Here is a 115343-nt window from a genome sequence, read left to right on the forward strand (position 1 = left end):
CCAATCCCAGGGCCACGCCAAAACGGGCGAGATATGTCTTCTGCATCAATGTCTCCTGTGTGCTTGTTCTAGTGTCGACATGGTGCTGGGGCAGGACTAATATCGTCCAATACTTTTTCCGCCAACGACTTATTTGGTTTTCAAATAAATTGGACTTCCGTCAACTTCGCTATTTCGTTGCCGTGGCCGAGGAGCTGAGCTTCAGCGCCGCCGCCCGGCGCCTGCACGTGAGCCAACCGCCCCTGAGCTTGCAGGTCAAGGCTCTGGAAACCGAACTGGGCGCGGTGCTGTTGGAACGCGATAAACGCAACGTCGCCCTGACCACGGCGGGCGCCTTGTTCCTGGAACAGGCGCGGCGCGCGCTGGGCAATCTGGACCGCGCCGCCGAAGTGGTGCGGCTGGCCTCACAAGGCGAGGCCGGTGAAATCCGCATCGCGTTCACGGCCTCGGTGCCTATGGCCGAAGCGTTTCCGCGCGTGGTGCAGACGTTTCGCAGCAGCCATCCCGCCGCCCGCGCCGACCTGATTCATATGTCCACCGGGCAGCAGCTTCAAGCGCTGGCAGACAAAAGCATCGACGTGGGGTTCTTGCGCCCGTCGCTGCTGTTTTGCCCACCGCCCAACATCCAGACGCTGGACTTGTGGACGGACCGCCTGGTGGTGGTGCTGCCGGCCTGGCATGCGCTGGCCGACACGCAAAGCCCCTTGCCCATGGCGGCGCTGGCCGATGAACCCTTCATTCTGTTTCCGCGCGGGCTGGGTTGCGGCTTGTTCGAGCACGTGATGGTGCTGGCCAGCCGCGCGGGCTTCGCGCCGCGCCTGATGCAAGAGGCCCGCGAAGGGGCAACGATCGTTGGGTTGGTGGCCGCCGGGATGGGCATTTCGGTATTGCCCGACACCTATGCACGCACCGGCATCCCCGGCGTGGTGTATCGCAGCCTGGATACGCCCGACGCCACCAGCCGCTTGCTGCTGGCTTACCGGCGCGATGACGCGGCCCCGTTGCTGCAACGGTTTGTGGATGTGGTCAGGCCGAACGCGGGGACGGCGGTGTAGGGGCTGGCGCTGCTTTTCAGCCGGCAGTATCGGGACCGCGCTGCTTGTTATTTTGCAGACGGCCAATGTCCGCCCAACGTCTGGCCAAAGACCGCGTGGCTTCGGCCGCGGCTTCCTGCAGCAGCTTGGCCATCTTCTTGACGCCGGCGGGTGACTTGCCATTTACAAGTACGCCGTCAGCAGCTTGCCGGCGGCGCCCATAAAACGGCCGCTCTGGCTGCGTTATCGTTTCCACTAACTATCGTAATCCCTAGCTTTTTCTAGGCAATTCTTGCCTCCATAATTTGCGGAAACGTTTCCACAAAAAGGATAGGCATGAACACCGAGTTGCAGGCTGAACGGGTGAAAACCGTCGTAGACCACATGGCCTTGGAGTGTGTCCAGGAATGGGACAAGGTCATCGATACCTTTGAGCACCCCCGGTACGAGATGCACTCAAGCGGCGCGGTCTTCGACGGCGAAAGCGAAGTGATGGGGTACTTCCATTCGTCGCGCGCGTCGTTTCCAGATCTGAAGAACGAGATCATTGCGGTGGGCGCAGCCGACGGGACGGATATCGTCCTGGTGGAGTTCTGGCTGTCCGGCACGCATGCCGGGCCGTTCACCGTCGACGGCAAGACCTACGAGCCCACGGGGCGCAAGTTTCGCGTGCGCATGGCCGCGACATTCGAATTCGCGCCCGACTCCGCCAAGATTATTTGCGAGCGTCCCTACACCTGTCAGAACGCCAAGCTGCGTTCGCTCGGGTTGCTGTAGCGGTGCCGGCGATCCCGTTCAGGAGGCGGGTAGCCATGAGAGACCCACTGTAAGAACCATTTGTTCAGCATAAAAAATCAGGGCGGGCCAACGAGGCACTGCGCCCAGAGATAAACCCGAGGAGACAACAATGAAAAAGCTGTCCGTTGCAGCCGCGATGCTTGCCGTGTTCGGCATGGGCGTCGCTCACGCCGATGACTACCCGAATCGCCCCATCCGCATGCTGTTGCCGTTCTCGGCGGGCGGGGGCGGCGACACCTTGGGCCGCATCTTGGCGGAGCGCTTTTCGGTCGAACTGAAGCAGCCCGTCATCGTCGAGAACAAGCCTGGCGCGGGCGGCACGATCGGCATCGCGACGGTCGCCCGCTCGGCGCCGGATGGCTACACGATCACGATCGGCGGCATGACCACGCACATACTTTCGCCCCTGGTCTACAAGGAGCTGCCGTACGACCCGATCAAGAGTTTCACGTCGCTGGGCGCCATCGGAAACTCCGCCATCATGGTGGTCGCCAACAACAACTTTCCCGCGAATGACATCGAGGGGATCAGGAAATTGGCGGAATCCCGTAAAACGCCGGTGCAATACGCAAGCTGGGGCGTGGGCTCCACCGGCCATTTCTGCGGCGAGATCCTGGTGCAGAAGGGCAAGCTGAAGATGCAGCACGTGCCCTACAAGGGAACCACGCAGATCATGACCGACGTGATGGGCGGGCACATTGATCTTGGTTTCGTCGACATGGCAACGGCTACCCCGATGGTGACGCAGCATAAGGTGAAAGGGCTTGCGGTCTGTACCAAGCGTTCCCCCAGCGTGCCGGAAATTCGCAGCTACAAGGAACAGGGCATCGACTTTGATCGCGACCTTAACTGGGCCATGTACGTGCCCGCGGGCACACCCAAGCCCATCGTCGAACGCTTATCCAGCACCTTGGAAAAGGTCCTGAAAGAGCAGGAAGTGATCACCAAGCTGCTTGGGCTGGGTATCTCGGCCAACTACGTGCCCGGACCCGCCCATGAAAAGGCGAACATTGCCGACATCGAAGCGTGGCGCGCGGTTGCGCAAGAGGCCGGCATCCAGCCGCAGTAAGCGGCTTCCCCATCTTGGCGGCGAGTGATCTCGTCGCCTGCTTCCCGACACGAGACGTTGATGAAACTGCTACAAGACCGCGTTGCCGTCATTTCTGGGGCGGCGCACCCAAAGGGCATTGGCAAAGCCACCGCAAGACTCTTCTTGGAACATGGCGCCCGCGTGGCCATTCTTGACGTGGACGAGGCGCGCATACAGGAAAGCGCGGCTGACCTGGGTGCAGCGCCCGCCCAACTGCTTGCGCTGGCCTGTGACGTTGGTAGCGACCAGCACTGCCGCGCCGCCGTCGACCAGATCGCGGCGTGGTCGGGCGGCGGGGTCGACGTGCTGGTGAACAATGCGGCGATCACCCAGAAGGCCACGTTTCGCGACATCACCCCTGCGGATTTCGAACGCATCCTGCGGGTGAACCTGACCGGCGTCTTCAACCTGAGCCAAGCCGTCATCCCATTGATGATTCAGCGCGCGGCGGGAAGCATCATCTCGATTTCATCGCTGTCGGCGCAGAACGGCGGCGGCATCTTCGGCGGCGCGCACTACTGCGCGGCCAAGGCGGGCGTGCAAGGCATTACCCGCGCCATGGCCAAGGAATTTGGCGAGCACAAGATCCGGGTCAATGCGATTGCCCCGGGCCTGATCACCACCGATTTCTCGCGCACCGGGCGCTCGGATGAAAGCAAGGACGACGCCGCCCAAGTCTGGCCGCTGCGCCGGGCCGGACGCCCGCACGAAGTGGCCGGCGGCTGCCTGTTCCTGGCCAGCGACCTTTCCAGCTACATCACCGGCACGACGTTGGATATCAACGGCGGCGCCCACATGAACTAAGGAACCTTGATGAGCAGAATTTTTGGTGGCGTTCGGCAAGTGGGCTACGTGGTCCGCGACATAGAAAAAGCCATGAAGCACTGGTCCGAGGTGCTTGGCGTTGGCCCGTGGTTCTACAAGGAAGAGGTTGGCACGACCGAATTCCGATATCGCGGCCAAGTGTCGCAGCCGCCGCGCCTGTCCATTGCCTTGGCGAATTCAGGCGACCTGCAAATCGAATTGATCCAACAGCGTGATGATGCGCCGTCGCTCTATCTGGATTCCCTGCGTAACAGTGGCGAGTGCGCGCAGCATGTGGCGTTCTGGACGCTGGACCATTTCGACGAGTTTTGCGGCCGGCTGCTGCGTAACGGCTACGAGGAAGGGCACGGCGGACGAATGGGCTTGCGCGGCCGCTTTGCCTACTTCGTCCATCCTGACTTGCCCAGCGGCATGATCGAAGTGTCGGAAATGAAGGGCGGCAAAGGCGAGTATTTCGACGAGATCACAGCAGCTTGCGCATCGTGGGATGGATCCGCGCCGATACGCCCGCGAACCTAGGCGGCCGAGTGCCGAAGACGGTGTATGTTAGCCACTTTCGGCACAGACAAAACCACAATCATGAAAGACCCAATCGCCCGAATCACCATCCGCGACGTGGCCAAGAAAGCCGGGGTTTCCCTGGGCACGGCATCGCGCGCGCTGAACCGCACCGGCCGCGTCAGCGAAGCCGCCATCGCGGCGGTCGAACAGGCGGTGCGCAGCCTGGACTATCGGCCGGACGCCGTGGCAAGAAGCCTGCGCACGAAGTCATCCGGCGTGATCGGGCTGCTGGTGTCCGATCTGGCCAACCCGCTGTACGCACGCATCATCACCGCGACAGAAACCGCGCTACAGGCCGAAGGCTATTCACTGCTGGTGGCTAGCACCCACAACGAAAGGCGGCGCGAAGCGTCCTTGGTCGACATCTTTCGCGGCCGGCGCGTCGACGCCTTGATTCTGGGCCCCTGCGAAAAGGAATCCGCCGAGCTCATCGACAAGCTGTCGCAAGAGCTGCCCGTGGTGGCGCTGGACCGAGAGTTCGGCGAGTCCTCCGTTGGTATCCACGTGGATCATGCGGCGGGCGCATTCCAGGCGACGCAATATCTGCTGAACCTGGGCCACACGCGCATTGCGCTGCTGACGCCGGGCACGGACCTGCGCACCGGTAAAGAACGTATCGCGGGTTTTCGCCAGGCATTCGACGCGCGCGGCATTGTTCCCGACCCGGCGCTGATCCGGGCGGAACGGTCCGCGATGCAGTTCGCGTTCACCGAGGCAATGTCACTGTTGTCGCACGCGAACCGCCCCACGGCATTTGTCTGCCTGGGAACCAGAATCCTGTCCGGCGTGCTGCAAGCCCTGCGCCATACCGGAGACTCGGTGCCCAACGACATCAGCGTGATCAGCATCGGCGACACCGATCTGTCGCAGCTATTCAGCCCTGCCATCACCTCGCTCAGTTGGGATCTTGAGGCGGTGGGCACGTGCGCGGCACAACTGGTTTTAAAGCAACTGGATCGCCAGACGGCGTCTGCCCAAGGCGATCGCATCGTTATCAAGACGCAGCTGATATTGCGCGAATCGTGCGCGCCCGCGGCGCCGTCTTGACCCTTCATCAACATCAGGAACGCTCATGACACTTCCGTACACCATCACTCATCAAGATCGCCTGCTGACCGTCAACATTGAAGACGGCGTAGAAGTGCCAGGCGCCGCCCCGGGCTCATCGATCATCCCCCTGTTTCTGGACCGGGAGAACGGTGTGTGGGTGCTGTACGGCAAGTTCGCCCCGGGCACGCGCCTGCCCACGCACTTCCATACCGGCGTCGTCCACTTCTACACCACCAAGGGCCAGTGGAACTACCTGGAGTATCCGGATTACGTACAGAAGGCCGGCAGCTATCTGTACGAACCCGGCGGCTCGGTCCATACGTTTTCGGTGCCCGAGGACGCCACGGAACCGGCAGAAGGCTTCATGGTGGTGTTCGGCGCCAACATCAACTTCATCGATGGCCAGTTCGCCAACATCCGCGACGCGGGCGCCATCGAAGATTCGATTCTTGACGCGGCGAAGAAGGCCGGGCTGCCCGTGCCCCGCTATATCCGCCCCAAGGGTGGCGCCGAATTCACGCGCGACTGATCCGGGAGGCTTCTGGCTATGCGTTTGGCATCAAAAGTGGCCCTGGTAGCAGGCGCGGGCACGCTAAGAAATTCGTTTTCCGCCGCCGATCAGGTGGGCAACGGCGCAGCCTGTGCGATCCGGTTCGCGCGCGAAGGCGCAACCGTTATCTGCACCGACCGGTCCCTGGCGGCCGCGGAAGAGACCGTGCAGATGATTCGCGCGGAGGGCGGTGTTGCGGAAGCGCTTGAATTGGACGTCACGGATTCGGCACAGATCGAGCGGGTCTCGCACGACGTGGCGGGGCGTCTTGGCGGCATCGATATCCTGCACAACAATGTCGGCATCGAAATCCAGGGCGACCTGCTTGCCGTGCAAGACGAAGAGTGGGACCGCGTCATGACGGTCAACGTGCGCGGCTCCATGGCAATGGCGCGCGCCTTCCTGCCGCAGATGAAGGCACGCGGTGGCGGGGCCATCATCAACGTATCGTCAACGGCCAGCCTGAAATGGAGCCCGATGCAGTTCCTGTCGTACAGCACCGCCAAAGCTGCCGTCAATCACATGACGCGGGTCGTCGCACGGCAGTATGCCCCGGACCAGGTGCGGTGCAATTGCATCATCCCCGGCATGATTCGAACGCCGCATGCGGATGCGTTGTATGCCAGCGCCGAGGCGGCGGAAGCAGGGCATAAGACGCGGGACGCAAGGTGCCCGATGGGTCGCCAGGGCAGCCCTTGGGACATTGCCAATGCGGCGCTGTTCCTGGCGTCTGACGAAGCCGCTTACGTCACGGGGTGTTTGATGGTGGTGGATGGGGGCTCGAGTTTGTAGCGAGGCGGTAGGGAGGCAGGCCGGAGGATGCTGCCCCCGGCCTGTCCATCAATACCGATATCCCAGCGTAAGCATCGTTGTGCGCCCGTCACCCAAGGCGACGGCGTTGCGCAGGCCGCCAGCGAAATAATCCTTGTCGAACAGGTTGCGCACGGTCAACGCTGCACGCCAACGTTCTGCGTTGTAGGCGATACCCGCGTCGGCCACCGCATAACCCGGGATGACGTATCCATAAGCATGGCGCGGGCTTTCACCACGCATGCCACCATTCAGTTCCCAACCTTGCGCCGGGCCGCGCAAGCGGTAGCGCGCCGTCAGGTTGAAGCTGTGGCGCGGCACGTTGTCCAGCCAGCTACCTTCGGTGGAGGCCGCCTGTCCGCCGTCGTCGGTGATGACGGCCGCAATGTAGGCGTAGCCGCCCATCAAGCTCAACCCATTGCCCAGGTCCGACACAAAGCCAAGCTCGGCGCCTCGCGTACGTTGCTCGCCGACGGCGATGCTGTAGCCATCGTTGATCGGGTCGGACTGAAGCACCTGGCGACGGCGCAGATCAAAGGCCGCTACTGTCAGGCTGGTATTGCCGTCATTTAGGTCAAACTTGACGCCGGCTTCCCATTGGCGGCCGGTCTCGGGTGCAAAGCCCTGGCCGTTGGCATCGGTGCCTACGTTGGGATAGAACGAGGTGGCGTAGCTGATGTAGGGGCGTATCCCGGGCGCAATTTCATACATCACTGCGCCCGACCCCGTTGTCTTCTGTGCCGGGTTGTCCTGGCGGTTTCCGGTCAGCCTGTCCGTGGAATAGCTGGCGGCATCGTCACGCCGCAGGCCCGCAATCAGGCGCCAACGATCGCCAATCTGGATCTGGTCACGAAAGTAAAAGCCCAGGGAACGCACGGTGCTTTGACTGTCGGTGCGAGGATTCGCGGGGCAGGTGATCGGGCTTCCGTAAACCGGGTCGTACATGTTCAATGCGCCGACGGAACAATTGGTTTGCAGCGCGTTCTCGCGCGTGCGCAGATAGTCGACCCCGACCGTGATCTCGTGCTTGCCCCAAGCGGTATCAAAGCGGCGCTGCGCATTCGTGTCCATCGAGAACGTATCGCCGTCCCAATGTTGGTCGGTGGCGGTACGCCGCAGGCTGCGGCCCCCTGCGGCCAGCGTGCCGGCCGCCACCAGTTGGCCGTCAAGTGTGAATTCCTGCCAGCGCAGGTTCTGGTTGACCGTCCAGCCATTGTCAAAGCGATGCGTCAGGGCATAGCCCACCCGGCTCTGGAATCCGCGATACGGGTCCTGATCCGGCTCGCCGATAAAGCGATCACGAGGGATGCTGCCATTCGGGTTTTCAAGCACGGACCCGACCACCGGCAAGCCTTGCTGCCGCACATAACGACGTTCCTGATAGCTGGTAAGGATGGTGAAGTCCGTTCGCGTTCCAAGATCCAGCGACAGCGACGGCGCGATCCATCGATTCTTGAACCAAACGTAGTCGGTGGCATCATGCGAGTTCATCGCCAGCGCGTTCAAGCGGAAAGCCGCCTTGCCGTTCTCTGACAGCGGCGTGCCCATATCCAGGGTTCCCTGATAGAAATCGTGGCTACCGATGGTAGTTTCAACATTCGCGAAAGCCTCGGGCTGGGGCCGCTTGCTGACCATGTTGACCAGGCCGCCGGGCAGCACCAAGCCGTAGAGCAGAGAAGCCGGGCCCTTAAGCACTTCCACTTGTTCAAGCCCAAACAGTTGCTCGGCAACGCGGTTGGAGGCTGCCGTGCGCAGGCCGTCCAGGAACAAGGAATCGGAAGCCACTTGCCCACGAATGATCAGGTCATCCCACCCCCGCCGCCCAAACTGGTTGGCCACCACGCCCGGCACATTGTGCAGGGCGTCGGCGAGGGTTTGCGCTTGTTGGCTGTCGAGTACGGCGCGTGGGACCACGGTGATCGACTGCGGGGTCTGTGACAGCGGCACGGAGGATTTGTTGACGGAGGGCGGCTGGACGGGATTGAAACTGCCGTCGGCTGCTGGATCGGCGGTTACGCGGACGGAGGGGAGTTGGACGACGTCTGGGGACTGTGCATGAAGGACGCAAGGGGCAAGCAGAGCCAGGCCGGCGAATAGGGCGGGGGCGTGAAGGGGCGACATCAAGAGAGAGGGGAGGGCTGCTGGATAGGGTGTTTGGCGGTGGCTGTGAGGCGCGACGCCATGCACGGCGAGGGCCGTATTGAAGCGGCTCTTGGAATATCGGAATGATAATAAAACGCATTAATATTAAAGTCTGTGCGCCGGATCGGCAAGACTGGTGTTGCGGCATGCCGAGGTGGATGGAACCGTTCATTCGGTGATGGGCGCGCTGCCCGCGCGTCCTACGCTCCTGGTTTTGGGAGAGGGACATCACCGGTCGTTCTTTTTGCCTGGCGTTCGTGGGTGGCGCGGCGTGGGTGCAGTGCTTTGCGGTACTGCCGGGTGCGTTTGTCCTGGCGCTGGTGGCAGTGGCTGGCGGCATCGCGGCGGCAGTTTGCATGCGATGCCAAGGCGACTTTGCTCGCATCGCGTCCGCCCTGGTGCTGGGCCTTTGCGCGGGCACGCTTAACGCCTGCCTGCAAGCACACCATCGCCTTGACGATTCATTGGCGGACCTGCACCAAGACCAAGTCTCCCGCCTGATCCTGCGCGTAGCCGAATTACCGGATGGCGACGACAGGCACCATCGCTTCATCGCCGAACTGGCCGAGCCCGCGCGCCCGGGCATTCCGTCTCGCATCCAGGTCACCTGGCAAGCGCCGCCCGGCGCCACCGCGCCCATGCCCGCCTTGCTGCCCGGCCAGATCTGGCGGATGGCGCTTGTTTTGCGTCGTCCGCATGGCGTGCTGAACCCGGCGGGGCCGGATGCGGAAGCGCGCATGTTCGCGCGTGGTTTGCGGGCGGTGGGCACGGTGCGTGGGCGGCCGCGGTTGTTGGATGATCGGCCTTGGGCGTCGGCGGGCGTAGCCATCGAACGAGCGCGGCACCATGTGCGTGTGGGCATGCGCAAAGCCTTGGGGGATCATCGCTATGCGCCGGTGCTGATTGCGTTGGCGATTGGGGATCAGGCGGGGGTGGCACGCGATGATTGGCGCATCTTCAACCGCAGCGGCATTACGCATCTGGTATCGATAAGCGGCATGCACGTGACGTCCATCGCGGGCATCGCGGGCGTGCTGGTGGCGGCGGCTTGGCGGCGCGCGCGATGGCGGGGCGTGGGCTTGGCGGAGTTCATGCCGTCGCGCGTGGCGGGTGGGGCGGCGGCGGCCGTGGTGGCCTTGCTGTACTGCCTGTTGGCGGGTTGGGGCGTGCCGGCGCGGCGCACGTTCTTCATGTTGTCGGTGGTGTTGGCGGCGGCGATGTCGCGGCTGCCGCTGACGGCGGGCAGGGTGTTGGCGTGCGCGGGGGCGGGCGTGGTGGCGTTGGACCCGTGGGCGCCGCTGTCAGCTGGGTTTTGGCTGTCGTTTGGGGCGGTGGCGATATTGCTGCGCATTGCCGACCTGCCGTTTGACGCCGAGGCCGGGTGGCGCCAGCGTTGGGCAAGCCGGCTGGCGCAGGCGACGCGCTTGCAGTTGCTGGTGACCTTGGGGTTGACGCCCTTGCTGGCGTTTCTGGTGTACCAGGTGTCGGTGGGCTCGCCACTGGCCAACGCGGTGGCGATTCCGTCGGTGACCTTCATCGTGACGCCCTTGGCCTTGTTGTGCGCGGCGCTGTCTGTGGTGCCGGGCGCGCAAGCGGCGGCGGCTTGGGCGGCGCAGGTGGGGTTGGCCGCTTTTGATGCCACGATGGTGCCGGTGGTGTGGGTGGGCAATGCGGACTGGGCGAGCTTTGCGGTGGCGGCCGCGCCGTGGCCGTGGCTGTTGTTGGCCGTGGCGGGTATGGTCTGGGCCTTGCAGGCTCGCGGTTGGCCGGCGCGGCAATTGGGGTGGGTGTGCATGCTGCCTTTGCTGTGCTGGCGGCCGGACAAGCCCGAGCCAGGCCATTGGCGAATGAGCGCGCTGGACGTGGGGCAGGGCAGTGCAATTCTGGTCGAGACCGCTAGCCAGACCCTGTTGTTTGATGCGGGACCGCGTCATTACGGCGGTAGCGATGCAGGCGAGCGGGTACTGGCGCCGTTCATGCAAGCGCGTGGCATTACCGCGCTGGACGTGCTGGTGCTGTCGCACGCCGACCAGGACCACGTGGGCGGTGCGCGCGCGGTGCTGGCGGCGGTGCCGGTGCGGCTGAGTTATGCGTCGTTTGATGTGGCGGCGTTTGTGCGGCGCGATGCCAGCGTGTGGCCGGTGGCGGTGGCGGGGGCGGGGGCGGGGAGTGGGAAGGTGACGGGGTCGGTTACCGGGAATGCGACGGGGCCATTGCCGGGCCAAGCTGCACCTGATGCGCCGTCCACGCTGCCCGATCGCATGTTGCGTTGCCGACGCGATGAGTCGTGGGAGGTGGATGGCGTGCGGTTCACATTTCTGCATCCTGCCATCGGCGGCAGCGGCGCGCCGGCTGATAAGAACGCCGACAGTTGTGTGTTGCGCGTGCAGGGCGCCAGCCATTCGTTGCTGCTGACGGGCGATATCGGCGTGGCGCAGGAACGTGAACTGGTGGCGCGTGGGGTGGAACGGGCCGACGTGGTGCTGGCCCCGCACCATGGTTCGGCATCGTCATCCGGGCGCGATTGGGTACGTGCGGTGCAGGCTACGCATGCGATCGCCCAGGCTGGCCATTTGAATCGCTTTCGTCATCCCGCCCCGGCGGTGGAACGACGCTGGCTACGCGCGGGCGCGGTGTTCTGGCGTAGCGACCGGGATGGCGCGGTGATGGCGGAATCCAGCGGGCGCGGGCTGCGGGTATGGTCGCAGCGAGGTGAGGGCGCACGGTATTGGCATGGCCGATGACGGATGGATAGGGTGCTATCCGCAAGCGCTGAGACAAGGTTCAACGAGGACCGCAGGGCAAGCAGCTCGGCAAGGTTTCCATGCTAGCCGTCTCCAACCAGCAGCCCCCGCCAGTCTTTATCCCGCGCCAGCAACCAACCGATCAAACAAATCATCGCCGCCCATTTGCCCGCCCTTAAGCATCAACTCCACACCATCAACCACCGGGTTGTCGCTGCGAGCAACGCTGACGGTGACGCCGGGCGCCAGTACGCATCGAAACGCCAAGCCCCACAAGCCTAGCGCCAAAGTGGCCTGGCTTGAGGTGTCGCCGCCCGCGATGCCGACCCGCGCAAGCCGGGTGCCGGCATGCGCGCTGGCGGTGATGATGGCGGCGGCAAGTTGCGCGGTGGCGCGGGCGGTGGAGGCGGCCTGATCGCTGGTCACCGCTTGTTCGGGGCGGTCGGTGTGGACCAGCACGTTGTGGCCTTGCGCCAAGGCTGCGGCCGCCAACTGGACTTGCTCTGCCACGTAGGCGGGGGATTCCAGCAGCGCTTGCACTTGCAGGGGCTGATGTGTGTAGCGCGTGCTTGCGGCAATCTGCCGCGCCGTAACGGGTGACAGGCTGCCGGCCATGACCAGCACGGGGCCGGTGGCGGCGGGCAGGGGGGCCAGGCGACTGCTTACCGAAGCAGCGACATCAGGCCCAGCAATTTTGCCGTCACGCCCAGCATCCTTGCCATCACGCTCAGCAAGCTTGGCATCACCCCCAGCAACCTTGCCGTCACGCCCCGTCACTTCACCTTCACGCTCGAACGCCGCCGCGCGCGCCAGTGCCTGTTGCACGCTGCTGGGGCCAACCGCCAACAACGGTGCACTCGCCGCCGCGCGCCAGATCAATCTGCCGATCACGGCCAGTTGTTCATCGTCGGTCAGGTCGAACAGCACGGGGCCGTCATCGTTGCTGATCAAGCCGTCGATCCAGCCATCCACTTCAGCGGCATCGTCGGCACTCCGCAGACGCGGATACGCAATGTGCGGCACCGACCGAATCCCATCCAGCCCCTGTGCCGCCAGATGCAGCCGCAGGTCAGCTTCATGCATCGGCGTGACCGGATGCTGGCTCATGACCGGATGCCGGTCAATGCGATAGACCTCCGGCGCGGCCCCGGCGCGGGCGAACAATTGCGCAAAGCTGCAATAGCGTCCGATGCTGGGTTGCCCGCCCACAATCGGCACCAGCCGGTTGGGCATGTGGCGGCGCAGTTCGCGGATGGCGACGCCGATGCTGCCGACGTGTGGTGCGCTATCGAAGGTGGAACAGCATTTGTAGTGCAGCACCCGCGCGCCGGTGCCGGCCATGAAGCGGCCGACGGCGCGGAGTTCCGTTTCCATATCGGCAGGCGACATGGCGCGCGCGGCGCCCGCGATGCCGATGGCGTCCAGCGGGCCGGCGCGGCGCAGTTGCTCGGGCGTGGGCACGCCCAGGAACAGCAAGCCGCGCAAGCCGGCGCGCGCGACTTCGGCCAGGGTGTCGGTGGCGCCGGTGAAATCGTCGCCGTACCAGCAGACGCGGGGCGTGCCTAGGCAGCCGACATCCGCAGTCATGCTCGCCCGCCAAAGAACTCCAATGCCCGCTTCAACTCCGGCGCGTTGCGCGCAAAGTCCTCCAGCGCCTCGCCATCCCGCACGGCCTGCCACGCTTGCCGAATGCTCTGCACGCCCGCGGCCGGCCCATCCGGATGCGCCAAAATCCCACCGCCCGACATGAACATCAGATCGTCAGTACGCACCGCCGCCCACGTGGCGGGCACGGTGCCGGCCCATTGGCCGGACGAGAACGCGGGCATGACCGGGTCGTCGATGCCGGGCGTGAGCGACGCCAGGCAGTCGCGCGCGGATTCCACGACTTCGCTGTCTTCCTGCGCGAACTTGCCTTGCAGTCCGTGCACGTGCATATGGTCCACGCCGGCCAGCCGCCACAGGGTTTGATACGCCTGAAAACCAATCCCCAGCAAAGGCGCGCGCGACAAAGCGCCGAAGCCGTTGCGGTGCCCGTGCAAGGCCAATGGCGTGCTGCGGCGCAGGGTCTGGATGGCTGAAAAACCGCACCAGTTCAGGCTGGCCATGACGCAACTGCCGCCTTCGCGTTCGATCAGGTCGGCGTGGCGGCGCATGGCGTCGGTTTCGTCGCTGATGTTGAAGGCCACCATCACCTGGCGGCCCGTGCGTTCGCGGTGGGCGCGCACCACCGCCATGACGGCGGCGACGCGTTGCGCCAGGGGCGCGTGCGCCGGGTTGGCGCAGACTTCGTCGTCCTTGATGAAGTCCACGCCCGCCGCGCACAGTTGGGCGACCAGATGCGCGGTCTGCTCGGGCGACAGGCCCACGTTGGGCTTGATGATGGTGCCCACCAGCGGGCCCGTTGCCACGCCCGTCAGTTGCCGCGTGCCGGCGATGCCCACTTGCGGCATGTCGAACTGCGCGCGGTAGTTGGCGGGCAGCTCCATGCTTTCCAGGCGCAGGCCGGTGACTTCGCCCAGGTCGTACAGGTTGCCGCCGACGGTAGCCGCCAGCGTGGGCAGGTTGGCGCCCACGTTGGCCACGGGAAAGGCGATGCGCACGCGGGCGCGCTGGTATTTGCCCGGCATGCCGCCCGGTTGGCGCGCCAGCCAGGCGTTGGGCAGGCTGGGTGTGTCGGTGGTGTCCAGCAGGTCGATGGCTTCGATGCGGGCACGGGCACGGGCGCGCAGCTCATCGGTTTCGCCTTGCACGCGGGTGAAGGTGCCGCAGGACTGCTCGCCCGCCATCACTTCGGCGACCCGCGCGGGGTCCATCGGGGTTTCGATCAGATAGGTCGCGCTAAAGGACTGGGAATTCATAAGCTTGGGAATTCAAAGGGGGGCGGCGGGCGGCAAGGTTGGGTCAGCAAGGGACAGCAGGCTTCAGCAGGGATAAGCAAGCGACAGAGGCATCAACTGGCACCCGCAGGCATCACCAGGCTTCAGCAAGCCTCAACCGACGTCGGCAGGCTTCAAAGACGGGACAAGTCCGGAAACGGGCGGACCGGGTCCTTGCCGTCCCAGCCGTTGGCGCTTTCTCGGATCAGGTCGAACAGGCGGCCCTTGGGGCCGGCCACTTCCGACAGTTCGATGACGGCGCCCGGGTGATATTCGGTATCGAAATAAATGAAGCGGCCTTTTTCGCCGACTTCGCCGCTCATCTTGGGCTTGAAGCCCTGGGCCAGCAGGCGTTCCAGGTCGGCGTCGTAGCTTTCGGTCCAGTAGGCCACGTGTTGCAGGCCGGTGCGGCCGGCTTGCAGGAAGTCGCGGTACATGGACGGCACGTCGTTGCGCGTCTGGATCAGTTCAACCTGCACGAAGCCGGAGTTGGCCAGCGCAACCGAGTTGTGCGGCTGGTGGCTTTCACCGTCGTACTGGTAGTTGACGATTGGCACGCGCGGGTTGTAGTACCAGGGGCCCACGCCCAGCGTGGTGCTCCAGTAGTCCATGGCGGCTTCGATGTCGTGCACCACATAACCGAGTTGGCGGATTTCGCCCAGAAAACGACTCATGATGGATCTTTATAAAGAGGGAGACGGAAGGGGAGGCGGCCCGGCGCGGATTCACGCGCGGGCCGCGTCAGGTCACAGGAAGCCGATGGAGAACCAGGGGAAGGCGGCCACGACGATCAGCCCGATCAGCAGCGCCGCGACGTAGCCCCAGATGGGGCCGATGCCCTCGTTGGGATCGACGCGGCTGATGGCGCAGGCGCCGTAGTAGCCCACGCCGAAGGGCGGTGCGAACAGGCCGATGCCCATGGCGAAGATCACGACCATGGCGTAATGCACTTCATGCACGCCGGCCTGCACCGCGATCGGGAACAGCAGCGGGCCGAACAGCACGATGGCGGGTATGCCTTCCAGCACGCTGCCCAGGATGATGAAGGCCACGATGGACACCGCCAGGAAACCGTAGCTGCCACCGGGCATGTCGGCCATCAGTTGTGCCAAGTCGCCCGAGAAGCCGGACTGCGTCAGCGCCCAGGCCATGGCCGTGGCGCACCCGACAATCAGCATGATGGCGCCGGACAGCGATGCGGTCTCGATCAGCATGGGGCGCAGGCGCGCCCAGTCAAAGCGGCGGTAGATCAGGATGCCGATCACCGCCGAATACACGATGCCGATGGTGGAGACCTCGGTAGCGGTCGCCACGCCTTCGACCACCGCGGCGCGGATCACAAAGGGCAGGGCCACGGCGGGCAGCGCAATCACGAAGAAGCGGCCGATCTCTTTGAGGCTGAAGCGTTGCACCAGGCTCAGGTCTTCCTTGCGATAGCGCCACCACACCACCGAGCACAGGGCCAGGCCCAGCACCACGGCGGGCAGCAGGCCGCCCGTGAACAGCGCGGCGATCGACACGCCCGTGACCGAACCGATGGTGATCAGGACGATGGACGGCGGAATGGTTTCCGTCTGCGCGCCGGTGGCCGACAGCAGGGCCACCAGGTCGCCGGGCTTGGCGCCGCGCTTGCGCATTTCCGGGAACAGCACGGGCGCAATGGCGGCCATGTCGGCGATCTTCGAACCCGAGATGCCCGACACCAGATACATGGCGCCGATCAGCACGTACGACAAGCCGCCGCGCACGTGGCCCAAGAGGCTGGCCAGGAACTGGATCATGGCGCGCGCCATGCCGGTCATCTCAATCAGGGAACCCAGGAAGATGAACAGCGGCACGGCCAGCAGCATCAGGTGCGACATGCCTTCGTCCAAGCGGCCCACCATCACTTCCATGGGTGTGTTGGTGGTCAGCGCCAGATACGAGAAGGTGGCCAGCGCGAAGGAAAACGCAATCGGCACGCCCGAAAACACGGTGGCCGCCACGATGCCCACGAAGAAGATCACCAGGTTCAGCTTGCCCAGGCCCTGGAACAGGGGTTGGGCCAACCAGAACAGGGCGACCACCGCCGCCACGCCGACCAAGGCCACCAACACCTGGCGTACCGGCGTGGTGCGCAACAGGCGCAGCAAGGCCACCACCGCCATCAGCGCCATGCCCACGGGGATGGCGGCGGCGCGCCACGCATTGCTGAGTTCCAGCGCGGGCGTGGTGATGAAGTGTTCTTCGTGCGCGTATTCGATGGCGGGCGCCAGGATCAGCACCAGAAACGCCAGCGACGCGGCCAGCGCAGCCGTTTCCAACTGCGCGCGCCGCGCGGGGCTGACGTTGTTGACCAGGGCCGTCATCCGCATGTGCTCGCCACGCCGCAAGGCGACTACGGCGCCCAGCATCGACAGCCACAGGAACAGGATGGAGGCCAGTTCGTCGGACCAGACCAGCGGGCTATGGAAGACGTAACGCGCGACCACCCCCGCGAACAGCACGCAGATCTCGACCAGTACGATCGCGGCCGCAACGTGTTCGACCACGCCGCCCAGCACGCTGTCCAGCGCGTTGGCGGCGCGCCGCAAGGGGTTGGCCGGCAGCGTCGGGGCGGCGGCGTGGGGAGCGGACAGGGAAGACATGACGCGACCTCAGGCCAGCTTGCCGACGCTTTGTTCCAGCAGCGACCAGGCTTCGTTGCCGAAGCGGCCCTGCCATTCCTTGTAGAAGCCCGCCGTGCGCAACGCCTGGCGGAAGGTGTCCGGCGCCGGCTGGTTGAATTGCAGGCCCTTGGATTCCAGGTCCGACTGCACCGACGCGTTCAGCTTCTTGATGTCTTCGCGTTGGGCCAGGCCGGCTTCGTTGATGCCGCGCGCCACGATGGTCTTCAGGTCTTGCGGCAGGCCTTCCCACATGCGGCCGTTGGCGATGAACCAGTAGCCGTCCCAGATGTGGTTGGTCAGCGAGCAATACTTCTGCACTTCGTACAGCTTGGCCACCTGAATGATGGGCAGCGGGTTTTCCTGCGCGTCCACCACCTTGGTCTGCAAGGACGAATACACCTCGCTGAACTGCAAGCTGGCGGGCGCGGCGCCCAGGCCCTTGAACATGGAGATGGGCAGCGAGCTGACCGGCACGCGAATCTTCAGGCCGTCCATGTCGGCAGCGGTCGTCACGGGTGCCTTGCTGCTGGTGGTCTGGCGAAAGCCGTTGTCCCACATTTTTTCAAAGGCGTAGAGCTTGCGCTGCGCGATCGCGGCGCGCACGTGTGCGCCCAGTGCACCGTCCATGGCGCCCCAGACCTGGCTGTAGTCCTTGAACGCGAAGCCCACGGCGTTGATGGCGGCCACCGGCACCAGCGTGGCGATAACCAGCGCCGACGGCGTGAAGAAGTCGATACCGCCCGAGCGCACTTGCGCCAGCATGTCGGTGTCGCCGCCCAGTTGGTTGTTCGGGAAAATCTTGATGTCGACGCGGCCGTTGCTTTCCTTGAGGATGCGTTCGGCGGCTTCTTGCGCGCGGATGTTCAGCGGATGCGTCACCGGCAGGTTGTTGCCGTACTTGAGCGTGTAGTCGGCCGCGCGGGCGATCAGCGGGAATCCGCCGGCCAGGGCAACGGCGGGCACCGCGCAAAGGCGACGCAAGGCACTACGGCGTGTGAGCAGCTTCATGGTTGTCTCCAAAATTGGTCTTATGATGTTTTTTGATGTGCCACAACAGCGCCAAACCCATGCGGCAGACTGGACAATAGTGAATTGCCGCTATCATCGTCAAACTTCTTTCATGATGGTTTTTGATGTGAATAGACCCTCGCCCGACCGTAAGCTTGCCCGCTTGGCCGATGTGGCGGCGCGCGCCGGCGTGTCAACCGCCACGGCCGACCGCGTGTTGAACCGCCGCCCCGGGGTGCGCGCCAACACCGCGCAGAAGGTCTTCAAGGCCGCCATTGAACTGGACTATCTACCCGAACAGGAACTGGCCGCCGCCGTGCCCGCCGAGCCGATGCGGCTGGTGTTCCTGCTGCCGCGCGGCAGCAACCGCTACCTGCGCATGTTGGGCGATACCGTCAGCTACGCGCACGAACACTTCGCGCCGCTGAACGCCAAGTGCCAGATTGAATACGTGGAAAGCTTCAACCCCGACGCGCTGGCCCAGGCCTTGGCCAAGCACGGCAAGCGTGCCGACGGCATTGCGTTCATGGCGCTGGAACACCCCGTGGTGCGCGAAGCGGTCAACACGCTGGCGCAGCAGGGCGTGCCCACGGTGACCTTGATTTCAGACCTGGCCAACAGCGCGCGCACGGCCTATGTGGGGCTGGACAACCGCGCCGCCGGCCGCACGGCGGGTTACCTGATCGCACGCTTCATCGGCCCGCGCGCCGCCCATGTGGCCTTGATTGCCGGCTCGCGCCATTACCGCGCGCACGAGGAACGCGAAAGCGGCTTCTTGCAGTTGTATGCCGAGCAGTTCCAGGCGATGCAGGTGGTGGACTTGCGCGAAGGCTATGACGACGCGCAGCGCAACTACGAGCAGACGCGCCAACTGCTTGAGCAATATCCCAACCTGGCGGGCATCTACAACATCGGCGGCGCGTCCGACGGCGTGGCGCGGGCCTTGAAAGAGGCCGGCTTGCAGCACCGCGTGGTGTTCATCGGCCACGGGTTGACGCCGGACACGCGCTCGCTGCTGATCGACGGCACCATGGACGCCGTCATCACGCAAAGCCCGATGGAAGCGCTGATGAGCTGCGTGCGCATTTTCAGCAACTTGCGCGACAAGCGCAGCGCGATGAATGGGGTGGAACTGGCGCGTAGCCAGGTGATCTTCCGGGAGAATTTGCCTTGATGCGGGCGCTGTTGCCTATCGTGCCGGCGCGCTTGATGCCAGTCGCCAAAACCTGCGCTTGCAATTTAACTGCCTAGGCAGATAAAATCACCCAATCGCGATCCACAGGGCTTGTTGCCCGATGCCATCGCCATCCTCGCGTCACCCCGTAACGAGACACCATGGCTTCTGCTACCCCTTCCGTGCTGGACAGGTTCTACACCGGTGAACTCGGTTTCATGGTCACGTCCGTGCGCAATGGCATCCACGATGCGCTGGCGCGCGAACTGGCGCCGTTCGAGCTGACCATGCCGCAGTACGTGGTGCTGAATTGCCTGGCCCGGGGCTGGGGCCGCACGCCCAGCGACTTCTGCCGGGTGCTGGCCTATGACTCGGGCGCGATGACCCGGCTGCTGGACCGCATCGTGGCAAAGGGTTTTATCCGCCGCGTGGAAAACGAAGCCGACCGCCGTAGCCATCTGATCGAACTTACCGAATTGGGCCAAGCCGCCTTGCCGCAAGCCTTCGCGGCGACGGACGTGGTGATGCGGCGCCTATTGGCGGGGTTTTCGGAGGACGATGCGCAGACCTTGCACTTGCTGTTGTCGCGCTTGCTGGCCAATGCGCAAAACGAACCGAAAACCGACTGAGAACGAACTGAGCATAGGGGCCGTTTTTTCGCCCCCGCTTTTTTTTTAAGCATTTACCTGCCTAGGCATATACGGCCTGGGCATAAATATGGACCACAGCCATGCAAGCTGCTGCTGCTGCTTCTCCCGCGCCATCTCCGCCGCCCGCCTTGCTGGCGACCATCGGCGCGCTTACCTTCATCGACTTCCTGCAAAACGGCATGGTCACCTTCGGCGCCACGCCCATCATGGGTGAGATCGGCGCCAGTCCCGAGGAATACACGGCCATCGCGGTCATCTACGCCTGCGTGGCGGTGGTGATGATTGCCTTGCAAGGCTGGCTGGTGCACCACCTGGGCCAGCGCCGCTATCTGCTGGCTTCCCTGGGCGCGGCGGCGGTGGGGGCGGTGGTGTGTGCGCTGTCGGTGGGCCAGGGCGGTTTCCTGGCGGGGCGGGTGTTGATGGCGATTGGCTGCGCGGCGATGCTGACCTCGTCGCGGCTGACGGTGAACTTGATTCCGCCTGGTCCGGCGCGCTTTCACGGTATCAAGGCCTTGGCCACTGGGCTGTGTACCGGCACGGCGCTGGGGCCATTGCTGGCTTCGGCGGCGGTTGATCACGATGGCTGGCCGCTGATGTTCTGGCTGGTGGCGGGGCTGTCGGTGCTGGCCATGGTGCCTGTGGTGCTTTCCATGCCGGGCAGGCAAGGGCAGGCCACCGTTGCCGGGCAGGCGCGGCTGGCGCCCATCGCGGCATTGGGCGTGGGCAGTTTCCTGCTGCTGCATGCCTTGCAACGGTCCTATTACGACTTCTTCAGTGACCGCCATCAACTGGTGCTGTTCGCCGTGGCGGGGGTCGCCGCGCTGGCCTATTTCGTGCGATCCGAAACGCGCACCGGCGCGCCCTTGCTCAAGCTGGGCGGCATGAAAGAAGTGCGCTTTCTAAGCGGCTTGGCGCTCTTCATGTTCAGTTATTTGATGCTGGGCGCCAACGGCTATCTGGTGCCGCAAATGCTGCAACGCGCGCTGGGCTTGTCGTGGTCCAACACGGGCATGTTCTTCTCGATGGGCCTGGGGGCGGGGGTGCTGACCTTTGTGGTGATGGCGCAGTTGATTGCGCGCTGGCCGTCGCCGCGCAAGTTCTTCGTGGCGGGCTTTGTGGCGCTGACGGCGTTCGGCGTGCTGATGTCCGGGCTGACGCCCACGGCCGACCCGTGGACCGACGTCTTGCCCGCGCTGGCCTGCTATGGCGTGTTCATCATGATCATCATGCCGGCCACGGCCATGAATACTTTTTCGGGGCTGACCCATGACGCGGCGGTGTTCGCGCACGCGCAGCAGGTCAAGAACATGCTGGCGCAGGTGGGGCAGGCGCTGGGCATCATGGCAGCCACGGTCAGCCAGCAGTGGCTGACCACCAAGCACTACAACGTGTTGAAGGAGAGCATTGCCGAGGGCAATGCCAATTTTGAAGCGGCCAAGGCGCAGCTCAGCAATGTGTATGCGGCGGTGGCCGACCCCGCGCAGGCGCAGCGCATGGCGCTGGCGCGGATTGCGCAGATCCTGGATCAGCAATCGGTGCTGCTGGCCAACCTAGACCACTTCCGTGCGTTGGCGGTGCTGGCCTTGACGGGGGTGCTGGTGAGTTGGACGCAGCGGGTGTTTCGGTAGCGCTGGATACCGTAGTGCTGGATCCTTGAGCCCTGGATTCCGTCACCCCCGCCTTTCAGTTGCCACCCAATTGCCCGATCACCTGCCTCGCCACGTCCGCCAGCGACAAGCCGCCGTCCATGGCGGCGCGTTGCAGGCGTTCATGCGCGGCCTGTTCGGTCAGGCCGTACTGGCTGATCAGCAGCCGCTTGGCGCGGTCGATGCGCTTTCTTTCTTCCAGCGCGCCGCGCACCGTATTCAAGGCGTCGTCGGTGCGCTGCATGCGCAGCGTCTGTTCGCGCATCATTTCCAGCACCGAGCGTTCCAGCACACTGCCCACGCCGTCCGCGGGTGGCGTGTCCACGATGCGGCTTTGCACGCTGAACACCATGCTGGGCGCACGGCCGCTGGCGTGGTCGGCATAGCGCGCCAACAGCAGTTGGCGGTCGTCGAGTTCCTGGCGGGTTTCGGCAATGCGGCGTTCGCATTGTTGCGCCAGCGCCTGCGCCAACAGGCTTTCCACTTCACGCATGGCGTCGATGCGCGCGGTGTACAGGTCGAACCACAGCTCGGCCAGGGCGCCGTCCACGCGCTGCTCGGCAGAGGTGCGTTGCGCCATGTCGCGCATGCGCTCCACCGGCTGGCCTTGTTGCTGCTGGATGCGTTCCCAACATTGCAGCGCGGCGTCTTGCGCGTATTGCACATAGATGTCGAAGCTGCGGGCCTGGTGGGCGGCCAGGCCCAGCATGCGCGCCTTCTGCGTTTCGGTGAAGAAGCCGGCCGTAAAACCGATAACGCCGGCCGCGCGTTCCTGGCCGCTGAGTTCCTTGCCCTGCATGAAGTTCAGCAGGGCGACCAGGATGCGGGTGACGCCGGGGTCCAGCGCGGAATCAGCGGCTTCGAACACCACGGCCAGCAGGCTGCTGATGATCTGCGTGAAGCGCACGTCGGCGTCGTCGGCGGGCACGGCGTGGTCGCGCACCTGGCGGCGCAGGCCGGGCAATTCGTCCAGGCGGAATAGGGCGAAGGCAATGCAGTTGAGCAGGCGCGCCTTGTCGCTGCCGTGCGGGGTCTTGGCGGCAATGCCATCAAGAAAACCGCGCACGTCGGTTTCCACGCGGGCCGCGTCTTGAACCAGCCCCGCCAGGGTTTCTTGCTGGCTGTCGGGCGCGTTGCACAGCGTCAGGTTCGAATACCCACGTTCCTTTTGCAGGGCGTGCACCAGCGCGCTGATGTGCACGGTCAGCTCGCAGGTGACGGCCAGGCTTTCCAGGCCGTGGAGTTCACTGCGCCGCGCGGCAAGCAGAAAGCGCAGGGGCGGCGGGATGTGGCGTTCGACCATAAGGTGGGGTTGTGATCAAGCGCTGCGGCGCAGCAGCGGTTCGGCGGACGGCAGGGGAAAGCGGGGCTGGACGAAGGGGAGCGCGGGGGTGGCAAGGTCGGCGGCCTCGGCGGGGTAGGCCACACCAACCGCGCCGGCCACTTCCAGCACCTGGCACGCCGCCACCTGGCCGATGACCAGCACGGCGGGGCTGCGCAACTGGAACGCAGCGGCGTCCTCGGCCATGCTGGCAAGCGTTGAGCGGCATTCGCGCTGGTCCGCCAGCGAGGCGCGTTCGATCATCGCCACGGGCATGTCGGGGGCCATGCCGGCCGCCAGCAACTGGCTGCTCATGTCGTGCAATTTGGCTACCCCCATATAGACCACCAGCGTCGTGCCGCTCTTTGCCAGCCCCGTCCAATCCGGCGTGGCGCCGTCCTGGGAATGGGCGGTGATCAGTGTAACGCCCTGGGCCATGCCGCGTTGGGTCAGGGGGATGCCGCAAGCGGTGGCGGCGGCAAGCCCGGCGGTGATGCCGTTGATGATTTCACAGCCCACGCCGTGGTCGCTCAGCCATTGGGCTTCTTCGCCGCCGCGTCCAAAAATGCAGGGGTCGCCGCCCTTCAAGCGCGCCACGCGCAGGCCCTGGCGGGCGTAGCGCAGCATCAAGCGCTGAATGAACTCTTGCGGGGTCGAGCGGCAGCCGCCGCGCTTGCCCACATACACCAGCCGCGCCTGCGGGCAGTAGTCCAGCACCTGCGGGTTGACCAGGTCGTCGACCAGCACGACGTCGGCCTGGCCCAGCACGCGCACGGCTTTCAGGGTGAGCAATTCGGGGTCGCCGGGGCCGGCGCCAATCAGCCAGACGGAGGGGGACAGGGCGGTGCTTCCGAACATGGTGTGCTCCTGAATTCAGCGATCAAGCAAAAGAAAGATGACGATGGCAAACAGGACCAGGCACAGGCCTTTCCAGAATGCCAAGGGGTTGCGTTCCAGCAGCGGCAGGCGTTCGCCCCGGCGCGCGGCCTCGGGCGGATGGCGCAGCGCATGCGTGAATTCGGATAGCTCGGGCGTGCGCAGCGCAGGGTCGGGATGCAGGGCGCGGCTAAGCACGCCGTCGATCCACGCCGGCAGTTCGCGGTCGCGGTCCAGCACTGATACATAGGTCAGCCGCATCTGCGCGGCGCGGCTGCGGGCGCGCGCCACGTCCGCGCCGTAGGGCAGGCGGCCGGACAGCATCTGGTACAGCATCGCGGCCAGCGAATACAGGTCCGACCGCGAGGTGCCGGCTTCGCCCAGGAAGTACTCGGGCGCGGCGTATTGCGCGGTGCCCAGCATGGACGGCGCGTCGTCGTTTTGGGTGGCGCCGTCCCACAAGCCGGCCGCCTGCGTCGAGCCCAGGTCGATGATGCGCGCCACGCCGTCGTCGCCGATCAAAATGTTGTCGGGCCGCAGATCCTGATGCACGATCTCCAGCCGGTGAAACGCTTGTAGGCCGCGGGCAACTTGTTCAATCAGCGTCACCGCCTGGTCCAGCGTGGGGCGCGGATGCTCGGCCATCCAGCGCGTCAGCGTGCGCCCGGGCAGGTATTCGCTGACCGTGTAGAGATAACGGCGCGTGCGCGGCATCGGCCAGGCGCGCACCACGTGGCGGCTGTCGATGCGGCGCGCGATCCATTCCTCGGTCAGCAGCCGTTCCAGATAGGCCGGGTCGTGGCGCAGGTCCAGCGAGGGGATCTTGATGACCACCTTATCGCCGCTGTCGATGTCCTGCGCCAGGTAGACGTGGCTGCGGTGGCTGGCTTGCAGCTCGTCCTGAATGCGGAAGCCTTCGAATTCCATGCCGGCGGTCAGCAAGGGCGGGCAGGGCAGGTTCAGGCTGTAGCGCGCGATTTCATCGGCGCGGCGCGCGGGCAGCGCATCCACGCGGACGATCTGCACGGTCAGGTTGTCGTCGCTGCCGCGATCGAATGCCAGGCGGGCCAGGCTGTGCGCGGCCGCGTCCAGCGTGTCCGGATGCGCGGCGATGGCTTGTGTCACGTCGTCTGCGTTGATGTGTTCATACACGCCGTCGGTGGCCAGCAGAAAGACGTCGCCCGCTTCCAGCGGCTGCGTGTGATAGTCGATTTCAAGGTGGGGCGTCAGGCCCAGCGCGCGCCCCAGATAGCTTTTGTCTTGCGATATCCAGACGCGATGGTCGTCAGTCAATTGCTCCATCGCGCCCGCGCGCAGCCGGTAGATGCGCGCGTCACCAATATGCAGGATGTGCGCGGTGGTGGCCTTCAGCACCATCACGGTCATGGTGCAGACGTAGCCCCGGTCGGCGTCGCGCGGCTGGTCGGGGTGATGGCGCTGGCGCGTCTGCGCGTGCAGCCAGCTATTGGCCGCGCTCAGTACCTTGTGGGCCGACTTCTTTACCGACCAGGTTTCGGGCGTGCAGTAATAGTCTTCCAGGAAGCTCGCCACGGCGGTCTCGCTGGCAATGTGGCTGACCTGACTGCTGCTGATGCCGTCGGCCAGCGCCACCGCCACGCCCTTGGCGCCCAGCAAGGGCTCGCCCGGTACGCACAGGCCGTGGAAGTCCTGGTTGACGGGCTTCCTGCCGGGTTCGGTGTGTTGGCCCACCGCCACCTGCAAAGAGGCGGCGCTGGGCTTAAACCCGGGCTCGGGCTCGCGACGGTCCATTACGGCTGACGTCCTGGCGCGTGATCAGTTGAAGCGGCGCTTGGGGGCCGTCTTCATGTGCGTCGTGTACAAGGTCAGGCCGGTCAGCGAGAGGCCGCCGATCAGGTTGCCCAGCACCACGGGGATCTCGTTCCAGATCATGTAGTCCATGATGGAAAAATTGCCGCCCATGATCATCGCCGAGGGGAACAGGAACATGTTGACGATGGAATGCTCGAAGCCCATCGCGAAGAACAGCATCACGGGCATCCACATGGCAATCACCTTGCCGCTGACCGACGTGGAAATCATGGCGCCGACCACGCCCAGCGACACCATCCAGTTGCACAGCACGCCACGGATGAAGATGGTGAGCATGCCGCCCGCGCCGTATTCCTTGTAGCCCAGCGTGCGGTTTTCACCGATGTGCGAAATGACTTCGCCGACCTTGTTGGGTGGCACGGAAAAGCCGTAGGTGAACACAATCGACATCAGCACGGCCACCGTCAATGCCCCCAGAAAGTTGCCGACAAAGACAAAGCCCCAGTGCTTGAGGATGCCCTTGAAGGTCACGCCCGGGCGCTTGTCGAACAGCGCCAGCGGGGTCAGCACGAACACGCCGGTCAACAGGTCGAAACCCATCAGGTACAGGATGCAAAAGCCCACCGGAAACAGCGCGGCGCCCAGGATGGGTGAGCCGGTCTGCACGGTGACGGTCACGGCGAACACGGCGGCAATAGCCAGGATGGCGCCCGCCATGAAGGCGCGGATCAGCACGTCGCGCGTGGCCATGTAGATTTTGGATTCGCCGGCGTCCACCATCTTGGTGACGAATTCGGAAGGGACCAGGTAGGACATGATTTACCTATCGTGTTGATGACTGTGAAAAGGGAAACGCGCGGTCAGGCGATTTCAACGGTGTCGCCGTTGAACCGGGCCTGCCAGGTGCGCAATTGCTGTTCGGGGTATTGCACGCAACTTCCATCCGCCAGCCGGAAGTGCTGCTTGTAGAGCGGCGAGGCCACCACCAGGCTGCCGCCCAGGTGGCCGACCAGGCCGCGTCCGATGACGTTGGCGCCGGATTTCGGGTCGCGGTTTTCAATGGCGTAGAGCGGGTTGCCGTCGGCTGCGGGCACGTAGAACAGGGCAATCTGCTGGCCGTCCAGCAAGACGACCACGCCGGAATCGGCCACCAGGTCATCGCGGGTGCAGACGGTACGCCAGGCCAGCGTCGGGGTAGCGGGGGCGGGGGCAAGGGCTGAAGCATTCATCAGACGATCTCCTCGGCAATGGGGATGACGCGCGTGGGCTTACGATCAAGCTCGGCGGCTCGCGCGGGGCGAGGCTGGCCGCGTTCCTGCACGAATTGAATGTCCGGGTCGCCGCCGCGCTCGTTGACGAAGGTGCGGAAGCGCTTGAGCTTTTCCGGGCTGCTGACGGTGTTGGCCCATTCGCATTCATAGCGGTCCACCACCAGTTGCATCTGCGCCTCCAGCTCGGCGGCCAGGCCCAGGCTGTCGTTCAGCACCACGTCTTTCAGATAGTCCAGCCCGCCTTCCAGCGACTCGCGCCACACCGACGTGCGTTGCAGCTTGTCGGCGGTGCGGATGTAGAACATCAGCACGCGGTCGATGATGCGGATCAGCGTGGCGTCATCCAGGTCGGTGGCGAACAGTTCGGCGTGGCGCGGGCGCATGCCGCCGTTGCCGCACACGTACAGGTTCCAGCCGTTCTCGGTGGCGATGACGCCGATGTCCTTGCTTTGCGCCTCGGCGCATTCGCGAGTGCAGCCCGACACCGCGAACTTCAGCTTGTGCGGCGAACGCAGGCCCTTGTAGCGGTGTTCGATGTCCAGCGCCATGCGCACGCTGTCTTGCACGCCATAGCGGCACCAAGTGCTGCCCACGCAAGACTTCACGGTGCGGGTCGACTTGCCGTAGGCGTGGCCGGTTTCAAAGCCGGCGGCGATCAGTTCGCTCCAGATGTCGGGCAGCTCGTGCAGTTGCGCGCCGAACAGGTCGATGCGTTGGCCGCCCGTAATCTTCGTGTACAGCTTGTATTTCTTGGCGACGGCGCCGATGGCGATCAGACCGTCGGGCGTGATCTCGCCGGCAGGAATGCGCGGCACCACTGAGTAGGTGCCGTTCTTCTGCATGTTCGCCATGAAGGTGTCGTTGGTGTCTTGCAGCGGCACCAGGCGCGGTTCCTGAATGGGGCGGTTCCAGCACGAGGCCAGGATGGAGCCCACGGCGGGCTTGCAGATGTCGCAGCCGACGTGGCCCTTGCCATGGCTGGCCAGGAGTTCTTCGAACGTTTCGATGCTGCCCACGCGCACGATGGCGTAGAGCTCTTGGCGCGTATAGGCGAAGTGTTCGCACAGGCTTTTGTCGACCGTTACGCCCCGGCTCGACAGTTCGTGTTCCACCACTTGCTTGAGCAGCGCCGCGCAACCGCCGCAGCCCGAAGCTGCCTTGGTGCAGCTTTTGACGCCGGCCAGGTCCGTGCAGCCGCCGTCGATGGCGGCGCTGACCGCGCCCTTGCTGACGTTGTGACAGGAGCAGATGGTGGCGGTGGCGGGCAGCGCATCCACGCCCAACGCGGGCGCGGCGCTGCTGGCGGGCAGGATCAGGCTGGCCGGATCCAAGGGCGGCGCAATGCCGTTCTGCGCGTATTGCAGCAGCGTGTCGTAGTAGCGGTTGTCGCCCACCAGCACCGCACCCAGCACGCGCTTGCCGTCGGCCGACACCACCAGACGGCGGTAGCTGGCGCCGGCTTCATCGATAAAGCGATAGCTGCGCGCGCCCGGCGTCTTGCCATGCGCGTCGCCAATCGAGCCCACGTCCACGCCCAGCAGCTTGAGCTTGGTGGACATGTCGGCGCCGGTGAACGTGTGTTCCGATGCGCCGCACAGTTCGGCCGCGGCGATGCGCGCCATCTGGTAGCCGGGTGCCACCAGGCCGAACACGCTGCCGTTCCAGGCGGCACATTCGCCGATGGCATAGATGTTGTCGTCGCTGGTACGGCAATGGTCGTCAATGGCCACGCCACCGCGTTCAGCCAGCGTCAGGCCAGCTTTGCGCGCCAACGCCACTTGCGGGCGGATGCCGGCGGAAAACACGATCAGGTCGGTTTCCAGCGGCGCGCCTTCGGCAAAGCGCATGCGGTAGCGATATTGCGTGCCGGGCTTGATGTCCTGCGTGGCGCGCGACAGATGCACGCCCACGCCCAGCGCCTCGACGCGCGCCTTCAAGGCGGCGCCGCCTTCCTCGTCCAACTGCACCGGCATCAGGCGCGGCGCGAATTCCACCACATGCGCTTCCAGGTTCAGCGACTTCAAGGCATTGGCGGCTTCCAGCCCCAACAGGCCGCCGCCCACCACCACGCCCCGGCGCGCGCCTTGGGCGGCCTCGCGGATCAGGTCCAGGTCGTCGATGCTGCGGTACACCAGGCGCGAGGCCCCCTCGGCGCCCGCGATGGGCGGCACGAAGGGGTAAGAGCCGGTGGCCAGCACCAGCTTGTCGTAGCCGACGCGGCCATTGGCGGTGATGACTGCTTGCGCGTGGCGGTCGATGTCCAGCACCGGCTCGCCCAGATGCAGCGTGAGCCCGTCGCGTTCATAGAAGGCGGCATCGCTCATCGACATGGATTCGGCGTCGCGGCCATTCAGGTATTCGGACAGGTGGACGCGGTCGTAGGCGCGGCGCGTTTCCTCGCCATAGACGTGGATGCGATAGCGCTCAAGCGCGCCTTGGGCGATCAGTTGTTCGACGCAATGGTGGCCCACCATGCCGTTGCCGATGACGACCAAGGTCTGCAAGGAATCGGGAGTGGCCGCTGCTTTCATGAATATCCCCAGGCTTGTGGTTTGGGTTTCAAAAGACAAAAAGCGCCCTGGACCTTTCGGTCGGGGCGCCTTTGCCGGTACTGCTTGAATTGTGTTGCGGGCCTTGCGGCCTGCATGAACAACTTAAGCAAAGACCATGCCAGGTTGGGTCGGAGAGTGGGCCGGGAAGCTGTGTGCCAAGGCTTGGACGCGGGGCGTCATAGGAGAAATTGCGGAATGCGGGCGGGGAGCAAGCCGATCGGGGTGGGGCGGATCGGGGTGGGGCAGGAAGCGACTGCCATCGTCGGATGCCTCAAAGCGGTGCAAGCCGTTGTGCGCGCCGCACTGGTTTGGCGCAGCGCAACATGGGGGCTTGGCCGCGTCAGTGGCGCGCGGCCTTGCCCACACGCAGCGCGCCGCGCCGCACGCGCAGGCTGGCGCGCACCGTGGTCTTGGCGCCCCTGACGGATTTGGGGCGGTGGGATTTGCTGCCGACGTTGTTGTGGGCTTTGCTGCCGGCATTGCCGCCGGGTTGGCCCTTGCGACCCTTGCGACGGCCGCCGCGCGCCTGGGCCCGCGCGCGCGCCGTGCAGGCGGCAGCCAGGGCCAGCAGCTTGTCTTCGTCCAGTTGTTCGGCATCCACCAATTGTTCGTCGGCGCCTTTCATGGCCAGCAGCAGATCGTCCAGCTTCAGGTGCAGCGCGCGGCTGTCCTTGTTCTGGTTTTGCTGGATCAGGAACACCATCAGGAACGTGACGATGGTGGTGCCGGTGTTGATCACCAACTGCCAGGTTTCGGAATAGCCGAAGACGGGGCCGGTGACGGCCCACAGCAGCACGGCGCACAAGGCCGTGCCAAACGCGATGGGCGACCCCGCCCAATGCGTGACATGCGCCGCGAAATGGTCAAAGAACCTGGTGACGGCGTTCGATTTTTTGGGAAGCCGCGATGAGTCCTTGGTGGTCGCTTTCGCCGTCTCGTCGGGCTTTTCTTGCCGCTGTGGGGCCGTCGTCGTCGGTTGTGGTTTATCTTGCATGAGCATCACTTGCCAATCCTCATTGCTGTTCAATCCCTGTCGCCGCATAAGCAACGTGACGCTTACTTGGGCCGAGGCTCGCGCAGCCCTTTATCAGGGGGCGCCAGTTCCCCTGCGCGCAGGCGCGGCAGGCACTGCGCCATCGCGCGCGCCACGTTGCGCACTTCTTCCTGCACGGCCTGGTCGCAATCCAGGTCGGCATGGCTGGTGGCGTAGGGCTGGTAGTAGCCGATGTAGCGGTCCAGCCGCGACATCGCCCCGGCGTCGATCAGGCCCATCCAGTCCAGCCAGTCGCTCAAGGCGCGTCGCTGGCCTTCGATGCCGGCCACGTCGCCATGCACGACGAGGCCGTAAGCACGCCCCGCCAGATGTTTGGGATAGGGCCAGCCGTCCAGTTCAATACGCTTGGCCTTGGCCGCGTCCTTGCCGGATGTGGAGGTGGGGTCGGGGTTGCCGCCATCGGCGCACACCAGCCGGTCGATCATCAGCTTCAACGGGCTGGGCGATTGGTACCAATAGGTCGGCGCCAGCAAGATCACCCCATGGGCCGCCACCCACTGTTCGTAGATGTCGTTCATGGCGTCGTTGTCCTGGCCCAGGGAATGATTGGGATAGCAACTGCATGGCCAATGGCACAGCGGCATGGCGGTGGAGACGCAGCCTTTACAGGGATGGATCTGGTACTGGTATTCGGATGTCAGCCGGCTCAGGTCCAGCATGTCGGCTTGCACGTCGGCGCTGGCGAGTTCTGCGCTGACGATCTGGGCCAGGCGCCAGGTTTTGGAGACCTCGCCCGGACAGGTGCCGTCGTTGCGCGCCGCGCCCACCACCACCAGCACGCGCGAGCGGGTGGCGGGGTCGCGTTGCGTATTGGCGGCTTGCGCCAGGCGGTCGTGCGCTTCCTTCCATTCCACCGACAGGTCGTAGTCCGGGTCGGCGTAGGCCGCGCCGGCCTTTACGGTGATGGGGGCCTTGCGGCCGCCTTGGTAAGCGTCCCAGGCGATGGCTTCCAGGCGGTTCAGCGCATCCTGTTCCGTCTGAAAAGCCGGGTCGTAGAAGCGGCGCATGAAGCGCAGCCTGAAGGTGTCGCGCGCAAGCGGGCCGGTGTATTGGCCTTTGCGCACATCGGGCTTGGGTGCGGTCATGGGGGCTGCCTGCTGAAGTGACGCAGGAAGCCAGCAAGCCGCGTGCCCGTTATTGGCCGCCTGTCATTACCACCATGACCTCAGCTGGCTTGGGGCTGCGCGACAAATAGATATGCCCCACGCCGCTGTCGAAGTAAGCCGTCTCGTGCTTGGTCAGCACCAGCGATTCCCCGTTTTCAAAGCGGATTTCCAGTTCGCCTTCCAACACCACCAGGAATTCCTGGCCGGCGTGGCGCATGTAGTCCTCGAACTCCGACTCCTCGCGGGCCAGGATGCGGCCATACATGGGCGTCATGCTGCGCTGCGGATACTGGCCGGCCAACAGCTTGTAGTCGTAGGTGCCCGTCATGTAGCCCGGCGATTCGGCCAGCGTACAGCGCAGGGCTGAGGGGGCGGGGCCGTCGCTGGCGTCTTTTCCCGGGGCCGTGACCGGGCCGAACAAGGCGGCGATGTCAACGTCCAGCGCGCGCGCCACGGCGGCGAATTTGGCATAGCTGATGGACACCTGCCCCAGTTCCATCTTTGACAAGGTGGACAGCGCCACACCGGTCAGGGCCGACAGCTCCTTCAGGGTCATGGAGCGCGCCCGGCGCAGCGCGCGCAGCCGTATGCCCAGGCTGCTGCGGTCAGCCAGGATGTTGGTGGCGGGCGAGGGCGGACGGATGATCGGCATGTTGGTGCTTTCCCTTAGCGGCACGGGCTGGCGCAATACTAGCCTGCCTTTTTTCGTTGACGGATATTTTGTCATATCCGAGAATTCTCTAATCCGAGAATTATGGAAACACCATGAGTGAGCAGCAGTTCGACGTTGTCATCATCGGGGCCGGTATTGCCGGTGCATCTTTGGCTTACCGCTTGACGGCGGAATCGTCGTCGCCGATGCGCGTACTGCTGCTGGAACGCGAAGCGCAACCCGGTTATCACGCCACCGGCCGCTCTGCCGCGATGTTCATGGAAACCTATGGTACGCCCCAGATCCAGGCGCTGACGCGCGCCAGCCGTGCCTTTTATGAGCAGCCGCCCGAAGGCTTCACCGAGCACCCGCTGCTGCATGAGCGCGGCTGCCTGTACATCGCCAGCGCGGACCAGCGCGACACGCTCATGGAAACCTACGAAGGTGCGCAGGCGTTGGCCGGCAACGTGCAGTTGCTGGACGCGGCACAGGCCTTGTCCCGCGTGCCCTGCATTCGGCCCGAGGCGGTGGCGGGCGGCGCCATGTTTGAACCCGATGCCCGTGACCTGGACGTGCATGCGCTGCATCAGGGCTTTCTGGCGGGCGCGCGGCGGCATGGCGTGGTGCTGCGGTGCAACGCCGAGCTGGAGTCGGGCGAAAAATCGGGCGAAACCTGGACGCTGCTTCTCAAAGACGGCACGCGGCTGCAAGCGCGCATCGTCGTCAACGCCGCGGGCGCCTGGGCCGACGATGTGGCGCAGCGTTGCGGCGTGGCGCCGGTGGGCTTGCAGCCTTGCCGGCGAAGCGCTTTCACGTTCCCCGCGCCGGAAGGGGTCGATTGCAGCGCCTGGCCGGCCGTGGTCGGCATTGACGAGTCTTTCTATTTCAAGCCCGATGCGGGCCAGTTGCTGGGTTCGCCCGCCAACGCGGATCCGGTGGCCGCGCACGACGTGGTGGCCGAAGAGCTGGACGTGGCGACCGGCATCTATCACATCGAAGCGGCCACCACGCTGAGCATCCGACGGCCCTCGCACGTGTGGGCCGGGCTGCGCTCGTTTGTGCCGGACGGCGACATGGTGGTGGGTTTTGACGATGCCCAGCGTGGGTTCTTCTGGTTGGCGGCGCAGGGCGGATATGGCATTCAGTCGGCGGCGGGGGTGTCTGCATTGGCGGCGTCGCTGGTCACCGGCCAAGCCTTGCCGGTGGAACTGATCGACCAGGGCGTGGCGCCATCCTTGATGACGCCGCTTAGGCTGCGTTGAGCGTGGCGCTGATCATCGTTGGCGCCAAGTTTTCCGATGGCGCGTTCGGTATCGGGAACGGGGGCGCACTTTGCAGTGATCCTAAGCCCCTTAAAGTCCCTCAAAGCCCCTTAGCCAAACGCTGCCCTGACGGCGGCAAAGGCGGCCGCCACCAAGGGGTCGCCTTGGCGGGCGGCCTGGGTAATGAAAGACAGCTCGGCGGGGATCGCCAGCCCGGGTAACAACAACAAGCCATTTGCCTGGGACTCGCGTAGCGCTATCGAATCACGCACCAGGGACAGCCCCACGCCCGAGCGCACCAAGTCCAGCATGGACGCTTCCTGATCCACTTCGGCCACCGCGTTGGGCGCGATGCCCAGCGCGTCGAACTTGGCCGCCAGCAAGCGGTGGTGCACGGAATCCGGCGGGGTCCAGATCCAGGGCAGGGCGGCAATCTCCTGCCAGCCTCGGCCTGCTACCTGCGCGCCCCAACCCTTGGGCGCCACCACGTAATAGGTAAACGACGCCAGGGGCAGGACTTCCAGCAAGGGGGCGCCGCCCGTTGCGCCGGCCGGCCCCAAATAGAAACCCACGTCCAAATCACCCGCCCGCACCTGTCGGCCGACGGACCCTGACATGCCATGGCGCAGCGTGGGTCGGATCTTCGGATAGTGTTCCACCAGGTATTGCAGCGTGGCGCCCAGGCGCAGGAACTCCGGGTCCAGGATGGTGCCGATGCGCAGTTCGCCTTGTACCGTGTCGCGCAGGGCGCCGATGGCGCGTTGGAAATCTTCCATGGCGTCCAGGATGCGCAGCGCGGACGGCAGCAGCGCCCGGCCATCCGCGTTGGGCGCCAGCCCCTGCGCCGTGCGCGCGAAGAGCGTCAGGTCCAGCGATTCCTGGAAGTTCTTCAATTGCAGGCTTAGCGCGGGCTGGGTCACATGCAGGTGTTCCGCCGCGCGCGTCAGGTTGCCTTCCCGCGCCACGGCGGCAAAGGTGCGGATGTGCTTCAAGTCCATGGCGCTGTCCGTTGCGGAAAGGGGGTGAGCATTATTAAAGATGCTTATAAGCCGAATTTCAACTTTTCATTGGACAGTTGGGGGCGGCTGCGCCAGAGTCATGCAGACGCGGGTGACGGCAAGCGATGAACGGCAAGCGACGAACGGCAAGCAATGCACGACAAGTCATGCCCCGCAAAACACACAAAAGCAGATAAAAAATGCTTATGGAGACATACGGTTGATGGAGACATACGATTTCGTCATCGTGGGCGCGGGCTCGGCCGGCTGCGTGCTGGCCAACCGCTTAAGCAAGGACCCCAACACGAACGTGCTGTTGCTGGAAGCCGGGGGCCGCGACAACTACCACTGGATCCACATCCCCGTGGGCTACCTGTATTGCATCGGCAACCCCCGCACCGACTGGATGTACCGCACGGTCAAGGAAGCCGGGCTGGGCGGGCGTTCCTTGATTTATCCGCGCGGCCGGGTGCTGGGCGGATGCTCGTCGATCAACGGCATGATCTACATGCGTGGCCAGCGTGAAGACTACGAGGACTGGGCCGCGCTGTCCGGCGACCCGGGCTGGAGCTGGGACCAGGTGCTGCCGGTCTTCAAGCGCAGCGAAGACTATCATCGTGGCGCCGACGAATTCCATGGCGCGGGCGGGGAATGGCGGGTCGAGGCGCAACGGCTGCGTTGGGACATCCTGGAAGCCTTTGCCGCCGCGGCCGAACAGGAAGGCATCCCCCGGGTTCAGGATTTCAACCGTGGCGACAACTTCGGCAGCGGCTATTTCGAAGTGAACCAACGCAGCGGTTGGCGCTGGAACACGGCCAAGGCATTTTTGCGGCCGGTGATGAAGCGGCCCAATCTGCACGTGATGACGGGCGCGCAAGCCGAACAACTGGTGTTCGAGGGCAAGCGTTGCGTGGGCGTGCAAGTGCGGCTTGAAGGCAAGGGCAAGGAGCGTGGCACGCCGCGGACGATTACCGTGCGCGCTCGCCGCGAAGTCGTCATGGCGGCGGGCGCCGTCAACACCCCGCATCTGCTTGAACTGTCCGGCATCGGCGAACCCGCGCGCCTGCGCGAAAGCGGCATTGGTTTGCGCCACGCCTTGCCCGGCGTGGGCGAAAACCTGCAAGACCATCTGCAACTGCGGGTGATTCTTAAGGTGAATGGCGTGAAGACGCTGAACCGCATTGCCGGGTCGTGGCTGGGCAAGGCGGGCATCGGCCTGGAATACCTGTTGCGCCGGCGCGGGCCGATGAGCATGGCGCCGTCGCAGTTGGGCGCGTTTGCCAAGTCCGACCCCGGCCAGGCGCGCGCCAATGTGGAATTCCATGTGCAGCCCTTGTCGCTGGGGGCGTTTGGCGAACCGCTGCATGCCTTCGATGCCTTCACGGCCAGCGTGTGCAACCTGCGGCCAACCTCGCGCGGCAGCGTGCATGCCCAAGGGGCGGCGGGCACGCCCGATGGCGCGGCGCCCGTCATCGCGGCCAATTACCTGAGCACGGAAGCAGACATCCAGGTGGCGGCGGATTCCATCCGGCTGGTGCGGCGCATTGCCGCCGCGCCCGCCTTGCAGTGCTATCAGCCTGAGGAATGGTTGCCCGGGCCGGACTACCAGACGGACGAGCAATTGCGCGAGGCGGCCGGCAAGATCGGCACGACCATCTTCCATCCGGTGGGCACCTGCGCCATGGGCAAGAACGCGGACAGCGGCGCGGTGGTGGACGCGCGCCTGCGTGTCTTCGGGTTGGAGGGGCTGCGCATTGCGGATGCCTCGGTGATGCCGCTGATCACATCAGGCAACACCAATTCGCCCACCATCATGATCGCGGAGCGCGCCGCGGACATGATCCTGGAAGACGCGCGGGCAGAATCGCGGGCAGACGCGTAGGAAAGCCCGCGCCGGGCGCGCCCTTGATGTCTCTTGGACGCGCCCCGTGATGGGAATGCAGTTGAATCCGCGCATTCAGCGCAGCGAGCGGTACACCTCGGGGCGTTGCGGGTGCGTCAGGATCACTTGCCAGAGCTGGCCTTCGCGTGACCGGAAAAAGCCCGCGCAACACATCAGATAGTATTTCCACATGCGGTAAAAGCGCGTGCCGTAGCGTGACTGCAAGGCCGGCCAGGCGCGCTCAAAGCGGTCCCACCAAGCCATCAGCGTGCGGTCATAGTCGGTGCCGAAGTTGTGCCAGTCTTCGATGATGAAGCGGTGCTCGACGGCGGTGGCGATTTCACGCGCGGACGGCAGCTTGCCGTTGGGGAACACGTAGCGGTCGATCCATGGGTCCGTGCTTTGGCTGGTGGCCGCGATGCCGATCGTGTGCAAGAGGAAGATGCCGTCCGGCGCCATCAGGCGTTGCACGTTGCTGAAGTAGGTGTCGTAGTTCTTGGGCCCCACGTGTTCAAACATGCCCACCGACACGACCTTGTCGAAGCTGCCTTGCAGGTCGCGGTAGTCTTGCAGCAGCAGTTGCACCGGCAGGCCCTTGACCCGTTCCTGCGCCAGCGCCAACTGTTCCTTGGACACCGTCACGCCCGTGACCGTCACGCCGTAGTTCTCGGCCGCGAACTTGGCCAGCCCGCCCCAGCCGCAGCCGATGTCCAGCAGCGTCTCGCCGGGCTTGAGTTGCAGCTTGCGGCAGATCATGTCCAGCTTGGCCAGTTGGGCGTCTTCCAGCGTCTGGGCGTTTTCCCAGTAGGCGCAGGAATAGATCATGCGGCTGTCCAGCATGGCTTCGAACACGTCATTGCCGGCGTCGTAATGCTGTTCGCCCACTTCAAAGGCGCGGTGCTTGGATTGCAGGTTGAACAGCTTGTGGCGCAGGTGCTCAGCAATCAGCTTGATGCGCGCCACGCCCAGCGCGGCCGAGCCCATGTCGGCACGCAGCAGGCGGGTGAAGAGTTCGTCCAGTTGTTCGCAGTCCCATTCCCCGTCCATATAGGACTCGCCCAGCCCCAGCGACCAACTGGCAAAGACGCGTTCGTACATGTGGCTGTCATGCACCTGGATGTCCCAGGGGCGCGTGCCGTTGATTTGCACGTCGGCCCGGGACAGCACGTCCTGGAGCACTTTTGGCGGTTCGGGGGGAGGGGGGCTGACGTCGGGCGACGAGTGGTCAGCGGTTAGCGGAGAGACAGGACTGCTTTGCTGCATACGGACTCCATATCAATTTTGGGATGACTGATCTGGCAATGCCTGAAGCTCATAACTCTCGCCCCAACCGGCGGCCGATTCCAATTTAATGATTGGATCGGCCTGATAGCTAACGGCAATTCCGTACCGCCGCGACAAGGGGGCGCCGATGAGAATGGGGTGATCGTAGCGAGGCGCGGGCGCAGTGTCCAGCACGGGGCGCAGCGTCTGAATTGCACCCGGCCGCGCCGCCGCCGTCATGCGATTGTCCGGCTGACGCGATTACACTAGTGCGCCCTGGTGGGCCGCCGTTGCGGCGCCCGCCGATACGTGGAGTGTTTAGATTGGACGCCAGCCTGCAACCCCGCTTGGAATTCGTCACCTGCGCCAGCCCGGCCGGCTTGCACCGGATGGCCTACTGGGAATGGGGTGACCCCGCCAACGAGCAGGTGCTGCTGTGCGTACACGGGCTGACCCGAAGCGGACGTGATTTCGATGTGCTGGCGCGCCGCCTGGCCGGCCGCTACCGGGTGGTCTGCCCCGACGTCGTGGGCCGTGGCCGCTCTGACTGGCTGGCCAACCCCGCGTTCTACACGGTGCCGCAATACGTGTCCGACATGGTGACGTTGATTGCGCGCTTGCGGCCCGCCACGCTGGCCTGGGTGGGCACGTCGATGGGCGGCTTGATCGCCATGGCGCTGTCGGGCGCTTCGGTGTTCGCCACCGCCATGCAGGCCATGCGCCCGCACGCGGGCATGCTGCCTCCCGGCCACGGCATCCAGCTGGACAAGCTGGTGTTGAACGACGTGGGGCCGCGTCTGGAAACCGGCGCCTTGTCGCGCATCGGCCAGTACGTGGGCCAGCCGGGTGAGTTTGCCTCGTTCGAGGAAGCGGTGGCCACCATGCGCGCGAATTCCGAGACTTTCGGGCCGCATACCGACGCGCAATGGACGGATCTGGCCCAGTACCTGTACCCGGAATTCGGCGGCAAATGGGTCAAGCACTACGACCTGGCGCTGGCCCAGGCGCTGGCCGCTCAAACACCGGAAGAGCTGGCGGCGGGCGAACAGATTCTGTGGCGGTCCTACGACGCCGTGCCGTGCCCGATTCTGATCGTGCGCGGTGAAAAGTCCGACCTGCTGACGCCCGCCACCGTGGACGAGATGCTGAAACGCAACCCCCGCGCCCAAGCGCTGGAAGTGCCGGGGGTAGGGCACGCGCCGACCTTGATCGCCGACAGCCAGGTGGAGCCGGTGGCGGCGTTTCTGCTGGGCTGAGTAAGTGCCGAGGTAGGGCACGCGCCGACCTTGATCGCTGACAGCCCGGTGGACCCCGTGCCGGCGTTTCTGCTGGCCTGAACGTCCGCGGGGCGATTAGGGGGACGCCCCGGCGCTATTCAGGGTGCCGGGGCTTCTCTACAATAGCCCGATGAAATCGCCCACCCTGAACATCGATCTGCACTGCCATTCCACTGTGTCCGACGGCGCGCTGGCGCCTCGCGACGTGGCGCAGCGCGCGCACGCCAACGGCGTCGACGTCTGGGCATTGACGGATCACGACGAAGTGGGCGGCCTGGCCGAAGCCGCCAGCGCGGCGCAAGACCTGGGCATGCGGTTTTCCACCGGCGTGGAAATCTCGGTGACGTGGGCGGGCCTGACGGTACACATCGTGGGCCTGCAATTCGATCCGCAAAACGCTGAGCTGGTCGCGGGTTTGCGCCAGACCCGCTCGGGCCGCGCCGAACGCGCCAAGCGCATCGGCGACCGCCTGGCCGAAATGGGCATGCCCGGCGCCTACGAAGGCGCGCTGCCGTTCGCCGGCAACCCTGAACTGATCAGCCGCACCCACTTCGCGCGCTATCTTGTCGAGGCGGGTTACTGCCCCGACGTGCAAACCGTATTCACCAAGCACCTGGGCGACGACCGCCCCGGCCACGTGCCCATGCAATGGGCCACGCTGGCCGAAGCCGTGGGCTGGATCCGTGGCGCGGGCGGTCGCGCCGTCATCGCGCACCCGGGCCGCTATAAGTACACGCCGCTGCAATTCGCCGCGCTGTTCGACGAATTCTTGCAGTTGGGCGGCGAGGGCATCGAAGTCACCACCGGCAGCCACACCGTGGAAGAGGCCCGCCAATATGCCGAGGTGGCGCGCCGCTACGGCTTCCTGGCGTCGCGCGGGTCTGACTTCCACAGCCCCAAGGAAAGCCGGATCGACCTGGGCCGCCTGCCGTCGCTGCCGTCCGACCTGAAGCCGGTCTGGCACGACTGGTTCTGACGCGGGCGGCTAACGCCGCGCATTCTGTAAGTTTGATGCGGGTGGCCAACGTCGCCCGACCTGCAAGCCTGACGCGGGCGGCCACCAACGCCGCCCATCCTGCAAGCCATTGATATTGGGATCGCGCCACTGCGGCGCAGCCGCTATGAACAAAGCCTTTGTTAAAGAGTCCGACAACGAGGACGACGACGACCTGCCGCAAGCCCAAGCCTTGCCCGTGGGCACCAAGAACTACATGACCCCCGAAGGCTACGAACGCCTGCGCGCCGAACTGACGCACCTGATGAACGTAGAGCGCCCGTCGGTAGTGCAAGTGGTGTCGTGGGCAGCCTCCAACGGCGACCGTTCCGAAAACGGCGACTATCTCTACGGCAAGAAACGCCTGCGCGAAATCGACCGCCGCATGCGCTTTTTGACCAAGCGCCTGGACATCGCCGAAGTCGTCGACCCCGCCTTGCAGCCCAACCGCGACCAGGTATTCTTCGGCGCCACGGTGTTGTACAGCGACAAGGCCGGCGAAGAGCACACCGTCACCATCGTCGGCGTCGACGAAGCCGAGCCCCTGGCCGGCAAAATCAGCTGGATTTCCCCCGTCGCCCGCGCGCTGATCAAGGCAAAGGAAGGCGACACGGTAGTGCTGCGCACCCCCGGGGGAATAGAAGAGTTGGACATCATGGAAGTGCGATACCCGTAGGATGCCCGAGGCATACCCGTAGGATGGGTGAAGCGCGAGAGTCCTTAAACAAGAATAAAGCTGTACAACGCGCGCAACCCATCAAGCAGCGGTGGGGTTCTTAACGGGTTCAGCCACAGCGCAGCCTCCGCCCGATGGGTTACGCGCGATCCCTATCCGATTCCTTTTGGAATGCATTCCGCGCTTCACCCATCCTACGATTCCGCAAGGGATTTCCAAAAAGGAAACAGGCGCCAGCTTTTGGCTGGCGCCTGTTTGGTTGGGAGGGCTCTGACGTCCCTGCCTCGGTTTGGCGGCTTGCGCCGTCGTTCCCCTGGGGCTTGCTGCTAAATCAGTACGTTGGCGTCAACGCTCTTCACTGCTTGCGCGCAGCGATGGATTTTTCGGCCATGTTGACCAGGTCTTCGCCGATCTGCTTCTTCCATTTGTCGTAAACCGGCTTCGTGGTCTTCACGAACGCCTCGTGCTCGGCCTTCGACAAGGACGTGACCGTCACGCCGTGGCCTTCGATTTCCTTCAGCAGCGACGGGTCGCTTGGCGTGACGCCCTTGCGTGCAATCACGATCTGCTGCTTGCCGGCATCCAGCGCGGCCTGGCGCACGATGTCGCGGTCCTTTTCCGACCAGGAATTCCACACCTCGCGGTTCACCACGAAGATCAGCGGATCGGCCACATAGTTCCACAGCGTCAAATACTTCTGGCCCACCGTATAAAGCTTGGAACCCGTATAGATCGACAGCGGATTTTCCTGCCCATCCACCGCGCCGCTGGCCAGCGCCGGCTGCGCGTCGGCCCAGCTCATCTGCGTGGGGTTGGCGCCCAGGGCCGTGAACGTGTCGATGTACAGCGGCGAACCCACCACGCGCAGCTTCATGCCCTTCATGTCGGCGGGCGTCTTCACCTCGCGCTTGGAATTGCTCAGTTGGCGATAGCCGTTTTCACCCCAGGCCAGCGGCACCACGCCGGCTTTTTCGATCAGCTTGAACATCTCGCGGCCCACGTCGCCTTGCACCAGCGCGTCGATGGCAGCGTAGTCGGGCATCAGGAAGGGCAGCGAAAACAGGTTCAACTGCTTGACCTGCGGCGACCAGTTGATGGTGGACCCCACCGCCATGTCGATCACGCCTTGGCGGATGGCGGTGAACTCGCGCGTCTGGTCGCCCTGGACCAGCGACGTGCCCGGGTACACCTTGATGTTGATGCGGCCATCGGTGCGCTCGCGCACCAGCTTGGACCAGATCTCGGCGCCCTGGCCCCACGGGAACGTCGTGCCCACCACGATGGACAGCTTGTATTCGGACTTGTAGTTCTGCGCATGCGCGGGCGTCATGCCGACCACGGCGGCCGCGCACAGCGCGGCGCCAATCAGGTTGCGGAAGTTCATACGATGTCTCCTCTCTTTGCGAGTGTGTCTGTTGTTGTAATCAAGATCGCTACGGACCTGCTTTCGCTTCAATAATCCAAATCAATAACCCAACTTATGCGGCAGCCACAGCGCCAGTTGCGGAAACACCAGCACCGCCACCAGCACCAGGAACATGGAAGCCAGCAGCCACACCACCCACCGCACCGTGGACTCCATGGGCACCCGTGCAATGCGGCACGACACCATCAAATTCACGGCCAGCGGCGGCGTGAATTGGCCCAGCGCCACCTTCAAGGTCAGCACCACGCCGAACCACACCGGATCCCAGCCGTAGGCATTGGCAATCGGCATCAGCAGCGGCACGAAAATCAGGAAGATCGAGATGCCGTCCAGGAACATGCCCACCGTCATCAGCAGCAGAATCAACAGCGACAGCACGCCCCATTCGCCCAAGCCGGAATTGACGATGGCGTTGGTGATCGGGTCAATCACGCTCAGCGTGGACAGCGCCCATGCAAAGATGCCGGCCAGCGTCACCACCAGCATGATCACGGCGGACAGTTCGGCCGCTTCGCGCAAGATGGTGTAAAGGTCGCGCAGCTTGATGGTGCGGTGAATGAAGCCGCCCACGAACAAGCCGTAGAACACGGCCACCACCGCTGCCTCGGTAGGCGTGAACCAGCCCAGGCGCATGCCGCCCAGAATCAGCACCGGCGCGGCCAAGCCCCATGAAGCATCGCGCAGGCTGGCCCAGAAGGGCGGGCGCGGCAGGTGGGATTCCAGTGCGCCCATCTTGTATTTGCGCGATAACCACACGGCGGGAATGATCAGTGCAAAGCCCGCCAGCAGGCCCGGAATCATGCCGGCGGCAAACAGCGCGGGCACGGACGCGCCGGGCACCAGTACCGAATAGATGATGAACGCCACCGACGGCGGAATCAGGATGTCGGTGGCCGCGCCCGCCGCCACCACCGACGCCGAGAACGAGCCCGGGTAGCCCGCGCGCGACATGGCGGTGATCATCACCGCGCCCACCGCCGCCGCGCAGGCCGGGCCAGACCCAGAGATGCCGCCCAGGAACATGGCCACCGCAATCGACACCAGCGGCAGCATGCCCGGGCCACGGCCCACGATGGCAATCGCAAAATCCACCAGCCGCTTGGCCACGCCGGACCGGTCAAAGATGGAGCCGACCAGCACGAACATGGGGATGGCCAGCAGCGGGTACTTGGCCAGCCCCGCGTAGAAATTCTGCGGCACGGCCAACAAGCCATACCAGGGCGTGTCCAGATTGGACAGCACGATGGCGATGGTGCCGCCGATGCCCAGCGCCACGCCCACCGGCACCCCGATCAACATCAGGACGACAAAGACAATGAACAGCAGCGACACAATCATGGCTTGCCCGCGCTCTGCAGAATGCGGCGGATGATGCCCAAGGTGCGCAGCGAGATTGCCGCCGCCATCACCGGCAGCCAGATCGAATACCACCAAGTGGGCACGCCGATCGCGGGGGACGTTTCTTCGTACATGAATTCGTCCGACACCAGCTTCACCGACAGCACGGTCAGCAGCACGAAGAACGCCAGCACGCATCCGTTGGAAATCAAGGCCATGATGCGCTGGCGGCGCGGTGAACCCGAATCCGCCAGGATCTCAATACGGATATGGTGGTTGCGCACGAACGCCACGCTGCCGCCCGCCATGGTCAGCACGATCAGCAGGAACACCGAGATTTCTTCGGTCCAGGCGAACGACTGGTCCGTGAAATAGCGCACCAGCACGTTGGCGAAGGTGATCAGCGCCAGCGTCGCCAGCAGAATCACGGCCAGCCATTCTTCAATGGCCAGCGGCACCTTTACGGCGGGATCGGGTTCAACGGGGATGATCGGTTCGACGGGCTCGACGGAGGCTTCAGGGCGGGACATGGGTGCGGCGACGGCTTGGGCGCGGGGCCCGCTTTATGAATTGGGTCGCTGCATCCTACCGTCGCCCTTGGGGCGAGGGTGTTCGTGTTTTCCCGTGGTGCGGGGCGACAACAACATGCTGCATTGCGTCAGACGATTCTGTGGCGCGGCGGTAAGACGGTGGATATTTCGCGATGACACCGTGGCTTCAAGCCGATATTGCTATGCACCATCCTGGTTCATCGTCGTCAGAATTCTTTTGTAACACTAGGGAAAACAAGGGCTTTGCAAGCTTTTCGAATAACGGCTCCGGGAAAACCCCCTAAACAGGTAAAATCCCGTTTTGCTCCCATCCTTATACGGCGCCCGCATCGTGTCCCTAGTTCAGCATCTGCCTGGTTCCTCCGTCCTGTCCTCCTTTCGTCGTGATCGCCTGCTGGCGCAACTAAAGGAAGCCGGCCTGCCGGTGGCCGACATCTCCGCTCGCTACGAGCACTTCGTCAGCACCGACGCCGCCCTGACGGCCGAACAGCAGCAACACCTGACCCAATTGCTGGATTACGGCACGCCCAGCACGGCTGACGCGCCCGCCAAGAGCCTGTCGCTGCTGGTCATTCCGCGCCTGGGCACCATTTCCCCGTGGGCCAGCAAGGCCACCGACATCGCCCACAACTGTGGCTTGTCGTCGGTACACCGCATTGAACGCGGCGTGCGCTATGTGATCACCCCGGAACGCGGCCTGCTCGGCACCAAGTCGTTTGACGACGCCATGCTGGCGCGCGCGGCCGACTGCCTGCACGACCGCATGACCGAAACCGTGGTTGACGCCAGCTTCGACGGCCAGGCGCTGTTCCAGACGCTGGCCGGCAAGCCCATGCGCACCGTCGGTGTTCAGGCTGATGGCGTCAAGGCATTGGCCGAAGCCAACGTGTCGCTGGGCCTGGCCCTGTCCGAAGACGAAATCGAATACCTGGCCAAGTCCTTCACCGACCTGGGCCGCGACCCCACCGACGTGGAGCTGATGATGTTCGCGCAAGCCAATAGCGAACACTGCCGCCACAAGATCTTCAACGCCGAATGGGTCATCGACGGCCAGTCGCAGCCCAACACGCTGTTCGGCATGATCCGCGCCACGCACAAGGCGCAGCCCGAAGGCACGGTCGTGGCGTATTCGGACAACGCCGCCATCATGGAAGGCGGCCCCGCGCAGCGCTTCCAGGCAGGCGTACCGGGCGTGACGGGCGAGGGCGCTGACGGCGCCAAGTACATCCGCCGCGACACCACCGTGCACACCTTGATGAAGGTGGAAACCCACAATCACCCGACCGCCATCGCCCCGTTCCCGGGCGCGTCCACCGGCGCGGGCGGCGAAATCCGTGACGAAGGCGCCACCGGCCGTGGCTCCAAGCCCAAGGCCGGCCTGACCGGCTTCACCGTGTCGCACCTACGTTTCGACGACGCGCTGCAACCCTGGGAAGCCGACCACCACGGCCTGCCCGAGCGCATCGCCTCGCCCTTGTCCATCATGATCGACGGCCCCATCGGGGGCGCCGCGTTCAACAACGAATTCGGCCGGCCCAACCTCTTGGGCTACTTCCGTTCGTTTGAGCAAACCGCCGGCGGCACGCGCTGGGGCTATCACAAGCCCATCATGATCGCGGGCGGCCTGGGCAGCATCGACGCGGGCCTGACCCATAAAGACGTGATTCCCCCCGGCGCGCTGCTGATCCAACTGGGCGGCCCGGGCTTCCGTATCGGCATGGGCGGCGGCGCCGCCTCCAGCATCAGCATGGGCAGCAACTCGGCCGAACTGGACTTTGATTCCGTCCAGCGCGGCAACCCGGAAATCGAACGTCGCGCGCAAGAAGTCATCGACCGCTGCTGGCAGCAGGCCGAGAACAACCCCATCATCGCCATCCACGACGTGGGCGCGGGCGGCTTGTCCAATGCCTTCCCGGAATTGGTCAACGATGCCGGCCGTGGCGCCATCTTCGACTTGAAGCGCGTGCCGCTGGAAGAGTCGGGCCTGTCGCCCGCTGAAATCTGGAGCAATGAATCGCAGGAACGCTATGTCCTGTCGATTCTGCCGAAAGACCTGGAACGCTTTGACGCCATCGCCCGCCGCGAACGCTGCCCGTATGCGGTGGTGGGCGTGGCCACTGAAGAACGCCAACTGCGCGTGGTGGACGGCGAGGGCCTGCCCGGCCTGGACACGATTCGCCCGCAAGGCGACGCCGAAGTGCGTCCCGTGGATGTGCCGATCGACGTCATCCTGGGCAAGCCGCCGCGCATGACGCGCGACGTGCGCCGCCTGCCTGGCGTGTCCGCGCCGCTGGACCTGGCCGGCATCGACCTGACCGAAGCCGCTTACCGCGTGCTGCGTCACCCCACCGTTGCCAACAAGTCCTTCCTGATCACCATCGGTGACCGTACCGTGGGCGGGCTGTCCAGCCGCGACCAGATGGTCGGCCCGTGGCAAGTGCCGGTGGCTGACTGCGCGGTTACCTTGGCCGACTACGAAGGCTTCCGTGGCGAAGCCATGTCCATGGGCGAACGCACCCCCATCGCCATGCTCGACGCCCCGGCGTCCGGCCGGATGGCCGTGGCTGAAGCGCTGACCAACCTGGCCGCCGCCGACGTGGCGCGCCTGGAAGACATCAAGCTGTCCGCCAACTGGATGGCCGCTTGCGGCGTCGACGGCCAGGACGCCGCGCTGTATGACACCGTGTCCGCCGTCAGCGAACTGTGCCAGGCCACCGGCCTGTCCATTCCGGTGGGCAAGGATTCCTTGTCGATGAAGACGTCCTGGGAGCAGGACGGCGAGCAGCGCCAGGTGGTGGCGCCGGTGTCGCTGGTGGTCACGGCGTTTGCGCCCGTTGCCGACGTGCGCGCCAGCCTGACCCCGCAACTGCGCACCGACGCGGGCGACAGCGTACTGATTTTGATTGACCTGGGCCGTGGCCGTCACCGCATGGGTGGCTCGATCCTGGCGCAGACGTACAACCAGATCGGCGAAACCGTGCCGGACATCGACGCGCCGCAAGACCTGCGCGCGTTCTTCATCACGATCCGCACGCTGGCCGAAGCCGGCACCATCCTGGCCTACCACGACCGTTCCGACGGCGGCCTGTTCGCCACGCTGACCGAAATGGCCTTCGCCGGCCGCACCGGCGTGTCGGTGAATCTGGACATGCTGACCTTCGATCCGCAATCGGCGGATTGGGGCGACTACAAGATCCGCCCGGATCAAGTGAAGGTGCAACGCGAAGAACTGACGCTGAAGGCGCTGTTCTCGGAAGAAGCGGGCGCCGTCATCCAGGTGCCGGCCTCGCAACGCGATGCCGTCATGCAAGTGCTGCGTGGTGCCGGCCTGTCGGCTCACTCGCACGTCATTGGCGGCTTGAACGGTGCCGACGAAGTCGAGTTCTATCGCGATGGCAAGAAGGTCTGGGGTCAGCCGCGCGCTGAACTGGGCCGCGCCTGGAGCGAAGTGTCCTACCGCATCATGGCCCGCCGCGACAACCCGGCTTGCGCGCAAGCCGAGCTTGACGTCTGGAACGATACGACCGACCCCGGCATGAGCCCGAACGTGTCCTTCGACCCGCAAGAAGACATCGCCGCGCCCTTCATCAACACCGGCAAGCGTCCGCGCGTGGCCATCCTGCGCGAGCAGGGTTGCAACAGCCAGGTGGAAATGGCCTGGGCCTTCGATACGTCGGGCTTCGAAGCCATCGACGTGCACATGACCGACCTCTTGGCCGGCCGCGTGGACCTGGCGCAAATGCAAGGCTTGGTGGCCGTGGGCGGTTTCAGCTACGGCGACGTGTTGGGCGCCGGCGAAGGCTGGGCGCGCACCATCCGCTTCAACAGCCAGTTGTCGGATCAGTTCGCCGCGTACTTCGCGCGTCCGGATACGTTCGCGCTGGGCGTGTGCAACGGCTGCCAGATGATGGCCGCCTTGGCCCCGATGATTCCGGGCGCCGAGCACTGGCCGCGCTTCACGCGCAACCAATCGGAAAAGTACGAAGCGCGCCTGTCGATGGTGGAAGTGGCCAAGTCGCCGTCCATCTTCTTTGCCGGCATGGAAGGCGCCCGTATTCCGGTGGCCGTGGCCCACGGCGAAGGCTATGCCGACTTCTCGCAGCAAGGCGACGCCAGCCGCGTGCTGGCCGCCGCGCGCTACATCGACAACCGTGGACTAGCCACCGAAGCCTATCCGTTCAACCCGAACGGCAGTCCCGGCGGCCTGACTTCCGTCACCACGGCCGATGGCCGCTTCACGGTCTTGATGCCGCACCCCGAGCGCGTGACCCGCAACGTCATGATGTCTTGGGCGCCCGAGAAATGGGGCAACGCAGACAAGGGCGGCGCGTACAGCCCCTGGATGCGCATCTTCCGTAACGCGCGCGCCTGGCTGAAGTAATTCATCCAGACACGCGGGCGGTAGGTTAGTCCGTCAAGGCGAAGCCGTGCGCAGGTCGGCGGCTTCGCGTTCAAACTGGGTCGACAGTTCTTCCGCCGCCGGCGTCAAAGGCTGCGCGGTGCGTTGGATCAGGCCGATCACATAACTGGGCAAAGGCTCGGCAATGGGCACGATGTCCAGTTGCTCGCGCCACAGATCGGTGGTGATCAACGCGGTGGGCAACAAGGCCATGCGGTCGCTGTTCGCCACCAGCGCGGCCGTGTCGATCAAGCCATCCGTCTGCATGTCTACCCGTGGGGTACCCAAGCCCGCTTGGCTGAACACGGGGTAGACGGATGCGCCCGGTTGGCCGGGCGGCCCCGCCACCGCGAATACCGCCTCGCGTAGTTCATGCAAGCTGCGCGCCTGCCGCAAGGGGTGGTCGCGACGGGCGGCCATTACCAATGGGCTGGTCAGCAGCACGCGCGCCTTGAGCTGCGGATCGGTGTCGTCCGCGTTCAGCGAGCAAATGGCGAAATCCAGTTGGCCTTCGCGCAGCAGCGGCGTCAGGGTGTGATAGAGGCCGCTGCGGCAACTGAGTTCTACCTCGGGGTATCGCTGCCGAAAGCGGTGGATGGCGGACGTGGATAGAAGCACGGATGCCGCCGCCGAGATGCCGTACTGCACGGTGCCCAGCCGTTCACCACGCATTTGCGACATGGTGTCGCGGGCGCGCTTCGTTTCATGAACCAGGTGTTGGGCGTGGGGTAGAAAGCGTTTGCCGTAGTCGTTGGGCCGCATGCCTTTGGCGTGCCGGTCGAACAACGGCAGCCCCAGCGTGCGTTCAAGCCGCCGCAAGGACTTGGTTAAGGCTGGTTGGGTTTGCCCGGTGGCCCGGGCTGCCGCGTGCACGCTGCCATGTTGCGTGACGGCAAGAAAGTCGAACACTTGCTGCAACTTCATCTTGATGCCTCCCCGTAATTGCTCAGTCGATCTAACTGAAAGGTCCCCGGCTGCTCGCATCTGAATTGCCGACCGACCGTAGTTCATCCTTTTCAACGCCGCAAGCAGGGGTGGAGGGGAGTGGGGGCTGCGGATCACGCACATCCAGCAACGGCGGGCCTTGCGGGGCGATTAGCCTCGCGCCCTGAAGCGCCTTGTCAAACTTTTGTAACGCTCTGAGATATTTAACTTTTCGTTGCAAGATGCCGTTAAGCGAGGAAGCGTACTGCAACCCCGGAGTGGCCTTTTCATGTTCAAGAATTTAAGTATCCGCGCAATCCTGACGACCGCCTTGGGCGTCTTCTTCGCGCTTTTCCTGCTGACCGGCGTAGCCGTGCATCAGCAACTGACGTCCAACCGCACGTCCATCGAAGTGCTGCTGGACACCAATCTGGTTCGTGCCAACGCAGTGGATGGCGCGGGCGCCGAATTGCTGCGCGCCCGCCTGGTGTTGCTGGCCGCGCAAAGCGCGTTGCTGGAAGGAAAGTCCATCGACAGCCTGACCAGCATGCAGCGCCTGGATGGCTATACGAAAAGGGCGTCTGATTTGATAGAGATGGCGCGCAAACAGCCCGAGACGTCGGCACAGGGTAAGCCACTGTTCGATGCCGCGTTGGCCGCTTATGACGTCTATCAGCGCGATGCGATCGCGCCGATGGTGGCGGCGATTCGCGCGGGCAAGCCGCAAGACGCCAGCCGTCTGAACCTTGAGAAAGTCACGCCGCTGGGCACCGCGTTCACGCAGGCCATCAAGAGCTACGTGGACTACGCCGATGACGTCGGCCAGCGCGTGGCGCGCGATGCATCCACGCGCATCAACGGCGCGATTGTCGTGCTGATTTGCCTGCTGGTGGTGGTGGCGGTGTTGGTGGTGAGCCTGTACGCGATCTTTGCGCGGTCGGTGTTCCGCCCGCTGCACGAGGCGGGCCGCTTGTTCGACCGCATTGCCGGCGGCGACTTGAGCAATCGCATCGAGCAACGTGGCAACAACGAAATCGGCGTGCTGTATGCCGCCGTCAAGCGCATGCAGGACAGCTTGAGCCGCACCGTGTCGGCCGTGCGCCTGGGCGTGGAAGAGATCCATACCGGTTCGCGCGAAATCGCGGCGGGCAACATCGACCTGTCGTCGCGCACCGAGCAGCAGGCGGCATCGTTGGAAGAAACGGCCGCCAGCATGGACGAACTGTCGTCCACGGTGAAGAACAACGCCGATAGCTCGCGCAGTGCCTCGCAGTTGGCAACGGCGGCGTCCGAAGTGGCCACGCGCGGCGGCAAGGCCGTGGGCGACGTGGTGGGCACCATGCGCGGCATCGCGGATAGCTCCAAGCGCATCGCGGATATTGTGGGCGTGATCGACGGGATTGCATTCCAGACGAACATCCTGGCGCTGAACGCGGCCGTGGAAGCGGCGCGGGCCGGCGAGCAGGGCAAGGGTTTTGCAGTGGTGGCCAGCGAAGTGCGCGCCCTGGCGCAGCGCAGCGGACAGGCGGCCAAAGAGATCAAGGGGCTGATCGACGAGTCGGTGCAGAAGGTGTCGATCGGGTCGGATCAGGTGGAAGCCGCGGGTGCCACGATGCAGGAGATCGTGACATCCGTGCGCCGCGTGACGGACATCATCAACGAGATTTCCAGCGCGTCGGAAGAGCAGTCGCAGGGCATTCAGCAGGTGAATCAGGCGGTGTCGCAGATGGACAGCGTGACGCAGCAGAACGCGGCGTTGGTCGAGCAGGCCGCGGCGTCGGCGGCGTCATTGGAGGCGCAGGCGCAGCAGTTGCGTGAGGCGGTGGCGGTGTTTAAGTTGCAAGCCGGTGGGCAGGTGATTGATGCGGATGCGCCGGCGTTGGGGCGGGGTGTTGAGCCGGTGATGATTGGGGGGTGATTCTTGGGCTGTTTTGGTGTGGCTGGGGTTGGTGGTTAATCACGGCTGCTTGATGGGTTGCGCGCGTTCCATGTTTGGGCTCTTCTGCCGTTTTTCGCGCGCTACACCCATCCTACGTGTCACTTTGTAGGATGGGTGCAGCGCGCGCGAGCGTTCAGCAGAAAGAAAACGCCGATCGCGCGAAACCCATCATTGGGCCGTGATGACATGGCCCGGATGATGGATCAATCACCGCTGCTTGATGGGTTGCGCGCGTTCAACGGTGGGGTTCTTCTGCCGTCGTTCCCGCGCTTCACCCATCCTACTCAAGGCGGATGTTTGCGTCCGCCGCGACGTGCTTCCATTTTTTGACGTCGCTGGTGATGACTTCCTGGAAGGCGTCAGGTGTACCGGCGACAACCGTGCCGCCCAGGTTGGCCAACTTGGCTTTGACTTCGGGGGCGTTCAGGGCCTTGACCGAGGCGTCGTGCAGCGCCTTCTTCACATCGTCCGGCAGGCCCTTGGGCGCCAGCAGGCCGTTCCAGGCGTTGGCTTCGTAGCGCGGCAGGCCGGCTTCCTTGAAGGTCGGCGTATCGGGCAATTCCGGCGAACGCACATCCGCCGCGATGGCGATGGGGCGAATCTGACCGCTCTTGATATACGGCAGCGAGGCCGGCACGGGTTCCCAGATCATCGATACCTGGCCGCTGATCACATCGGTGAACGCGGGGCCCGCGCCACGGTACGCAATGTGCATCAGCTTGGCGCCCGTCATCGACTTCATCAATTCCATCGCCAGGTTGCCCAGGCCGCCCGCGCCGGACGAGGCGTAGGTGTACTTGTCGGGGTTCGCCTTCGACGTCGCGATCAACGCATTCAAATCGGTGGCGGGGAAGTCCTTGGTGACGCTCAGCACGCCCGGCACCGTCACCAACTGCGTGATCGGCGTGAAGTCCTGCACGGCGTCATACGTCAGCGTCTTGTACACCGCGGGATTCGTGCCGTGGGTGCTGGACGAGGCCAGCAGCAGGATGTAGCCGTCGGGCGCGGCATCCGCCACGTAGCGGGTGCCGATCGAGCCGCCCGCGCCGGCCTTGTTTTCAACCACCACGGTGGCGCCCAGCTCGGTGCCCAACTGCGCCGCGAACACGCGGCCGATGATGTCGGCGGTGCCGCCCGGGGCAAACGGCACGATCAGGCGCACGGGCTTGTTGGGGTAGGCGGCTTGTTGCGCCGACGCGGCGCCGGCGGCCAGCGTGGCGCCGGTCAGCAGCGCCAGGGCGATGGTGGTTTTCTTGAATGTCATCTGTGTCTCCAGGCGAAGGTTAGTCGAGGCTGCGATTGAGCCAATCGACGATCAATTCGGCGATCTGGTCGCTATTGCGATCCAGCATGCAGAAATGGGAATTGCCGGCGATGCCGGTGGCGGGCAGGTCCAGTACGTCGGCGTGCTGTCCGGCCGCGCGCAGGGCGGTCCAATAGGCGTCCGTCTGCGCGCGGTAGCGCTGCCAGGTGTCGTCCGCGCCAAAGTGGTCGCCCCAGACCAGCAACTGCGGAGGCAGGGCGTCTTGGGCCGTGGCCGGGGTGCCGGTGGGTTCCAGCGCCACCACCGCGCGCACCGTGCTGGCGTATTCCTGCGCCAGCAACGTGGCGTAGCCGCCGCCCTGGCTATGGCCGATGACGATGCACGGGCCGGCCAGGTCCAGCAGTTGCCGGTAGGCATCCAGCGCCATCTCGCCATGCGTCAGCCAGCGCGGCACAAACTGCTTGGCGAAGCTGTCGAAGGCGTCGACGGGAAACTGTTGCGCGGGATAGGCGTGGCGCGGTTGGCCAGCAGGGGCATAGCCAGCAGCCGGCCCGATGCGGAACAAGCGCCAGGCTTCTTCCTTGGACCGGAAGATGGGGGCGCTGTCATACACCTGCGGATACATCGCCCACGACGCGCGACCGCGTTCGGGCGCATCGGACACGAACACGTCATAGCCCGATTGCAGCAGACGCCACAGCCAGCCTTGGCGGCCGTCCGGCGTGCTTTCCCACTGCGCGCCCGTCATGCCGCCGCCATGCCACAACAGCACGGGGTAGGGATGGCGCGGCTGGGCCAGCCGGTATTCCTGCACATAAAGCTGGCCGACGCTGTAGCCGCCGTTCATGTCGATCAGGCGGGGCGCGTTGCCCACCACTTGCTTTTGCTGCATCGGCACGCCGCCCGCCACGGCTTCGGCGCCGCCCACGAAATGGCTGCGGATGGATTTGAGCAGGACGGGGGTGTCGGACATCGGCGCCTTCCAGAAAACGATGCCGGAATGTTAGTTGCCAGATGTATCAGCCTTGTGCAAAATGAGCGGCCCCTGTGCCGAATCGGCACAGACCCATCACCGCCCGCCCGGGCGCGCCTTCCTCTGAAAGAGACCCCATGGACACCAAATGGCTTGAGGACTTCGTTGCGCTGTCCAAGTCGCGCAACATGTTTCAGGCGGCTGAGGCGCGCAATGTGACCCATCCGGCTTTCGGACGCCGCATCAAGGCGCTGGAGGAGTGGGCCGGGGTGCCCTTGGTTGAGCGCGGCCATCAGGTGTCCAGCTTGAACGCGGCGGGGCGCAACATGCTGGCCGCCGCCATCGATGTGCTGGACATCCTGCGCGACACCCGCCAAGCGCTGCAAAAACCCGAGCAGGAACGCAACCGGAAAATCACTATCGCGTCGGGCAAGACCCTGGCGCATTCGGTGCTGCCCGGCGTCATGGCGCGCGTGCAGCAGGGCATGCCCGCGTTCCAGCTCAAGGTGGTCACCACCACCTTGAATTTCGGCGTGGACATGTTGGCGGATGGCGAGGTGGACTTCCTGCTGTGCCACGCGCACGAACCGCTGTACGCCAAGATCGACAACCCCGGCTACCGCTGGCGTCGGGTGGGTGCCGACAAACTGGTGGCCGTCAGCGCGCCGGTGTCGCCGGGCGGCCGCCATCCCCGCTACGCGGTGCCCAAGCTGCCGTCGGACCCGCCGGTGCCGTTCCTGGCGTATGCCGACAGCATGTCGCTGGGCCGCATCCTGGACGATAAGCTGCGCGGCCTGTGCCTGATCGGGCAGTTGCAGACGATGTACGAGTCGGACCTGGCCGACGCGCTGCACGCCATGGCGCGCCAAGGCTTCGGCCTGGCGTGGTTGCCGCACACCTTGATCGAAGCCGATCTGCGCGCCGGCACGCTGGTGCGCGCCGACAGCGCCCGCAACGACATCCACATGGAAATCCGCATCTATCAGTCGGTGGACAACGCCAAGGCGCTGGCACGAGACGTGTGGGCGCGCATTGAGGCGTATGCGGCGCGTTGACCGCGTCCCCCATCCCGCTCGCCCCGCTCTGCCGGCGGCAGGCATAAAATAGCGGATTACCCCATTCCGCACCCCCACGCACCCCTACAGGATTCCGCGCCATGAACGCCCGTATCCCCGACGACGCACTGCCGCCCACCCTTGATCCCGACGCCCTCCAGGCCTTTGTGGACGACAAGTGGGACAACGAAATCATCCCCGCGCTGACCGACTACATCGCCATCCCCGCCAAGAGTCCCGCGTTTGACGCCGACTGGGAAAAGAACGCGTTCATTGAGCGCGTGGTGCGCGATGCCGCCGCCTGGGTCGAAGCGCAGAAGGTCTCGGGCCTGAAGCTGGAAGTGGTGCGCCTGCCGGGCCGCACGCCCGTCATCTTCTTTGACGCGCCCGCCACCCGCAGCGATAACGGCGACACCGTGCTGCTGTACGGCCACCTGGACAAGCAGCCGGAATTCTCGGGCTGGCGCGCAGGTCTCGGCCCCTGGACCCCCAAGTACGAAGACGGCAAGCTCTACGGCCGTGGCGGCGCGGACGACGGCTACGCCGTGTACGCCTCGCTGACCGCCATCATGGCGCTGGACAAGCAGGGCGTTCCGCGTCCGCGCTGCGTGGGCATTGTGGAAACCTGTGAAGAATCGGGCAGCTACGACCTGCTGCCGTATGTGGATGCGTTGCGCGACCGCCTGGGCAACGTCGCCCTGGTGGTGTGCCTGGATTCGGGCGCCGGCAATTACGACCAGCTCTGGATGACGACCTCGCTGCGCGGCATGGTGGCCGGCACGCTGGAAGTGCAGGTGCTGGACGAAGGCGTGCACTCGGGCGATTCCAGCGGCGTGGTGCCGTCGTCGTTCCGCATCTTGCGCCATCTGCTGGACCGCCTGGAAGACAGCGCCACCGGCCGTCTGCTGCCGCAAAGCCTGCATTGCGAAATTCCCGCCGACCGCGTCGAACAAGTGACCGCCACCGCGCGCATTCTGGGCGACGAAGTGTGGCGTCGTTTCCCCTGGAGCTGCGGCGCCGAAGGCGGTTTTGTGCTGCCGATGACGACCGAACCCGAAGAGGCGCTGCTGAACCGCACGTGGCGCCCGACCTTGTCGGTGACCGGCGCCGAAGGCCTGCCGCCGTTGTCCAGCGCCGGCAACGTGCTGCGCCCGCGCACGGCATTCAAGCTGTCGCTGCGCCTGCCGCCGCTGATTGACGCCGTGGCCGCCTCGCAGGAAATCAAGGAACTGCTGGAAGCCGACGCGCCCTATAACGCCAAGGTCATCTTCAAGGCCAACGAAGGCGCGGCCACCGGCTGGAACGCGCCGGCATCCGTGCCCTGGCTGACCCAGGCGCTGGACGCCGCCTCGCAGCAGTACTACGGCCAGCCTTGCGGCTACATCGGCCAGGGCGGCACGATTCCGCTGATGAGCATCCTGCAAAAGGGCTTCCCGAAAGCGCAATTCATGGTGTGCGGCGTGTTGGGCCCGAAGTCCAACGCGCACGGCCCCAATGAATTCCTGCACGTGCCCTACGGCAAGAAGCTGACGGCGGCCGTTGCGCAAACCATGGCGGCCATGCCGGCATGATTTCGACTTCCGACGCTTACGCCAATGTGGTGGCTGAAACCCGCCACTGGCTGACTCAGGCCGTGATCGGCCTGAATCTTTGCCCGTTCGCCAAGGCGGTTCAGGTCAAGGACCAGATCCGCTTTGCCGTCAGCGACGCCACCGACGCCGAAGGGGTGCTGACCGACTTGCAGGACGAGCTTGCCCTGCTGGCCGAGACCGACCCCGAGAAGATCGACACCACCTTGTTGATCATCCCCGACGCGCTGGACGATTTTCTGGATTTCAACGATTTCGAAGAACTGTCCGACCGCCTGCTTAAACGCATGCGGCTGGTGGGCGAATTGCAGGTGGCCACGTTCCACCCGCAATTCCAGTTTGCCGACACGCAGGTCGACGATATCGAAAACTACACGAACCGCGCGCCGTACCCCATCCTGCACCTGCTGCGGGAAGACAGCATCGACCGCGCGGTGGAGTCGTTTCCGGACGCCTCGGAAATCTACGAGAAAAACATCGACACGATGAAGAAGCTGGGCCTGGAAGGCTGGAAGAAGCTGATGACCAAGGCTTAGGGGTTCCGATCCAGGGGCGTCCGCTTCAGGGCATCCCCTTCAGGGCGTTTATCCAGGGGCATCCATTTCGCCGTCTGCTTCGTATAGAGGGTTAACCACCTTTGATGCGACAGGAGACGGCGGTGCCCGGCATTTTTCTCTGCATTTTTCTCTGCGTTTTCCCCTTCGTTTCCCTCTCTGCCCGGGCGCGCCATGCGTAGCGCGGCCACGGTGGCCGCGCTGGCGGCCTTGCTGCTGCTGACGCTTACGGCCTGTTCGCCGCTGGCCGTGCTGAACGGCGCGGTGCCCGACAACGCCAACCGCGTGGTGGCGGACGTGGCCTATGGCGCGGACCCCAGACTACGCCTGGACATCTACGCGCCGCCCGGTGTGCAGCAGCCGCCCGTGGTCGTGTTCTTCTACGGCGGCAGTTGGCGCAATGGCTCGCGCGCCGACTACAAGTTCGTGGGCGACGCGCTGGCCTCGCGCGGCATTCTGGCCGTTATTGCCGACTACCGGCTATACCCCGACGTGGCTTACCCGGACTTCCTGGACGATTGCGCCCGCGCTGTCGCCTGGACGCTGCAACACGTGGCCGAATACGGCGGCGACCCGGGCCGGGTATTCGTGGCCGGCCACAGCGCGGGCGGCTACAACGCCGCCATGGTCGCGCTGGACGCGCGCTGGCTGGAACGCCATGGCGCGTCGCCGTCGATGCTGCGCGGCTGGATCGGCATGGCCGGCCCCTATGACTTCCTGCCCATCGTGGCCAGCAGCCTGAAGCCCGTGTTCCATTTCCCGGGCACGCCGCCCGACTCCCAGCCCATTGCCCACGTCACCCCCAACGCGCCGCCCGCCTTGCTGATGGCGGGCATGGCCGACACCACCGTCGACCCCCATCGCAATACCGAAGGGCTGGCCGCCGCCTTGCAGGCCGCGCGGGTGCCCGTGACGCTGGTGCGTTACGACGGCCTGGGGCATGCGCTGCTGGCCGGGGCGCTGGCGCGTCCGCTGCGATGGCGTGCGCCGGTGCTGGACGACTTGGCGGGTTTTGTCTTGGATCCGTCGGGTGGGCCGCTCCGATCGGACAAGTAGCGCGTTGAAGTAGCGCAGTCGCGTCGCGCATCCGATACGCGAATTTGGGTTGGGCTCGCGGCTACGGGTTTTCCCTGGTGAATCCAATTCGCCGGGGCCTACGTATATAGGGCATCGACACGCGCAAGCGGGAATTCTGTCGCCCATTGGATCCCGATCCCGCGCGCTTAATCCGCCTAACCAGGAGAAGACTGATGAGATCCCCCTCCGACTCCGAACGCCTGGCGCTCAACGATGCCTGCGTGCCCGAGGCCGAGCAGGCCCTGTCGCTGACCGAACGCCTGCTGCGTCGGCGCCTGCTTGACCAACTGGGGCAACTGCAAGGCGGGCGGCTGCTGATCGACGACGCAATGGGCAGCGTCGAATTGGGCAACGTCGAACCGGGCAACGTCGAACCGGGCGAGCAGGGCGCAACAGCCGGCCGACCCCTGCGGCTGCGGGTGCAAGACCCGGCGTTCTACGGCGCAATCGCCCGCCATGGCAGCGTGGGCGGCGGCGAATCCTATGGCGACGGCCATTGGCACTGCAATGATCTTGTCGGCCTGATCCGCCTGCTGGTGCGCAACCGCGACCTGCTCGACGGCATGGAACGTGGCATGGCGCGGCTGGGCGGCATGGCGATGCGGGCGCTGCATGCCTGCCGCCGCAACACGCGCGCAGGCAGCCGGCGCAATATCGCCGCGCACTACGACCTAGGCAATGAGTTCTTCCGCCTGTTCCTGTCCGACGACATGATGTATTCGTCGGCTGTGTGGGCGGGCGACGACGACACGCTGGAGCAGGCCTCCACCCGCAAGCTGGACGTAATCTGCCGCAAGCTGGATCTGCGGCCCGGCCAGCATGTGGTCGAGATCGGCACGGGGTGGGGCGGCTTTGCGCTGCACGCCGCGCGCCACTACGGCTGCCGCGTCACCACCACCACGATCTCGCGCGAGCAGCACGCGCTGGCCACCGAACGCATACGCCGCGCCGGCCTGCAGTACCGCGTGGACGTGCTGCTGCAAGACTATCGCGACCTGAACGGCCAGTTCGACAAGCTGGTGTCCATTGAAATGATCGAGGCCATCGGCGCCGCCTACTTGCCGGCGTACTTCGCCAAGGTGGGCGAACTGCTCAAGCCGGACGGCATGGCGCTGATCCAGGCCATCACCATTGAAGACCATCGCTACGCGCAGGCGCTGAAGGCGGTGGACTTCATCAAGCGGCATATCTTCCCCGGCAGCTTCATGCCGTCCATCCAGGCCATGCTGCAAGCCAAGACGCGCGTCAGTGACCTAAGCCTGGTGCACCTCGAAGACTTCGGCCTGTCTTATGCGCGCACCTTGGAAGCCTGGCGGGATCGCTTCATGGCGCGGCTGGACGCCGTCCGCGCACAAGGTTTTGACGAACGCTTCATTCGCCTGTGGGAGTTCTACCTGGCGTATTGCGAAGGCGGCTTTCGTGAACGCGCTATCGGCGTGTCGCATCTGCTGCTGGCGCGGCCGGCCGCCATGCCCGCGACGGCGCGCTGGGCTACGTCATGACGCCCGGCATGCAGGCGCTGATGGTGGCGGCGGTGGCCGTGGTGCTGATGACCGTGGGCTGGCGCTGGCAGCGGCGCCATCACAACGCGGGCATTGTGGACGCGATGTGGGCGTCTGGCATGGCGCTGGCCGCCGTGTTGCTGGCGCTGACCGGCCCCGGCGCGGCCATCCCGCGCGTGTTGCTAGCCGTGCTGGGCGGCGTGTGGGCCGGGCGGTTGGCGTGGCACATCTGGCGGCGCGTGCGCCATGGCGAGGAAGACGGCCGCTACCGCGCCTTGCGGGCGCATTGGAACGGGCACCAGGGCAAGTTTGCGCTGTTCTTCCTGGCGCAAGCCGGGCTGGTCGTCTTCATGTCGCTGCCCTTCATCGCGGTCGCTTCCAACCCCGTGCCGCGCATGACGCCGTGGGTGTGGCTGGGCCTGCTGGTGTGGATCGTGTCCGTGGCGGGTGAAACGATTGCCGACCGGCAGTTGGACGCTTTTCGCGACAACCCGGCCAACCGTGGCCGCACCTGCCGCCAGGGCCTGTGGCGCTATTCCCGGCATCCCAATTACTTCTTCGAATGGCTGCACTGGTTCAGCTATGTGGCGTTGGCGGTGGGCGCCGACCTGGCCTGGCTGGCCTGGCTGGGCCCCATTGCCATGTTCATTTTCCTGCGCTGGATCAGCGGCATTCCCTACACCGAAGCGCAGGCGCTGCGCACCCGGGGTGACGACTACCGCCAGTACCAGCGCACCACGCCGATGCTGTTCCCGTGGTTTCCCAAGCGGGAATCGGCGGGCTCAACGCATACCAATGCAAAGGGCGAATGATGACGACCGCAACACTCAACGATTCCCGCCTGGCTTCCGACCGGCCGGCGCCCGGCTTATTGGGGCTGGCCGAACGCGGCCTGGTACCCGACGCGCTGATGCGCCACGGCATCCGCCGCTTGTGCGCCCAGCGTCTGCGGGAGGAACAGGTGGACGGCCCCGCGGGCCAGGCGCGGCGCTATCAGCAGTTGATCGATGAGCTGCGTACCAGCCCCGTCGCCATCCACACCGACGCCGCCAACACCCAGCACTACGAGCTGCCGGCCGACTTCTTCAAGCTGTGCCTGGGCCGGCAGTTGAAGTACTCCGGCTGCTATTACCCCACGGGCCGCGAAACGCTGGACCAGGCCGAAGCCGCCATGCTGGAACTGACCGGCCTGCGCGCCGAACTGATGGACGGCCAGCGCATCCTGGAACTGGGCTGCGGCTGGGGATCCCTGACGCTGTGGATGGCCGAACGCTATCCCTCGGCGCGCATTACGGCGGTCTCGAATTCCGCCTCGCAGCGGCAGCACATCCAGGCGCAATGCCGCGCGCGAGGGCTGCTGAACGTCGAGGTCATCACCTGCGACGTCAATACGCTGGAGTTGCCGCCGTCCGCGTTCGACCGCTGCGTGTCGGTGGAAATGTTCGAGCACATGCGCAACTACCAAGACCTGCTGGCGCGCATCGGCTCGTGGTTGCGCCCGGGCGGCAAGCTGTTCGTGCACCTGTTCGCGCACCGCAGTCTGATGTACCCGTTCGAAACCGAGGGCGCCGACAATTGGCTGGGCCGGCATTTCTTCACGGGCGGCATCATGCCGTCAGCGGACACCTTGCTGTGGTTCCAGCAGGACTTGCGCATCCAGGCGCGCTGGCTGGTCGACGGCCGCCATTACGAGCGCACCGCCAACCACTGGCTGGCCAACCAGGACAAAAAGCGGGCAGACATCATGCAGGTGCTGGAACAGGCCTATGGCGCGCCGCTTGCGGGCCTGTGGTTCCACCGCTGGCGCATGTTCTGGATGGCCTGCGCCGAACTGTTCGGCTACCAGGACGGGCAGGCGTGGATGGTGGCGCATTACCGCTTCGTGCGGCCTGAATAGGTTTTACCAAGGCCTGACCAAGGCCGGACCCAACCATGCAACCAGACCGAGAGGAGGGCGCCATGCCGAAAACCAAACGCTTTGCCAGGGTGACCGGACTTGCGGTGCTGGCCGCGCTTGCCGCGTTGGCCGGGTGCAGCAGCCCGCCGCCGATGCCCGCCGTCAACAACGTCGACATCAAGCGCTTCATGGGCGATTGGTATGTGATCGCCGGCATTCCCACCTGGCCCGAACGCCAGTCGTACAACGCTGTCGAGTCCTACGCCTTGCTGGCCGATGGCCGCATCCAGACCACCTTCCGCTACCGCCACGGCGGCTTCGACGCCAAGGTGAAAACCATGCGGCCGGTGGGCACGGTGGAGCCGGACACGGGCAACGCCATCTGGGGCATGCAGTTCATCTGGCCCATCCAGGCGGAATACGTCATCGCGTATCTGGACGACGACTATCAGCAAACCATCATCGGCCGCAGCAAGCGCGACTACGTCTGGATCATGGCGCGCACGCCCAGCTTGCCGCCCGCCGACTACGCCCGCCTGGTGGATAAGGTGCGCGAACTGGGCTATGACACCGCGGAATTGCGCCCCGTGCCGCAGCAATGGCCCGAGCAGGGGCCCGAACCGCGCACGTATCCAGATGCTGCCGGCGCAACACGCTAAATATTTTTTGGTTATATAGCGGCGGCCGCTTATTTCAGCGCTGCGCGCCGGTATCGCGTCTGATCCGGCCCGCATACCAGTGCAGAAAGACCGTGCGCGCCATCAAGCCCGCCGCTGGTCATACCAGCTCTACGAAGACGAAAGATTTCACGAAGCTTACGGCAAGGGTTTTCCCGCTACGCCCCGGGCGGCATTTGCCGATAGGATCGCAGCCAAATTCATGAGCGCGACCATTTGTTACCCACAGGATCGCGCCTGGGGGCTCCACCAATTCGCCCCGGGACCCGGAAAAAAAACTTTATCCAAGTTGGGAGACTTGCATGCAACGCCGTTCCTTTTTGAAGAAAGCCACCTTGGGGGCCGCAGCAGGCGGCGCCACCCTGGCGGCGCCCGTCATCGCCCAGGAGGCCCCCACCCTGAACTGGCGCCTGGCGTCCAGCTTCCCCCGTAGCGCCGACGCCATCTATTCCGGCGGCGAAAGCGTCGCCAAGTACGTGTCCGAAGCCACCGGCGGCAAGTTCTCCATCCGCGTGTTCCCGGCCGGCGAAATCGTCCCGGCGCTGCAAGTGCTGGATGGCGTGCAAAACGGCACGATCGAATGCGGCCACAGCGCGTCGTACTACTACTACGGCAAGGACCCGGTCCTGAGCTTTGACGCCGCCGTGCCGTTCGGCCTGAACACCCGCCAGATGAATTCCTGGATGCGCCACGGCGACGGCCTGTCGCTGCTGCGCGACGTCTTCAAGACCTACAACATCGTCAACTTCCCCTGCGGCTATACCGGCACGCAGATGGGCGGCTGGTTCCGCAAGGAAATCAAGACGGTGGACGACCTGAAGGGCCTGAAGTTCCGCGTCAGCGCCTTCGCGGGCGCCGTGTTGTCGCGCCTGGGCGTGGTGCCGCAGCAGATTGCCGGCGGCGACATCTACCCGGCGCTGGAAAAGGGCACCATCGACGCGGCCGAATGGATCGGCCCCTACGACGATGAAAAGCTGGGCTTCAACAAGGTGGCCCCGCATTACTACTACCCGGGCTGGTGGGAAGGCACGCTGCAAGTGTCGCTCTACGTCAACCAGGACGCCTACAACAAGCTGCCCAAGCACTACCAGGCCATCCTGGCGCAGGCATCGGCCGCGGCGACCAACGACATGATCGCCAAGTACGACGCCGAAAACCCCGCCGCGCTGCGCCGCCTGATCGCCCAGGGCGCCAAGCTGCAATCGTTCCCCAAGCCCGTCATGGACGCGTGCTTCGCGGAATCGGTCAAGCTGTACGACGAAATGGGCGCCAAGAACCCGGTGTTCAAGAAAGTCTACGAAAGCATGAAGAACTTCCGCGACAACGAACTGCCCTGGTTCCGCGTGGCTGAAGGCAGCTATGACAGCTACATGGGCACGATCAACCGCGGCAAGTAAGCCGCCCCGATTGTGCCGGCGCGCGTGGATGTGCCGCATCCGCGCGCGCCTGCTGGTTTTCTCCTCTCTTCTCGTTGCACATTGACTGCGCGCCAAGCCCCGCGCCAGTCCGGATATCCAACATGAATGCCCTATTAGCCCTATCCCGTTTGATCGATGCGATCAACACGGTGGTCGGCCGGTGCGTGACGTGGCTGACGCTGGTCGTCGTCGTGGTCAGCGCCGGCAACGCCATTGTGCGCAAGGTCTTCCAGGTCAGCTCCAACGGCTGGCTGGAATTGCAGTGGTACCTGTTCGGCGCCATCTTCCTTTTGGCCGCCGGCTACACGCTGCTGCGCAACGAACACGTGCGCGTGGACGTGCTGTCGTCCCGCCTGCCGCGTCGCAAGCAGATCTACATCGACATCTTCGGCGTCATCTTCTTCCTGATGCCCGCTTGCCTGCTCATCACCTACCTGTCGTGGCCGGTGTTCATGGATTCGTACCTGACCAACGAGCAGTCGTCCAATACCGGCGGCCTGGTGCGCTGGCCCGTGAAGCTGCTGATTCCGGTGGGCTTCGCCTTGCTGGTGCTGGCCGGCTTGTCGCACCTGATCAAGTGCGTGGGTTTCCTGATGGGCAAGTGCCCCGATCCCGGCGAGCGACCCAGCGAAATTTCCGCTGAAGAAGCGCTGGCGCTGGAAATCGCCGAAGAGGCGCGCCTGCGCGAAGAACGCGCCCTGGCGGCGCAAGGCGGGAGCAAGCCAGACGGCGCTCGCGACCAGAACGGACAGGACGGACGCTGACCATGGAATTCTTGACTGCAAACATGGCCCCCATCATGTTCGCCACGCTGGTGGTGTTCCTGTTGATGGGCTTTCCCGTGGCTTTCGCCCTGGCGGCCAACGGCATACTCTTCGCACTGGTCGGCATTGAACTGGGCCTCTTGAACGTGGCGCTGTTCCAGGCGCTGCCGCAACGCATCTTCGGCATCATCGCCAACGACACCTTGCTGGCGGTGCCATTCTTTACCCTCATGGGGCTGGTGCTGGAAAGATCAGGCATGGCCGAGGACCTGCTGGAAACCATCGGCCAGTTGTTCGGCACCGTGCGCGGCGGCCTGGCGATTGCCGTGGTCTTCGTGGGCGCCATGCTGGCGGCCACCACGGGCGTGGTGTCGGCATCGGTGATCTCGATGGGCCTGATTTCCTTGCCCATCATGCTGCGCTACGGCTACGACCGCAGGCTGGCCAGCGGCATCATCGCCGCGTCCGGCACGCTGTCGCAGATCATCCCGCCGTCGCTCGTGCTGATCATCCTGGCCGACCAGTTGGGCCGTTCCATCGGCGACATGTACCGTGGCGCCATCGTGCCCGGCTTCCTGTTGGCGGGCACGTATGTGGTGTTCGTCGTCATCATGTCGTACCTGAAGCCCAACTCGGCGCCCGCGCTGCCCGAAGAGGCGCGTTCGTTCCGTGAAGCCAACGGCACGCGCGGCGGGCGTTCGCTGCTGGTGCTGATGGTGATCTCGGCGCTGTCCGCGTACTTCGTCGGCCAGTACATCGAAGCCGATACGGCGCCGGTGGACGAGCAGATCGTGCTGTCGCTGCTGATCTGGGGCCTCACCGCCTTCATCATTGCCGGCACCAACAAGATCTTCAAGATGGGCATGCTGTCGGCCCTGGCCGAGCGCGTCACCTTCGTGATGATCCCGCCGCTGTTCCTGATCTTCCTGGTGCTGGGCACGATCTTCATCGGCGTGGCTACGCCCACCGAAGGCGGCGCCATGGGTGCCGTGGGCGCCATCCTCATGGCCATGATCCGGGGCCGGCTGACGTTGAAGCTGATGAAGCAGGCCATGGACACCACCACCAAGCTGTCCACCTTCGTGGTGTTCATCCTGGTGGGCTCGACGGTGTTCGGCTTGACCTTCCGTGGCGTCAACGGCGACCTGTGGGTGGAACACCTGCTGGTCAGCCTGCCCGGCGGCGAAATGGGCTTCCTGATCGCCGTCAGCGTGCTGACCTTCGTGCTGGCCTTCTTCCTGGACTTCTTTGAACTGGCGTTCATCATCGTGCCGCTGCTGGGCCCGGTGGCCGACAAGCTGGGCATCGACCTGATCTGGTTCGGCGTGCTGCTGGCGGTGAACATGCAGACCTCGTTCATGCATCCGCCATTCGGCTTTGCGCTGTTCTACTTAAGATCGGTCGCGCCCAAGGACAGGTACAAGGACAAGGTCACGGGCAAGATGATCGAACCCGTCACCACGGGCCAGATCTACCGCGGCTCCATCCCGTTCATCGTCATCCAGTTGGCCATGGTGGCGGCGGTGTTGGCGTTCCCGGGCCTGGTGATGCACTACAAGAGCGACGAAGCCCAGGTCGACGCCACCAAGGTGAAGATCGAGGTGGATACGTCCTACGGCACTAGCACTTATGGCGGTGACGACCCGGGGGCGGATTTCAAGTAGCGCGCCCTGTAGGGACCGCAGGAAAGCAATGCCGGCAGCGATGCCGGCATTTTTTTTGTTGCGTGCTTTCGGGATTTCCCTAAATGGTGGCGACAAGCGATCGAATACAGAATACCGACACTTGACCGCTGCCGTTCGGCGCGCGGCCTGTGCGCCTTGCCGGAGAACCCCCCATGAGATTGTCCCGCCGCCATGCCCTGGGCGCGCTTGCCGCGCTGCCCGCTTCCTTGCTCTCCTTGACCTCACTGACCGCGCGCACCGCCTGGGCGCAGAACACGTTTCCGACGCGGCCCGTGCGCCTGCTGGTGGGCTTTGCCCCGGGCGGCCTGACCGACATCGCCGCCCGCGCCTTGGCCGAACGCATGGGCAAGACGCTCAAGTACAACGTCGTCGTGGAAAACCGGCCGGGCGGGCAGGCCATCATCGCCACCGTGGCGGTGGCGCGCGCCGAACCAGACGGCTACACGCTGGGCTTTGCCGGCACCAACGGCATGATTCTGAATCCCTTGCTGTACAACAACCTGCCTTACCAACCGTCTGATTTCAAGCAACTGGGTTCCATGGGCAAATCGCCCATGCTGCTGATCGTGAATCCCGAGCTGGGCGTGAAGAACGTGCAGGAATTCATTGCGCTGGCCAAGAAAAAACCCGGCGACATCACCTGCGCCCATGCGGGGCGTGGCGTCATCAACCACCTGGCGCTGCTGCATTTCCAGTCCAAGACCGGCACGCAATTCCAGGACGTGCCCTACAAGGGCAGCGGCCCCGCGCTGCTGGATCTGATGGCCGGCACCGTGCAAAGCAGCTTCGACTTTCCCACATCGGCCTTGCCCAACATCAAGTCGGGCAAGCTGCTGGCGCTGGCCGTCACCGCCGACAAGCGCCTGACCAGCCTGCCGGACGTGCCCACCATGAAAGAGGCCGGCGTCGACGACTTTGAGCTGTACACGCGCATGATGATTTCGGGCCCGGCCGCCATGCCGGCGAACGTGGTGTCGGTGCTTGAGAACGCCGTGCGCGAAGGCACACGCGACCCCGGCCTGATCCAGCAATTCGCCGAGCAGGGCGTGGCCGTGGAATTCACCTCGTCGGCCGACCTGGACAAGGTCATCGCCGACGAATCCGCCATGTGGGCCCAGGTCATCAAGGCCAACGGCGTGCCCAAGACCGACCTGAAAGCCTAAGGACACCCCGTGACCGACCAAGCTCACATTAGCGTCACCCCGGAATTTGCCCTGATCGATGTCGCCCGCGACATCCGCATCGACGGCTTTCCGGCCTACGCCTTCATCACCGTCACCGCCAGCATGCAGATGTGCGGCGCGCCGTGGCGCTCGCAAGCCGTGTTCGTGGCTGGCCATGACGGCAGCCTTGACCTGGGCCGCGACAGCCCCGTTTCGGGCAGCTACGCCGAGCCCGCGGCCATGGGCATCGTCTGGTCCATGGTGTGCGAAGACATGAGCCGCGTGGTGTTTCCGCCCGATCGCACCGAACCGCTGGTTATTCAAATCGAGGCCACGGACGGCGTGCGCAGCGTGTCGGCGCGGCTGGTGCAGGAATTTTTGGAAGAGGGCGTCACGCACCGCGCGGTGCGCGAGCAGGTCGGCGGCATGACCGTGTCCGGCGAACTCTATACGCCCGCTGGACCCGGCCCGCATCCGCTGGTGATCTACATGAACGGCTCGTCAGGCGGGGTCAACGCACCCCGCGCCGCGCTGTTCGCCGCACGCGGCTTCCAGTGCCTGGCGCTTGCCATCTTTAACTACGATGGCCGGCCCAAGTACCTGAACGACATGCCGCTGGAATACTTCGAACACGCACTGCGGTGGGCGCACGCCGAGCTGGCGCCGCGCGATGGCTTCGTGGCCTTGTCGGGCATCAGCCGGGGCGGCGAGACCTCCTTGCTGGTGGCCTCGCAGTATCCCGAACTGGTCAGCGCGGTGGCCGCCTATGTGCCGTCGCCCGTCATGCATGGCGTGGTCAGCGCGGGGTCACCCGGCACCGGCCGCGACGCCCAGGTATGGACCAAGAATGGCGAACCCTTGCCGCATCTGTGGCAAGACAACGCCAGCGCCGACTGGGAAGCGGCCTATGCGTCCGAGCCGCCGTATCGGCAAACCCACGCTTTCCTGAGCGCCACGCGCGATGCCGCGGCCGTTGAACGCGCGCGCATTCCGGTGGAAAACTATCCCGGCCCGATCATGCTGATCAGCGCGTCCGACGACGGCTTCTGGCCCAGCACGGCGTATTCCGAAATGGTGATGCGCCAGCGCCAGGCGCATGGCCTGCCCACGTTTCACCACGTGTGCATGGGGGCGGGGCACCACGTGCATTACCCCTATCTGCCCGCCACGCTGATCAGCAAGCCGCATGCGATGTCGGGCTTGCTGCTGGACGCGGGCGGCACGCCGGCCGCGAACGCGGCGGGCAACGAGGGGTCGTATCTGGCGGTGCTGGAATTCCTGAACCGCGCGGCGGCCCTTACTCCTCGCTAGTCCATTCGACCTGCACGCCCAGGCTGCGCAGGTTTTCCACAAACTGCGGATGCGCGCGGCGGATCGGCGTCGCGTTGCGGATTTCCGAGCGGCCCTTGATGCTGCTGGCCACCATGAACAGCGCGATCGCCACGCGGATGATGTAAGGGCTTTCCACCACGGCCGGCGTCAGCGGCATGCCGCCGAACGTCACCACGCGGTGCGGGTCCGACGAGAACACGTGCGCGCCGAACTTCGTCAGTTCGCCCGTCCAGCCCAGCGCGCCGTCATAGACCTTGTTCCAGAACATCGCATTGCCCTCGGCGCACACGCCCAGCGCAATGAAGATCGGCAGCAGGTCCACCGGAAAGTACGGCCACGGCGCGGCTTCCACCTTGGTCAGCACGTTGCTGGTGAAGGGCGTCTGCACCTTCAGCGGGCCCGAGCGCAACGCGCGCGACCAGCCGTCCTTGTGCTCGATCGTGACGCCGAACTTGGCGAAGGTGCGGTCGATCAGCGGGAAGTTGCCCGGCGTGCGGTTGCGCACCACCACATCGCCACCCGTGATCGCGCCCAGAGCGAGGAAGGTCGTGATCTCGTGGAAGTCTTCTTCAAAAGTGAATTCACCGCCGCCCAGCCGCGCACCGCCGCGCACCGTCAGGCGCGACGTGCCGATGCCATCAATGTCGGCGCCCATCATTGCCATGAAGCGGCAGAATTCCTGCACGTGCGGCTCGGACGCCGCATTGGTCAATGACGATTCCCCTTCGGCCGCCGCCGCGCACAGCACGAAGTTTTCGGTGGTGGTGACCGAGGCGTAATCCAGCCAGTGATGCGTGGCCTTCAACGTGCCGCTGCTGCGCACCAGCAAAGACCCGCTGGCGCGTTCCACTTCACCCCCGAACGAGCGGAAGATGTCCACGTGCGGATCAATCTCGCGCACGCCTAGCGTGCAACCCTTGACGTTGTCTTCAAGCCGCGCGATTCCAAAGCGCGCCAACAGCGGCGGCACCAGCATGATCGACGAGCGCATCTCTTCCGGCAGCCGGTGCTGCGTGGCGTCGAACGTGGTGTTGCGGTGATGCAGGTTCAGCGTGCGCGTGGATTCATCCAGCTTCACCTCGCTGCCCAGCGTGCGGAAGATGTCGAGAATCTTCCGCACATCGGTAATGTCCGGCACGCCATGCAGCGTCAAGGGCTGGTCGGTCAAGAGCGTGGCGCACAGAATGGGCAGCACGGCGTTCTTGTTGGCCGAAGGAATGATGCGGCCGCGCAGGGGCGTGCCACCGTGGACGATGAGGCTGGACATGGGGAAGGCGGACGGGTTGCGTACGGGTAGCAGGAAGTGGCCGGAATTGTACTTGTGTCGCCTGACGGGGACGGGCAGCCCGGTGATGAAACGTATCAAACTGCAAGTGACGTGACCACCCAGGATTCTCCGGCCGCGCGCCTTGCCTCTCCCGCGCCCTCGCTGCGCGAGGTCAATGCCCCACGGCAGCCATGCCCGAGGTCCGTAATCCGGGCCGGAACGCATGCGCGCGCGCCGACCACGCCATCGCGAACGCCAGGGCGATCAGCACAAGCAGCGCCCACGGAAACGCCCCTACGCCCCAGGCCTCAAGCAGCATGCCGCCCGCCACGCCGGCGCCGGCGATCGCGCCATTCCACGCCACCACGTTCATCGACAGCGCGACGTCTGCGCCGCTACCGGCCGCATCGGCCAACGCCGTTTGCAACAAGGTGGCGGCCCCGCCGAAGCTGATGCCCCAGACCGCCACGCCCAGGTAGATCACGGCGGGGTTGGCAGGCGCCAGGGCAAAGACCAGTGCCGTGGCGGCAAATGCGGCCAGGCTGGTCAGCACCGTCAGGCGCAAATGGTGATCGACCAATTTGCCCGTGATCCAGATGCCGGCAAGCGCTGCCATGCCAAAGACCAGCAGCACCAGGTCCACCCGTTCAGACAAGCCGACGGGGGCCACAAAGGGGGCAATGTAGGTGTACAGAATGTTGTGCGCCAGCATCCACGCCACCACCACCGCCAGCACGGGCCGCACACCCGGTGTTGTGTAGACCCGGCGCAGCGGCATGCGTTCATGGGCAGACTGCCCCGGGTAGTCAGGCACCTTGGCCAGTACCCAGACAACCAGCGCCAGCGTCATCGCCGACATGATCCAGAACGCCATGCGCCATCCCACCGTGGCCCCCAGCAACGTGCCCAGCGGCACGCCGAGAGACAGCGCGATTGGCGTGCCCACCATCGCCAACGCCATCGCCCGCCCTTGTTGCCAGGGGGCGACCATGCGCCGCGCGTAGCCTGCCAGCAGGCTCCAGGCCAGCCCCGCCGCCATGCCCGCGAAGAAGCGCGCCACCAAGGTCAGCCCGTAGTTCGTCGATAGCGCCGTGGCGGAATTAAAGAGAAGAAAGCCGATGATCGTCATCAGCAACACGTTGCGGCGGCGCCAGCCACGGGTGGCGATCGTCAGCGGAATGGCCGCCAGCAAGGAACCCAGCGCATAAGCCGTCACCATCTGCCCGGCCAAGGCCTGGCTGACATCCAGGCCGGCGCTGATCTGCGGCAACAGCCCGGCGGGCAGGGTTTCGGTAACGATGCAAAGAAAGCCGGTCATGGCCAGCGCCAGCAGCGCGGAGACAGGCAGGCGGTCAGACGCGGGCTGCCCGGTTGAAGTTGTTGAGTGATTCACGCAAAAGTCCTTTGGTAGAGGTAGCCGGATCGATATACGCGGCGGGCCATGCGCGGTGGATGAGCGCAAAGATTGGCCGCTTTATATACCGATCAGTACAAATGTAAGGCGGACGCTTTCGCGTTGTCAACGACTTTTGTATCGATTAGTATTGATGTCGCGTTCGAAAATAGGGAGACCGTAATGGCGCAAATGGGCAGGCCGCGCGCGTTTGACCGCGAGCAGGCGATCGACCAGGCGTTGCATCTGTTTTGGGAGCAGGGCTATGAAGCGACGTCGCTCAGCCAGTTGAAGGCCGGCATCGGCGGGGGTATTTCAGCGCCCAGTTTTTATGCGGCGTTCGGGTCGAAAGAGGCGCTGTATGCGGAAGCCGTTCAACGCTATCTGGACACCTATGCCCGCGTGAACGATAGCCTGTGGGACGACAATATTCCCCCCAAAACCGCCATCGAACTGGCGCTGCGCCGGTCGGCGAAGATGCAGTGCGAGCGCACTCACCCTAAAGGCTGCATGGTGGCGCTGGGCGTCATGAGCGCGCCCACCCCTGAACATGCCGCCGTCGCCAAGCCCTTGGCGGCATCGCGCCAGCGCACGCATTCGGGCTTTATCCGCTGCGTGGAACGCGGCATTGCCAGCGGCGAGCTTGCGGCGACGACGGACGCCAAAGTGCTGGGTACCTTGTTCAACAGCTTTCTGTTGGGCGTGTCGCTCGCGGCCCGGGACGGCGTGCGGTACCCCGTGTTCGACGCCGCGATTACGCAACTGATGCTGCAATGGGACGCGGCGTGCGCGCCGGCAAGCTAAGCGAACAAACCAAGGCTCAGGCGTCCGCTTCGCCCCGCCCAAACGTCAGCTCGCGACCCCGCGCGTCCACGTTTGTGCGGGCCTGTTCCATGCGCCGCCGCAAGCGCCAGCCGCCAAACCAGCCACTGTCATCATTGATTTCGCCGCTTAAGCGCTGCAAGTATTCGTTGTCGGGCGACAGCGTGCAGGCGCGCGCAATCCACACCTTGGCCAGATAGGCATTGGGCTCGCAGCCGCGTCCTTCCAGGAATGCGATGGCGTAGCTGCGCGCGGCGGTTTCGCGGTCGCCCTCGTCGCTTTGGTCCCACAGCCAGGGCAGCACGCGGTCCAGGGCGGTGCGCTGGTCTTCATCCGACCCGCTGTGCATCAGCATCAACCAGCTCAGGTTGCGGGCGGCCATCGCTTCCATGCGGGAACCGCGATCGGCCACCTTCCAGTTGTTTTCCAGCCAGAGCCGGTACGTCTGGTATTCGCCCGTTGGAATGTCGCGGCCTTCGTCGATGGCGGCATAGGCCAGGTTGTTGCGGGCCACCAGATGACCGGCTTCGGCGGCGCGCGTGAGCCAGTCGCGCGCGGCGGTCTTGTCGATGTCGGCGTAGTCGGCGTCGATCTTGCCCGCATACAGTTCGCTTAGCGACATCAGCGCATCCGAGCGCCCACGCGCGGCGCCTTCCTGCCACAGGAACAACGCGGCGTCGGGCGATACGTCGCCCCACAGGTTGCGGCCCAACTGCGGCAGGTTGAACTCGCGGGCTTCGCGGTCCAACGCAAAGCCGCGTTCCAGCAGCGCCTGGGTATCAAGCTCGCCGACCTGCAAGCCAAACAGGCCGAACTGGCTGCCCACTGCCGCCAGCAGCACGGCTTCCACATCATCCCCCCAGCGCGCGCCGCGCAGCAGAATCTGGCGGAACAAGCCCTGCGTGTCGGGCATGCCCTTGAACCACAGGCACGCCTGCAAGGTGAACAGCGTGCCGGGGTAGGCCTCGTCCGTCAGGTCGACATCGGCGGGGGCCGTCGCGCAGACTTGCGTCAGCAGATCGTAGGCGTGTTGCAGCAGCGCGGCATCCCAATGCACCTCGCCGTCTTCATCGACGTGGCGGGCGCGCGTGGTTTCGAAGTTGGCGTAGTGACACAGGGCCACGGCGCGCTGCCCGGCGGAAAGCTGCAAGGTCAGCCATTGTTCGAACGCCTGGAGGAACACGTCGATCTGCTCGTCGTCATCCGGTTCCGGATGAAAGGCGGTGTAGCCCAGGTAATCGAATTCCTTATGGAACCGCAGTTCATCGCGCTCGGCCTCGGTCAGGCCGGCGCATACGGGGCCGTTGATGAACGCGTCCATCGCGGCGTGGCTGCCGCCCCAACGCGGATACAGGAAGTACAGGTACGCGCTTAGCGCGCCCACATCATTCGGACGCAGGGCAAGCGCGGTGCGCAGCCAATAGGTCTTGGGATCGTCGTCATCGCCAGCCTGACGCGCGGGCAGGCCGGGTGGCAACGAGGCGGGCAGCTCGGCCAGGCCCATGCCGCTGTGTTCGGCCAGCAGGCTCAGGCCTTGTTCCCAAATCTCGGCGGGCCAGTGCGCCTGTAGCGCGTCGTGCGAGGCCGGGGGGGCAAGTGGGAGCGAGGTTTGGGGTGTGGCCGGTGCGGCGGTGGCCAAGCCCGCCAGCCATTCAGGTTCGCCCAGGTACGCGCAGACGCGCATGGTCCGCTGCACGGCCACCGCCGGCCGCTCGTGCAAGGCCATGGCTTGCAGGAACGCGGCCACGGCATGGTCGCGAGCCATCATCGCGCCTACCCATTGCTCATCGTCCACGTAGTCAGCGGTGGTGCTGCTGCGGATGTTGCTGGCTATGGTCTCCCACTGGTTGCCGTAGGCAAGATGCGCGTGATACGACGCAGGCCGCGCGTCGCGCCAGGCGCGCAGGCGGGCAAGGTTGTCGGCGGCAGACAGTTGCGGATCGCGGATTTCATCCAACAACCACCGGTACCCGAAGGACTCTCCCTTGCTGTCCAGCCACCGCAAGGCGGCGGGTTCCAGGATGGCGTCCAGTGCATCAAACTGGCCGCTTTGCAGCAGTTGCCGAATTTCCGCGCGACGCGCGAGATGGGTGTCGATGGTGTTGGGGGATGAGGTCATGCGCTACGCAGGTGGGTTCAAGGAAAGGCGAACCCATGCCGGCTGCGCATGGCGCATGCGGGGGGCCGCAATCTTCTAACAACGGCAGATTCGGGGATTAGTTAAGGACGGGGTCTTTGGTGGCCGGATTCTTGCGCACCAGCACCGTGCCCAGAATTGTCAGCGCCAGCCCGCCGCCGACATAGGGCAGGCCAAAAATAAGCGCCCAGAAGAAGAGGGCGGTGTTGGCATCGCGCGTATCCGCGGCGGAGGCGTTCTGCGTACCGATGTCCATCGTCAGCAGCGTGGCGGGAATAGTCAGCACCAAGGCCACGCCCAGCACGATGCAACCCCAGCCGATCAAGCGGCGCAGGTTGGGAATGCGCGCCAGCATGAGGCTGGCGATGACGGTGACGACAAGCCAGACGACCAGACCGACCACGATCATCGTGTTGGAATCCGCCAAGGCGGTGCTTTGCTCGCCCGGGCTCAAGGCCATGAAAATCGGCAGCAGCACGCCGTAGCTGACTCTGCCGATAATCAGTCCGAAGACGATGCTGACAATCCATTTAACGCTGTTCGAGGGCATGCCGGGAAGTCCTGTCGTGGTTTGGATAGCGATTCTGTGCCGGGATAAAACCCACGGTCGAAGCTACGCCCGGCGCCGCACGTTCTCTTGATGCACCAGCTTGATCTGCTCCGCGAACTCCGGCACGGGGCCATCAACCGTCACCCCATCAATAACGTCTTGAATCGCCAACGTTTTTACGCGAGACGGCGCCACGCCCCATTCCTTCATCCACTGCGCATACTGCTTCGAAGACGCCGCATACACAATGCGTCCCAGCCCCACCCAGCCATGCGCCGCCGAACACATCGCGCAGTGCTCACCCGAGGTATAGACAGTGCAAGACGCGCGCTCCGCCGCCGGTACGTGGTTGGCGGCCCAACGGGCAATTTCAAATTCAGGATGCTGGGTGTGATCGCCGCCCGAGACGTGGTTATGGTCTTCGAACAGCACCTCGCCATTGGCGGACACCAGCACGGAACCAAAGGGCTGATCGCCCAGCTCCAACGCGCGCTTGGCCAGCTCGATGCAGCGGGTCAGGTGTTTTTTGTCTAGGTCGTTGATCATGTGGGGTCTCCTTGTGGGGGTGCGGTGCCTGCGCAGATCTCAATGCAGCATCCTAACGTGTGGCCCACATCACCAATCAATAAAAAATATCCACGTAATCCGTCAAACGGTCGCAGCTTTCCATTTGCTGCAGGCGCCAGTACTTGCGCTTGCCGGTGGCCCGAAACTCGTAGTCGCCCGTGCGTTCGCAGCGGCGGCCTTTGTCGGGGGCGTCAAGAATCAGGATCGTGCCGCGAAAGGTGAAGCGGTCTTTGTCGATCGACACGATTTCACCGTTGATCTTCAACGTGCCTTCAAAATTGGCCTGCGTGCCATCGATGCGCACGACGTCGTTCACGTCCTTCGCATTCAGGTGGCCACGTTCGGCCGACCACAGCCACTGCACGCTGACGCCGCTGTTGTTCAACAGGCGTTCGTAGGCGGTCTGGCTCTTGATTTCGGTCTTGGTGACCGGCGCCAGTCCCGTTGAACCCGCTTGCGGGGTGGCCTGGCCTGCTTGCTGCGGGGCCGCCTGCTGCGGCGCGGCTTGCTGCGCAGCTCCATGGGCGCGGATGGTCTCAGCGTGCGCCGCCTGCATCGGCGAAGCCGCGGCCAACGCCAGCCCGAACGCCAGGGGAAGAATCCGGGAAAGCCGCGTGCGCGTGCTTTGGGTGCTGTGCAGTGCGGTGTTCAAGTCGCGATCAGGCGTGTTTTGCATGGTCATGAATGGTTGGCTAAGAACGTCCGCCACGGGCAAGGGCGGCCACGGGCGCTTAAATTAGCACGCGGATTGCATTTGGTAATTGCTGATTACCGGCGTTATGTATCTATCCGTAAAGGGCGGTGTCCGACTGAATACGCTTGGCTGTTCGGCGCGGTAAAGCGGCGTAGAGTGGCGAGGTCGCAGTGCGGGCGTACTCACGCCGGCCTACCTATCGATAAAGGAAGCTCATGCTGACCGTGCATCATCTTGGAAAATCGCAGTCCGAACGCATCGTGTGGCTGTGCGAGGAACTTGCCATCCCGTACAACCTGAAGGTCTATGACCGCGATCCGGTCACGCGGCTGGCGCCGCCTGAGTACAAGGCGCTGCACCCGCTGGGCACCGCGCCCATCATTACGGACGGCGACGTGGTGCTGGCCGAATCCACCGCCATCGTGGAATACCTGTTGACCCGCTACGGCGACGGCCGCCTGACGGTGCCGCCCACCAGCCCGGACTATGCCAACTACCTGTATTGGTTCCACTTCGCCAACGGCTCACTGCAACCCAGCCTGATGCGTTGCATGGTGCTGGCCCGCGCCGAGGTGCCCGCCGACAAACCCGCCGTGCAGTTCGCTGATGCGCGGCGCCAGCAAGCCTTGGCGCTGGTCGACAAACAGTTGGGCAAGACCGATTACCTGACCGGTAATGTCCTGACCGCCGCCGACATCATTGTTGTGTTTTCGCTGACCACGATGCGCCTGTTCTATCCCTACGACTTGTCGCCGTATCCGAACATCCTGACGTACCTACAGCGCATTGGCGCCCGCGATGCGTATCGCCACGCCATGAAAAAAGGCGACCCTGATATGGCGCCTATGTTGTCCTGACCACGGGCGGCAGCGCCGCGCCGAGGTCAGGATGTGGGGACCGGCCCATGCTGTGAAGCAGCGACCGGCCGGCCCCGAGGGGGCAGAGGATTACAGCGTTGTCGGCGAGATCTTGTTGCCGTCCACCGACACACCGGCCATCAAGCCGCCGTTGTTCAACACGAAGCCCACGATAGGCTGCTGGGCGGTGTTGGAATCAATGGTGCCATTGGCGCCCACATTGGCCACGGCCACGGAGGCGTCGGCGCCGATGGTCCAACCGCTGCTGGCGCGGAACTTGGCAAGGGCGTCATCCGTCATGAACAACAGCACCATGGCTTTGGATTGGGCGCCGGCTTGAAAGCCGATCGACCCACCACTGATGCTGTAGTAGCCCGTGTCTTGCCCTTTCACCCGCAGCACCCCGGTGCCGTGTTGCGCGCCTACGATGAAGCTGGCGCTAAGCACGTCCGGAAATACCAGCACGCCGCGCGCGCGTTCCACCAACTGCCTGGATTGCGGCGAGCCCTCGTACAGCTTGGTCAGCGTGGCGTTGGCGGCGGCGTTCAGCTCTTGCCGCTTTTCGGCCGACGTGGCCTTGTCGGCGGGGGTGGTTGTTGTGCAACCCGCGAACATCACACTCGCCACGCCCAGCGTCACCGCCACCGTGGTCCTACGCCATGTCGAAGAGATCTTATTCATATGCGCTTCCTTTTTGGTTGCAGGCGAATTTGCAGATTACTCTTGTTGATGGCGTTGGTGCGGGGTTCAAAAGCGGTATTTGGGAAAAATTTGGGCGCGGGAGCGAGTCTGACCGCTGACCTTGAAAGCCCCGGATAGCGCGTCGCGGCAGGCTATCGCGGTTTACCATCGCAATATGTTTCTGCTTATTCTCCTTTGGATCGTCCTGGCCCTGGTGGTGGGCGGCTTGGCCGCCGGCCGGGGCCGCAAGCGCATCGGCTGGACGATACTGGCCTGCCTGATCAGCCCGCCCTTGGCCGGCGCGTTTCTGTTTGCCATTGCCGACCGATCGGCCCATGCACGTGAACCGGTATTGCCGACCCATACGGAATGCCCGCACTGCGCCGGGCGGATTCTGCGCGACGCGCGGGTTTGCCGGCATTGCGGCGCTGCGGTATCGGCTTAGTCCAGCTTGATGTTGGCTTTTTGGGCCACGTCACGCCAACGCTGAAGATCGGCGCGTCGTTCCGCCGTGAACTGGGCGGGGGAATCCAGCACCGGCTCCACGCCACGCGCCACCAATGCTTGCCGCGCTTCAGGCGTGTTCAAGCTGTTGTGCAGGGCTTCGTACAAGCGCTTTGTCACGGCCGCGTTCAAGTTCGGGGGCGCCAGCACACCGAACCACGTGGTGGTCTGAAACCCTGGCACCCCAGCTTCTTGCACCGTCGGGATGTCCTTGGCCGTGCCGGCACGCACCGCGCTCGTGACCGCCAGCGCCCGCACCTGGCCGCTTTGTATGAACGGCAGTGATGAGGGCAGGGTGTCGAAATAGGCGTCCACGCGCCCGCCGATCAGGTCGGTCATGACTTGGCTGCTGCCCTTGTAGGGCACGTGCTGGAAGTTGGATACGCCGGACGATTGCACGAACAGTTCGGCCGTCATGTGGGTAATGTTGCCGATGCCGGCGGACCCGTACGGGACGGGTGTTCTGCTGGCCTTGGCATAGCTCAGGAATTCCTTGAGCGTCTTGACGGGTAGTTTGGGATTCACAACCAGCACCAGTGGCGTGTAGCCGATTTCGGTGATGGGCGTGAAATCGCGCTGCGGGTCGTAAGGCAGCTTGGGCGACAGGGCGGGGCTGATGGATTGAGACGCCGTGACGCCCAGCAGCAGCGTGTAGCCGTCCGCCGGTGCGCGGGCCACTTCGGCGGCGGCGATGGTGCCGTTGGCGCCTGCCTTGTTGTCGACCACCACGCTGGTGTTCAGCGCCTGGCCCAAGCGCTGCGCCACTTCGCGTGCCACGAAGTCCGCGCCGCCGCTTGGCGGAAAACCCACCACCAGACGGATGGGCTTTTCCGGGTAAGCGGCGGCGGCCGATCCCACGGCCGCACACATCAAGCCCGCCAACATGGCCTTGATCAGGCCCGACATCCTATTGATCCGTTGCATTTTCCGTCTCCTTGGTTATTGTCGGGCGCGTTGTGCTTTCTGTGCGCCCTGTTTTGTTCACGCCTGTCGACGCACCGGCGCCCAGGCAAAATCACCGGCGCGGATGGTGGACACCGCGCCGCTTTCCAACAAGGTCTTGCATTCTTCCGGCGACAAGCCTGCCGTTGAGAGCACGTCCAGCGTGTGCTCCCCCAGATCGGGCGGGGGCAGGGTCTGGACACCATCATTACTGCTGTCCAGTCGCGGAAATTCAGGCACGTCGAAGCTCAGGTCGCGGTAGCGGACGTCGCGCAGCTTGCCCGGCTGGCGCGCCTGCTCGGCATCCAGCACGCGCTCCAAGGGCAGCACTTCCGTGCAGCCCACGCCCGCGGCCTTCAATCGGGCCGCCAATTCATCGAAGCGAAGCGCGCCCACGGCGGTCTTGACGATGTCTTCCACCCGCTCGCGCGCCTTCTTCCTGTCTTTCAACGCAGCCAGCGACGCATCGTCGGCCTGCGGCAATGCCAATGCCTGGCAGAACTTCAACCAATGTGCGTCGGTAAGCATCAACAGGTACATCCAGCGTTCGTCCGACGTCTGGTACGCGCCATAGCCCGGCATGCTGAATTCGCCATGCGGCTCCCGTTCCGGGCGGCCCAGCAACTGCGTCTTCAGTTGCACCCCGCAAAGATCGCGCGACGCCACATGCAGGCCGGTTTCATACAAGCCGATTTCGACGTGGCCGCCTTCGCTTGCCGTCTTGGGTTGCAGCATGGCCGCCAGCATGCCGATGACGGCATAGGCGCCTGCAAACTGGTCGTGGTACGAGGGGCCCAGGCGGCTGGGGCGGCCGTTGACGCGGTTGGCTTCCATGACGCCGGTTGATGCTTCGGCAACGGGGTTCGAGGCCAAATCGTCTTCCTGCGGGCCGTGGGCGTAGCCACGGATATGGCAGTAGATCAATTGCGGGTTGACTGCCTGGCAGTCGGCGCGCGTCAGTTTCAGTTTGCGCGCGGCCTTGGGCGCCAGGTTATGGACCAGCGCATCGGCCGTCCGTAGGATTTTCAGGAAGGCGGCATGGCCGTCAGGATGGGCCAGGTCGATGCAGACGCTTTTCTTGCCATGGCTATAAGCGATGAATGTGCCGCTGGGCCCGCCGCGAACCAGGCTGCGCGTGGGGTCGCCGCGCGGCGGTTCCACCTTGATGACCTCGGCGCCCAGCTGCGCCAGGATGTGGGAAGCGAAGGGCGCGGCAAGCATGGTGCCCAGTTCAATGATTCTGCGGCCCGCGAGAGGGGGGGTAGGCATGGTGTCTCCGGCTGTTTTGATAAAAGAATGCATTCTATATGGGTAAAGTTTGAGCAATAAATCTATTTTGTTTAGGGAAAGCCCGTATTTTGTCGGTCCGTTAAAGATATAGAATGCATTCTTAGTCGCGCAGCAGACAGCGGCAATCGAAGAACAACCAGGAGACATCACCGTGCTCAGAAGGACTTTTCTTTCCGGCTGTGCCGCGGCAGCCTCGATCTCGCTTCCAGGCTGGGCGCGCGCGCAATCCCAATCGGTTTCCCCGGGTATCGACGTGGCCAGCAAGACGGTCACGGTGGGGGCTTTCACGCCCATTACCGGGCCGGTGCCGTTCTACGCGATTCTTTCCCGCGCGGCCGACGCCTGCTTCCAGTGGGTCAACGACACCGACATGTTGAACGGCTGGAAGATCAAATCGATCACGTATGACGATGGTTATGAACCGGCCCGCAGCGTGGCCGTGACGCGTCGCCTGGTGGAAGAGAACAAGATCTTTGCCTTGGCCGCGCCGGTGGGCACGGCGCAGTCCGTGGCGGTCATTCCCTATGCCAAGGAAGTGGGCCTGCCGATGATTGGCCCGATCGGCGGGGCGACCGCGCTGTTCGCGGAACGGCTGGTGTTTCCACTGTTGCCCGACTACGGCTGGTCGGCAGCGTCCAACCTGGACTATGCGTTCAACGGCCTGGGCGCCGGCCGCGTGGCGCTGCTTTGGGAAAACGACGAACTGGGTCGCTCGGCCAAGCGCGGCTTTGACCTGTTGATGGCGGCGAACAAGAAGCAGGCCGCCGAATCGATTCCGTTTGAAGTGCGCAGCACCGACTTCACGCCGCATATCCGCCGCATCGCCAACGCCAAAGCGGATGTGGTGATCCTGTTCGGGTCCAACGCCAATCTGGCCGCTGCCTTGAAGACCGCTGACCGTCTTGGGTTCCAGGCCAAATGGATGGCGCCGTTCTTCACCGCGGACCCCACCACCTACAAGCTGGCCGGTCGCTTGCTGGATGGTGCGTATTTTTCATCGTGGCTGATGCCCGTGGACGCCGACGACGCCAATATCAAGGCCTATCGCGAGACCGTGGCCAAGCTGTACCCGAACGACCCCATCGGCGTCTTCGGCCTGAACGGCTGGAGCAACGGCGCCTTGTTCGCCAAGGGGTTTCAGATGCTCTTGGCCAGCGGCAAGCCCTTGACGCGCGCCAGCCTGGTTGACGTGATGGAAACGATGACGAATGAAACCGTGGGCGGGGCGCGCCAGGTCACCTTCAAGGCGGGCGACCACCGGGGCGCGCGCCAGGAAGGGATCATTCAAGCGGTGTCCGGCGGCAGCTTCAAACTGGTGCGGGACTTCAAGCCCTATCCGGCGGACGTGTTCGACGCAAAACTAGCTTAGGAGTGCAGGCGTGACCAACGCATACGAAGAATGGGTAGGCCGTGTAGAGGCGCGTACGCAGCGCCTGGACGCAACGGTGGTGCAGGCCATGGCGGCCACGCTGGATCTGGACAGTGCGCCCGGCGACGGCGAACCGCTGCCGCCGGGCTGGCAGTGGCTGTACTTCAATCCGACCGCGCGGCGCAGCGGCCTGGGCACGGACGGTCATCCCCAGCGCGGCGGCTTTCTGCCCCCCATCGAATTGCCGCGCCGCATGTGGGCGGGCAGCCGCGTCCGCTACCTGGCTGACCTGCCGATCGGCTCGGAAGCGACGCGGCGCAGCCGCATCCTGAAAGTCGAGAACAAGGTGGGCAAGCGCGGATCGTTGTGGTTCGTGACCGTTGAGCACACCACGCTTTGCGACGGCGCGGACTGCATCGTGGAAGAGCAGGACATCGTCTACCGCGAGGCCACGCCCGCCGGCACTACCTCGGCCGCCGCCCCGGAACCCTATGCGGGCCAGGCACGCTGGGGCCATGACGTACACCCCGACACGACGCTGCTGTTCCGCTATTCGGCGCTGACCTTCAACGGCCACCGCATCCATTACGACCAGGCCTATGCGCGCAACGAAGAAGGCTATCCCGACCTGGTGGTGCATGGTCCGCTGACGGCCACGCTGTTGCAGCAATTGGCGCTGGCGCATGGCGACGGCCGGGCGCTGGCCAGCTTTGAATTCCGTGGCGTCAGCCCCTTGTTCGTGTCGCGCCCGTTCCGCTTGGAAGGGCATACGAATGAAGATGGCTCGCTGGCGCTGTGGGCGCGCGGGCCAGATGGAGAGTTGGCGATGTCCGCCACCGCGACGCTGCGCTGACGTCCAGCGCGATCCCTAAAAAAAACGATCAGGAGACAAGAGAAGATGGCACAGCATATGAGCGGCCCCGCAAGTCTTGAAGGCCAGGTGGCGTTGATCACGGGCGGCGCGGGCGCCATGGGGCGCGCAATTTCCAAGGCGTTTCGCGAGGCCGGCGCGCGGGTCATCGCCACGGACCGGGTCGAACAGGAAGAGATCGGCGGCGGCATCGACTACCGCCGCTACGACGTGACCTCGCGCGCTGAAACCGACCAGGTCATCGACAAGATCATCGCGGACTACGGCAAGGTGGACATCCTGGTGCTGTGCGCCGGCATCATCGCCCGCACCTCGCTGGCGGACAGCACGGACGATGAATGGGACGCGGTGATGTCCGTCAACGTGCGCGGCGTGGTGAACCCGGCGCGCAAATTATTCCCGCTGATGTGCAAGCAGGGCTTTGGCAAGATCCTGGCGGCAGGGTCGATTGCGGCCAAGAACGGCGGCGTGGCCTCGGGCCCGGCCTACGTGGCGTCCAAGGCCGCCGTGCACGGCATGATGCGCTGGATCGCCAAGGCCGGCGCGCCCCATGGCGTGTACGCCAACACGCTGGCGCCCGGCCCGGTCGAGACCGCCATGTGGGCCAGCGTCACGGGGGGCGGCGCGCCGTCGGCCAACGGCACGGTGCCGCTGGGCCGCTACGGCAACCCCGACGATATCGCGCAGGCGGCGCTGTTCCTGTGTTCGCCGGCTTCCAACTGGATCACGGGCACGTCGCTGGATATCAGCGGCGGCATGTGGATGGACTAAGGCAAGGGACGCCACCATGACAACAGACAAGCATCCCGTGATCGGCTTTATCGGGCTAGGCGTGATGGGCGGCCCGATGTGCCGCAACATGGCGCTGAAGCACCCGGGTGAAGTCATCGCGTTTGACATGAACGCCGAGGCGTTCCAGTTGCTGGAAGGCACCGGCGCGCGCCGCGCGGATTCGGTTGCCACGGTGGCGGCGCAGGCGGACGTGGTGTTCCTGTCCCTGCCGGGCGGCCCCCAGGTAGAGCAGGTGTGCGTGGCGCCCGGCGGCCTCACCGACGGCGTGCGCCGACCCGCCGTGATCGTCGACTTGAGCACCACCACGGTGGCGTCCGCCCGGGGCACGGCCGAGCAGCTTGCCGCGCGCGGCGTGGCCTTTGTGGATGCCCCGGTGGCGCGCACCCGCGAAGCGGCGCAGCGCGGCGAACTCAGCATCATGGTGGGCGCGGACCAGGCGCTGTACACGCGGGTTGAACCGCTGCTGCGCTACATCGGATCAGACGTGACGCGCTGTGGCGAGGTGGGCTGCGGCCAGGTGGTCAAGCTGATCAACAACGCGCTGGTGTTCGAGCACACCGTTGCGCTGGCTGAAATGATGGTGCTGGGCGAACGCGCCGGCGTGCAGCCGGAAGTGCTGCTGGACGCCGTATCCAAGGGTTCCGGCGACAGCTTCGTGCTGCGCAACCATGGCCGCAAGGCGATGTTGCCGCGCCAGTTTCCCGACAAGGCTTTTCCCCCCGAATACGTCTTGAAAGACCTTGGCTATGTGCTGGAACTGGCCGCGCAATCGGGCCTGGCGGCTCATGTGGCCGAGCTGGCCCGGCAGTACTACGCCGCCGCCGTCAGCGGGGGGTATTCGGGGCGGTACTTCCCATCGGTGATTGAACTGATCGACCAGGGCGGAGGCCCGGCCAAGGCCGAATCTCAAGCCTCCCAAGCAGCTCAAGCCTCCCAAGCAGCGTCAGCCGACGCCTTGCCGCCAAGGAGCCGCGCTCATGGATGACCTGATCGGCTTGATCTGGGCGGGCATGGTCAGCGGCTGCCTGTACGCCATGGGCGCGATCGGCATTGTGCTGATCTACAAAAGCTCCAACGTGGTGAACTTCGCGCATGGCAACCTGGCGGGGCTGGCCGCGTTCCTGGTGTTCGGCTTCACGGCCGGGCTCTTCGCGAACATGGCCTGGGGCGCCGCCGTGCTGCTGACGCTGGCCATCATGGTGGCGGTGATGGCGGTCAGCTACTTCCTGATTGCGCCGCTGGTTTTCAAGTCGGACTTGACCAGCACCATCGCTACCCTTGGCGTGGGGCTGATCGCCCAGGGCGCAACCCAGCTTCTGTTCGGCTCGAACGTGGTGTCGCTGGATTTGCCGCTGCCTGCCTGGCGCGGGCAGATGGGCCCGGTTCACGTCACGGCGTATGACCTGGCCGTGCTGGGCACCACCGCGGTGGCCATCGGCCTGCTGTACCTGCTGATCGAACGCACGCGCATCGGCATCGCGTTCCGGGCGGTGTCGGCCAACCCCTTCGCCAGCCGCGTGTGTGGCCTGAACCTGCGCCGGGTGCATCTGTTTTCGTGGGTGGTGGCCGGCTTGCTTGGCCTGGTTGCGTCCTTGCTGATCGTGCCCACTACGTTCTTGTCCTCGACCAGCGTGTCCTCATTCATGCTGCAAGCTTTCGCGGCAGCCGTCGTAGGCGGATTCAACAGCCTGCCGGGCGCCGTGCTGGGCGGCATCTTCATCGGCGTCATCATGAACCTGCTGTCGTTCTACGTGGCGGCCGAATTCAACAACAGCTATCTGCTGCTGACGATCCTGCTGGTGCTTAACGTCTTCCCCAAGGGCGTGCTGGCCATACGCGGAGGTGCCCGTGTCTAGTGTGATGCTATCTACCCGTTCCTTGCCGGCGTCGGTGCCGCAGGGCAGCCAGCCGGTATCCGCGATGCGCCGTTGGTCCTCGGTGATTGGCGTGGCGGGCCTGCTTGCGCTGGCGCTCTTGCCCCTGGCCGCGGGCGGCTACTGGACCTACACGCTGGGGCTGTGCTTCGCCAATGCCATCGCGATCATGTCGGTGAGCTTTCTGGTGCGCTATGCCGGCGAGGTCTCCATCGGCCACGGCGTATTCGTGGCGGCGGGTGCTTACACGGTGGCCTTGATGGAGAAATACCTGGGCGTGTCGCTGCTGGCCAGCCTGCCGGTGGCGGCGATAGCCGGCGCCGTGCTGGGCCTGGCCTTCGCCTTCCCATCGCGGTTTTTGTCAGGCATCTATCTGGCGGTGGCCACGATGGCGCTGGCCCTGGCCTTGCCCGAAGTGCTGCTGCACTTTTCATCGGTGACCGGCGGCTATGAAGGCCTGTACGTGAAGCTGGACGCGCTGCCTGGGCTGGCCAAGGAAACCCAGCGCTACTACCTCCCGCTTGCGGGGCTGGTGTTGGTGGCGCTGCTGCTGCGCCAGTTCCGGCGCTCGCGCCAGGCGATGGCCTTGCTGTTGATCCGCACGTCGCCGCACGCGGCCGAATCATTCGGCGTGCGCCGCAGTTGGGCGCGGCTGTCATGCATGGCCTTGAGCGGCGCCATTGCCGCCATCGCCGGCGCCATGCTGTCGTTCAGTTCGTCCACGGTGTCGCCCAACAGCTTCACCTTATGGACGTCGATCTTCCTGCTGGTCGGGTCGGTGGTCAGCCTGTATTCGCTGGCGGTGCTAGGCAGTTTGCTGGGCGGTCTGTTCCTGACGATGATGCCCTTGCTGCTGGCGGGGGCGGGCGACTGGGTGCCGATTCTGTATGGCTCCGCGCTGCTCATCGTGGTGCTGGGCTTCAATGCCTTGCCCGCCGAAATGCGCGCCAGACTGCACGGAGGCAATCCATGAACGCACACGCCATGGCGGCCGGCGAGGCGCTGATCGTGGAAGACCTGTCGCTGTCGTTTGGCGGCATCCAGGTACTGCAACACATCGCGCTGCAACTGAAGGCCGGTGAAATCACGGGCTTGATCGGCCCCAATGGCGCGGGCAAAACCAGCTTCTTCAATTGCCTGACGGGTTTGTATTCGCCGCAGCAGGGCAGCATCAGTCTGGCAGGCCGGCGGCTGGAAGGCGTGCCGCCCAGCGGGCGCGCCGCGCTGGGCTTTTCGCGCAGCTTTCAACACGTGGCCCTGTGCCCCGAACTGACCGTGGCCGAGAACGTCATGGTGGGTCTGGACAGGCAGTCATCGGCCGGTTGGCTCGACGCCTTCCTGCCTTTGCCGCGCGGCAAGGCGGAACGCGCCCACAACCGGGATCGCGCCTTGGCCGCCTTGGAGCGATTGGGCGTGGCGGACGTGGCAGACACCTATCCCTCGCAACTGCCACCCGGCGTGTTGCGCCTGACCGAGATTGCGCGCGCCATTGCCGGCAAGCCCCGCGTGCTGTTGCTGGATGAGCCGGCCGCCGGACTGAATTCCATCGAGACCAGCGACCTGTCCGCCGCACTGACACGCCTGCGCGCGCCCGATCTGGTGCTGGTCGTGGTTGAGCACGACATGGACCTGATCATGGAAGTCTGCGACACCATTCATGTGTTGAACGTGGGCCGTTTGCTGGCTTCCGGCGAGCCGGCGCAGATCCGGCTGAACCCGGATGTGGTGCGCGTCTATCTGGGAGACGACGATGAATGACACGCCGGCAAGCTTGCTTGAGGTCGACGGCCTGACGGTGCGCTACGGCGCGGGTCCGGTGGTGCATGGCATCGACCTGTCGGTCGGGGCGGCCACCGTGGTCGCCTTGCTGGGCGCCAACGGCGCGGGCAAATCCAGCACGCTGCGTGCCATCGCGGGCCTTGAGCCATCGCAAGGCCGCATCCGGCTGGACGGGCATGACATCTCGGGCCTGTCCGCCGCGCAGCGCTTTCGGCGGGGCATCGTGTATGTGCCGGAAGGGCGCGCCATCGTTACGGATCTGACCGTGGCTGAAAACCTGATCCTGGGTTCGTACTTCGTGGACGCCCGCACCCGGGCGCGCCGCGAACAGATGGTGATGGATTTCTTTCCCGAAATCGCCGGACGGCGCAATGCGCCCGCTGGCCTGCTCAGTGGCGGCGAACAGCAGATGCTGGCGATTGGGCGCGGGCTGATGTCCGGCCCGCGCCTGCTGTTGTTGGACGAGCCGTCGCTGGGTCTGGCGCCTTTGTTGGTGGTGCGGGTGTACGAACGGCTGGCCGTGATCCAGCGCGAACAGCAACTTGCTGCCTTGCTGGTCGAGCAGAGTTTCCACGTGGCGGCCAAGTTGGCCGTGCAGGCCTGGGTGCTGCGCCACGGCCATATCGTGGGCACGCTGGACGAACAGGCGCTGCGCAGCCGCGAAGGCCGGCAACAAGCCATCGACGCTTACTTGGGCGCGCGCCAGACCGCGCAAGCGGCGGTCCAAACTCCGTCGCAAACCCCGTCGCAAACCCACCCCGCATAGGAAGGACACAGGCATGAAGCAACTGAAGCTGCAAGGCGAAGTCATGGCGACCGGGCTGGCGTTTCCCGAAGGGCCGGTTGCGATGCCGGACGGCAGCGTGCTGGTCGTCGAGATCGCGGGCGGGCGGCTGACCCGCGTGTTGCCCAACGGCGAATTGCGTAAGGTGGCGGACCTGGGCGGCGGCCCCAACGGTGCGGCGCTGGGGCCGGACGGGCACTGCTATGTCTGCAACAACGGCGGTTTCAGTTGGCGCACCGATGACGGCTTCACGCGGCCCACCGGCCCCGCTGAGGATTACGACGGCGGCTGCATCCAGCGCGTGGACATCGCCACTGGCGTGGTCCAGACGCTATACACCCACTGCGACGGCACGCCGCTGCATGGCCCCAACGACATCGTCTTCGATGCGCATGGCGGCTTCTGGTTCACGGACTTTGGCAAGACCTTCGAAGACAAGATGCTGCGCGGCGCCGTGTATTACGCGCGGCTTGACGGCAGCGGCATCCGCCGTGCCGCGCATCCCGTGCTGACGCCCAATGGCGTGGGCCTGTCGCCGGACGGCAGCCGGCTGTATGTATCCGAAACCGAGACCAGCCGGCTGTGGTCGTATCCCATTCCAGATGCCGCGTCGGCGCCAGGCCACTTGCAACTGTCGGCCTGGCCGTCACCCAACGGCGGGCAACTGGTGCACGGCTTGCCCGGCTATCAGCGCTTTGATTCCTTGGCGGTGGAAGAGGGCGGCAATATCTGCGTGGCCACCCTGGTGCGGGGCGGCATCAGCGTGTTTTCCGCCGATGGCGAAGCGCTGGAATTCCACGAAGCGCCCGAGGGCTATTGCACCAATATCTGCTTTGGCGGCAGCGACCGGCGCACGGCGTACATCACGCTGTCGGGCCACGGCCAACTCTTTGCCGCACGCTGGCCGCGAGCCGGCCTGGCGCTGAACGGCTGATCCCCATGACCCTGGACACAAAGGACGCCTTGATGACATCCCGCCCGAGTTCCCGCGCGAACGTTCGCGCAACGGCCCATGCGACTCCGCGCGCAACGACCCATGCAAGCTGTCGCACAACGTGCGATACCGCTAGTAGTCGCCGCACCTGGCTGCGCACGGCAATCACCGGAATTTTTGCGCTGGCAGCCGTGGCAAGCATGCCCGCCGCGTTGGCCGCAAGCTGGCCCGACAAGCCCATCCGCATCATCGTGCCGTATGCGCCGGGGCAGGGCGCCGACGTGCTGGCGCGCCTGTTGTCGCAAGACCTGGCCAAGCGCTTGAATCAACCCATCGTGGTCGAGAACCGAGCAGGGGCGGGCGGCAACATCGGGTCGGCCGCCGCCGCTCGCGCCGCCAACGACGGCTACACCTTCTTGCTAGGCACCAACGCCACCAACGCGGCCAACGAATTCCTGTACGCCAACCAGGGCTACGACCCCACCGCCGACTTCACCGGTGTGGCCATGATCGGCTTGCTGCCCATGGTGATCTGCACGTCCGCCGCCGACCTGCCCGCCAATAGCGTGGGCGAACTGATCCAACGCGCCCGCGCCCGACCCGACACGCTGAACGTCGGCTTGCCCAGCACCACGGCGCAGGTGGTGTTCGCGGAGTTCGTGAAATCGGCGCAAGCGCCGCTTTTCGCGGTGAAGTACAAGGCCTCAAGCCAATCATTGACCGACGCCATGGGCGGGCAGATCCCGCTGGTGATTGACACCGTTACCGCCGCGCGTCCGCATCTGGCCAGCGGCAAATTGCGCGCCGTGGGTATCACGTCGCTCAAGGCCAGCGACATGCTGCCTGGCGTGCAGCCCGTGTCCGAGCAGGGCGTGCCCGGCTTCGACGTTGTGGCCTGGGACGCCTTGTTCGCCCCGCGCGGCACACCCGCGCCGATCATCCGGCAAATGAGCGAACAGATCCGTCTGGTGCTGGAGCAACCCGAGATGCGCCGCAAGATGCTGGACATCGGCGTCGAACCCTTGGTGATGCCGCCCGCGCAGTTGAATGCATTCGTCAACGATGAACGCCAGAAGTGGGGCGCCATCATCAAGGCGGCCGGCATCCGTATTGAATGAACCTTTGAATAACCCCGCCTTATCAACCCCTTTTTTTACGTACTTGAAGAATGCATTCTGCATTCTAGCGATAGGTAAAGGAGTCGCAACCGTGAGCAATGTCATGAACCTTCCCCAATCCGATGTCGGCAACGCCCCCGCCGAAGGCCTGATCACCGACGAAGCCATCGCCGCCGCGCGCGCCATGATCGGCTTGCACCTGCGCCCCGAAGGGCCGTACCTGCAAGACGCCACGGCCGACACCTTGCGCAACTGGTGCAACGGTATTGGCGACCTGAACCCGCTGTATCGCGACGCGGGCTACGCAGCGGGCACCCGCTACGGCACCTTGCTGGGCCACCCGATGTTCCCGATGGCATTCGGCTGGTTGGGCCGCACCCGCTGGGGTCTGCCGGGCGTGCATGGCTTCTATGCCGGCAACGACTGGGAACTGTTCCGCCACGTGCGTCCCGGCGACCGCATCACCGCCATTGAACGGGTGGTGGGCGTGGAGGAAAAAGAAAGCAAGTTCTCGGGCCGCCTGGTGCTGCAGTACGTCGAGGCCAGCTACTACAACCAGCGCGGCGAACTGGTTGCCCGCGCCCTGGGCACGTGCACGCGCCACGAACGCAAGGCGGCACGCGACACCGGCAAGTACAAGGAAATCGTCCAGCACGAATACGCCGACGAAGAGCGCGACCGCATCGACCAGATGGTGCTGGACGAGCCGAAGAACATCCGTGGCGCCAACGTGCGCTATTGGGAAGAAGTGCAGGAAGGCGAAGAACTGCCCACGATTGCGCGCGGCCCCTTGTCGCTGATGGACACGATGGGTTTCCTGGTTGGATGCGGACGCGGCCACACGCACGGCGTGGTGTTGCAGGCGGCGGTGAAGCACCCGGGCCACTTCTTCCGCAATCCGGAAGCGGGTGGCGGCGTGGAATACACCGGCATCGGCCATCACCGCGAATCGGTCGCGAAGGAAGTGGGCGTGCCGGGCACCTATGACTACGGCCCGCAACGCTCGTCGTGGATGTGCTCGCTGGTGACCAACTGGATGGGCGACGCCGGGGTCATCAAGCGCGTGCGCACCGAAATGCGGCGCTTCAACATCATGGGCGACACCACGTTCTGCAAGGGCAAGGTGCTGCGCAAGTACGTCAAGGACAACGTCGGCCTGGTCGACATTGAACTGGCCGCCGAGAACCAGCGCGGCGAACTGACCACGCCGGGGATCGCCACCGTGGCACTGCCGTCGCGCGACGTGCGCCTGCCGGCCTTCCTGGATGGCTCCGGCGTGGACCTTGAATTGCCCGTGACCCGTTGATCCGTTCACCCGTTGACCCGTGACCCGTGGACCGGTGATTCCTTCACCGGTCCACGGCCGTAACCTTGCGAGACAGCCCTTATGCAGTCCTACGAACCGCAACACACCACCACGCTGCCCTTGTCCGGCTGCCGGGTCCTGGAGCGCTCGAACACGGTCGCGGCCGCCTATGCCGGACGGATGCTTGCCGTGATGGGTGCGCAAGTCGTCATGCTGGAACCGCCCGGCGGGTCGCGGCTGCGGCAGGCGCCGCCGCTGATCGACGACAGCGATGAGAGTGCGCTGTTCGCCTATCTGGCCGTGGGCAAGCGCAGCCTGGAAGCCGATTTGACGCAGGCCGAAGGCCGCGAATTGCTGGCGCGCGAATTGGCGGGGGCAGACATCCTCATCGACGACACGCCCGTGCAAGCGCGCGCGACACAGGGCTTGTCGCCAGATCAGGTCTCCCGCGACTGGCCCGACTTGGTCCACGTCAGCGTGCTGCCGTTTGGCGCAACCGGACCAAAAGCAGACTGGGACGGCGAAGAGGTCAATCTGCTGCACGCGGGCGGCGAAGGCTTCCTGCTGCCCAACGGCTTGTCGCACGAGCTGTTCCCGGATCGGCCGCCCTTGAAAATCTACGGCCACTTCGGCGGCTACCAGGGCGGCGCGATGGCCGCGCTATGCGCGCTGTCGGCCTGGTGGGCCGTGCCGTCCGGCGGCGGCCAATACGTGGATGTGTCGGTGCAAGACGCGGTCCTCTCCGTGGGCGCGTTCGCCTTGCAACGCCTGGGCGACGGGTCGCTGGAACACCGCGCAAGCCGCCGCTTCCGCTACGGCGGCGTGTTTGAAGCGCAAGACGGCTACATCGAATTGCTGACGCTGGAAGACCGCCAGTGGCGGTCGTTGGTGGATCTGCTGGGCCAACCAGCCTGGGCAGCGGACCCGGGCCTGCGCGACCCCCTGGAGCGCAGCCGTCGGGGCGATGAAATCAATGGCCATATCCGGGAGTGGATGGCGCGCCACACGGTCGAAGACATCGTCCGGCGCGCGCAGGAATTGGGCGTGCCCGCCGCCAAATACCGCTTGCCCGCTGAAGTGATAGAAGGCGAACAGGAACGCGCACGCGGTCTCTTTGCGCCCGCCGTATTGGCCAGTGGCCGCGAGGCCGAGATCTTGGTCGCCCCGTTTCAGTTTCGCTGTACCCCATTGCCGCGCGCGGGCGCCGTGCCCGCCTTGAACGAGATGGCACAGGAGGCCACCGCATGAGTCAGGCCCAGGCACGTTCCCCGCAGACCGATCGCCTGCGTGCGCCGCTGGCCGGCGTGCGCATCGCGGACTTCACCATTCACGCAGCTGGCCCGTTCTGCACGCACCTGCTGTCTCAACTTGGGGCCGAGTGCATCAAGATAGAAAGCGCTACCCGGCCCGATGCGTTTCGCAAGCCGCATGCGGTCTATGGCCGCATGTCGGCCGCCACGTTTGATCAGGTGTCGGCCAACAAGCTGTCGGTGCGCCTGAATCTGAAGCAGCCCGAAGCCGTGGCGCTGGCCAAGCGCATCGTTGCGCTATCGGAAGTGGCCGCCGAAAGTTTCCGCCCGGGCGTGATGCAGCGCCTGGGGCTGAGCTTTGAGGCGCTGCGCGAGGCCAAGCCTGACCTGGTCTTGCTGTCCCTGTCGTCCTGCGGCCAAAGCGGCCCCGACTCGCACTTTGCAGGCTACGCACCGCTCTTTGGCGCTTGGGGCGGCTTGGGGTGGATGAGCGGATACCGCGACGGCCCGCCCGTAGAAATGCGCCACGTCATGGACCACGCGGCAGGCGTGCATGCGGCGCTTGCCACCCTTGCCGCTTTGCACCAGCGCCGCCGCACCGGCCAGGCCCAGCATGTGGACCTGGCCGCGCGTGAAGTGGCATCCGCCATGATCGGCGACGCGCTGGTGCTGGCCAGCCTGGGCATCACCCCCGAACGCCCGGGCAATGCGGACCTGGACATGGCGCCGCATGGCGTGTATCCCACATCGCAGCCCGACCGCTGGCTGACACTGGCCATCCGCAACGACGCCGAATGGCAGGCATTGGTACGCACGTTGGGGCAGGGCGAGAGCGAGGGCATCAGCAGCAGCAACAGTAGCGGCAACGGCGCCGGATATGCCCGCTACGCCACGGCCGCGTTACGTCGGCAGCACAGCCAGGAACTGGACGACACGCTGACACGGTGGTTGTCGACCTGTGATGCGGACGCCACCGCCGAACGCTTGCAGCAAGCCGGCGTATGCGCCCACGTCTCGTGGACGATGCAGGACGTGGCGTCGGACCCGCACCTGAGCGCGCGCGGCGCCGTCACCACCGTGCAGGCGCCAGACATCCCCGCCCGTTTGGCGGTTGGCGCACCCGCCCGCTTCAGTGGGGCGGACCAGGTCGGCATCCGGCGCTTGACCCCCGCCCTGGGCCAGGACGAGGATTATGTTTTCGGAGAACTGCTGGGGCTTGGCGCACAGCAACGCGCCGACCTCGAAAGGCGCGAGGTCATTCTTTAACCAGTCCCCACCTTTTTGCGCCATTCAACGCAGCGTGAACAAACACCCCTGATTTAAAGGAGCCATCAATGAAGGACGCCATCTACCTAGTGCTGGACATGGAAAACGATCTGGTCCATGCCGACGGTCCCAACGGCCGCGCCGCCTACGGAGAGCAGGTGCGCAGCCGCGCCATCCTGGAAAACACCCGCCACGCGCTGGACAAGGCCCGCGCCGCCGGCCTGCACATCGGCTTCGTGCGCGTGGGCTTTTCGCCCGACTACCGCGAATGCCCGCCCCATTCCCCCATCTTCTCGGGCGCGCGCAAGAACGGCATCTTCAAGCTGGGCGAGTGGGGCACGCAGGTGCACCCCGACCTGGGGCAACAACCGGGCGACTTTGACATCATCAAACACCGCGTCAGCCCCTTCTACAGCACCACGTTGGAAGCCGTGTTGCGCGCGCACGGCATCAAGCGGATCTATTGCTCGGGCATCTCCACCAACGCCGTCGTGCAGGCCACCGTGCGCGAAGGGCATGACCGCGACTACGACATGGTGGTGCTGGAAGACTGCTGCTGCGGCCTAAGCACGGAAGAGCACGACAACGCCATCAAAAGCCTGCAACGCTTTTGCCGACTCACCAATTCCAAAGATGTGGTCTTTGAATGAGGCGCCTGTGAACGCTCCTTCCCGCAGCCTGTTGTTTGTACCGGGCGACCGCCCGGACCGTTACGCCCGCGCCGCGTCCAGTGGCGCGCATGCGGTCATTCTGGACCTGGAAGATGCCGTCGCGCCCGCCGCCAAGGCGCAAGCGCGCATCGACGTGGCCGCCTGGCTGGCCCAAGGCGGCCAAGCCATCGTCCGCATCAACGCCGCCGACACCGACTGGTATCAGGACGATCTGCAAGCCGTTCGCGCCGCGCCCGGCGTGGGCGTCATGCTGCCCAAGGCCGACGCCCACACCGTGGCGCACACCCTGCTGGCCTTACCCGGCAGGCCCATCATCGCCTTGCTGGAAACGGTGCGCGGCTATATGGACCTGCACGCCATGGCGCGGCAGGCAGGCGTTGAACGCATCGCCTTTGGCAGCGTGGACTTTGCCGTGGACAGCGGCATTGCCGACGAAGCCGATGCCATGACCGCCATCCGCACCGACATCGTGCTGGCCTCCCGGCATGCCGACCTGGCCCCGCCCATCGATGGCGTCAGCCTGGAATTCAACGACCCCGACCAGATGCTGGCCGATGCGCGGCGCGCGCGGCAGCTTGGGTTCGGCGGCAAGCTCTGCATCCACCCCCGCCAGGTCGCCGCCGTCAATGCCGCCTATTTACCCACCGCCGACGAACAAGCCTGGGCCCGGCGCGTGCTGGCCGCCTTCGACGCCAGCCATGGCGCCGCCACCGCCCTGGACGGAAAAATGATCGACAAACCCGTCGTCGAACGCGCCCGCCGTATCGCCGCGGAATCCCAAGGTGCCGCCATGGCTTAACGGTTAGAATCTGCCCCATAGGGGCTTCGCGGCCTGTAATCAGGGTTTTACCCAGGCGGGTTTAATCCAAGGTTTAACCGGCAAGTCCGGGCCACTCAGGCTTAATAAATGGAATACCGTACGAAAGAGGAACAAGTCGCGGATTACTTGCGAGAGCGCATTATCTCGGGCGTATTTCCGCGCGGGTCACGCTTGAAGCAGGCCGAGATCGCAGAACAACTGAAGCTCAGCATCACGCCGGTGCGCGAGGCGCTCAAGCTGCTTGAAGCCGAAGGCTATATCAGCGGGGATTCCTACCGAGGCGCGCGCGTCGTACCGTTCGATGCCGGCGCATCCGCCGAAATCCTGCAACTGCGTTTGTTACTGGAATCGCAATTGGTGCGCGCCGCCGTCGAAAGAATCACCACGCAAGACATCACCGAACTGCGCGTGCTGGCCAATGACTTCGCCAAAGCCTTCGAAACCGGCGACCGCGCCATTGCGCGCGGCATCAATTACCGCTTCCACCGCCAGCTCTACGACATTGCGCAGTTGCCGCAAACCTTGCACTTCGTGCAGATCCTATGGGCGCGTTACCCATTTGATTTGATCAATTCCGCGTCAAATCGCGGCCAGGATGCGGTGCGAGAACACGAAGAGATCCTGCAAGCGTTTGCCTCGGGAGATGCGTCAGCGGCCATGTTGGCGATGCGCAAGCATATTGAATCGGGGTGGACGGTGTTGAAGTCGCTGAGTGAACCGGGCGGCTGATCATTGGCGTTGTCGTCGACGCAGTCAGCGGCTTGGTCAGCGGCTTGGTCGGTCACCGGGTCAGCAGCCTAATCAGCAGCACGCCACGACTTGCGCCGCGAGGCTTTCGGCTTGGGCGCTACCCCCATGCGCGGGTCCCGATCCAATGCCAGTCTTACCAACGTAGCGGCGCGGGACTCAAACGCTTCGTCGGTTTGCGGCAGGTACAGCCACTTACCCAACTCTGGATGCTCCAACAGACCCGGCACGTCCGCCATCAGCGCCGCATGCTGCTCGCGCGATGTGCACACCATGACCCCGTCCCAGGGCGGTTCACGGTCGGCCACCACCAGATACAGCGACTCATCCAGATACGCCGCATCGCAGCCGAACATCTTGCGGCGTTGGTAGGCGGCGTCACGTTCCATGGGCTCCAGAATCCATGCTAGCGAATTCACGCGGGCAGGGGAGCGCTTGCGAGGCGGCGCGAAGAGGTCGGACGAGGGGGATGACGATTTACTCATGTGGGCAAGTTTAGGCGGACCGGGCACTATCGTTCACCTGGAATTTTTCATTTAGACTTTCGAGGTTTGCCCACGAATTGCAAACCGTTAACCTCGGAATTCGCCAAGCGCATCCCCCATGTCTGAACATCACCAATTCATTTGCCCACGCGATTTTCACCTGCCGCCGTCCGATTGGCAGGCCCTGGAAGCGCAACTGCTGAAAGGCGGATACGTGCTTGAGCCACGCGGCCGGCAAGTTCCGTATCGCGCCATCTTCAACCTGGGGTTTGGCGTGGCCGGCCTGAATGAAGGCTCATATCAAAACCCGGAACCCGTGGGCACACCTGGCGACTTGCTTGCGCGCTATGTGCAGGCCGGCCATCTGCCCGCCAACCTGCCGATTCGGCATGACGCAACCATCGAAGAAACGCTGAGCCTGCTGGCGCAACATGGCATTACGCCTGACCCGCTATACGACGATTACGAAAACAGCGACTGGCACAGCCCGCAATACTGCCTTGGCCCCGCCGCGCGCCCCTACCTAAGCGCCGAGACCCGCGAGGCCTATGACGCAGACCCCAGGAATTTTCCGTTAATGCTGCTGGCATTCAACGGCCCGAACCCCAGCGTGGCGGTCGGAGAAAACCTGTCCGAGCCGTGCCTGCCCGGTTCCGACGAACCCTTGGAATCGCTACCGCCATTTGATTCGCACGTGGATTTCATCGGCGCGGCGTATGAGGACCCGGCTGCGCAATGGCACTGCGAGGCAAATGGTTGCGCCTACCGCATCCTGGAACTGGACTGGCGCTATAGCCTGGCAATGGGGTTTCGGATGGTGCGCATGGAATGGCTGGATGAAGAAAGCGCGCGAGGCATCGCCAGGCTGATTGGCGAACTGACCGGCCAGGCGATGGTGTGTAGCCATCGGCATTTGTGATGGTCGGTGGGGATAGGCGCTGCGGTCATCTGGGCGTTCAATTGCCGAGATAACTGGCGAGAAGTTTGTACGTGTAATGTGCTGAACGGGGAATTGACGGGACGGCAATTGCGATGTCGGTGAAGTCGGACCGTGACGCTAAAAGTAGGACTCTTTCACGGTGTTTATGGGCGGTTATTGCGAGTGTTTTTGGGTGTCGACGGTCTATGATGGATGGTCGTATCGAACAGCAATTTGACCTTTTGATGTGGCCCAAAGCAGATCGAAGGTCGTTACCGTTCAAGTGCCCGTCCAAGCCAAAGTCGATCCAGGAGTCGAGCCATGATCAAGCGCGATGAATTCCTCGCTTCAGAAATTCGAGAGTTGGAGAAGATGCTGAAGGACATCCCTGCGTCAGCGGCGATACAACGCATCTCCATTCATAATCGTTTGAAGACAGTTCGCGCTGCGCTCGAGCGGGAGCGCGCTTCCTCACAATAAAAGTCAACGTGGGCGAAGGCGTCCTCGGCACGCTGAACGCGCTTCCCGATTGACGCGGTAAGGGGCTGCCATCGGCTCGGATAAAGTGTCAGACTGCAATTTCGGCGGTGTTAATTGCAGACTGAATCCATTGATAAGTTCAAGGTAGCTCGATGAGAAAAAGTTTCGCACTCCTGGCTTTATCGACCGCGCTCCTGACGGGATGCGGCCCAAACAAAATCATTGTAGATCTGCCTTCGCCCCAGGGCCAATACCACGTTGAAGTCCGCCAATGCGCTCAGCCGGGCTCCATGTCATCTACGGCGCAAACCCAGGTCTCGGTCCTGAAGTCCGGCGTATCAGAAAACTGCCAGTCCGCGGTGAATGCGTTGGCGCAGTTCCAGTCGTCTTCGCCTGACGATCAACTGCAACTGGAATGGCTCTCGGAGGCGGAGCTCCGGGCATGGCATCCCGGATTTGATCCGAAGTCCGGGCCTCGTTCCGCTTCATACAAGGCTGATAACCCGGTCAAGGTGATATTTGCGCCGGCCAAGTGATCAGCACGCTACGCCAGCAATGCCAGCGCGTCGGCAAGCGACAGCACGGTGGTGCGCGACGCGAACGCCGTCGAAAACAGGTGCTCGTGCACAATCGGATCTGGGTCGTAGCAGCAGTCTTTGACGGTAAATAATCGGTAGTCCGCGTCGCTTGCATGCGCGATCGACGACAGCATGACGCCGGTGGACGCAATGCCCACCATCAGCAGCGTATCGATGCCTTGGGCCGATAGTCGCAATTCAAGGTCCGTACCAAAAAACACGCTGGCGCGATGGGCGATGATGATCGGCTCGTCAGGCTGCCGGCCCAATTCCGGCGAAATCTGATCGTCGGTGAATAACCCCAGTTGTTTGATGCCTTGCCCGTTCTTGTTTAACGGACTGACCTCGGGATAGCCGGGGCTGAACCGAATCTGCGCGAAGTAAACCCTGATCCCTTGGCGCCGTGCCGCGTCGCAAAGCGTGCGCGTATTCGCCAGCAAGGTGGGCGCGACCGAGGGGAACAGATTGATGATGTCGGTCTGATAATGCATGACCAGCAACGCGCTGCGGGCGGGCACGAGGGTGTTCATGGTGCTCATTTTCTCCAGATCCTCACGTGCGTCAGCCTAGCCGCGCCACACCGTTTCGATATTGTTGTCATCGACATCCTGATTCGAAACCAGTCTGCATTTTTTAGCACGAGCCGATCGGAATATTGCAGTCAGACTGCATAAAAAATGACGGGCGTCCCCGCTTTACGCTGAACGCCCTTGCCAAGTAACGCGGTGCGGCTACGCCGCTGGCTTGCCTTTATTGCAGCATTGCTCCATGAGCGCCTTGTCTGCGGCCTCGGACACCTCGACCCACTCGTGATCCGGCGGCGCATCCGGCACATAACTGTCGTGCCAGTTCCACCAGGTGTACGCCGGCGTCTGCGGATACCCTTCAGGCGAATCCTCCCAAGCCTCCTGCCGGCCCAACGGCGTGATGTCCAGGTAGTTCCATGTGCCACCCATTTGCTCGTCGCCACGGTTATTCAAAAAGTACGTGCGGAAAATGCGGTCGCCATCGCGAAAGAACACATTCGTTCCATGCCATTCGTCCACGCCAAAATCTGCGTCGAAGCTGTCAGTGATCGTGAACCACGGCATCGTCCAGCCCATGCTGGCTTTCAAGCGGGCGATGTCGGCTTGCGGGGCGCGCGAAACAAAGACCAGCGTGGTGTCGCGGGCATTCAAGTGGGCCAGGTGCGCCACTTGATCGGCCACCATGGAACAGCCTCGGCATGCGTACTCGGGCCAACCGTGCACACCGGGTTCGAAGAAGGCGCGATAGATGATGAGCTGGCGGCGCTTGTCGAACAGGTCGCGCAGCGTCAGCTTGCCGTTCGGGCCGTCGAATGTGTATGGCTTGTCGACAGGCGTCCAGGGCATGCGGCGGCGCTCGGCGGCCAGGGCGTCGCGGGCGCGGGTTTGGGCTTTTTCTTTCAGCAGGAGCTGCTGGCGCGCGGCTTCCCATTCGTCGGCAGAGACGACGGGGGGCGTCTGCATGCGGCCCGTGGGTTCAGTGGCAGCGGTCATGGCGGTGTTACCTCCGGTGGTGATTCCTTCTTGGCTAGGATGAACGGCGGGATGCATGACAGCCCGCCGTGTAAGGGTGCTTACGGATAGTGTTGCACCACATGCCGAGATCCGGGAGTAACAAACGTGGCGCTATTTCCGTGGCATAAGCCACGACCGCCGCGCGTCTAGCGTCTAGCGAAAGCCGTCAAACCTGTGCGAACCGCGCCGCCAACTGATCGCAATACCGCACCAAGATCGCCGCGTCCACGCCCACTGCCGTAAACAAACTGCCCGCCTCGATATACCGCCGCGCCAACGTCTCATCCCCCGTCAATACCCCCGGCGCCTTGCCCGCCGCGCGTATGCGCTTGATGGCGCTTTCCACCTCGGCCACCACCTTGGGATGCTGTGGCTCGCCCGGATAGCCCAGGCTGGCGGCCAGATCCGCGGGGCCTATAAACACCCCATCGACCCCATCCACCGCAATCATGGCGTCCAGATTCTCCAGCGCCTCGCCCGTTTCGGCCTGCACCAGCAAACACAATTCTTCTTCGCAGCGGCGCATATAGTCCGCCACGCGCCCATACCGCGTCGCGCGCATCGTGCCGCTGACGCCCCGCACGCCACGCGGCGCATAGCGCATGCCAGCCACCGCGCTTTGCGCCTCATCCGCGTTCTGCACATACGGCAGCAGCAAGGTCTGCGCGCCGATATCCAGATACTGCTTGATCTGCACCTTGTCATTCCAAGACGGCCGCACCACCGGATGGCTGTTGTACGCGCCGGCCGCCTGCAACTGCGCCATCACGGTTGGCAGCACCACGGGCGTGTGCTCGGTATCCAGCAGAAGCCAATCAAAGCCGCTGGCCGCCACCAGTTCGGTACTGTTCGCATTCCCAAGCGTCACCCACAGCCCGGTTTGATGGCGCTGTTCACGCAGCGCGCGTTTAAAGGTATTGATGGGGAGTTCCATGCGCGCCGCCTTATGAGAAATGCACCGAGATGCTGCCCAGCTTGCCGTAATCGGCATGCAACGTATCGCCGCGCTTCACCGCAACGGTGCGCGTGAAAGACCCCGCCAGCACGATGTGTCCGGCTTCCAGCCCGGCGTCGTGCTGCGCAAGCTTGTTCGCCAGCCAGGCAATGCCCAGCGCGGGATGCCCCAGCACCGCGGCCGACACGCCAGACTCTTCAATCACGCCATTCTTCAACAGCAAGGCCGCGACCCAGCGCAGATCAATATCCATCGGCCGCACCGGGCGGCCGCCCAGCACAATGCCGGCGCACGCAGCGTTGTCGGCAATGTTGTCCACGATGCGGCGCGGATACTTGCTGCGGCCGTCAATCAGTTCCAGCGCCGGCACCACGTAATCCGTGGCATCCAGCACGTCGAACAGGCTCACATCCGGGCCGCGCAAGGGCTTGCCCAGCACGAAAGCCAGCTCGACTTCCACGCGCGGCACGATCAGCTTGTCGGTGGGAATCGTCTGCCCATCCTGATAGAACATCGTGTCCAGCAAATGGCCATAGTCGGGCTCGTCAATGCCCACGGTACTTTGCATGGCCTTGGACGTCAGGCCGATCTTGTGGCCGCGCAGCTTGGCGCCGTCAGCAATCTTCTGGTCGATATTGCGTTGCTGGATGGCATACGCATCCGCAATCTCAATACCGGGAAACGCCTGATCCAACTGCGTGGTGGGCACGCCGCTGCGCTCGGCTTCAAGCAGCAGGCTGGCCGCGCGGGCGCGGTCTTCGTCGTTAAGCATGGAAGGCTCCTGATCAGTGCGCGGCGACTTCGTCGGCCACGGGGTTGGACAACACGCCGATGCCGGCCACTTCGACTTCGACCACGTCGCCCGGCTTCAAGAAGCGCGGCGGCGTGAAGCGCACGCCCGCGCCGATGGGCGTGCCGGTGGAGATCACATCGCCGGGTTGCAGCGTGGTCCAGATCGAGATGTAGCGGATCAGTTCCGCGAACGGAAACATCAGGTTGTCGGTAGCGTCTTGCTGGCGCAGTTCGCCGTTCACGCGCGTGGTCACCGTTAACGGCGCGGCGGGATCGAACTCATCGGCTGTCACCATCCACGGCCCCATCGAGCCGCTGGCGTCAAAGTTCTTGCCCTGTGTCACGTTGAACTTGCCGTGCTTGATCCAGTCGCGTACCGTACCTTCGTTCAGGCAGGTCAGGCCCGCGATGTGGCTCCAGGCGTCTTCGGCCGCAATGCGGCGGCCGGCCTTGCCGATGATGATGGCGATCTCGCCTTCGTAATCCAGTTGTTCGGATTCCGGTGGGCGCAGCAAGGATTCGCCATGGCCCACGAACGAACCCGGAAAGCGCGGGAACACGCTGGGGTAGGCGGGCGGTGCGCTGCCGTCTTTATATTCCTCGTTGCGCTTGCCGTAGTTCACGCCTACGCAGATGATCTTTTCTGGAGAAGGAATCGGCGGCAACAGCCGCACTTCGTTAAGTTTGTGCGTGGCGGGATGCGAGTCCGCCAATTTGGCCAGCGCGGGCAGGGCATCGGCTTCCAGCGCAGCGCGCAGGCTGTCATAACCATGGCCATGTCCATCCAAGGCAACGATCTGGTCCTGGCCGCGCAGCGCGCCAAAGTGCGTGCGGCCTTCATGCGTATAAGTCAGCAGTTTCATTCGTCGAATCCAAACAAGCGAGCGGGGTTGTCCACCAGGATTTTCTTAAGCGTCGCGGCGTCGCCCGCATAGCGCGCCAACTGGTCCACCAACTGGCCCTCGTCGGGCGTGGGCTTGGTGGACACGGGATGCGGCCAGTCGCTGCCCCACACCACGCGGTCGGGGTTGGCGGCGATCAGCGCTTGCGCAAGCGGCGTCACGTCGTCCCAAGGGGGGCCGCTGCGTGAGATTTTTTCCGTCAACGACAACATCACCCAGAAGTTGCCGCGACGTAGCAAGGACTCCAACAACTGCCGAGTCGGATCTGCTGCGCCCGCAGTGGGATCGGCACGCCCCATGTGATCCAGCAGCACCGGAATATCCAGCCGATCAAACTGCGCCGCCTGCGCCATCATGCCGTCGGGCTCCGGCTGAAACTTGGCGTACCAACCCAGTTCACGAATGCGCGCAATGGCGCGGTCGAACACGGCGGGCGCCATGCTGATGCCCAAGCCCTGACGCGTGAACCGCGCCCCGCGCACGCCCGCATCGTGCAGCTTCTGAATGTAGGCGTCGTCACGCTCGGCCAGCACCACCGCGTTCGCGCAACCGCGGTACGACGGGCCGGCGGCGGCCAGGCCGTCCAGCACCACCTGATGGTCCGCGCCATAGGTGGTGGCCTGCACGATCACGCCGCGCTCGATACCCAGCAGGCGATGCAGGCCCAGCGCGGTCTCGATGGTGGCGCTGGGCATCTCGTACGCCGCGCCGGGGCGCACCGGGTAGCGGTCAGCAGGGCCGAATACGTGAAACTGGCTATCGCAGGCGTTAGGCGGCAGCCGGGTGGTGGGCGCAGTGGGGCGGGGATTGAAGGGTTGGTACTGCGAGGGTTGGTATTGCGGCGCTTGGTCCTGCGCCGCTTGATTCTGCATGGCTTGATTCTGCGAACTTTGGCTTTGAGTCATCGTCTGTCTCCCTTACCCGATCACGGCCACAAAGTCGCATTCGATCAGCTTGTCGCCATCCAGATCGGCCTGCATCGTGTGCCGCGCCGGGCGGTTCTCCGCATCCGGAAACGCTTGCAACCACACCGCATTCAGCGCCGCGCGCTGGCTGCGGTCGCGCATCCACACCGTCATCTTCGCGATGTGATCCAGCGTGCCGCCGCCCGCTTCCACAATGCGCCGCACGTGGTCGAACATCAGTTCGCACTGGCGTTCCAACGTCGCGCCATACGCGCCCGTGGCGGGGTCGGTGCCCTGGATGCTGCCCGAATACAGCATGGGCCCAATCCGGCACGCGGCCGGAATGGGATTCTTGTGGCTGAAGCCTTCGGCGTAGATGCTGCGTCTGCTCATGGCGGGTTCCGTGTGGAAAGAAGAGGGTGGGGCGGCATCGCGGCCATGACCAGGCAAGGTCGCGATGCGTTCGGTTGTCAGGGCGAAGCTGCTGGCGGGTCAGGCCAGGCGGTGGTCTGGCGGCTGCGGTCTGGCCTTAGTTCGCCGTGATGCCCGCACGCTTGATGATCGGCGTCCAGCGCGCGTCTTCCGAAGCCAGATAGCGCGTGAATTCCTCGGGCGTACTACCGCGCGCCTCGGCACCCAGGTCATCAAAACGCTGAATGATCGTCGGCTGCGCCAGGATCTTGGTCAGCGCCTCGCTCAACTGTTTCAGCACATCCGGCGGCGTGCCCTTCGGCGCAAGCAGCCCCGTAAACGTGGCCGCCTCCATGCCCTGCACACCCGCTTCCGCAAACGTCGGCACGTCCGGCATCGACGGCACGCGCTTGGCCGTCGTCACCGCCAAGGCGCGCAAGCGGCCTTCCTTCACATACGGCAGCGCCACCGAAATCTGATCAAAGTTGAAATCCACCTGGCCGCCCAACAGATCGGTTGTGGCCGGCGCGTTGCCCTTGTACTGCGCCGTCGTCCAACGCGCGCCCGTCAACGACTGCAACAGCTCGCTGACCAGATGATTCGTGGTCCCCGCACCCGGAGACGCCATGTTCAGCTTGCCCGGCTCTTTCTTCGCCAGCGCCAGCAATTCCGCCAGCGTCTTCGCCGGCACGCTCGGCTTCACCTGCAACACCAGCGGCGTGTACGACACCGAACTGATCGGCGCAAAGTCCCGATCCCACTTGTACGCATCCCGCTTGAAAATCAGCGGCGAGAACAGCAGCGGCCCGTTCGCCGCCATGAACAAGGTGTAGCCATCGGGCTCGGACCGCGCCACCTGCTCACCGGCAATCATGCCGCCCGCACCCGGCTTGTTCTCGACAATAAACGGCTGCCCAAACGCCGCCTGCAAGCCCGGCGCAATCATCCGCGCCGCCACATCCACATTGCCACCCGGCGGATAGGGCACCACGATCTTCACGGGCTTCTCGGGCCACGCGGCGTGCGCCATGGAAGTCAGAACGGTCAGCGCCACCGTGGCGCAGGCGCGAAGGGTATTGCGATTCATGGTTTGTCTCCTGGTCGTGTCATCACGTTTTGTTTGTTGTGTTTGACGACACTCTAGAAATTCCCGCGCCGCTGAACAATCCGAATTTCAAGAAAAGTTCCGGATGTTGGACTCTTTTGGCAGGTTGCTTTGCGGGCGGCTTCTGGCATGACCGCGTTTCGCCGCAGAATTACCCTGGGCGCCTATTGCGCGCGCGGTTTTATTCATTGTTGAATGTTCAATATCCGGACTACGGAGCCAGACCCACCATGCACTTTCCCGCCAGCGACCTGAACCCCGAACAAACCTACCGCCTGATGAGCGGCATCGTCGTGCCACGGCCCATCGCCTGGATCAGCAGCGTCAACTCCCACGGCGGCGTCAACCTGGCGCCGTTCAGTTGCTACACCTTCGTCTCAAACAAACCCCCCATGATCGGCGTCAACATCGGCCGCAAAGCCGGCAAACGCAAAGACACCGCCGAGAACATCCTGGCCAACCGCCACTTTGTCGTCAACGTCGGCGACGAAACCCTGCTTGATCCCCTGCACGACAGCGCCCAAGAACACCCGCCCGAAATCAGCGAAGTCGACGTGCTGGGTTTAAGCGTGCTGCCCGGCGCCGTTATCGACACCCCCAGACTTGCCGCCGCGCCCATCAGCCTGGAATGCCGCTTTCATAGCGTCACCCCGTTTGGCGACACCGGCGCGGAGTTCTTCGTGGGCGAAGTGGTGATGTTCCATATTCGCGATGGCCTGCTGCAAGACGGCAAGATCGATACGGCATTACTACGCCCCATCTGCCGCATCGGCGGCCCCAACTACGCATCGTTAGGCCCCATCGTCACCAAGCGCGGTATTCAGCAGACGCCAAAATCCATTATCAAACCGGAGGCCGTGTGAGCGAATCCGAAGATAAAAGCGCATCCGGCGCGCAGACGGTACGCAGAGCCTTGGCGCTGCTGCGGCTGATTGCCTGCGGACAAGAGCGCGGCGTGCGGCTGGTGGATCTGGAACGCATGTCCGGCTTGAATCGGCCCACCGTGCATCGCCTGCTGAAGACGCTGGTGCAAGAGGGCGCGGTTGAACAGGATTCAGAAACGCGACGGTATTTGATCGGGCAAGAGATCAGTTTGCTGGGGCTGGCAAGGACGCGACGCTTTCCGCTGCTGACGCTGGCGGACCCGTATATGAGCGAGCTGGCCGATCAGGTGGGGGATACGGTGTTTTTGAGTATTCGACATGGGCACGATTCAATATGTATTGGGCGGCGGACGGGCAGGCATCCGATACAGGTGCTGTCGATTGAGGTGGGGGTTAGACGGCCGTTAGGCGTGGGGGTGTCGGGGGTGGCGTTGCTGGCGAGTTTGGGAAGGGAGGAGAGTGTGGAGTTGGTGCGGGGGAATGCGGCCAGGCTGGAGGTGATGGGGGAGCGGGTGGAGGATGTGATTGCACGAGTTGAGGTGGCGAGAAGGGAAGGGATTGCGCATGCGGCAATGGGGTTAATGCCGGGGACTAGTGCGGTGGCGGTGCCGGTGTTGACGGAGGGAGGGGTGGCGCTGGGCGCGATTACGGTGACGGCGATGGCGGAGAGGTTGGGGGTGGAAAGGTTTGAGATGGTGGTGGAGAGGATGAAGGCGGCGGCGGGGGGGATTGCGGGGAGGTGGGGGCGGGTTGTTAATAGCGCTGGGCTTTGACACGAAGTAGGAAATTATGGGGTGCGCTGCTCCAGCCAGGCTGCCATTGAAACCAAGCACTCCAATACGAAACTGTGTGTGTCGATTGTGCTACTATTTTTCCGCCCACCGACAGAGTTTGTGCCATGTTTCGTGGCACGTGAAACAAAATGGCCGAGGCTTTGCCCGGTTACGTTAATGTAAGCAACGCCATTAGTGGTCTCAACTGCGTAAGAGTGTCGGTGGGCTCCTATGGCTAACGCTATGACAAAACTAGAGCAACTTCGTCGAGCAACGACGCTTCGTGACCTCGCCGAACTCCTAGGAGTTACCGCGCCGGGCTTAGCATACATCCTGTACCACAAGCCGCGCGATCAGCTCTATCGTGCATTTGAAATTCCCAAGCGCAAAGGCGGCACACGCAGCATAAGCGCGCCAGCGGACGAGCTAAAAACCATACAGAAGAAGCTTTCCTGCCTGCTACAGGAATGTTGGGCGGAAATTGGCGACGGGAAAAACTCCGGGAGGCATCCGGGCCGTAAAGGCCGTGTCGCCCATGGTTTTTTACCCGGACGCTCGATCAGCACCAATGCCCGACAGCACCGTCGGAAGCGCTTTGTATTCAATGTCGATCTTGAGGACTTTTTTGGATCGATAAATTTCGGTCGAGTCTTTGGTCTCCTTCGACAAGATAATAATTTTAAACTCCAGCCCAGGGTGGCGGCAGTTATCGCGACAATCGCCTGCTTTGAAAATAAGTTGCCCCAAGGAAGTCCGTGTTCCCCAATTATTTCAAATCTGGTCGCGAGGATACTTGATGCGCGAATAGCTGGCCTCGCTGCTAAAGTCGGCGTTAACTATTCCCGCTACGCTGATGATTTGAGCTTCTCCTGCAACGGCCGAATTTTTCCCCCTGAAATTGCTAAAAAAATAGAAGGCGATGACCATTCCTGGGTGGTGGGAAAGGCATTGAATTCAGTAATTGAAAAAACTGGCTATCGCGTCAATCTGAGTAAGACCCGAATGCAATATGAAGATAGTCGGCAAGAGGTCACAGGACTAGTCGTTAATAGACGAGTCAACGTGAGGTCAGAATATCGAAGAGCGGTCAGGGCTATGGGTCATAGACTGTTTAGTACTGGTGCTTTCGATGTGCCAAAAATTGCATTGACTAAAGGCAACGATTCCCCAATGCAGTCTGTGCAAGGAACTATTCCTCAGTTGCACGGCATGATGAGCTTCGTCGCTTCGATTGATCGACTTCACCGTGAAGCCGCCTTGTCCCGCGGTGATGCAATAGAAGAGACCAGTGCAGAAAAGCTATACAGGAATTTTCTGTATTATAGGTTTTTCTATAAAAACGATGCGCCAATTATTCTCTGTGAGGGTATAACTGACAACATATATCTTAGATGTGCCATAAGGGCACTGAGGGAGAGCTATCCGTTACTCGTAAAGCCCAAGGCAGAACCCGGTGATCTGCTAATAAAGTTCTACAAGTATCGCGGCGCGGCGGTCGATACAGTCCTAAAACTAAAGGATGGCGGCGCAGGTAATTTGCAGAATTTTATGGTTGCCTATAAGAAAGCATGTCAACTGTTCTTGGGGGCGGGAAAAGAGAATCCTGTAATCGTTATCGTAGATAATGATGAAGGAGGAAGAAAGGTGATGGGAGCGGCAAAAGAGCTGTCAGGAAAAGCGTACGACGGAAGTCAGCCCTACCTACACGTATTCGGAAATCTCTACCTGATCGCAACACACCCCACGGCCGTGGTGGACGGAGGCCCAAAAAAAATGGCTCAAAAGGGGGCTCGCCCTTCAGATAGCTGCATTGAAGAGTATTTTTCTTCCGAAGTTCGGAGCACAAAACTAAACGGAAAAACTCTTACATTGAAAAATGACAGCTCGGGAGTGGCGCACTATGGAAAAATGGATTTTGCAAAACACATAGTCGAAAATCTCCGAGGGGCCGACAGTTTCAGTGGCTTCGCCCGCCTGTTAGATAGAATTAATCTCGTTGTAACCGCTCACGCATCTTCTTCGACGGAAGCGGCTGTTTCGGGAGCGGCAGCTTCTCAACTGCGTAATGGGGGCTTGGGCGCGGCTATCCCCGCAATAGGCGAAACTATTGCAGGATTTACGGAGATCGCGGAGGCTGCTGACTAATTAGTCATCGCAGAAAACTAGCATGTGTTCTAGCTAGAATTATGCCAGGTCACTATGTGATCCGGCCTTAATGTTCGTGCGGTTAATATGAGGGGCTGGTCCTGTAGTCGATTTCTTTCTTGCTCGAGGAATGTTTGATTAAACAGCTTCATAAAGCAATCACTATGTTCCCCAGCTCTATTTGAAACAATGGGCGTAAGTTGGGAGAATATCTACCTACCGCCTGTTAGTACCACACGCGAATGTCCCTCATTGGAAGGAGCAGTCGCTGCGGAGTATCGCCTTCCATCGCCATTTGTACACGTACTTGATTGGACAAGCTGAGGCCGACGAATTCGAGCGATTGCAGGGCCAGGATTTTGAAATCCCGCTGATGAAGCTATCCAACTCGCTGTCAACCATAAGCGGCTGAGTCCGGAGCATTGGAAGGCATAGTAAGTTTCACAATTGCTTAGGTGGCCAAGGCGACGATCCAGGCGCTTAGCGGATTTGTGCTTTTGCGTTCCAGTGAATACGATGGAAATGCAAACCCCGCGTCCGTGCGAACCGTCGTGCGTTTGCCCTTGGAAAAGAAGTTGTAGTCGATATTCTCAAGTCGATTTAGTTTGCGATTGAGTTTGTTTAAATGTCAGCTCCAGCGCGTGTGTCGTTCTATCAACATCGCCTCGTCGCGAATGCGAGCGAAGGGTTCGATGGCGGCCTGGATTTCTTCCCTGTCGGATGCAAGTAACCATTCGTCAGATTCGCCCAGTAGTTCCAATATGGCTCGAAATACATTGTCAGCCACAGCGCTATTGGCCACGGTCCCACCCTTTTGTACATGTTCATGGATTAGGCGAATCAAGTCCAAATGATTCTCAGCATCGCCGTGAAGCAATAGCTTCGAACAAGCGAACTTTGGATATCCCTTTCCACCTTTTGCGATTAGAGCGGCCGCTTGGTAAAGTCGAACCATTTCCTCTTGGAGGATATACGGTTCTGGCCGGGGTGGCGCATGGAAAAATCGTTGGAGCACCGTTGCCCGTTCCATGGGGCCGCCCGGTTGCTGTCCTTCCTGGCTGAGTCCACGCTGACAGAGACTCCTGACGGTAAAGTGTTCGTCCAGAAACGCGGAAAGCCTCTTCGCGCGCTTGCGAAAAATAATCTCCTGCCATCGTCCTTTGAAGCGGCGTTGATAGATACGTCGCTTTATCTCAGGAAGAAGGCTCTCTGTTAGCCACTTGAGAGCGAAGTCGCACGCCCACCAAGTCCGGGGCGAAAATTCCTGATCATGAATTAGGTTGTTTGGTTGCCATAGGAGTATGACCTCGCGGTCAAATGAGAGTCCACTTATCGGAACTGCATAAAATACTCCGTGGTAGCCTGCGTCGAAAAGCTCCGTCTTGCGATCGTGATACGGCTTTAATACTTGATTGTTCCCGTCGAACATATGCCAATGGGTCGTGCCATTCGACACATCGTGCTCTTCCGAGAATTTTCCGATCTCGTTCCAGAGTTCCACACTAATGGCGGCCAACGCAACTTTCCTCCCGGCCCATTCCACCAACGGAAAATCCCGGGCTGACCAATTGGCCTCCATATTCCGTAGGGCGCTGAGTATGGCTGTCCCGAGCATGTCTGCCACCCATGCGATTTCCCTGACTCCTTCCCTCTCAAGTGCAAACCTGCAATGTGGAAAGTCGATAAGGTACGTATCGCTATCGTGCGGCATTTCTCCAACGATGAAGCCACGATAAATTTCTTTTAGAGGCGTGTCAGTTCGCGATAGGAACGAGCGTAGAAGCCATTTATGGTCGAAGGTGAGAGTCAACCCCTTCATGTTCGCCTTGTTGAACGTGATGGCTGCGGAGCTTCGCGTAAGATCGCCTGCCGGCAGCAATGCACTGAGCGAAAACCAAGGCCCCTTGAAGTTCCAGTAGTTTCCTCCCTGATGTACCGTGCGTAGCTTCCCGTCGACGATGAGGGTCGGACTCTGTTTTTCGATTGCATATGGCAGAGCATGCGCTGCCCGGTGGGTGTCTGCGCTGGTAGGGTCGACAATAGGGTGATCGGATCCACCAAGGGCATTAACTTGGGCTGCTAGCTCGCGTGCCCAATTTCGTACGCGTTCGGTGGGATCGAAGAATGTCTTGCTCACAAGCTCATAGAAGCCAACGCGCTGCATCCAAAGATTGGCGTGATGCTCAACGCTGGCCCATGGAAAGAACTTTGTCAGAATATCTGGGTAGAGCTGGACTTTGAGTGTGAGCGTGTGTGCAGTCCACAACTCCGCTTCTATACCCGCTTGTTTCAAGCGCTCTGATTCTTTTTTCCAACGATTAACCAACGCCCGCCCGACACTCTGTTGGGCAAGAATAAGCGTAAACTTTCGAGTCCACTTCACCCAATTTCCCGCCAAAAACACTTCAATAGCTTGTGTCAAATTTGAGGGGCCGAAGTCCTTCCAGGCCTTGCATTCGAAAACACATAGTTCGTCGGGTTGATTTTCATCACGCGCAATAATGTCGATGCCGTGTTGCTCTGTTCCAGGTTGGCCTAGCCGCTTACAGCCCACCAAAGCCTGATCCTTCTTAAGAAGCCACCAGCAAAATTGTTCGAATGTCGTTGCGTCCATTCGGGAAAAGTCAAGCAGTGGCTGGCCAATAGGTGTGACGACATCGACGGGATGCACGACGGTTGCTTCGGCAAGATGCTCGGGCCATTCTTGTGGCAAGGCTTGTTGATTAGGGCTACGCATAATAGCGGTTTGGGTGATAACAGTAAGATTTCAATGCGCCATAATAGCGAAAATTCGATAAACCATTTTCCTAAATAGCCGAATAAAAAAGCGATAGCGATGATGTGGATGCGTCAGGAGGTAATTAGTCAGATTGCAATCTTGCACTAGGTTCCTGGGAAAAATATAATCCCAAGCCAACGTCTCCACGTCGCTAAGCTACTTGCCTTAGATATCGTCATTGAAGCGCTATCAAGACCTCCGGTGAAGCATAAACCATGAATAACGACGCGCGGAAGCTAAGTATCCAAGCAAGTGGACGCTATCCCGGGAAGAGATCGTCGCGAATCTACAAGAAAGTGATCTGGTAAATAATTATGCTCCTGCGTGATGGCTTTTCGACGCTTTGACCCCTTTTTGAAGCTAATCCCTATGTTCCTTTTAGGAACAGTGAAGGTGCGGCGTGCCTCGGCCAATACGGTCGTTGACTGGCGAGTAAACCGCAAGTCCGCACCTCAGAATCCCATCATTTAGCGCTGTTTTCTGCCGCTCGTACCTTCGTTGGTTGCGTGTAGCAGCCATCACTGAGGGCGCTTCAGACAGCACCCGACATGGCCGGGTACGGCCACTTGGGCCGACAGACAGAGTGACTGCCGCGCTAGATAAAGGCTTCTAGAGCGCGCTACCCCCTTTTAACAGTGAGGTCGTGGCTGAACCGTTGATGTTCAAACCCGGAGCCGTGCGCCCCACGCGCGCGGCCCACAGCCAACTGGCGTCCTAAACACAACGTGTTACATTTGATCGCTAGCCGGAATAACTTCGAGCCTTCAGGAGAGTGTGTGGACCGTTTCGATATTGGCGACCTGCTGACCAAGGCGCCGCTGGAGGATGTGGCGCGGCGACTTGGTATCGAAACTGAGCGACGGGGCGCGCAGACTCGTGCGTTGTGCCCATTCCATCAGGACACCAAGCCTTCGCTCAATCTTTATCCTGCTGACGGGAGTTCGCCCCCGCACTACCACTGCTTTGCCTGTGGGGCACACGGCAGTGCAATTGATCTGGTCAAGCAAATTGAAGGGCTGGAGTTTCTTCCGGCTGTGCAGTGGTTGGCGCAGCAGTTCGGCATTCAGAGTCCGCGTCGCCGTTCGCCAGATCAAGCCAAGAGCCAAGCTACAAGCGAAGCAGCGCTCGACTTCGCTTTACGGGAGTTCGATAACCACCATGACGCCGAGCAGTTCAAGACGTGGTGCGAAGATCGAGGGTTCGATGACAGCTTTCTGTATAGCCAGGGCCTGCGCTGCATCTCGCGTGCCGTATTGGTCCAAAGTCTGCAAACAAAGGGCATTGGCGAACGCGCCGAGTTGATCGATGGTTTGCAGAAGCTGGGGTTGATAAAGCGCCTGAGATCCAAGTCCAAAGCCGAACAGCTGAAATTGGACTTTATCGATCAGTTTCAGGATTGCTTTTACGATGGTCGTGTCGTTATCCCAATTCGCTCTGCAGATGCCAAGCGGTCTGTCGTGGTCGGCTTCGCCGGCCGAGCTTTGCAGGATGTGCTGCCTGAAGGAGGGGCCAAATACCTGCTCACAGCTGGCTTTGAAAAGGCCAAACACCTGTTCAACGCATCCGCGGCCTTTGAGGCGGTGAAGAGTAGGGTGAAGAACGGCGAGCCAGCTACGCTTTACCTCGTCGAGGGCTTCCTAGACGCTCTGCGGCTACAGTACTTGGGCCAGCAAGCAGTCGCGTTAATGGGGATCAGCCTAAGCAAAGAGCAGTTTAACTTGCTGCAAAAATTGGTCGACGATTTGCCGTCAAGCGTAGCGCCGTTGAATTTCAGCATATTTCTCGACAATGATCCGGCCGGATTTGGAGGTACGGATCGACTGGTGCGGGATCTGCTAGGTATGAGTGGGGTAGATCTTCGCTGGATCGGTACACCATGGCGAACTCAGCCGAATCTGGGCAAGGACCCCGACACCTGTCTGCGCGACGTTCCTTCGCTTGAGGATGCATCAGAGTGGTTGCATCGCTACGATCTGCCTGCCGAGGCGGCATTGCTAGCTGCAGCCATGGGCAGCCAGGATGCATCCGACTTGCAGAATCAACGTTGGGGGAAACTGGCAGCTACGGCGCGCGAGCGAAGTTTGTTTAGAGCGGCGCTGGGAGTCAAAAAGCTCCATGGCAACCGATCACCCGATGATGTCTTGCTGCGCTTGGCCAACAGCTCGTGGAGTTGGGCAAACGCGCTACACGAATTGTTGTCGCGAGAAGGGGCAGGTAGGCCGCGGTTAGGGCGCAGCACTTATCTGGAGGGGGTGTATGAGCGCGCGGCCCTCGCTCGAACGTTGGCGTACCAAGGCGCGAGGCGCGGCGAGCTGCCCTGTGATGAAGAGGTGTGGCTGACATTAAGCGGCAATGGCCGGCTGTTTGATCTGACTGCTTTAGAGCGGATGCGAGTAGCGATAAGTGGACAAGACTCAGCATGGCGTCAGGCCGCACCTTATGATGCAGCCCACTTACCTCGGAAGCTAAGTGCTGAGGCGAAGGTGCTAGACGATCCACGTCGAAAGGTCATGCCTCACCCGGCCGACCTGCAGCTGCAGCAATTGTTGCTCAACGAGTTGCTGACAGAACGACATGACCGGCTCAGCGCCAGTGGGCTTACATTTTCGGCAAGTATTCCAGCTGTGCGTTGGTATGCCTCGCGCGGTGAAGTAGTGGTGACGGGTCCATTTGCGGAACTCAATGAGCCGCGTATCGATTTGGATGAGCCGGGGACGCTGAGCTTCGGATATCAGATCGACATGGATGTTCTAGAAGGCGATAAGACGCCATCGGACCAGGGGATGTTTAGGCCTTTTGGTCAATGCTGGCGGGAGTTCATGGGCAGCCTGACGAAGCAGTGCCATGCCATTGGGCCGCGTGTACATGTGCTGCGCCTAGACGCCAAGCGCTACTACGACATGATCCAGCGGTACGTGGTGCGAGACGCGCTGCTTGAACCATTGCGCACTGTGGTTGCAACTAGCGGTGTTCCGGAGGGGTTCGCTGACGTACTCGGCTTGTCAAATGTGACCGAACCGGCGAAGCTGGAAAATGCCTTGGACCAACTGCTGAGCGACTTGCTCTTCGGTTATGAGTTCCGAGATCCACAGAAGGAAGGGTCAGTTACAGAATCATCCACCAAGCGAAGTGACGAGGCCATTGGCATTCCTCAGGGGCCCGTCTTGTCTGCCTACATAGGCACTATTGCGCTGTTCCCGGTTGACCATGTTGCTCGTCTTTTCATCCGAGACACGGCGCAGACGGGGTCTGACGGGGTGCGCCGTCCTCGGGCTGGATACGCTCGCTACGTCGACGACATTGTGTTGTTTGCCGATACTGAGGCACTACTTAACGAATTGCGCGAGAAGTTGCAGGTTCGAGCCGCTGAGCGTTCGATTGATCTAATCCACAAGGGTGATCGAGTTCGCGCCGGTTCTCCTACGCAAGTTATGCGCCAGCTCAATGAGGGACGTGGCTTGGCCGCATCTGTGCCTGCCTGGGAGCCGCCGTTGGTGGACGGACCCCTAATCGGCGATGGTGAGGCAGGTTGGGGGCTGGAAGCCGACATGCCAGCCGTGGACCGACAATGTGCGCTGCAGATGCTCCGCCACCCCGCGCTGAAGACCGACCCCCAAGGTATTGAGGCACAGGTTAAGGCGGCCATGCAGGCGCCTGATCTTCGACCCAACGACTTGGGTTTGTGCTCGCGCTGGCTGTGGTGGCTGGTGGCTTTCGAACTTGACGAGCATGGATCGAATGTGTGGATGCGTTATTGGGCATTGTGGAATGGCATCTGCGAAGGTCACGACTGGGCAAACGCATTTGAGCAACGCGGCTACCACATGCTTTATGCGGTAGAAGGTCTGGACAAGCTGTTAGATGCAAACCCCTGGATGGAAAACGACCAGACCCTGACGGAACTCCCAAAATATCGAGAAAAGCGCAAGCGCTTGGCGACATTGGTCAGTCAACCAGGCTTTTTCTCTGATGTCCGACCCGCGGAGAACCTGGCACATATTCAGAGGCGCGGACGTTTGGTGACACAGAAGGCGCGACGACTGGCGAACACTCAGCTGGTTCGCCACAACGTTGAAGGACAGCGTGGGGGAGACGTATCCGCAATCGAGTGGCTGTGCCTAGCGGCTGAACGCATCGGGACCGCGACCAACTGTGAAGATGCTGTTGATTCGCATCCTTTGGCATCCATCGCGCAGCGCCGCCTGAAGTGGTCTTTCGTCGACTCGGGTGATAGATGCGTTACGGAGGTCTGCCTGCACTTGTGGCCGGGCGGCGTGCCATCCGGCTTCGAAA

General features: G+C 63.6%; 101 protein-coding genes (2 of these 101 running past the window's edge). 57 read left to right on the forward strand and 44 right to left on the reverse strand.

Annotated features, from left to right (window positions below; all coding sequences use genetic code 11):
- On the reverse strand, positions 1-46 hold the 5' end (the start) of the coding sequence (locus tag M2361_RS04465) for a tripartite tricarboxylate transporter substrate binding protein (protein WP_259246409.1). It extends 938 nt beyond the left edge of the window; only the first 46 of its 984 coding nucleotides appear in the window; its start codon is at positions 44-46; the stop codon falls past the left edge of the window.
- Positions 47-149: 103 nt separating this feature from the next.
- Here M2361_RS04465 and M2361_RS04470 point away from each other — a divergent pair, with 103 nt between their 5' ends.
- The 8 genes from M2361_RS04470 (at position 150) to M2361_RS04505 (ending at position 6700) form a co-directional block, all read left to right on the forward strand.
- Positions 150-1055: a LysR substrate-binding domain-containing protein gene (locus M2361_RS04470; protein WP_259246410.1), complete on the forward strand. Its 906-nt coding sequence runs from the start codon at positions 150-152 to the stop codon at positions 1053-1055.
- Between the two features lie 315 nt (positions 1056-1370).
- Complete coding sequence (locus M2361_RS04475; RefSeq protein WP_100856245.1) at positions 1371-1811, forward strand: nuclear transport factor 2 family protein; 441 nt, start codon at positions 1371-1373, stop codon at positions 1809-1811.
- A 130-nt stretch (positions 1812-1941) separates the two neighbouring features.
- On the forward strand, positions 1942-2901 hold the full coding sequence (locus M2361_RS04480) for a tripartite tricarboxylate transporter substrate binding protein (RefSeq protein ID WP_259246411.1): 960 nt from the start codon (positions 1942-1944) through the stop codon (positions 2899-2901).
- 60 nt (positions 2902-2961) lie between these two features.
- Positions 2962-3726, forward strand: coding sequence for an SDR family NAD(P)-dependent oxidoreductase (locus M2361_RS04485; RefSeq protein ID WP_259246412.1), 765 nt, complete (start codon positions 2962-2964; stop codon positions 3724-3726).
- A 9-nt stretch (positions 3727-3735) separates the two neighbouring features.
- A complete protein-coding gene (locus M2361_RS04490) occupies positions 3736-4266 on the forward strand; it encodes a VOC family protein (protein ID WP_259246413.1) in 531 nt (176 codons plus the stop codon).
- A gap of 60 nt (positions 4267-4326) precedes the next feature.
- Positions 4327-5355, forward strand: coding sequence for a LacI family DNA-binding transcriptional regulator (locus M2361_RS04495; RefSeq protein ID WP_259246414.1), 1029 nt, complete (start codon positions 4327-4329; stop codon positions 5353-5355).
- A gap of 25 nt (positions 5356-5380) precedes the next feature.
- Positions 5381-5887, forward strand: a complete 507-nt coding sequence (locus tag M2361_RS04500) for a 2,4'-dihydroxyacetophenone dioxygenase family protein (protein ID WP_259246415.1) — start codon at positions 5381-5383, stop codon at positions 5885-5887.
- An 18-nt stretch (positions 5888-5905) separates the two neighbouring features.
- Entirely contained in the window at positions 5906-6700 is a 795-nt protein-coding gene (locus M2361_RS04505) for an SDR family NAD(P)-dependent oxidoreductase (protein WP_259246416.1), read from the forward strand.
- Between the two features lie 48 nt (positions 6701-6748).
- Here M2361_RS04505 and M2361_RS04510 read toward each other — a convergent pair whose 3' ends face one another.
- Complete coding sequence (locus M2361_RS04510) at positions 6749-8839, reverse strand: TonB-dependent siderophore receptor (protein WP_259249237.1); 2091 nt, start codon at positions 8837-8839, stop codon at positions 6749-6751.
- Between the two features lie 296 nt (positions 8840-9135).
- Here M2361_RS04510 and M2361_RS04515 point away from each other — a divergent pair, with 296 nt between their 5' ends.
- Positions 9136-11604, forward strand: coding sequence for a DNA internalization-related competence protein ComEC/Rec2 (locus M2361_RS04515; RefSeq protein WP_259246417.1), 2469 nt, complete (start codon positions 9136-9138; stop codon positions 11602-11604).
- A gap of 117 nt (positions 11605-11721) precedes the next feature.
- Here M2361_RS04515 and M2361_RS04520 read toward each other — a convergent pair whose 3' ends face one another.
- The 5 genes from M2361_RS04520 to M2361_RS04540 all read right to left on the reverse strand — a co-directional run bounded on the left by M2361_RS04520 (position 11722) and on the right by M2361_RS04540 (position 18139).
- Entirely contained in the window at positions 11722-13191 is a 1470-nt protein-coding gene (locus M2361_RS04520) for a four-carbon acid sugar kinase family protein (protein ID WP_259246418.1), read from the reverse strand.
- Positions 13188-14465 carry a ribulose-bisphosphate carboxylase large subunit family protein gene (locus tag M2361_RS04525; RefSeq protein ID WP_259246419.1) on the reverse strand — a complete coding sequence of 426 codons (1278 nt, stop codon included), beginning with the start codon at positions 14463-14465 and terminating at the stop codon, positions 13188-13190. The genes M2361_RS04520 and M2361_RS04525 overlap by 4 nt, the downstream gene beginning before the upstream one ends.
- A 152-nt stretch (positions 14466-14617) precedes the next feature.
- A complete protein-coding gene (locus M2361_RS04530) occupies positions 14618-15157 on the reverse strand; it encodes a VOC family protein (RefSeq protein ID WP_259246420.1) in 540 nt (179 codons plus the stop codon).
- A gap of 72 nt (positions 15158-15229) precedes the next feature.
- Positions 15230-17110, reverse strand: a complete 1881-nt coding sequence (locus tag M2361_RS04535; RefSeq protein ID WP_259246421.1) for a TRAP transporter large permease subunit — start codon at positions 17108-17110, stop codon at positions 15230-15232.
- A 9-nt stretch (positions 17111-17119) separates the two neighbouring features.
- The gene (locus M2361_RS04540) at positions 17120-18139 is read right to left on the reverse strand and encodes a TRAP transporter substrate-binding protein (protein ID WP_259246422.1); all 1020 of its coding nucleotides are present in this window, start codon (positions 18137-18139) and stop codon (positions 17120-17122) included.
- 112 nt (positions 18140-18251) lie between these two features.
- Between M2361_RS04540 and M2361_RS04545 the strand changes: the two genes are divergently transcribed.
- The 3 genes from M2361_RS04545 (at position 18252) to M2361_RS04555 (ending at position 21591) form a co-directional block, all read left to right on the forward strand.
- Entirely contained in the window at positions 18252-19313 is a 1062-nt protein-coding gene (locus tag M2361_RS04545) for a LacI family DNA-binding transcriptional regulator (protein WP_259246423.1), read from the forward strand.
- Positions 19314-19474: 161 nt separating this feature from the next.
- A complete protein-coding gene (locus M2361_RS04550; protein WP_259246424.1) occupies positions 19475-19942 on the forward strand; it encodes a MarR family winged helix-turn-helix transcriptional regulator in 468 nt (155 codons plus the stop codon).
- Positions 19943-20043: 101 nt separating this feature from the next.
- Positions 20044-21591, forward strand: a complete 1548-nt coding sequence (locus M2361_RS04555; RefSeq protein ID WP_259246425.1) for an MFS transporter — start codon at positions 20044-20046, stop codon at positions 21589-21591.
- 55 nt (positions 21592-21646) lie between these two features.
- On the opposite strand, the gene M2361_RS04560 is transcribed toward M2361_RS04555, so the two are convergent.
- The 9 genes from M2361_RS04560 to M2361_RS04600 all read right to left on the reverse strand — a co-directional run bounded on the left by M2361_RS04560 (position 21647) and on the right by M2361_RS04600 (position 32232).
- Positions 21647-22912, reverse strand: a complete 1266-nt coding sequence (locus M2361_RS04560; protein WP_259246426.1) for a nitrate- and nitrite sensing domain-containing protein — start codon at positions 22910-22912, stop codon at positions 21647-21649.
- 15 nt (positions 22913-22927) lie between these two features.
- Positions 22928-23788 carry a uroporphyrinogen-III C-methyltransferase gene (gene cobA, locus M2361_RS04565; protein ID WP_259246428.1) on the reverse strand — a complete coding sequence of 287 codons (861 nt, stop codon included), beginning with the start codon at positions 23786-23788 and terminating at the stop codon, positions 22928-22930.
- A gap of 15 nt (positions 23789-23803) precedes the next feature.
- Positions 23804-25576, reverse strand: coding sequence for a bifunctional protein-serine/threonine kinase/phosphatase (locus tag M2361_RS04570; protein WP_259246429.1), 1773 nt, complete (start codon positions 25574-25576; stop codon positions 23804-23806).
- A gap of 24 nt (positions 25577-25600) precedes the next feature.
- Positions 25601-26413: a formate/nitrite transporter family protein gene (locus M2361_RS04575; protein ID WP_050450013.1), complete on the reverse strand. Its 813-nt coding sequence runs from the start codon at positions 26411-26413 to the stop codon at positions 25601-25603.
- A gap of 44 nt (positions 26414-26457) precedes the next feature.
- Positions 26458-26826: a nitrite reductase small subunit NirD gene (gene nirD, locus M2361_RS04580; RefSeq protein WP_259246431.1), complete on the reverse strand. Its 369-nt coding sequence runs from the start codon at positions 26824-26826 to the stop codon at positions 26458-26460.
- On the reverse strand, positions 26826-29399 hold the full coding sequence (gene nirB / locus M2361_RS04585) for a nitrite reductase large subunit NirB (RefSeq protein WP_259246433.1): 2574 nt from the start codon (positions 29397-29399) through the stop codon (positions 26826-26828). The genes nirD and nirB overlap by 1 nt, the downstream gene beginning before the upstream one ends.
- Before the next feature lie 361 nt (positions 29400-29760).
- Positions 29761-30414 carry a low affinity iron permease family protein gene (locus M2361_RS04590; protein ID WP_259246434.1) on the reverse strand — a complete coding sequence of 218 codons (654 nt, stop codon included), beginning with the start codon at positions 30412-30414 and terminating at the stop codon, positions 29761-29763.
- 62 nt (positions 30415-30476) lie between these two features.
- The gene (locus M2361_RS04595) at positions 30477-31559 is read right to left on the reverse strand and encodes a flavodoxin family protein (RefSeq protein WP_259246436.1); all 1083 of its coding nucleotides are present in this window, start codon (positions 31557-31559) and stop codon (positions 30477-30479) included.
- A 49-nt stretch (positions 31560-31608) separates the two neighbouring features.
- Entirely contained in the window at positions 31609-32232 is a 624-nt protein-coding gene (locus M2361_RS04600; protein ID WP_259246438.1) for a helix-turn-helix domain-containing protein, read from the reverse strand.
- A gap of 113 nt (positions 32233-32345) precedes the next feature.
- On the opposite strand from M2361_RS04600, the gene M2361_RS04605 reads away from it, so the two are divergent.
- Positions 32346-33494 carry an FAD-binding oxidoreductase gene (locus tag M2361_RS04605; RefSeq protein WP_259246439.1) on the forward strand — a complete coding sequence of 383 codons (1149 nt, stop codon included), beginning with the start codon at positions 32346-32348 and terminating at the stop codon, positions 33492-33494.
- 110 nt (positions 33495-33604) lie between these two features.
- On the opposite strand, the gene M2361_RS04610 is transcribed toward M2361_RS04605, so the two are convergent.
- Positions 33605-34492, reverse strand: a complete 888-nt coding sequence (locus M2361_RS04610; RefSeq protein WP_259246440.1) for a LysR family transcriptional regulator — start codon at positions 34490-34492, stop codon at positions 33605-33607.
- Between the two features lie 223 nt (positions 34493-34715).
- On the opposite strand from M2361_RS04610, the gene M2361_RS04615 reads away from it, so the two are divergent.
- Positions 34716-36374: a GMC family oxidoreductase gene (locus tag M2361_RS04615; RefSeq protein WP_259246441.1), complete on the forward strand. Its 1659-nt coding sequence runs from the start codon at positions 34716-34718 to the stop codon at positions 36372-36374.
- A 75-nt stretch (positions 36375-36449) separates the two neighbouring features.
- On the opposite strand, the gene cfa is transcribed toward M2361_RS04615, so the two are convergent.
- On the reverse strand, positions 36450-37637 hold the full coding sequence (gene cfa / locus M2361_RS04620) for a cyclopropane fatty acyl phospholipid synthase (RefSeq protein WP_259246442.1): 1188 nt from the start codon (positions 37635-37637) through the stop codon (positions 36450-36452).
- Positions 37638-37649: 12 nt separating this feature from the next.
- Positions 37650-37877 (reverse strand): hypothetical protein, encoded by a 228-nt coding sequence (locus M2361_RS04625; protein WP_259246443.1) that lies wholly within the window; start codon positions 37875-37877, stop codon positions 37650-37652.
- Positions 37878-37960: 83 nt separating this feature from the next.
- Here M2361_RS04625 and M2361_RS04630 point away from each other — a divergent pair, with 83 nt between their 5' ends.
- The 3 genes from M2361_RS04630 (at position 37961) to greB (ending at position 40584) form a co-directional block, all read left to right on the forward strand.
- Positions 37961-38893, forward strand: a complete 933-nt coding sequence (locus tag M2361_RS04630; RefSeq protein ID WP_404976269.1) for an alpha/beta fold hydrolase — start codon at positions 37961-37963, stop codon at positions 38891-38893.
- A gap of 151 nt (positions 38894-39044) precedes the next feature.
- Positions 39045-39890 (forward strand): 3',5'-nucleoside bisphosphate phosphatase, encoded by an 846-nt coding sequence (locus M2361_RS04635; RefSeq protein WP_259246444.1) that lies wholly within the window; start codon positions 39045-39047, stop codon positions 39888-39890.
- A 145-nt stretch (positions 39891-40035) separates the two neighbouring features.
- Positions 40036-40584 carry a transcription elongation factor GreB gene (gene greB, locus M2361_RS04640; protein ID WP_259246446.1) on the forward strand — a complete coding sequence of 183 codons (549 nt, stop codon included), beginning with the start codon at positions 40036-40038 and terminating at the stop codon, positions 40582-40584.
- A 355-nt stretch (positions 40585-40939) separates the two neighbouring features.
- Here greB and M2361_RS04645 read toward each other — a convergent pair whose 3' ends face one another.
- From M2361_RS04645 to M2361_RS04655, 3 genes are all read right to left on the reverse strand, one after another.
- The gene (locus M2361_RS04645) at positions 40940-41968 is read right to left on the reverse strand and encodes a DctP family TRAP transporter solute-binding subunit (RefSeq protein ID WP_259246447.1); all 1029 of its coding nucleotides are present in this window, start codon (positions 41966-41968) and stop codon (positions 40940-40942) included.
- An 81-nt stretch (positions 41969-42049) separates the two neighbouring features.
- Complete coding sequence (locus M2361_RS04650) at positions 42050-43348, reverse strand: TRAP transporter large permease (protein ID WP_259246449.1); 1299 nt, start codon at positions 43346-43348, stop codon at positions 42050-42052.
- A complete protein-coding gene (locus M2361_RS04655) occupies positions 43345-43878 on the reverse strand; it encodes a TRAP transporter small permease (protein WP_259246454.1) in 534 nt (177 codons plus the stop codon). Before M2361_RS04655 ends, M2361_RS04650 begins: the two co-directional genes overlap by 4 nt.
- A 352-nt stretch (positions 43879-44230) precedes the next feature.
- Between M2361_RS04655 and purL the strand changes: the two genes are divergently transcribed.
- Positions 44231-48280 (forward strand): phosphoribosylformylglycinamidine synthase, encoded by a 4050-nt coding sequence (purL, locus tag M2361_RS04660; protein ID WP_259246456.1) that lies wholly within the window; start codon positions 44231-44233, stop codon positions 48278-48280.
- 33 nt (positions 48281-48313) lie between these two features.
- On the opposite strand, the gene M2361_RS04665 is transcribed toward purL, so the two are convergent.
- Positions 48314-49222, reverse strand: coding sequence for a LysR substrate-binding domain-containing protein (locus tag M2361_RS04665; RefSeq protein WP_259246457.1), 909 nt, complete (start codon positions 49220-49222; stop codon positions 48314-48316).
- A gap of 289 nt (positions 49223-49511) precedes the next feature.
- Between M2361_RS04665 and M2361_RS04670 the strand changes: the two genes are divergently transcribed.
- Positions 49512-51140, forward strand: a complete 1629-nt coding sequence (locus tag M2361_RS04670; RefSeq protein ID WP_259246459.1) for a methyl-accepting chemotaxis protein — start codon at positions 49512-49514, stop codon at positions 51138-51140.
- A gap of 301 nt (positions 51141-51441) precedes the next feature.
- On the opposite strand, the gene M2361_RS04675 is transcribed toward M2361_RS04670, so the two are convergent.
- Both M2361_RS04675 and M2361_RS04680 read right to left on the reverse strand, forming a co-directional pair.
- Positions 51442-52425, reverse strand: coding sequence for a tripartite tricarboxylate transporter substrate binding protein (locus M2361_RS04675; RefSeq protein ID WP_259246460.1), 984 nt, complete (start codon positions 52423-52425; stop codon positions 51442-51444).
- A gap of 19 nt (positions 52426-52444) precedes the next feature.
- Entirely contained in the window at positions 52445-53398 is a 954-nt protein-coding gene (locus M2361_RS04680) for an alpha/beta fold hydrolase (RefSeq protein ID WP_259246462.1), read from the reverse strand.
- Positions 53399-53535: 137 nt separating this feature from the next.
- On the opposite strand from M2361_RS04680, the gene M2361_RS04685 reads away from it, so the two are divergent.
- The 13 genes from M2361_RS04685 to M2361_RS04745 all read left to right on the forward strand — a co-directional run bounded on the left by M2361_RS04685 (position 53536) and on the right by M2361_RS04745 (position 68090).
- Complete coding sequence (locus tag M2361_RS04685; RefSeq protein WP_259246464.1) at positions 53536-54453, forward strand: LysR family transcriptional regulator; 918 nt, start codon at positions 53536-53538, stop codon at positions 54451-54453.
- A 101-nt stretch (positions 54454-54554) separates the two neighbouring features.
- The gene (locus tag M2361_RS04690; protein ID WP_100856175.1) at positions 54555-56024 is read left to right on the forward strand and encodes a M20 family metallopeptidase; all 1470 of its coding nucleotides are present in this window, start codon (positions 54555-54557) and stop codon (positions 56022-56024) included.
- Entirely contained in the window at positions 56021-56578 is a 558-nt protein-coding gene (locus M2361_RS04695; RefSeq protein WP_259246466.1) for a DUF1415 domain-containing protein, read from the forward strand. The genes M2361_RS04690 and M2361_RS04695 overlap by 4 nt, the downstream gene beginning before the upstream one ends.
- 192 nt (positions 56579-56770) lie before the next feature.
- Complete coding sequence (locus M2361_RS04700) at positions 56771-57652, forward strand: alpha/beta hydrolase (RefSeq protein ID WP_259246475.1); 882 nt, start codon at positions 56771-56773, stop codon at positions 57650-57652.
- A gap of 194 nt (positions 57653-57846) precedes the next feature.
- On the forward strand, positions 57847-59175 hold the full coding sequence (locus M2361_RS04705; protein ID WP_259246477.1) for a cyclopropane-fatty-acyl-phospholipid synthase family protein: 1329 nt from the start codon (positions 57847-57849) through the stop codon (positions 59173-59175).
- The gene (locus M2361_RS04710; RefSeq protein ID WP_259246478.1) at positions 59172-59987 is read left to right on the forward strand and encodes a DUF1295 domain-containing protein; all 816 of its coding nucleotides are present in this window, start codon (positions 59172-59174) and stop codon (positions 59985-59987) included. Before M2361_RS04705 ends, M2361_RS04710 begins: the two co-directional genes overlap by 4 nt.
- A complete protein-coding gene (locus M2361_RS04715; RefSeq protein ID WP_259249239.1) occupies positions 59987-61072 on the forward strand; it encodes a cyclopropane-fatty-acyl-phospholipid synthase family protein in 1086 nt (361 codons plus the stop codon). The genes M2361_RS04710 and M2361_RS04715 overlap by 1 nt, the downstream gene beginning before the upstream one ends.
- 62 nt (positions 61073-61134) lie before the next feature.
- Positions 61135-61731 carry a lipocalin family protein gene (locus tag M2361_RS04720; RefSeq protein WP_259246480.1) on the forward strand — a complete coding sequence of 199 codons (597 nt, stop codon included), beginning with the start codon at positions 61135-61137 and terminating at the stop codon, positions 61729-61731.
- Positions 61732-62051: 320 nt separating this feature from the next.
- The gene (locus M2361_RS04725; protein WP_100856169.1) at positions 62052-63146 is read left to right on the forward strand and encodes a TRAP transporter substrate-binding protein; all 1095 of its coding nucleotides are present in this window, start codon (positions 62052-62054) and stop codon (positions 63144-63146) included.
- Between the two features lie 122 nt (positions 63147-63268).
- Positions 63269-63931, forward strand: a complete 663-nt coding sequence (locus M2361_RS04730; protein WP_259246483.1) for a TRAP transporter small permease subunit — start codon at positions 63269-63271, stop codon at positions 63929-63931.
- Between the two features lie 2 nt (positions 63932-63933).
- On the forward strand, positions 63934-65595 hold the full coding sequence (locus M2361_RS04735) for a TRAP transporter large permease subunit (RefSeq protein ID WP_259246485.1): 1662 nt from the start codon (positions 63934-63936) through the stop codon (positions 65593-65595).
- Between the two features lie 173 nt (positions 65596-65768).
- Positions 65769-66779 (forward strand): tripartite tricarboxylate transporter substrate binding protein, encoded by a 1011-nt coding sequence (locus tag M2361_RS04740; protein ID WP_259246488.1) that lies wholly within the window; start codon positions 65769-65771, stop codon positions 66777-66779.
- Between the two features lie 9 nt (positions 66780-66788).
- Positions 66789-68090: an acyl-CoA thioester hydrolase/BAAT C-terminal domain-containing protein gene (locus M2361_RS04745; RefSeq protein WP_259246490.1), complete on the forward strand. Its 1302-nt coding sequence runs from the start codon at positions 66789-66791 to the stop codon at positions 68088-68090.
- On the opposite strand, the gene M2361_RS04750 is transcribed toward M2361_RS04745, so the two are convergent.
- Positions 68077-69378, reverse strand: coding sequence for a UDP-N-acetylglucosamine 1-carboxyvinyltransferase (locus M2361_RS04750; RefSeq protein WP_259246491.1), 1302 nt, complete (start codon positions 69376-69378; stop codon positions 68077-68079). The two genes, M2361_RS04745 and M2361_RS04750, sit on opposite strands and share 14 nt — an antisense overlap.
- Positions 69379-69550: 172 nt before the next feature.
- The gene (locus tag M2361_RS04755) at positions 69551-70696 is read right to left on the reverse strand and encodes an MFS transporter (RefSeq protein WP_259249240.1); all 1146 of its coding nucleotides are present in this window, start codon (positions 70694-70696) and stop codon (positions 69551-69553) included.
- A gap of 258 nt (positions 70697-70954) precedes the next feature.
- Between M2361_RS04755 and M2361_RS04760 the strand changes: the two genes are divergently transcribed.
- Complete coding sequence (locus M2361_RS04760) at positions 70955-71575, forward strand: TetR/AcrR family transcriptional regulator (RefSeq protein WP_259246493.1); 621 nt, start codon at positions 70955-70957, stop codon at positions 71573-71575.
- A gap of 16 nt (positions 71576-71591) precedes the next feature.
- Here M2361_RS04760 and M2361_RS04765 read toward each other — a convergent pair whose 3' ends face one another.
- From M2361_RS04765 to M2361_RS04780, 4 genes are all read right to left on the reverse strand, one after another.
- Positions 71592-73712 (reverse strand): DUF4034 domain-containing protein, encoded by a 2121-nt coding sequence (locus M2361_RS04765; protein WP_259246494.1) that lies wholly within the window; start codon positions 73710-73712, stop codon positions 71592-71594.
- A 97-nt stretch (positions 73713-73809) separates the two neighbouring features.
- Positions 73810-74280: a hypothetical protein gene (locus M2361_RS04770; protein WP_259246495.1), complete on the reverse strand. Its 471-nt coding sequence runs from the start codon at positions 74278-74280 to the stop codon at positions 73810-73812.
- Positions 74281-74343: 63 nt separating this feature from the next.
- Positions 74344-74826, reverse strand: coding sequence for a nucleoside deaminase (locus tag M2361_RS04775; RefSeq protein WP_259246496.1), 483 nt, complete (start codon positions 74824-74826; stop codon positions 74344-74346).
- 76 nt (positions 74827-74902) lie between these two features.
- A complete protein-coding gene (locus M2361_RS04780; protein ID WP_259246497.1) occupies positions 74903-75529 on the reverse strand; it encodes a hypothetical protein in 627 nt (208 codons plus the stop codon).
- A 227-nt stretch (positions 75530-75756) separates the two neighbouring features.
- Between M2361_RS04780 and M2361_RS04785 the strand changes: the two genes are divergently transcribed.
- Positions 75757-76398, forward strand: coding sequence for a glutathione S-transferase family protein (locus tag M2361_RS04785; protein ID WP_259246500.1), 642 nt, complete (start codon positions 75757-75759; stop codon positions 76396-76398).
- A gap of 90 nt (positions 76399-76488) precedes the next feature.
- Here the strand turns inward: M2361_RS04785 and M2361_RS04790 are convergent, their stop codons facing one another.
- Positions 76489-77079, reverse strand: coding sequence for a YSC84-related protein (locus M2361_RS04790; protein WP_100856158.1), 591 nt, complete (start codon positions 77077-77079; stop codon positions 76489-76491).
- A gap of 175 nt (positions 77080-77254) precedes the next feature.
- Between M2361_RS04790 and M2361_RS04795 the strand changes: the two genes are divergently transcribed.
- On the forward strand, positions 77255-77524 hold the full coding sequence (locus M2361_RS04795; protein WP_259246502.1) for a hypothetical protein: 270 nt from the start codon (positions 77255-77257) through the stop codon (positions 77522-77524).
- Here M2361_RS04795 and M2361_RS04800 read toward each other — a convergent pair.
- Positions 77521-78507 carry a tripartite tricarboxylate transporter substrate binding protein gene (locus M2361_RS04800; protein ID WP_259246504.1) on the reverse strand — a complete coding sequence of 329 codons (987 nt, stop codon included), beginning with the start codon at positions 78505-78507 and terminating at the stop codon, positions 77521-77523. The two genes, M2361_RS04795 and M2361_RS04800, sit on opposite strands and share 4 nt — an antisense overlap.
- A gap of 57 nt (positions 78508-78564) precedes the next feature.
- The gene (locus M2361_RS04805) at positions 78565-79794 is read right to left on the reverse strand and encodes a CaiB/BaiF CoA-transferase family protein (protein WP_259246506.1); all 1230 of its coding nucleotides are present in this window, start codon (positions 79792-79794) and stop codon (positions 78565-78567) included.
- 172 nt (positions 79795-79966) lie between these two features.
- Here M2361_RS04805 and M2361_RS04810 point away from each other — a divergent pair, with 172 nt between their 5' ends.
- The 16 genes from M2361_RS04810 to M2361_RS04885 all read left to right on the forward strand — a co-directional run bounded on the left by M2361_RS04810 (position 79967) and on the right by M2361_RS04885 (position 95378).
- Positions 79967-81184, forward strand: coding sequence for an ABC transporter substrate-binding protein (locus M2361_RS04810; protein ID WP_259246508.1), 1218 nt, complete (start codon positions 79967-79969; stop codon positions 81182-81184).
- A 10-nt stretch (positions 81185-81194) separates the two neighbouring features.
- A complete protein-coding gene (locus M2361_RS04815; RefSeq protein ID WP_259246509.1) occupies positions 81195-82037 on the forward strand; it encodes a MaoC family dehydratase N-terminal domain-containing protein in 843 nt (280 codons plus the stop codon).
- A gap of 45 nt (positions 82038-82082) precedes the next feature.
- Positions 82083-82826, forward strand: a complete 744-nt coding sequence (locus tag M2361_RS04820) for an SDR family NAD(P)-dependent oxidoreductase (protein ID WP_259246511.1) — start codon at positions 82083-82085, stop codon at positions 82824-82826.
- Between the two features lie 16 nt (positions 82827-82842).
- The gene (locus M2361_RS04825) at positions 82843-83832 is read left to right on the forward strand and encodes an NAD(P)-dependent oxidoreductase (protein WP_259246515.1); all 990 of its coding nucleotides are present in this window, start codon (positions 82843-82845) and stop codon (positions 83830-83832) included.
- The gene (locus M2361_RS04830) at positions 83825-84703 is read left to right on the forward strand and encodes a branched-chain amino acid ABC transporter permease (RefSeq protein ID WP_259246517.1); all 879 of its coding nucleotides are present in this window, start codon (positions 83825-83827) and stop codon (positions 84701-84703) included. Before M2361_RS04825 ends, M2361_RS04830 begins: the two co-directional genes overlap by 8 nt.
- Entirely contained in the window at positions 84696-85694 is a 999-nt protein-coding gene (locus M2361_RS04835) for a branched-chain amino acid ABC transporter permease (RefSeq protein WP_259246519.1), read from the forward strand. The genes M2361_RS04830 and M2361_RS04835 overlap by 8 nt, the downstream gene beginning before the upstream one ends.
- A complete protein-coding gene (locus tag M2361_RS04840; protein ID WP_259246522.1) occupies positions 85691-86479 on the forward strand; it encodes an ABC transporter ATP-binding protein in 789 nt (262 codons plus the stop codon). Before M2361_RS04835 ends, M2361_RS04840 begins: the two co-directional genes overlap by 4 nt.
- Positions 86472-87266 (forward strand): ABC transporter ATP-binding protein, encoded by a 795-nt coding sequence (locus M2361_RS04845; protein ID WP_259246524.1) that lies wholly within the window; start codon positions 86472-86474, stop codon positions 87264-87266. The genes M2361_RS04840 and M2361_RS04845 overlap by 8 nt, the downstream gene beginning before the upstream one ends.
- A gap of 13 nt (positions 87267-87279) precedes the next feature.
- Positions 87280-88218: an SMP-30/gluconolactonase/LRE family protein gene (locus M2361_RS04850; protein ID WP_259246526.1), complete on the forward strand. Its 939-nt coding sequence runs from the start codon at positions 87280-87282 to the stop codon at positions 88216-88218.
- 200 nt (positions 88219-88418) lie between these two features.
- Positions 88419-89336, forward strand: coding sequence for a tripartite tricarboxylate transporter substrate binding protein (locus M2361_RS04855; protein WP_259246529.1), 918 nt, complete (start codon positions 88419-88421; stop codon positions 89334-89336).
- 103 nt (positions 89337-89439) lie between these two features.
- A complete protein-coding gene (locus M2361_RS04860; protein ID WP_259246531.1) occupies positions 89440-90642 on the forward strand; it encodes a MaoC family dehydratase N-terminal domain-containing protein in 1203 nt (400 codons plus the stop codon).
- An 81-nt stretch (positions 90643-90723) separates the two neighbouring features.
- The gene (locus M2361_RS04865) at positions 90724-91890 is read left to right on the forward strand and encodes a CaiB/BaiF CoA-transferase family protein (protein ID WP_259246533.1); all 1167 of its coding nucleotides are present in this window, start codon (positions 90724-90726) and stop codon (positions 91888-91890) included.
- Complete coding sequence (locus tag M2361_RS04870; protein WP_259246535.1) at positions 91887-93158, forward strand: CaiB/BaiF CoA-transferase family protein; 1272 nt, start codon at positions 91887-91889, stop codon at positions 93156-93158. Before M2361_RS04865 ends, M2361_RS04870 begins: the two co-directional genes overlap by 4 nt.
- Positions 93159-93226: 68 nt before the next feature.
- Positions 93227-93808: a cysteine hydrolase gene (locus M2361_RS04875; protein ID WP_259246537.1), complete on the forward strand. Its 582-nt coding sequence runs from the start codon at positions 93227-93229 to the stop codon at positions 93806-93808.
- A gap of 7 nt (positions 93809-93815) precedes the next feature.
- Positions 93816-94628, forward strand: a complete 813-nt coding sequence (locus M2361_RS04880; RefSeq protein WP_259246540.1) for a CoA ester lyase — start codon at positions 93816-93818, stop codon at positions 94626-94628.
- Positions 94629-94736: 108 nt separating this feature from the next.
- Positions 94737-95378, forward strand: coding sequence for a GntR family transcriptional regulator (locus M2361_RS04885; protein ID WP_259246541.1), 642 nt, complete (start codon positions 94737-94739; stop codon positions 95376-95378).
- A gap of 68 nt (positions 95379-95446) precedes the next feature.
- Here the strand turns inward: M2361_RS04885 and M2361_RS04890 are convergent, their stop codons facing one another.
- The gene (locus M2361_RS04890; protein WP_259246543.1) at positions 95447-95785 is read right to left on the reverse strand and encodes a hypothetical protein; all 339 of its coding nucleotides are present in this window, start codon (positions 95783-95785) and stop codon (positions 95447-95449) included.
- A 214-nt stretch (positions 95786-95999) separates the two neighbouring features.
- Here M2361_RS04890 and M2361_RS04895 point away from each other — a divergent pair, with 214 nt between their 5' ends.
- Together M2361_RS04895 and M2361_RS04900 are read left to right on the forward strand one after the other, a co-directional pair.
- Positions 96000-96800 carry a hypothetical protein gene (locus M2361_RS04895; protein ID WP_259246546.1) on the forward strand — a complete coding sequence of 267 codons (801 nt, stop codon included), beginning with the start codon at positions 96000-96002 and terminating at the stop codon, positions 96798-96800.
- A gap of 321 nt (positions 96801-97121) precedes the next feature.
- Complete coding sequence (locus M2361_RS04900; RefSeq protein WP_259246548.1) at positions 97122-97280, forward strand: hypothetical protein; 159 nt, start codon at positions 97122-97124, stop codon at positions 97278-97280.
- Positions 97281-97824: 544 nt separating this feature from the next.
- Here M2361_RS04900 and M2361_RS04905 read toward each other — a convergent pair.
- From M2361_RS04905 to M2361_RS04940, 8 genes are all read right to left on the reverse strand, one after another.
- Positions 97825-98397, reverse strand: coding sequence for an isochorismatase family cysteine hydrolase (locus M2361_RS04905; protein ID WP_259246550.1), 573 nt, complete (start codon positions 98395-98397; stop codon positions 97825-97827).
- Positions 98398-98589: 192 nt separating this feature from the next.
- Positions 98590-99378: a DUF899 domain-containing protein gene (locus M2361_RS04910; protein WP_259246551.1), complete on the reverse strand. Its 789-nt coding sequence runs from the start codon at positions 99376-99378 to the stop codon at positions 98590-98592.
- A gap of 187 nt (positions 99379-99565) precedes the next feature.
- The gene (locus M2361_RS04915) at positions 99566-100333 is read right to left on the reverse strand and encodes an HpcH/HpaI aldolase/citrate lyase family protein (RefSeq protein ID WP_259246553.1); all 768 of its coding nucleotides are present in this window, start codon (positions 100331-100333) and stop codon (positions 99566-99568) included.
- Between the two features lie 10 nt (positions 100334-100343).
- On the reverse strand, positions 100344-101126 hold the full coding sequence (gene hpaH / locus M2361_RS04920) for a 2-oxo-hept-4-ene-1,7-dioate hydratase (protein ID WP_054425394.1): 783 nt from the start codon (positions 101124-101126) through the stop codon (positions 100344-100346).
- 13 nt (positions 101127-101139) lie between these two features.
- The gene (locus M2361_RS04925) at positions 101140-102009 is read right to left on the reverse strand and encodes a fumarylacetoacetate hydrolase family protein (RefSeq protein ID WP_259246561.1); all 870 of its coding nucleotides are present in this window, start codon (positions 102007-102009) and stop codon (positions 101140-101142) included.
- Positions 102006-102920, reverse strand: a complete 915-nt coding sequence (locus M2361_RS04930) for an amidohydrolase (RefSeq protein WP_259249241.1) — start codon at positions 102918-102920, stop codon at positions 102006-102008. Before M2361_RS04930 ends, M2361_RS04925 begins: the two co-directional genes overlap by 4 nt.
- Before the next feature lie 45 nt (positions 102921-102965).
- Positions 102966-103346 (reverse strand): RidA family protein, encoded by a 381-nt coding sequence (locus M2361_RS04935; RefSeq protein WP_100856148.1) that lies wholly within the window; start codon positions 103344-103346, stop codon positions 102966-102968.
- Positions 103347-103482: 136 nt separating this feature from the next.
- Positions 103483-104451 carry a tripartite tricarboxylate transporter substrate binding protein gene (locus M2361_RS04940; RefSeq protein ID WP_259246564.1) on the reverse strand — a complete coding sequence of 323 codons (969 nt, stop codon included), beginning with the start codon at positions 104449-104451 and terminating at the stop codon, positions 103483-103485.
- Between the two features lie 248 nt (positions 104452-104699).
- Between M2361_RS04940 and M2361_RS04945 the strand changes: the two genes are divergently transcribed.
- The 3 genes from M2361_RS04945 to M2361_RS04955 all read left to right on the forward strand — a co-directional run bounded on the left by M2361_RS04945 (position 104700) and on the right by M2361_RS04955 (position 108271).
- Positions 104700-105332 carry a flavin reductase family protein gene (locus tag M2361_RS04945; protein WP_259246566.1) on the forward strand — a complete coding sequence of 211 codons (633 nt, stop codon included), beginning with the start codon at positions 104700-104702 and terminating at the stop codon, positions 105330-105332.
- Positions 105329-106126 carry an IclR family transcriptional regulator gene (locus M2361_RS04950; protein WP_259246568.1) on the forward strand — a complete coding sequence of 266 codons (798 nt, stop codon included), beginning with the start codon at positions 105329-105331 and terminating at the stop codon, positions 106124-106126. The genes M2361_RS04945 and M2361_RS04950 overlap by 4 nt, the downstream gene beginning before the upstream one ends.
- A gap of 243 nt (positions 106127-106369) precedes the next feature.
- Positions 106370-108271, forward strand: a complete 1902-nt coding sequence (locus M2361_RS04955; RefSeq protein WP_259246570.1) for a retron Ec67 family RNA-directed DNA polymerase/endonuclease — start codon at positions 106370-106372, stop codon at positions 108269-108271.
- 628 nt (positions 108272-108899) lie between these two features.
- Here M2361_RS04955 and M2361_RS04960 read toward each other — a convergent pair.
- The gene (locus tag M2361_RS04960) at positions 108900-111008 is read right to left on the reverse strand and encodes a restriction endonuclease (protein ID WP_259246571.1); all 2109 of its coding nucleotides are present in this window, start codon (positions 111006-111008) and stop codon (positions 108900-108902) included.
- Positions 111009-111826: 818 nt separating this feature from the next.
- Between M2361_RS04960 and M2361_RS04965 the strand changes: the two genes are divergently transcribed.
- Positions 111827-115343 carry the 5' portion of a CHC2 zinc finger domain-containing protein gene (locus tag M2361_RS04965; protein ID WP_259246573.1) on the forward strand. 4019 nt of this gene lie beyond the right edge of the window, so 3517 of the gene's 7536 nt are visible here — the first part of the coding sequence; it begins with the start codon at positions 111827-111829; its stop codon lies off the right edge, out of view.

Origin of the sequence: Achromobacter sp. JUb104 (assembly GCF_024806975.1) — a bacterium.
Classification (GTDB): Bacteria; Pseudomonadota; Gammaproteobacteria; order Burkholderiales; family Burkholderiaceae_B; genus Achromobacter; species Achromobacter spanius.

Coding starts and splice junctions, on each gene's coding strand:
- M2361_RS04680 (WP_259246462.1), bottom strand. CDS start 53,398: ATGTCCGACACCCCCGTCCTGCTCAAATCCATCCGCAGCCATTTCGTG.
- M2361_RS04825 (WP_259246515.1), top strand. CDS start 82,843: ATGACAACAGACAAGCATCCCGTGATCGGCTTTATCGGGCTAGGCGTG.
- M2361_RS04590 (WP_259246434.1), bottom strand. CDS start 30,414: ATGCAAGATAAACCACAACCGACGACGACGGCCCCACAGCGGCAAGAA.
- M2361_RS04850 (WP_259246526.1), top strand. CDS start 87,280: ATGAAGCAACTGAAGCTGCAAGGCGAAGTCATGGCGACCGGGCTGGCG.
- M2361_RS04655 (WP_259246454.1), bottom strand. CDS start 43,878: ATGTCCCGCCCTGAAGCCTCCGTCGAGCCCGTCGAACCGATCATCCCC.
- M2361_RS04570 (WP_259246429.1), bottom strand. CDS start 25,576: ATGGACCGTCGCGAGCCCGAGCCCGGGTTTAAGCCCAGCGCCGCCTCT.
- M2361_RS04940 (WP_259246564.1), bottom strand. CDS start 104,451: ATGAATCGCAATACCCTTCGCGCCTGCGCCACGGTGGCGCTGACCGTT.
- M2361_RS04820 (WP_259246511.1), top strand. CDS start 82,083: ATGGCACAGCATATGAGCGGCCCCGCAAGTCTTGAAGGCCAGGTGGCG.
- M2361_RS04700 (WP_259246475.1), top strand. CDS start 56,771: ATGCGTAGCGCGGCCACGGTGGCCGCGCTGGCGGCCTTGCTGCTGCTG.
- M2361_RS04670 (WP_259246459.1), top strand. CDS start 49,512: ATGTTCAAGAATTTAAGTATCCGCGCAATCCTGACGACCGCCTTGGGC.
- M2361_RS04685 (WP_259246464.1), top strand. CDS start 53,536: ATGGACACCAAATGGCTTGAGGACTTCGTTGCGCTGTCCAAGTCGCGC.
- M2361_RS04485 (WP_259246412.1), top strand. CDS start 2,962: ATGAAACTGCTACAAGACCGCGTTGCCGTCATTTCTGGGGCGGCGCAC.
- M2361_RS04510 (WP_259249237.1), bottom strand. CDS start 8,839: ATGTCGCCCCTTCACGCCCCCGCCCTATTCGCCGGCCTGGCTCTGCTT.
- M2361_RS04890 (WP_259246543.1), bottom strand. CDS start 95,785: ATGGAACGTGACGCCGCCTACCAACGCCGCAAGATGTTCGGCTGCGAT.
- M2361_RS04775 (WP_259246496.1), bottom strand. CDS start 74,826: ATGATCAACGACCTAGACAAAAAACACCTGACCCGCTGCATCGAGCTG.
- M2361_RS04865 (WP_259246533.1), top strand. CDS start 90,724: ATGCAGTCCTACGAACCGCAACACACCACCACGCTGCCCTTGTCCGGC.
- M2361_RS04925 (WP_259246561.1), bottom strand. CDS start 102,009: ATGAAACTGCTGACTTATACGCATGAAGGCCGCACGCACTTTGGCGCG.
- M2361_RS04605 (WP_259246439.1), top strand. CDS start 32,346: ATGAGTGAGCAGCAGTTCGACGTTGTCATCATCGGGGCCGGTATTGCC.
- M2361_RS04575 (WP_050450013.1), bottom strand. CDS start 26,413: ATGTCCTACCTGGTCCCTTCCGAATTCGTCACCAAGATGGTGGACGCC.
- M2361_RS04475 (WP_100856245.1), top strand. CDS start 1,371: ATGAACACCGAGTTGCAGGCTGAACGGGTGAAAACCGTCGTAGACCAC.
- M2361_RS04895 (WP_259246546.1), top strand. CDS start 96,000: ATGTCTGAACATCACCAATTCATTTGCCCACGCGATTTTCACCTGCCG.
- M2361_RS04730 (WP_259246483.1), top strand. CDS start 63,269: ATGAATGCCCTATTAGCCCTATCCCGTTTGATCGATGCGATCAACACG.
- M2361_RS04520 (WP_259246418.1), bottom strand. CDS start 13,191: ATGACTGCGGATGTCGGCTGCCTAGGCACGCCCCGCGTCTGCTGGTAC.
- M2361_RS04855 (WP_259246529.1), top strand. CDS start 88,419: ATGCCCGCCGCGTTGGCCGCAAGCTGGCCCGACAAGCCCATCCGCATC.
- M2361_RS04675 (WP_259246460.1), bottom strand. CDS start 52,425: ATGACATTCAAGAAAACCACCATCGCCCTGGCGCTGCTGACCGGCGCC.
- M2361_RS04560 (WP_259246426.1), bottom strand. CDS start 22,912: ATGGTCGAACGCCACATCCCGCCGCCCCTGCGCTTTCTGCTTGCCGCG.
- M2361_RS04930 (WP_259249241.1), bottom strand. CDS start 102,920: ATGCAGAATCAAGCGGCGCAGGACCAAGCGCCGCAATACCAACCCTCG.
- M2361_RS04645 (WP_259246447.1), bottom strand. CDS start 41,968: ATGAACTTCCGCAACCTGATTGGCGCCGCGCTGTGCGCGGCCGCCGTG.
- M2361_RS04755 (WP_259249240.1), bottom strand. CDS start 70,696: ATGACCGGCTTTCTTTGCATCGTTACCGAAACCCTGCCCGCCGGGCTG.
- M2361_RS04650 (WP_259246449.1), bottom strand. CDS start 43,348: ATGATTGTGTCGCTGCTGTTCATTGTCTTTGTCGTCCTGATGTTGATC.
- M2361_RS04665 (WP_259246457.1), bottom strand. CDS start 49,222: ATGAAGTTGCAGCAAGTGTTCGACTTTCTTGCCGTCACGCAACATGGC.
- M2361_RS04610 (WP_259246440.1), bottom strand. CDS start 34,492: ATGGACTTGAAGCACATCCGCACCTTTGCCGCCGTGGCGCGGGAAGGC.
- M2361_RS04955 (WP_259246570.1), top strand. CDS start 106,370: ATGACAAAACTAGAGCAACTTCGTCGAGCAACGACGCTTCGTGACCTC.
- M2361_RS04545 (WP_259246423.1), top strand. CDS start 18,252: ATGATGGTTTTTGATGTGAATAGACCCTCGCCCGACCGTAAGCTTGCC.
- M2361_RS04690 (WP_100856175.1), top strand. CDS start 54,555: ATGAACGCCCGTATCCCCGACGACGCACTGCCGCCCACCCTTGATCCC.
- M2361_RS04795 (WP_259246502.1), top strand. CDS start 77,255: ATGTTTCTGCTTATTCTCCTTTGGATCGTCCTGGCCCTGGTGGTGGGC.
- greB (WP_259246446.1), top strand. CDS start 40,036: ATGAACAAAGCCTTTGTTAAAGAGTCCGACAACGAGGACGACGACGAC.
- M2361_RS04910 (WP_259246551.1), bottom strand. CDS start 99,378: ATGACCGCTGCCACTGAACCCACGGGCCGCATGCAGACGCCCCCCGTC.
- cobA (WP_259246428.1), bottom strand. CDS start 23,788: ATGTTCGGAAGCACCGCCCTGTCCCCCTCCGTCTGGCTGATTGGCGCC.
- M2361_RS04725 (WP_100856169.1), top strand. CDS start 62,052: ATGCAACGCCGTTCCTTTTTGAAGAAAGCCACCTTGGGGGCCGCAGCA.
- nirD (WP_259246431.1), bottom strand. CDS start 26,826: ATGAATGCTTCAGCCCTTGCCCCCGCCCCCGCTACCCCGACGCTGGCC.
- M2361_RS04595 (WP_259246436.1), bottom strand. CDS start 31,559: ATGACCGCACCCAAGCCCGATGTGCGCAAAGGCCAATACACCGGCCCG.
- M2361_RS04770 (WP_259246495.1), bottom strand. CDS start 74,280: ATGCCCTCGAACAGCGTTAAATGGATTGTCAGCATCGTCTTCGGACTG.
- M2361_RS04860 (WP_259246531.1), top strand. CDS start 89,440: ATGAACCTTCCCCAATCCGATGTCGGCAACGCCCCCGCCGAAGGCCTG.
- M2361_RS04710 (WP_259246478.1), top strand. CDS start 59,172: ATGACGCCCGGCATGCAGGCGCTGATGGTGGCGGCGGTGGCCGTGGTG.
- cfa (WP_259246442.1), bottom strand. CDS start 37,637: ATGCAGCAAAGCAGTCCTGTCTCTCCGCTAACCGCTGACCACTCGTCG.
- M2361_RS04830 (WP_259246517.1), top strand. CDS start 83,825: ATGGATGACCTGATCGGCTTGATCTGGGCGGGCATGGTCAGCGGCTGC.
- M2361_RS04790 (WP_100856158.1), bottom strand. CDS start 77,079: ATGAATAAGATCTCTTCGACATGGCGTAGGACCACGGTGGCGGTGACG.
- M2361_RS04615 (WP_259246441.1), top strand. CDS start 34,716: ATGGAGACATACGATTTCGTCATCGTGGGCGCGGGCTCGGCCGGCTGC.
- M2361_RS04720 (WP_259246480.1), top strand. CDS start 61,135: ATGCCGAAAACCAAACGCTTTGCCAGGGTGACCGGACTTGCGGTGCTG.
- M2361_RS04695 (WP_259246466.1), top strand. CDS start 56,021: ATGATTTCGACTTCCGACGCTTACGCCAATGTGGTGGCTGAAACCCGC.
- M2361_RS04715 (WP_259249239.1), top strand. CDS start 59,987: ATGACGACCGCAACACTCAACGATTCCCGCCTGGCTTCCGACCGGCCG.
- M2361_RS04740 (WP_259246488.1), top strand. CDS start 65,769: ATGAGATTGTCCCGCCGCCATGCCCTGGGCGCGCTTGCCGCGCTGCCC.
- M2361_RS04555 (WP_259246425.1), top strand. CDS start 20,044: ATGCAAGCTGCTGCTGCTGCTTCTCCCGCGCCATCTCCGCCGCCCGCC.
- M2361_RS04525 (WP_259246419.1), bottom strand. CDS start 14,465: ATGAATTCCCAGTCCTTTAGCGCGACCTATCTGATCGAAACCCCGATG.
- M2361_RS04905 (WP_259246550.1), bottom strand. CDS start 98,397: ATGAGCACCATGAACACCCTCGTGCCCGCCCGCAGCGCGTTGCTGGTC.
- M2361_RS04875 (WP_259246537.1), top strand. CDS start 93,227: ATGAAGGACGCCATCTACCTAGTGCTGGACATGGAAAACGATCTGGTC.
- M2361_RS04535 (WP_259246421.1), bottom strand. CDS start 17,110: ATGTCTTCCCTGTCCGCTCCCCACGCCGCCGCCCCGACGCTGCCGGCC.
- M2361_RS04540 (WP_259246422.1), bottom strand. CDS start 18,139: ATGAAGCTGCTCACACGCCGTAGTGCCTTGCGTCGCCTTTGCGCGGTG.
- M2361_RS04765 (WP_259246494.1), bottom strand. CDS start 73,712: ATGACCTCATCCCCCAACACCATCGACACCCATCTCGCGCGTCGCGCG.
- M2361_RS04735 (WP_259246485.1), top strand. CDS start 63,934: ATGGAATTCTTGACTGCAAACATGGCCCCCATCATGTTCGCCACGCTG.
- M2361_RS04885 (WP_259246541.1), top strand. CDS start 94,737: ATGGAATACCGTACGAAAGAGGAACAAGTCGCGGATTACTTGCGAGAG.
- nirB (WP_259246433.1), bottom strand. CDS start 29,399: ATGAAAGCAGCGGCCACTCCCGATTCCTTGCAGACCTTGGTCGTCATC.
- M2361_RS04915 (WP_259246553.1), bottom strand. CDS start 100,333: ATGGAACTCCCCATCAATACCTTTAAACGCGCGCTGCGTGAACAGCGC.
- M2361_RS04600 (WP_259246438.1), bottom strand. CDS start 32,232: ATGCCGATCATCCGTCCGCCCTCGCCCGCCACCAACATCCTGGCTGAC.
- M2361_RS04495 (WP_259246414.1), top strand. CDS start 4,327: ATGAAAGACCCAATCGCCCGAATCACCATCCGCGACGTGGCCAAGAAA.
- M2361_RS04490 (WP_259246413.1), top strand. CDS start 3,736: ATGAGCAGAATTTTTGGTGGCGTTCGGCAAGTGGGCTACGTGGTCCGC.
- M2361_RS04780 (WP_259246497.1), bottom strand. CDS start 75,529: ATGACCATGCAAAACACGCCTGATCGCGACTTGAACACCGCACTGCAC.
- M2361_RS04845 (WP_259246524.1), top strand. CDS start 86,472: ATGAATGACACGCCGGCAAGCTTGCTTGAGGTCGACGGCCTGACGGTG.
- M2361_RS04805 (WP_259246506.1), bottom strand. CDS start 79,794: ATGCCTACCCCCCCTCTCGCGGGCCGCAGAATCATTGAACTGGGCACC.
- M2361_RS04870 (WP_259246535.1), top strand. CDS start 91,887: ATGAGTCAGGCCCAGGCACGTTCCCCGCAGACCGATCGCCTGCGTGCG.
- M2361_RS04635 (WP_259246444.1), top strand. CDS start 39,045: ATGAAATCGCCCACCCTGAACATCGATCTGCACTGCCATTCCACTGTG.
- M2361_RS04760 (WP_259246493.1), top strand. CDS start 70,955: ATGGCGCAAATGGGCAGGCCGCGCGCGTTTGACCGCGAGCAGGCGATC.
- M2361_RS04480 (WP_259246411.1), top strand. CDS start 1,942: ATGAAAAAGCTGTCCGTTGCAGCCGCGATGCTTGCCGTGTTCGGCATG.
- M2361_RS04705 (WP_259246477.1), top strand. CDS start 57,847: ATGAGATCCCCCTCCGACTCCGAACGCCTGGCGCTCAACGATGCCTGC.
- M2361_RS04900 (WP_259246548.1), top strand. CDS start 97,122: ATGATCAAGCGCGATGAATTCCTCGCTTCAGAAATTCGAGAGTTGGAG.
- M2361_RS04550 (WP_259246424.1), top strand. CDS start 19,475: ATGGCTTCTGCTACCCCTTCCGTGCTGGACAGGTTCTACACCGGTGAA.
- M2361_RS04505 (WP_259246416.1), top strand. CDS start 5,906: ATGCGTTTGGCATCAAAAGTGGCCCTGGTAGCAGGCGCGGGCACGCTA.
- M2361_RS04530 (WP_259246420.1), bottom strand. CDS start 15,157: ATGAGTCGTTTTCTGGGCGAAATCCGCCAACTCGGTTATGTGGTGCAC.
- hpaH (WP_054425394.1), bottom strand. CDS start 101,126: ATGCTTAACGACGAAGACCGCGCCCGCGCGGCCAGCCTGCTGCTTGAA.
- M2361_RS04500 (WP_259246415.1), top strand. CDS start 5,381: ATGACACTTCCGTACACCATCACTCATCAAGATCGCCTGCTGACCGTC.
- M2361_RS04960 (WP_259246571.1), bottom strand. CDS start 111,008: ATGCGTAGCCCTAATCAACAAGCCTTGCCACAAGAATGGCCCGAGCAT.
- M2361_RS04625 (WP_259246443.1), bottom strand. CDS start 37,877: ATGACGGCGGCGGCGCGGCCGGGTGCAATTCAGACGCTGCGCCCCGTG.
- M2361_RS04935 (WP_100856148.1), bottom strand. CDS start 103,346: ATGAGCAGACGCAGCATCTACGCCGAAGGCTTCAGCCACAAGAATCCC.
- M2361_RS04785 (WP_259246500.1), top strand. CDS start 75,757: ATGCTGACCGTGCATCATCTTGGAAAATCGCAGTCCGAACGCATCGTG.
- M2361_RS04945 (WP_259246566.1), top strand. CDS start 104,700: ATGCACTTTCCCGCCAGCGACCTGAACCCCGAACAAACCTACCGCCTG.
- M2361_RS04840 (WP_259246522.1), top strand. CDS start 85,691: ATGAACGCACACGCCATGGCGGCCGGCGAGGCGCTGATCGTGGAAGAC.
- M2361_RS04750 (WP_259246491.1), bottom strand. CDS start 69,378: ATGTCCAGCCTCATCGTCCACGGTGGCACGCCCCTGCGCGGCCGCATC.
- M2361_RS04800 (WP_259246504.1), bottom strand. CDS start 78,507: ATGCAACGGATCAATAGGATGTCGGGCCTGATCAAGGCCATGTTGGCG.